Here is a 110,647-nt window from a genome sequence, read left to right as displayed (position 1 = left end):
GTGGAGCTGGAACAAGCGTTGACGGCGGGTGATTTCCCGGCGGCGATCGCGGCCCTGCTGACCGAGAAGGGCACGCCACGCAAGTTCGGCGAAAAAATCGTTGGCATCGAGCAGGTTCGCATTGCGCAGGATCTGGTGCTGCGCGTGGTGGCGGCCCGCCAGCAGCATGACGCCTGGCTGTACCAGCAGCGCATGGCGCGGCTGACGCGGGTGCTGATCGCCCAGTTCACCGCATTGAAGCGCGACCGCGGCTGGGTCGACATGAACGACGTCGAGCGCGCCGCGCTGCTGATGCTGGCCGACCCGGTGCTCTCGGGCTGGGTGCAGGAGCGGCTGGATGCGCGCATCCGGCATCTGATGATCGACGAATTCCAGGACACCAACCCGCTGCAGTGGCAGGCGCTTTATGCCTGGCTCATCGGCTATTCGGGGGCGGGCACGGCGCCCAGCGTGTTCCTGGTGGGCGACCCGAAGCAAAGCATTTACCGCTTCCGCCGCGCCGAGCCGCAGGTGTTCCGCGCTGCGCAGGCTTTTGTGGTGCACGGCCTGGGCGGTGACTTGCTCAGCTGCGACCATACGCGGCGCAATGCCGAAGCCGTGATCGACACGGTCAACTCGGCCATGGTCACGGCACGAGAGGCCGACGGCTATGACGGCTTTCGGGAACACACCACGGCGTCTGGCCTGGCCGGCGCTGTGGGCCGGCTTCCGCCCATTGCGCGTAACAAGGATGAAGAGGAAGCCTCGCCGCTGGCCGCCGGCTGGCGCGACAGCCTCACCACGCCGCGCGAGCTGCCCGAGGAAACCTTGCGCACGCGTGAGGCCCGTCAGGCCGCCGCCTGGATCTCGGAACAGGTCGCAGCCGGGTTGCGTCCCCAGGACGTGATGGTCCTCTCACGCAAACGCGCCGGCCTGCTGCCGCTGCAGGACGAGCTGCGTGCGCTGCACATCCCGGCACAAGTGGGCGAGAAAACCGAGCTGATCGCCTGCTGCGAAGTGCAGGACATGGTGGCGCTGCTCGACGTGCTGGTGTCGCCGCAGCACGACCTGTCACTGGCACGCGCGTTGCGCTCGCCGCTGTTCGGGCTGACCGATGAAAGCCTGGTGCAACTGGCGCTGCTGCAGCGTGAGCACCACCAGCCCTGGTACGGCCTGCTACAAAAAGAGGAGCTGTTGGCGCCCGACCTGAAAGGGCTGGGGCCTGTTTTGGCCAAATGGAAAAGCTGGCTGGACCGCCTGCCGCCCCACGATGCGCTGCAGGGCATTTATGACGACGGTGATGTGCTGGCGCGTTTTGGCGCTGCGGCCCCGGCGGCGCAGCGCAGTGCGGTGCTGGCCAACTTGCGTGCGTTGCTGGGGGTGTCGCTGGCACTCGACGGCGGACGTTACGCCACGCCCTACGGTTTTGTGCGCGCGCTCAAGGCCGGTGGCACCCAGGCGCCGGCAGCGGTCAGCACTGAGGCCGTCCGGTTACTGACTATCCACGGCGCCAAAGGCCTGGAAGCCGAAGCCGTGCTGCTGCTGGACACCGACACCGTCGAACGCAACGCCGACAGCATGGGTGTGCTGGTCGACTGGCCCGGCGAGGCGACCGAGCCGCGCAAGTTTGTTTTCCTGGTCAGCGAAAGCCGCCCGCCCGCCTGCGCTGCCGAGACGCTGGCCAGTGAGCAGGCCGCCCGCAAGCGCGAAGAACTCAACGCCCTGTATGTGGCGCTGACGCGCGCCCGCCATACGCTGGTGATTTCTTCCATCGAGCCGCACCGCGTGACCACCGAGAGCTGGTGGCAGCGCCTGCACGCGCTGGTGGGCGAGCTGCCTGCGCCGGTAGCGGAAGAATCTGCAGCCGCCCATCTCGATGCGGCGGACGCCGGTGTGTTCTACCTGCCCGAACTGCCGGCCTTGCCCGAAGCGCTGGCGCCCGCAGCGCCTGCCGTGGAGCGGGTGGATGAAGACTCGCTGAAGGCGCGCATCGGCAAGGCCATGCATCGCTTGCTGGAATGGGGCGGTACCGTGTCAGACCCGCAGGTCAAGGCCGTGGCGCGCGAGTTCCGCCTGAGCCCGGCGCAGGCAGCCGAGGCGGCCGCGCTGGCCAGGCGCATCCTGGCGGGTGAAGGCGCCTGGGCCTGGAACCCGGAAACCGTGGCCTGGCACGGCAATGAAGTTGACCTGGTCTACGCGGGCCAGGCCTTGCGCCTGGACCGCCTGGTGCAGCGCAAGGACGCAGGCCATAGGGGCCACTGGTGGGTGCTCGACTACAAATCGGCCGTGGCGCCGGAGCTCCAGCCCGCACTGGTGGCGCAGCTGCAGGCTTACCGGGCGGCCGTCCAGCGGATCTACCCGGGCGCGCCGGTGAAGGCGGCTTTCCTGACAGGGCGGGGAACTGTGGTCGAAGTTTCCTGATCGCACACATCGCATTCACGCGGCCATGTCGGCAGAGTAGGTGCCCGCAATGTGCCGCCTGTGATAATTGGGCGGTAAGACCGCCGGGGGCGGACCTTTGCGACTCCATGGTTTTAAGCGTTTTGCCCTGAATCCCAATAAAAAAGCGCAAACAGCTATCAAAAACAGAGCGAACAGTTCCCCTGAGAAGAGATATCTTTCAGGAACCCCGGGCTCCTGACCTTAGTCCCTACCCATAAATACTCGCCCCTGCGAGTAGACGGAACACCTTTTGAACGATTCAGCGCTTTCCGTGAAACTGCCGGCTTCCGGCTCCCTGCGTGTTGCCGTCATAGGCGGCGGCCCGGCCGGCCTGATGGCCGCCGAGGTGCTGGCTGCCGCCGGCGCGGCTGTGAAGGTCGAGGTGTATGACGCCATGCCTTCGGTGGGCCGCAAGTTTTTGCTGGCAGGAATTGGCGGGCTCAACCTCACGCATTCCGAAGAGCCGGAGGCATTTCTGCGCCGCTACGGAGAGCGCGCTGCGCAGCTGGCGCCGCTGCTGGCGGCATTCGGCCCGGCGCAGCTGCGCACCTGGGCGGAAGCGCTGGGCGTGGAGACTTTTGTGGGCAGTTCCGGCCGCGTGTTTCCGAAGGACATGAAAGCCGCGCCGTTGCTGCGCGCCTGGTTGCACCGTCTGCGTGTGGCCGGCGTGCAGTTTTCCATGCGGCACCGCTGGCTGGGCTGGGCGGATGACGGTGCGCTGAAGTTTTCCACGCCCACTGGCGAAGTGCTGGCACAAGCCGACGCCGTGGTGCTGGCCTTGGGTGGTGGCAGCTGGGCCCGGCTGGGTTCTGATGGCGCCTGGGTGCCCTTGCTTGCCGAACGCGGCGTCGCCGTGGCGCCGCTGTTACCTTCCAACTGCGGCTTCGATGTGGCAGCGCGGCCGGACAGCCCGGCGCAGCTGGAAGAAGCCGTAGCCGACGCCGGCGAAACACGCCGCGAATTCCTGCAGGAACTCACAGGCAAAAGCCCCCAGCCGCAGGTTGGTTGGACGGAGCATTTCGCCAGCCGTTTTGCCGGCCAGCCTTTCAAGTCCGTGGCCATCAGTTTTACGGATTCACGCGGCCGCAGCTTTAGCCGTAAAGGCGAATTCATTGCCACCGCCACGGGCGTGGAGGGGAGCCTGGTGTATGCCGCTTCAAGCCTGCTGCGCGACGAGATCGCTGAACACGGCAGCGCCACTTTCCTGCTCGATCTGTTGCCCGGCAAGACGCCCGAGCAGGTGCTGGTGGAAGTGCGCCACCCGCGCGGCTCACGCTCGCTGTCCAGCCACCTCAAGAGCCGCCTGAACCTGGATGGCATCAAGGCCGCGATGTTGTATGAGCTGCTGGGCAAGGACGCCATCGCCGATCCGGTGCGGCTGGCAGCCGGCATCAAGGCGCTGCCGGTGCGCGTCACGGCGGCCAGGCCAATCGACGAGGCCATCAGCACCGCAGGCGGCGTGATGTTTGAGGGCCTGAGTGCGCAGCTGCAACTCGTCAAGCCGGGCGGCACAGCCCAGCCGGTGTTTTGCGCCGGTGAAATGCTGGATTGGGAAGCGCCCACAGGCGGCTACCTTCTCACTGCCTGCTTTGCCAGCGGCCGCGTTGCCGGGCAGGGCGTTTTAAGCCATTTTGGCCTGTAGCCCCATAAAAACGTGCGCAAGCAGCTATTGATTTCGTAGCAATACTTTTTTAGATCATCCGCAGTTGAGCGAAAGGCCCGTCATGATCGTCCGTTTTAACATTGACTCGTTTGACAAGGCCCAGTACGAATACCGCGTGACTTACGAAGGCGAAGACCTGTTCGGCGACGCCGGGCTGGGCGGTATTGAAGAGTGCATCATTGCAGCCACCGAAGGCCTGGGCCAGGACGCCGTGGCGGCAGAGGTCGCCTTCAGGGGCATCATCAGCGGCACTTATCCGCTGGCGTCGCTGGCGCTGATGTCCGCACAGATCGCCGTTCACGCACTGCAGACCACCGAGGCAGTTGAAGAGGTGAGCCGGTAGTCCGGCCGGTCATCGGGCGAATTGTGCCCCCGATGAATTGGGTGACGAAGCAGAATCCCCAGCCAGTTTTAGTCTCTCAGGCTCTCAGTGTCTGAGTCTTCATCGGGCTAGTGAGCCGAATGTTTCTGCGGGAGTTACCTCGGGTGCCTGGCTGTGCCGCATCCGGAAAGCTTCCAGGTGGGCGATGATGAGATCGGTCACTTCCATCCTGCCCAGAGAGCTCAGCGCGAAGAAGGCCACGGACCCGACATGGCCGGCACCCGGATCGTAGTGCTGCAGCGGACCCTGCCGCAAATAACGTGCGCGCGGCTTGACGCCTTCCATCTCATACACCTGTGCATCGTCGGGAAGGCCCACTTGCAGCCCGTGAAGCGGGCCTCCTATGCAGGTCATCAACATGGCATTGTTGTCTCCGTTCAGGCCACTGTATACGGATGGGGCGGGCGTGGCTATGGGTAATCCGGCCTACTGGCGGCCCTGAGCGGCTGGCCCAGCGGCCAAACCTACAATGGTTCTGACCGCCCCAGGGCCGCTCTTTTTTAGCCTCACCAAGGCAAGCGCGCCCAAGCCCTTCATCACATGAAACCCTATTCCATCCTTTTTGTCTGCATGGGAAACATTTGCCGCAGCCCCACGGCCCATGGCGTTTTCCAGCAAAAAGTCATCGAACGCGGGCTGGCTGATCACATTCAGGTCGACTCCGCCGGTACCCACAACTACCATCCCGGCAACCCGCCCGACGAACGCTCACAAGCCCACGCCGTCAAGCGCGGCTATGACCTGTCAGCCCTGAGAGCCCGGCAAATTTCAGATCCGGATTTTGAGCGCCACGACTTGATCCTGGCCATGGACTGGGACAACCTGGCCTTGATTCAGGAAGAGTGTCCGGCTGAACACCTCGGCAAGGTGCGCAGGCTGACCGAGTTCTGTCTGAAGCATGACAGCCCGGTCGTGCCTGATCCTTACTACGGCGGTAAGGATGGGTTTGAGCATGTGCTTGATCTGGTGGAGGATGCTTGTGAGGGGCTGCTTCGGTATGTTGAGCTGCAGCGGCAGAGTTGATGAGGCTGCGGTCTGGCAGTTGCAGTCAGAGGAAGTCAGTCTTGACGAAGCTAGGTAACTGCACGGCCCTTGGAATTTCAAGCCGATCCTTGGGACATTTTTAGAACGCTTCGAGCGGCCTGTTCAGCACTAAGAGTACTCAACTCGATAGTCCTTCAGGGCCTCGTCATACTCCATCGAGCTTTTCCTAACCCGATCTCGGTCGACAATAGTAAAAAGGTTTCCGATGTCTTCGACAGAGATTTGGTGGATCTCCCACTTCAATCGCTGCTGAAAGATCGTTGTGATCTCCCGGCGATACTTTTTTCGAAACTATCTCTACGCCGCTGGGGTGTTGCTGATATTTTTAACGAAATTGGAGACTAACTTGGTGAATCGAATTCGGGAAACCGTTTATGTTTTAGGTGCCGGCTTTTCCAAGGGATGTGGCTATCCTCTGACGAGTAGTTTGTTATCAGAGGCCTGGGGCCGGATTGCATTAACAGATAGGAATTCCCTCGCCAAAATCATTAAGTTTCATCACCCGAATTTTGATGTCGATAACCCCGAGAGCTACCCCCCTATCGAGCAATTGCTGACGGAAATGAAAGTTAACGCTGACCTGTATGCCGGTAGTCGACGGTATCCTGGAAATTTCAAAGCGGAGCAGTTACAGGAAACTAGAGCCGCATTGCTCAATACGGTTGCGCATTGGTTTCATGAACTGTATAAACCGGCCAGAAAAACGAAATGGTTGAAGAAGTTTGTGGAGATCGTGAGGCAACAGAATGCTGCTGTAGTCACTTTTAATTGGGACCTTCTACTTGACCATGAACTTTTTGGTGAGGAAATCGAAGGTCGCCACTATGGATTGGGTAAGAGCCTGGCAAAAGAAGGACCGCTAATCCTGAAGCCGCATGGATCGCTGAATTGGTATTCAACTAAAGAACTGAATAAAGTCAGCCCGTCGAAACGTAAGGTGCTATTCGAAGCTGGGGATCCTTCAAATACTATTGAGCTGTTTATTCCCCCACGGCCGATCAACTCAAAGATTTCGAGAAAGTACGCTCCGCTTTTGGTTCCCCCAACTTATATCAAGGACTTTGACAAACCCGTTTTTAGACATATTTGGCAGCATACGACCGAGGTTTTAAGCACCGCAAAGACAATCATTTTCATTGGCTATTCGTTACCTCCCGATGACCTTCAAGCAAAATTTATTCTTCGATGTGGATTTCACAATCAACGAGAAGGTGTACTTCAACTTAAGGGTCGAAGCCGAGCGACCGGAGATGCATCTGTCCTCGTTGTAAATCCGGATAGATCGGTAGCTAAACGGATCCAGGACATAGTTAATCCCGGAATGAAAGTTAAAAAAACAACTATCAACGCTGCTAGTTGGGTTGAAAAATGCTCGTCGATAAGCTGATGCGCGACTGAAATTGTTCCCGTCTACTCAACCATAGGAGATTGAGCGTGCGTCGCTTGACTAAGACGGAGCCGCAGCGGGAACCCGCTGTAGGCATAAAACCCGCGAGAACTGCGGATTTGAGATGAATAAGGTGACGAGCCTTGACCCCGGCACTGGCTCCACAGTTAGGGCTGCTTGGTTCCCCACCTGACCCGGTTGGCCGCTTTACCATGCGGGAAGGCCCGTCACCCATGATTGTAAGTGACTTGGGGATGACCCCTCTGCCGTAACCCATATTGGGGGGGACGACGCACAGGAATTAGGTATTCATTCCAGCCGGGGTCGCGGGACTGGCTTTGCCAGACCGCAGGCGCAGCGGTCCCCTCGGGGGGCAGCGCATTACGCGATGCGAAAAGCGTGGGGGCCATATCCACGGCAAATTAGAATGGCTGGATGTCCTATCTCGTTCTCGCACGCAAATACCGTCCCAAAAATTTCTCTGAAATGGTGGGGCAGTCGCATGTGGTGCAGGCCCTGGGTAATGCGCTGGCGACCCAGCGTTTGCACCATGCGTATCTGTTCACCGGTACGCGGGGCGTGGGCAAGACGACGATTTCGCGGATCCTGGCCAAGTCGCTCAATTGCCTGGGCCCGGACGGGCAGGGCGGCATCACGGCCACCCCCTGCGGCGTGTGCCAGGCTTGCACCGACATCGACAGCGGGCGTTTTGTGGACTACACCGAGCTGGACGCGGCGTCCAACCGGGGCGTTGATGAAATTGCGCAGCTTCTGGAGCAGGCCGTTTACAAGCCCGTCGTCGGCCGCTTCAAGGTCTTCATGATCGACGAGGTCCACATGCTGACGAACACGGCGTTCAACGCCATGCTCAAGACGCTGGAAGAACCGCCCGAATACCTGAAGTTCGTGCTGGCCACGACGGACCCGCAAAAAGTACCGGCCACCGTGCTGTCGCGCTGCCTGCAGTTCAACCTGCGGCCCATGGCGCCTGAGACGGTACTTGAGCATCTGACGCAGGTGCTGGGTATTGAAAACGTTCCGGCCGAGCAACAGGCCCTGCGCCTGCTGGCCAGGGCGGCGCGGGGCTCCATGCGCGATGCGCTGTCGCTGACGGACCAAGCCATCGCGTTTGGCTCGGGCAAACTCGAAGAAGCCAGCGTTCGCACCATGCTGGGCAGCGTGGACCGCAGTTATGTCTATCGCCTGCTTGATGCGCTGGCGCGCGGTGATGGCAAGACCGTGGTCGAAACGTCCGAAGCGTTGCGGCTGAACGGCTTGAGCGCGGCCTCCACGCTGGAAGAAATGACGACGGTACTGCAGCGCATGGCGGTGTTGCAGGCCGTACCCGAAATGGGGGTGGGTGACGACGGCGCAGACCCGGATATCGCCGAGACGGCCCGGCTGGCCCAGGCACTGCCTGCCGATGAAACCCAGCTGCTTTACAGCCTGTGCCTGCATGGCCGCGCGGAGCTGGGTCTGGCCCCCGATGAATATGCCGGCCTGACCATGGTGTTGCTGCGCCTTCTGGCCTTCAAACCCCAGGCTTCCACCCCAGCCAAAGTGGGGAGTGCCGCCGAGCCCGGAAAAAAGCCGCAGCTTGAGGTAGCCCGGGCCCCTGCGCCTGAACGGCGTGAGGTGCTGCCCGTGGTACGTGAACCTGCGCGTGATGGGCCTTTGCCTGCTGCTCCACAGGTTTCAAAAGAACTACCCGCGCCCGCGGAATTTGAACGAAAACAGCCTTTGGCCCAGGTAAATAGGGCGCAAGCAGCTATCAATTCAATAGCGGATTCCGTCGCAATCCTGGAGCGGCAGGTGCCGCAGCAGCGCCCTCAGCCGGGTGCGCCGGTGGCTGCTGCCGCGCCGCTGGTGCCCGTCGCGCTCGGCGAAGACTGGAGCCAGATCGTCAACCAGCTGGTGGCCGCGGAGGCCGTGGCAGCGCTGACGCGCGAGCTCGGTTTGCAGTCGGAGCTGCGCAGCCAGGCCGCCGGGCTGTGGACGCTTCGGGTGGAGCGCGAGTCGTTGAACCAGGTGGCTGCGCGTGAAAAGCTGCAAGCTGCCCTGCAGGCGCACCTCGGGGAGGTCGGGCTGCGGCTTGCGGTGGAGGTCGGGCCGGTCACCGACACCCCTGCACGCCGTAACGCGGCGGCACAGGCCGAGCGTCAGCGCGCTGCGGAAGAGATGATCCAGAACGACCCGTTTGTGCAGGACATGATTCGCGACTGGGGCGCCAAAATTGTCCCCGGCAGTATCCGGCCGCTGGCTTCCAAGCCGATATGATCAAAGTCAATCTTCCCGAGACGCAATTTCAGACGCCCATTTTCACGTTTTGACGCTTTCGATACTTCCGACGCTTTCGACGCAAAAGCACATCCGATTCAACGTTTTAAAGGAAAAGACCATGTTTAACAAAGGACAACTCGCAGGCCTCATGAAGCAGGCGCAGGCGATGCAGGACAACCTCAAGAAGGCCCAGGAAGAACTGGCATTTGTGGAAGTCACGGCTGAGGCGGGCGCCGGCCTGGTGAAAGTCACCATGACCTGCAAGCACGACGTCAAACGCGTTGAAATCGACCCCAGCCTGCTGGCCGATGACAAGGACATGCTGGAAGACCTGGTGGCAGCGGCCTTCAATGCCGCCGTGCGCAAGGCCGAAGAAGTCAGCCAGGAAAAAATGGGTAAGCTGACGGCCGGCATGCCCGGCCTGCCCGGCGGGATGAAGCTCCCCTTCTAAACGGCTACTGCGCGGGATCATGGCGGCGTTGCGGGTCCCGATCAGGTCATCCTTATGCACCTTAAGTGCATTCCGGTGACCTGACACCCGCGCCTTGCCCTGAACCCGCTCGCTACGCCTTCTTTATTTATTTATTTATTTCAGACCGCTTGCCCTCCACATGGCCGACTCCAACGCTCTTGAAGGCCTGACACAGGCGCTGCGCAAGCTGCCGGGCGTTGGCGCCAAGTCGGCAGCGCGCATGGCGTTTCATCTGCTGCAGCACGACAAGCCTGGCGCTCTGCAGATTGCGCGCGCACTCGATCACGCCGTCAACAGCGTGCGGCATTGCACCCTGTGCAACACGCTGACCGAGCAGGAGCTGTGCACCACCTGCGCGAACCCGCAGCGTGACCGCAGCAAGCTGTGCGTGGTCGAAACGCCGGCCGACCAGGCCGCACTTGAGCGGACGCTGGCCTACAAAGGCCTTTACTTTGTGCTCATGGGCAAGCTCAGCCCGCTTGACGGCATAGGCCCCAACGACATCGGCCTGCAGAAGTTGTTTGACCGTGTAGTGCCCAAGGATGCGCGTGGTGAGGCCTTGCCGCCTGCATCGCGTGAGGTTCAGGAAGTCATCCTGGCGACGAACTTCACGGCCGAAGGCGAAGCCACTGCGCACGTGATTGCACAGGCGCTGAAAAGCCGTGGCGTCCAGGTGACGCGCCTGGCGCGCGGTGTGCCAGTGGGCAGTGAACTCGAATACGTGGATCTGGGCACGATTGCCCACGCACTGGTGGACCGCAGGTGAGCATGGCGTTCTTCGCCTTGCCCGTTTCAGAAAAATAAAATTGAAAAACTAAACGCCCGCGAGGGCCACAACCAACAAACGAAGAAAGATGAGAGGGATTCCACCATGACATTTGCACGCTTCACCATCGCCTACTGGTGTGTCCTGATCATGGCCTTGATGCCCATCATCTGCGCCGCGATTGCCAAATACGGCACGATGAGCACCCCGCGGCGCGACGGCGGATTTGACAACCACAATCCACGCGGATGGCTGGCGCGGCAGACCGACTGGCGTAGCCGGGCCAATGCCGCCCAGGCCAACACATTCGAGGCGCTGCCTTTTTTCTTTGCTGCAGTCATCATTGCGCATCTCCTGCAGGCGGGGCAAACGCGGCTGGACATCCTGGCGTTGCTCTTTGTCGTGCTGCGCATTGCCTACATCATGATGTACATCGCTGACCTGGCCAAAGCCCGCTCGGCCATCTGGGTTTCTGCCCTATTTATCAATATCCTCATTCTGTTTAGCGGATATCGCTGAGGTGCGCTGCGGTGTGCCGCAGTAACCGTTGGTAACCGCAGCAATAGCTTCGGTAAAAACCCGCACGGGATGACCCCGATGCGGGTTTTTTTACGCCTCGATAAGCTTGTGACATCAAAAAAAGAGAGGCTCGCATGAATCGCCAACCCCTGATTTCCCGCCGCACTTTTGCCGGCGGCACTGCGCTGGCAGCGGCGGCGCTGGCACTGCCGTCCCTTCGCGCGCAGCCCAAACTTGAAAAAACAAAAGTTGCGCTGGCGGTTGGCGGCAAGGCTGCGTTTTATTACCTGCCCCTGACCATTTCCGAGCAATTGGGATATTTCAAGGCTGAAGGCCTGGACATCGAAATCAGTGACTTTGCCGGGGGCGCCCGCGCGCTCCAGGCCGTGGTGGGCGGCTCCGCCGACGTCTGCTCAGGTGCCTTCGAACACACCATCAACCTCCAGTCAAAAAACCAGATGTTCCAGGCCTTCGTACTGCAAGGAAGGGCGCCGCAGATCGCTTTCGGCGTTTCAACCAAAAACATGCCGAACTACAAGACAGTTGCCGACCTCAAGGGCAAGAGGATAGGGGTGTCGGCACCGGGTTCATCCACCAATATGATGGCCAATCTGGTGCTGTCGCGTGCTGGCCTCAAACCCGGCGACGTGAGTTTCATTGGCGTCGGCACGGCGGCAGGTGCGCTCACCGCGTTGCGGTCGGGCCAGATTGACGCCATGAGCAATACCGATCCTGTCATGACCATGCTCGAGCAAAAAGGCGAGGTGAAAATCATCAGCGACACGCGCACCCTCAAAGGCACGATCGAGGTTTTTGGTGGTTCCATGCCGGCCGCCTGCCTGTATGCGCCGGCAGAGTTCGTCCAGAAAAATCCCAACACCTGCCAGGCGATGGCCAATGCCATCGTGCACGGTCTCAAGTGGCTGCAGACTGCGGGCCCCGGTGACATCATCAAGGCGGTACCGGAGAGCTACCTGCTGGGTGACCGAGCGCTGTACCTGGCGTCGTTCAACAAGGTGCGCGAGTCGATTTCACTCGACGGCATCATTCCTGACGATGGCGCGCGCACGGCCCTGAAGGCGCTGGCCAGTTTCGATCCGAGCATCAAGGCTGACAAGATCGATATTGCCAAGACCTACACGAATGAATTCGCGCGCCGGGCGAAGGAGCGCTTCAAGGCGTAGATCTTGGCCCCCACGCTTTTCACTTCGCCTTCGGCTCTGTGTAGTGCGCGAGGCCTTGCAGGCCGCGGCTCGCGAGACGCTTCACCTCTGTCGCCCGTCCAAGCCTGCGCAGGCAGGCTTGGAGCTGCGGGCTCCAGCCCCTCGGGGGCGCTGCGCCTGCGGCCCGGCAAAGCCGGTTCCGCGGCCCCTGCTGGTGAAGAAGGAGGTCCACCGCTGCGGTCGTACGCGCCCCAAATCTCTCATCGTTGAACTGCCTCGTGCCGGCAGCTTGCGGTAAGCTCCCGCCATGCGCGAACCCGACAACGCCTACGCCCTGGAGCTGATCGACATCAGCTGCACGTTTCGCTCTCGTGACGATGCGGGTCAGCGCTACACGGCCGTCAGCAACACGACGCTGCGCATCAATGCGGGTGAGTTCGTATCGGTCGTCGGGCCCACGGGCTGCGGTAAATCCACCTTGCTCAACATTGGTGCCGGCCTGTTGGCGCCTTCATCGGGCGAAGTGAAAGTCTTTGGCGCCCCGTTGGCTGGCATTAACACCTGTGCCGGCTACATGTTCCAGACCGAAGCCCTGATGCCGTGGCGCAGCGCCATCACCAATGTGATGATGGGCCTGCAGTACCGCGGTGTTCCGGACGCTGAGGCGCGCCGCCAGGCACAGGCCTGGCTGGAACGCGTTGGCCTGGGCGAGTTCGGTGACCGCTACCCGCACCAGCTCTCAGGCGGCATGCGCAAGCGCACCGCGCTGGCCCAGGTATTGGCACTGGATCCCGACATCATTTTGATGGACGAGCCTTTCAGTGCGCTGGACATCCAGACCCGCCAGCTGATGGAAAACGAAGTGCTGGACTTGTGGGCCGCTAAAAAGAAGGCGGTGCTGTTCATCACGCACGACCTGGATGAGGCCATTGCGATGAGTGACCGTGTGGTGGTGCTTTCGGCAGGCCCGGGCACGCATCCCATCGGTGAATTCGCCATTGACTTGCCGCGCCCGCGCGACGTTGCGGAAGTACGCAGCCATCCGCGCTTCGTGGAATTGCATACGCAGATCTGGAATGTGCTGCGCGATGAAGTGCTCAAGGGCTATGCGCAGCAACTGAAGAAGGCCGCCTAGAAATGAAGCTCACACGTTCATTCACTGCGTGTGGTTCTCTGCTCCCCCGGGAAGCTGCGCGTGCCTGGGACGACCCTGCGCTGCGCGCGGCCTGATTATGTGGCGCCACATCAAACCTTCCGAAAACAACCTGCGTGCCTGGCAGATCGGTTTGCTGGCCGTCATCCTGCTGGCCTGGCACTTTGCCTCACGCGACCAGCAGGTTGCTTTTTTCCTCGGTGAACCGATCAAGGTGGCGGGCCGCGTCTGGAGCTGGTTCATGCCTTTCGGCTTCGGTCCCGGTGCGCTGTTTCCCGACGGGCTGCCCGGTAATGCCGACATTTATTTGCATCTGGGCACCACGCTGCTGGAGACCGTGCTGGCTTTCGGCATAGGCACGGTGCTGGGCCTGGCCTGCGGGTTATGGCTGGCACTGGCGCCCACGGCGAGCGCCATCCTGGACCCTTACATCAAGGCAGCCAACTCGATGCCACGTGTGATCCTCGCGCCGATTTTTTCATTGTGGTTGGGCCTGGGCATCTGGAGCAAGGTTGCACTGGCCGTCACGCTGGTGTTTTTTATCGTGTTTTTCAACGTCTACCAGGGCGTGAAGGAAGTCAGCCCCGTGGTGCTGGCCAATGCCCGCATGCTGGGCGCCAACCAGCGGCAACTGCTGCGTACCGTCTACCTCCCGAGCGCTACAAGCTGGGTGTTCTCCAGCCTGCATACATCTGTAGGCCTGGCGTTTGTCGGCGCTGTGGTGGGCGAATACCTTGGCTCGGCGCGCGGCGTGGGTTACCTTATCCTGCAGGCGGAAGGCACGTTTGATGTCAACACGGTGTTCGCCGGCATTGTGGTGCTCACGGCGTTTGCGTTGGTGCTCGACAGCATCGTGGGCCGGCTGGAAAAACGCCTCATGAAATGGCAGCCGCGCAGCGGCGAGACGGAAAAACTCTAGCGTCTTTGGCGCGGCATACGGCCTCTTGTGAGCGTGCGGCGGGCCGCACATAAAACTCTTCCTGTCGTCCTACAGCTTGAAATTGCGTGGCTCCGTACAGTCAGGGCTGGATCCGCATGGGCTTTTACCTTTCATGATTGATAAAAGGGCGGGGCTGAAGCGGGCCGGCAGTCGATATTACAAAGGAAATCACCATGAATCTTTCCCTCAGCATCGGACCTCTCGTTTCCCTGATCGCGGGCATCCTGATCTTGATCATGCCGCGCCTGCTGAACTACATCGTGGCGATCTACCTGATCGTCATTGGCCTGATCGGCTTGTTTGGCGTTGGCTCGATGAAGCTGTAGCTCCACCGCGCCTTGCGTCTGGTCGTGCCAGGCGCCTCAGCGCTTTTTCGATTTCACAACAGGTTTTGCGGTACTGCGCTTGACGGCTTTGACGTTGCCGCGGTTGCGGGCCTGGCCGGCAGAAACGCTTCGGGTTTTGACTGGAAGGTACACCACCACTTGATGGCCCAGCTTGAACGCGCTGGAGGTGCTGACGTTGTTCCATTCGGCAACGCTGGAAGCGCTCAGGCCGTAACGCTTCGCAATGGTAGCCACTGATTCGCCCTTGCGCGCCTTGACGGTGGTTCGCCGGGTCACGACTTCCGGGGAAAAAGATACCTGGGCCGTGTCGGCGATATGGCTGGTGACGTCGGTTTCGATCTTGGCCGAGCGTGGCACCAGCAGGGTAGAGCCTGCCTTGATCAGCATGCGCGGCGGAATGTTGTTGACGCCGCGAAGGTCGGCTTCGCTCATGCCGGTCCGCCGTGCCGCCTCGGCCGGGTTCATCGTGCTGGGGGCTGTCCAGGCCGTCCAGCTGGCGTATTGTCCCTGGGTGTAGGCCTCGAAATTGCGCTGGAAAACTGTGGCGTTGTCCCACGGCAGCAGGATCTGGGGTGTACCTGCAGCGAGGATGACAGGGCGATGCGCTGAAGGGTTCAGCGCCTTGAAATCCTCAATCTTGACGTCGGCAAGACGCGCAGCCAGGGCCACGTCGATGTCGCGCGTGATCAGCACCTGTTGAAAGTAAGGATGGTTTTCAATCAGCGGCAGCTCGGTGCGAAACGCCGGCGGGTTGGCGACGATGTTCTTGACCGCCTGCAGCTTGGGCACGTAGAGGCGGGTTTCGGCCGGCATGTTCAGGTCGGTGTAGCTGGTGCCAAGGCCTGCCTTCTGGTTTTTGGCGATAGCCCGGCCCACGCTGCCTTCACCCCAGTTGTAAGCTGCCAGCGCCAGATGCCAGTCGCCAAACATGCCATGGAGCTTCTGCAGGTAGTCCAGCGCGGCGCGGGTCGAAGCCAGCACGTCGCGGCGGTCATCGCGGAAGGCGTTTTGCTTCAGGTCGAAATACTTGCCGGTGGCAGGCATGAACTGCCACATGCCGGCGGCTTTGGCACTTGAAACAGCCTGTGGGTTGAAAGCGCTTTCGATGAAGGGCAGCAGCGCCAGTTCGGTAGGCATCTGGCGGCGCTCGAGCTCTTCAACAATGTGAAAGAGGTATTTGCTGGATCGCTCGGTCATGCGCTGGATGTAGTCGGGCCGGCTGGCATACCACTGCTCACGGTCGGTCACCAGTTCGTTTTGCAGATCCGGCATGGCAAAGCCGCGGCGAATACGGTCCCAGAGTTCTTTGGGCGGCTCGGTAGATGCGATCTGGTGCGATCCTGCCTGCCCTGGTGTGATGGGCTGTAGCGGCCCATTGGGCAACAGCGGTTTGGTGGCGGCGGGGCCGCCACTGGTTGTCAGTACCGGGTCGCTGGGCAAGCCGGGCGATTGCGTGGCGCAGCCCGCCAGCACAGCCGTCACAAGGACAAAGGCCCATGAAGCAATGCGGAAACAGGGAAAGACGGGAAATTTGGAAGCTGCAGTGGCGTGGTCGTGGGGCGTCATTTGAATTGGTTTTTCCACTGCCGGATGGCGGCAAATACGGTGCTGTCGTCATGGGCCGACGCATCAAAGCGCCGGGCAGCTGCCATGATAGTGGGTTGGCGGGTTCGCAAAAAGGGGTTAACCAGCAATTCCTTTGCGATAGATGTCGGCAACGTCGGCTGGCTTTGGTTGCGAAGTGCCGTGCATTGAGTCAGGTAAGCCGCCAGCTCGGCGTTGTCGGGCTCGACAGCCATGGCAAACCGCAGGTTGCTCAGTGTGTATTCGTGGGCGCAGCAGACCACTGTATTGCCGGGCAGGGCGGAGAGCTTGTCCAGCGAGGAAAGCATTTGCGCCGGCGTGCCTTCAAACAGGCGCCCACAGCCGCCAGAGAACAATGTATCGCCACAAAACAGCAGTGGTTTGCCGTTCACCCCCTGTGCGTAATAAGCAATGTGGCCGGCCGTGTGGCCAGGCACATCAATCACCTGGAAATCCATGTCGAGGGCACGCGCCAGATCGCCACCCTTGAGCGGGAGGTAAGGCTGCGGAATGCGTTCGGTAGCTGGGCCATAGACTTTGGCACCCGTTGCTTCGCGCAGGACATTGACGCCGCCCGTATGGTCCGCATGATGGTGCGTGACTAGAATCGACTCCAGTTGCAATGCATGCTGCTCCAGCGTGCGCTGCACTGGCCCGGCATCTCCCGGGTCCACGACCAGGGCGCGCTTGCCGTCATGCAACAACCAGAAGTAGTTGTCGTCGAAGGCGGGAATTGGGGTCAAATACATGCGGTGGTTTCGATGAACATGCGGTATCTCGATGAGCTCTGAAATTATAGGTTTGACAGACTGGCTGAAGACCCCGCCGGGCAGCTATCTGCTGGACTGGGAACGCACGCATTTTGATCAGGCCGTCAGTGACGTTTTTGGCTACCATGCACTGCAACTCGGCTTTCCGGAGCTCGATGCCCTGCAAGCCAACCGCATGCCGCATAAATGGCTGGCACTGGAGTCAACACCACCAGTAACCAGTCCCGCCAATCCTTCCGATGCGGGTGGGATTGGTCTCGCCGGTTCAAGTTCCCGGCGTGCAGCGCTTCTGACGGATGCAGGCGCGCTGCCATTCCCAGAGAACAGCCTTGACCTGGTGGTATTGCCGCATACGCTGGAGTTGAGCAGCGATCCGCATGCCTGCCTGCGCGAAGTCAGCCGTGTCCTGGTTCCCGAGGGACGGGTGGTCATCAGCGGCTTCAACCCGACCAGCTTGTGGGGCCTGCGCCAGCGCCGCGGCCACATTTATCAGCGTTGGGGATATGACGACCTGTTCCTGCCCAAAACAGGCGAGTTCATTGGCTATTGGCGTCTTCGCGACTGGCTCAGGCTGCTGGACTTTGAGGTAGAGTCGGGGCGCTTTGGCTGCTACCGCCCGGCGCTGAAGAGCCAGGCCTGGCTGGACCGTTTTGAGTGGATGGACGCGGCGGGTGAGCGCTGGTGGCCTATTTTTGGCGCTGTTTACTTTCTCGCGGCGGTCAAGCGTGTGCGCGGCGTCCGCCTCCTGGAACCCGCTTGGAAGGCGCGCAGGGCGTCGGCGGCGGCACCTGCGGCGATAGCCAACAAAGAGCCGCTCTCCCGCTCACCCAGTGCGCACCCACCTGCCTGAACTTCTTTCAACCGACATGCCCCTCCTGGGGCCTACTGAATCCTCGACCACACATGACCGACATACAAACAGGCACGCCAACCCAACCACAAAACGTGGTGATCTATACCGATGGCGCATGCAAGGGAAATCCCGGGCCAGGCGGCTGGGGCGTACTGCTGGCTCTGGGAGGTACCGAAAAAGAGCTGTTCGGCGGTGAACTCGGCACGACCAACAACCGCATGGAAATGACCGCCGTCATCGAGGCGCTGGCGGCGCTCAAGCGGCCCTGCAGCGTGACGCTCTATCTGGACAGTGAATACGTGCGAAAAGGCATTACCGAGTGGATTCACGGCTGGAAAGCCCGAGGCTGGCGCACCGCCGCCAAGGCACCGGTAAAAAACGTGGACTTGTGGCAGCGCCTGGATGCGCTTGTCAGCTCAAGCGGCCACAAAATCGACTGGCGCTGGGTCAAGGGGCATGCTGGCGATCCGGGCAATGAGAGGGCCGACGCATTAGCCAACAAGGGCGTGGAACGAGCCTTGGGCCGCTTGTAACAAAAAACTTGGCCACGCCTGTTGCCGGTGCGGGAATATGTGCATAAACGCATGCAACAACCGCCATGGGCTCCGCACAAAATCGCATGGAAATTGCACGCCTCCGGCTGCACCATAAGCGTACATAGCATCCTTGCCGGCCCGCTCGTGTACGGCGTTTGGTAAAGCCGTTGTAAAGCTGTCGCGCTTATCCAGCGGAGGGGCCAGAAAAAGGCTGCGCGCGCCGTGGTGTCCTGCTACATTGGAAGTTTGTATCTCTTTGTATAACAAGTTTTCATCCCCATGGCATCAAAAGCAATTTACACAGCGGTCGCGGTAGTCGGCATTGCAGTCGCCTCCGGGGCCGCCTGGTGGCTGCAGAAACCCAAATCGCAGGATGCCAAAGGGACCGGGACCACATCACCATCGGCCGTAGCGCCAGGCCAGGGTGCGAGCGGCGCCAACTCCGGGAAGCCGGTGGCTGTTGAGGCGGCAAAGGTGGAACTTGCAAGACTGTCAGATGACACGCAGGCAGTGGGCAGCCTGCGCTCGCGTCGCGGCGTGGTTTTGCGTCCTGAGGTCAGCGGTCGCATCACCCAGCTCAATTTCACCGATGGCCAGCGCGTGCGAAAGGGCCAGGTTCTGGTGCAGTTCGACGACCAGTTGCCGCTAGCCCAGGTGCAGCAAAGTCAGGCCGAACTGTCGATTGCGCGGGCGAACCTGAAGCGCAACCAGGAACTGGTGGCGCAAAACTTCATCAGCCAGCGCTCGCTCGACGAAAGCGCGGCCAACCTGCAGGTAGCAGAGGCCAAGCTGTCGCTCGCCAAGGCGACGGCTGCGCGCCTGAAGATCGTTGCACCATTTGACGGTATTGCCGGCATCCGGCTCGTCAATGTGGGTGACTATCTGAAAGACGGCGCTGATATCGTCAACATCGAGGACATCGAAGCCATTTTTGTCGATTTCCGCCTGCCCGAGCGTTTCCAGAACAAGATCAGGCGGGGCCAGACCGCCGTACTCGACATCGACGCCTTGCCCGGCCGCAAATACCACGCACAAATCCAGGCGATAGATCCCCTGATCGATGCTAACGGCCGTTCCATTGGCATCCGCGGCTGCATTGACAACCGCCAGTTGCAGCTGCGGCCCGGCATGTTCGCCCGCGTCAACACAGTGTTCGGTGTGCGTGAGAGCGCCCGCGTGGTGCCCGAGGAGGCCATCGTTCCGCAAGGCGGCCGGCAGTTTGTCATCAAGCTGCTGCAAGGCCCGAACGAGCAGACCCGGACCACCAAACGCGTGGAGGTCAAGGTTGGCCTGCGCAGCCCAGGGAAGGTTGAGATAGTTGAAGGGCTGGAGCCCGGTGACACCGTAGTGGTGACCGGACAGCAGCGCGTGCAGCGGGACGGCACGGTGGTCAGCGTGGTGAACGTCGCGGCTGGCGAGCGGCCAGCTTCTGAAAAATCTGGCCCAGGCGCACCGCCGGCCGCGTCTGCGGTTCCTGCGGCGGCGCCCGCTTCGAGCGCCGCCGCAGCTGGCACACCGGCCGTGAAAGGCGAGAGCGTTGTTGTCAAAGCCCAGCCAGCCCAGGCCGGTCCCAATCCTTGCGGGGTGGTGGTCTCGGAGGCGCCCGCCATGGTGGTGCCGGTCCGCAGCATCAGTACACCTGAGCGCAGCCCGGCTACGCCGCCCGCACGCGACCCCGCCTGAGCCTTGAGCCGCGATACCGTTCCGACATACCCCTATGCAACTCGCTGAAGTCTCCATACGCCGTCCGGTTTTTGCCACGGTGCTGTCGCTGCTGATTGTGTTGATCGGGGCAGTCAGTTTCAACCGTCTCACGGTGCGCGAGTATCCCAAGATCGACGAGCCCGTGGTGACCGTGAGCGTGCGGTACGTGGGGGCGTCCGCGGAAGTGATTGAGTCACAGGTGACCAAGCCTTTGGAAGACTCCATTGCCGGCATTGACGGGGTGGATGTCATCACTTCCATCAGCCGCGCAGACCAGGCGCAGATCAGCGTGCGTTTCCGGCTTGAAAAAGACGCTGATTCCGCCGCTGCCGAGGTGCGCGACCGCACTTCGCGGGTACGCAACCGCTTGCCGCAAGCCATTGAAGAGCCCGTGATCGCCAAGGTAGAGGCCGACGCCTTCCCCGTGATCCAGATAGCCTTTTCCAGCGAGTCGATGTCCCGGCTGCAGATCAACGATCTGGTGAACCGTATCGTCAAGCCTCGCCTGCAGACCGTCACCGGCGTGGCCGATGTCCGGATCTTCGGCGAGCGCAAATATGCCATGCGCGTCTGGCTGGATACGGACAAGCTCGCGTCCTACCGTCTCACGACGCAGGATGTCGAAGACGCCATTCGCCGCAGCAACCTGGAGTTGCCCGCCGGCCGCATCGAATCGCAGCAGCGTGAATTCAGCGTGACCTCGCAGACCGATCTGGTCAGGCCCGGCCAGTTCGGCGACATCGTGATCAAGAACGTCAGCGGTTTTCCGATCAAGGTGCGCGATGTGGCCCGTGTGGAAGAGGGCGCTGCGGACGAGCGCACAGCCGTCCGGCTCAATGGCCGTCCCGCTGTGGCGATTGGGGTGATCCGCCAGGCGACGGCCAATCCGCTGGATTTGTCCAAAGGCGTGCGTGATGCCATTCCCCGGCTGAAGGCCGACCTGCCGCCCGATGTGTTGATCGACATTGCCAACGACAACTCGGTGTTCATCGACCGTTCCGTCAAGAACGTCTATCGCACCATCGCCGAGGCCATCATCCTGGTGGCGCTGGTGATTTTTGTGTTCCTGCGCACCATGCGCGCTTCCATCATCCCCATCATCACCATTCCAGTGAGCCTGATTGGCACCTTCGCCCTGATGGCGCTGGCGGGCTTCACCATCAACACCCTGACCTTGCTGGCGCTGGTACTGGCCATCGGGCTGGTGGTGGACGACGCCATCGTGATGCTTGAGAACATCTTTCGCCATATCGAAGAAGGCATGGACCCGTTCTCGGCCGGCATCAAAGGAGCCCGCGAAATCGGCTTCGCGGTGGTCACCATGACGGCCACACTGGTGGCTGTGTATGCGCCGCTGGCCTTCACGCCGGGCCGCACCGGGCGCCTGTTTGTCGAGTTTGCGCTGGCACTGGCCGGTGCGGTGGTGGTGTCGGGGTTTGTCGCGCTGACGCTTACGCCCATGCTGTGTACCCAGCTTTTAAAGCACAACCCCAAGCCCAACCGCTTTGACAGCACCATGGAAATGGTGTTGACACGTATCTCCGACCGCTATGGTGACCTGCTGCGCTGGATCGTCACCAAGCGCTGGGCGCCTTCCCCGGACCTGTCCGGCTGGGCCCAAAGGCTCAGGGCATGGGTGTTCCAGGCACGCTGGATTGTGGTGGGCATCATGCTGCTCAGCGCGTTGGCCATCGCGCTGATCTTCCCGAGCATGAAGCAGGAGCTGTCGCCCATGGAAGACCGCGGCGTGATCCTGGCCAACGTGACGGCGCCGGATGGCGCCACGCTGGACTACACCAACCGCTATGCGCAGGCCCTTGAGAAGATGGGCCAGCCATTCCCCGAGTTTGATCGCATCTTCGGGAACGTCGGCAATCCGACCGTGGCCCAGGCCAGCGTGGTGTACCGTACCGTGGACTGGGACGAACGCACGCGCTCCACCATGGAGATGGCGCGCGAATTGCAGCCCAAATTCAACGCCTTGCCCGGCGTGAATGTCTTCACCATCACGCCACCGTCGTTGGGGCAAGGCTTTCGTGATCGCCCGATCAACTTCGTGATCCAGACTTCCGACAGCTACCAGAACCTCAATGCTGTCACGCGCCAGATGCTGGACGAGATCGCCAAGAACCCCGGCATTGTCTCGGTTGACGTGGATCTGCGGCTGAACAAGCCGGAACTGCGTATTGCCGTCGAACGTGACAAGGCCGCCGATCTCGGCGTCAGCGTCGAAGTGGTGGCAAAGGCAATTGAAACCCTGCTGGGTGGGCGTAATGTGACCCGCTACAAGCGCGACGGCGAACAGTACGACGTGATCGTGCAGACCCAGGCCAGCGGCCGCACCACGCCAGACGACATCGACCGCATCTATGTGCGCGGCCGCAATGACACGATGATCCCGCTGTCGGCGCTGGTGAAGGTGCGCGAGAGCGTCTCCCCGCGCGAACTCAACCACTTCGGCCAGCGGCGCTCGGTATCGTTTACCGCCAGCCTCTCCGGCGACTATTCACTGGGCGAGGCGCTCAGGTTCATGGACCAGACCGCCTCCAAAGTGCTCAAGACAGGCTACAGCACCGACCTGAACGGCACCTCGCGCGAGTTCCGCAACTCGCAGGGCGCACTGGCGATCGTGTTCGTGCTGGCTTTGTTGTTTATTTTCCTGGTGCTGGCCGCGCAGTTTGAAAGCTTTGTGGATCCGCTGGTGATCATGCTGTCGGTGCCGTTGTCCATGCTCGGCGCCTTGCTGGCGTTGAAATGGACGGGTGGTTCGCTCAACGTGTATTCCCAGATCGGACTGATCACCCTGGTGGGCTTGATCACCAAGCACGGCATTTTGATTGTTGAATTCACCAACCAGCTGCGCGGGCAGGGCATGGAGATGATCGATGCCGTGGTCAAGGCGTCGTCGCAGCGCCTGCGTCCCATCCTGATGACCACTGGCGCCATGGTTCTGGGCGCCTTGCCCCTGGCCCTGTCTCACGGTGCAGGTGCCGAAAGCCGCATGCAGATCGGCTGGGTGATCGTGGGCGGCATGTCTCTGGGTAGCTTGCTGGCGGTGTTTGTCGTGCCCACCATGTACACCCTGTTCGCACGCAAGGCCATTCCGGGAGCCAACAAGACCGTTGCCAAGGAGCAGCCGGATGCTCACCATGAGCATCCGGAGTATGTAGCTAAGTAGCTGCCCCCGATTTGCAATGTAAAACGCCCTCTGAGGAGGGCTTTTTTTATGGCCGGTTTGTTTGTGCAGGCGACTAGATGGCGCCATCAAACATGAGGACGTCGACTTCGCCGCCTACCGCCACATTGCCCTGGGCGTGGTGCAGCACGATCAAGCCGTTGGCCTCAGCCATGGAGCGCAGCACGCCCGATCCCTGGCTGCCGGTGGTTTTGACCTGCAGTGAACCGTCGGGCGCGGTAGACACCCAGCCGCGCTGGTATTCGGTGCGGCCGGCCTTCTTGCGGATGGCTTCCGTGCTGCGCGCCTTGAGCAGCGGCGGCGGCGCGGCGCTGGCGCCCATCATCTGGAGCAGGGCAGGGCGTACAAAAGCCAGAAACGTGACCATCACGGCCACCGGATTGCCGGGCAGGCCGAACAGGATGGATCCATTCGGGTTGCTATTCTTTTGATAGCTGTTGGCGCCTTTAATATGTGGGCTGGAGGCTGATTTTGTTGATGAAATGCGCCCCACGGCCATGGGCCTGCCGGGCCGCATGGCAATGCGCCAGAAGGCTACGTCGCCGAGCTTTTTCATCATGGCCTTGGTGAAATCGGCCTCGCCCACGCTGACGCCGCCCGAGGTGATGATGGCGTCGGCTTCCTCTGCCGCGCGGGTGAATGCCGCCTCCAGCAAGGCCGGGTCGTCGCGTACCACACCCATGTCGATCACCTCGCAGCCCATACGGCTCAGCATGCCGAAGACGGTGTAGCGGTTGCTGTCGTACACAGCGCCTTCGCGCGGTGCCTCGCCCAGCGACAGGATCTCGTCGCCCGTGGAAAAGTAAGCCACCCGCAGCGGGCGCCACGTCGCCAATGTTTTGAGACCCAAAGAGGCCGCCAGACCAAGGCGGGCGGGCGTGAGCAGCTCTCCTTTTTGTAGCGCAGGCCGGCCTTGCATGAGATCTTCACCGCGCAGGCGGCGGTTGTCGCCGGCGCGCAGAAGCTTGGGGGGGATGGTGATGAACGTCGTCTGGCCGGGCCCGGTGCGGGTGGATACGAACTCCTGCGGCACCACCGTGTCCAGCCCGGGGGGCATGATGGCGCCTGTCATGATCTTGACGCATTGGCCTGGCTGGACGCTGCCTTGCCAGGCTTTGCCCGCCAGCGCTGTGCCTGGCGCCACCTGCAGCTCAAGCGCCGAGTCTGTCAATTGGCCGCCATCAAAAGCGTAGCCGTCCATGGCCGAGTTGTCGTGGGGCGGTACATCAAAGGGCGAGACCACGTCGCTCGCCAGCACGCGCCCAAAGGCCTGCATCAAGGGCAGTTCAATCACATCCTGCACCGGCAGGACCAGCCTGGAGAGGAAGTCCAGCACCTGGTCGGCAGACAGCGCTTGAGGGTCGTAGCCTTGCAGCTCCGCGGCGATTTGGTCCAGAGTTTTCACGGTTCGCGTCAATCCCGCCGGGATTCCAGCTGGTGCAGCTCGGCCAGCGTGTTGGCGTTGAAAAAGCCGCGCGTGTCGTCGCCGGGCTGGTCAAATGGCACAACGACGGTTTTGTGCTGCGCTGTCCAGGCATCGATCTTTCGGCCACCGCCGTGGGTAAACCGTACCAGGCTTTCCAGCATATGCGTGCCCATAAGGCAAAACACCGGCTGGGGCCTGAGCTGGCCATCCTCCTCAGGCGCCGCAGCCACGGCAAAGTCGGCACCGTCCCGCACAAAAGCTTCAGCCAGCCGCGCTACGAGATCTTCCGGAAACAGCGGCGTGTCACACGGCACGGTGAGGAGGTAAGGGGTTTCGCAGCGCTCCAGGCCCGTGAGAAAACCCGCTAGCGGGCCGGCAAATTCGCCCAGCCCGGTGCTGTCGGGCCACACAGGCACACCGAAAGATTCATAGGCCGCCAGGTTGCGATTGGCATTCACCATGACCTCGCCGACCTGGGGTGAAAGGCGCATCAGCGTGTGCAAGGCCAGCGGCACACCGTTGAAATTTTGCAGGCCCTTGTCGACCCCGCCCATGCGCGACCCGCGGCCGCCGGCCAGGATCACGCCGGTAATGGCTTCGGCGTGGATGGGGTGCTTGAAATCACTTGGGGCCGGTGTCATAAAGTACTTTCGCTTTTTCCTCAAAATCCAGCCAATATCGCGGCGACACAGCACATTTTTTCAGAGGAACGTAGTCTTTCTGAAAGTTTGCCGTTCCCTGATCCACCCGATGCAGCATCCACAGGTTCTTGCGCTGTGAAAAAGTAAGTTGCTCAAAATAAGCATCGGACTCCATCGCGTAGACCATCGCAACTCCACGGGCGGGAGACAGTTGCTTGGTCCGTACATTGACGCCTGGTTCACCCAGCGACGTATTCAGCCGGGTCAGGAAAGGCTTTGAGTCCAGCCTGTCGCACAGCAGCGGTTCATCCTCACGCTCACTGATGCGGCTGGCGACAAACGCGATCCGGCTGTCGGTGCGCGACTGGCGAAATTGCGCATCTGCAAAAAAGCGGACAACGAAGGTATCCCACGCCTCGGCGGTCGCTGCTGAACTGGCGAGTGTCACGCTGATGAAAAATATCAGGTGTCTGGCTTTCAATTCATCCGCCTATATAACTCATCTCAACGCGCTTTCCGGTGTTTTCAGCAGTCCCGGTGTCCGCCGGCATCGCAGCGCGCAGTTCTGAATAACGGTCATCGCGCCCTTGCCAGATATGGGCCACTGCTGCCGCGATCTGGTCATCGGCGTAGCCGCCGCGCAGCAGGGTGCGCAAGTCCTGGCCCTGGCTGGCAAAGAGGCATAAAAATAGCTTGCCTTCGGTCGACAGGCGGGCGCGATTGCAGTCGCTGCAAAAGGCCTGGGTCACGCTGCTGATCACGCCGATCTCGCCCGCGCCATCGACGTAACGCCAGCGCTCGGCGGTTTCACCGGTGTAGTTCGGGTCTATGGCCACGAGGGGAAATTCGGCATTCAGACGCTCCACCACCTGGGCGGATGGCAGCACCTCGTCCATGCGCCAGCCGTTGGTGGCGCCCACGTCCATGTACTCAATAAAGCGCAGCACGGCGCCGCTGTGACGGAAATGCCGGGCCATGGGCACGATCTCGGCGTCATTGGTGCCGCGTTTCACCACCATGTTGATCTTCAGGGGCGCCAGGCCCACCTTCTGCGCCACCTCGATGCCCTTGAGCACATCGGCCACCGGAAAGTCCACATCATTCATGCGGCGGAAGGTGGTATCGTCCAGGCCGTCCAGGCTCACGGTCACGCGCTGCAGGCCCGCGTCCTTGAGCGACTGCGCTTTTTTGGCGAGCAGCGAAGCGTTGGTGGTGAGCGTGATGTCCAGCGGCTTGCCCTGCGGCGTCTGCAGCTTGGCCAGCATCTCGATCAGCACCTCCAGGTGCTTGCGCAGCAGCGGCTCGCCACCTGTCAGGCGAATTTTCTCGACCCCATGCGCCACAAAAATCTTCGCCAGGCGAGTGATTTCTTCAAAACTCAGCAGAGAAGTTTGCGGCAGGAAGGCATAGTCCTTGTCAAACACCTCACGCGGCATGCAGTAGCTGCAGCGGAAGTTGCAGCGGTCCGTCACGCTGATGCGCAAATCCCGCAATGGCCGGCCCAGCGTGTCGCTCAAAAGGCCTATGGGCGCCGTCAACCGGGCAGGGATATGCGGCACGCGGCTTGCGTAGCGGATATCTGCCAGTGGAATGATTTTTTCGGTCGTCATCGTGAGGGGCCTAAAGGGTGAATTTACTCCATTGGCTCCACTGGAGCACCAAAAAGAGCCCTTATCCCCAAAGGACGGGCGTTATTGACCTTTGACTTTTCCGAAGGGAAAGAAATTTCTGGCGACGCTTCGTCTAGACGCAGCGGGCGCCATCGACCTCGAGACAGACCCCGCTGATGAAATCCGCCTCATCGCTGGCGAGATACAGCGCCGCATTGGCTACGTCCAACGCAGTCGAAAAGCGCCCCAGCGGGATGCTGGCCCGAAAGCGTGCCTTGCGTTCCTCGTCCACTGGTCCGCCGGCAAATTCGGCGGACAGGCCGGTGTCGGGGTTGAACACCGGGTTGATGCAGTTCACCCGGATGTTGTCGGGGCCCAGTTCGGCCGCCAGTGACTTCGACGTGGTGATAACGGCGCCTTTGGAGCCGTTGTACCAGGTCAGGCCCGGGCGCGGACGCACGCCGGCGGTGGAGGCGATGTTGATGAAGCTACCGCCGCCCAGGCTGCGGAAGACCGGCGTGGCATGAATGGTGGCGAGGTAAATGCTTTTGACGTTGATGGCGTAGCACTTGTCGAATTCGTCTTCGCTCACGTCCAGCGCGGGCTGGTTGCGGTGCGTCCAGCCGGCGTTGTTAACCATCACGTCGAGCCGGCCATAACGTTGTACAGCGGTTTCGACCAATGCTTTCACCTCAGCGGATTTGGTCACATCGGCAGCAAAGAAGGAGGCCGTGCCGCCGGCCCTGGTAATGGCGGCCACCACTTTTTCGCCCAGCGCGACGTTGATGTCGTTGACGACGACTTTGGCTCCCTCGGCCGCGAGCCGCCGCGCGATGCCCTCACCGATACCGCCTCCTGACCCGGTCACGATGATGGACTTGTCTTTGACCCGCATGTGTATTTTCCTTATTGCGTGTTTTTTCGAACGAGCAGAAAGTGCCAGAGTGCCAGCACCAACGCGGCAATCCAGGGCCAGAGGACCAGGCTTGAGCCTGAAAGCAGAAATCCCCATCCAATCGATTCAGGCGCAAGGGTGAGGGACCAGGCGCACAACATCAGGCCTGGAAGCATGGCGAGCCCGATGATGGTAAACACACGCCGTTTCCACCGCGTTGTGGCATTCAACGCCATGACCGCGTAACCTGGTCCGGCACCCAGCAGTGCGCAAAGTATCAGCCCGCCGGTCACCCAAACGGCCGCTTGGGTGCTTTCATCCATGTCGCACCGCGACAGTCTTCAGCGTCGTAAATCCATACAGCGCCTCAAACCCCTTTTCACGCCCATATCCGGATGACTTCACGCCACCAAACGGCAACTCCACACCACCGCCAGCACCGTAGTTGTTAATGAACACCTGACCGCTTTTGACGCGTTTGGCCATACGGAACTGGCGGGCACCATCGCGTGTCCAGATGCCGGCGACCAGGCCGAATTGCGTGGCGTTGGCCAGCTCGACCGCGTGGTCCTCGTTTTTGAAGCTCATGGCGCACAGCACCGGCCCGAACACTTCGTCTTGCGCCAGCCGGTGCGTCACGGGCACGTCGCGCAGCAGGGTGGGCGCCTGGTAGAAGCCTGTCTCTGGCGCTTCGTCCACGATCTGGCCCTGGGCCACCATGGAAATGTTGGCGACTTGCGCATCGCTTAAAAAATCCCACACGCGTTGCTGCTGGCTCTGCCGGATCAGCGGCCCTACGTCCAGATCCATGGCAGCGGGGCCGACGCGCAGGTTTTCAAAGGCTTCGCCCAGGCGCGCCAGCAGTGGCTCGTAAATCGCCTGCTCCACCAGCAGCCGTGAGCCCGCCGAGCAGGTCTGCCCGGCGTTTTGCACGATGGCGTTGATGATGGCCGGGATGGCCATGTCCAGGTCGGCATCGGCAAACACGATTTGCGGGCTCTTGCCGCCCAGCTCCAGCGTGACGGGGCAATGGCGCTCGGCCGCCACCTGCTGGATCAGCGTGCCCACCGTGGGGCTGCCGGTAAAGCTGATGTGGTCTATGCCTTTGTGGCGGGCCAGCGCGTCCCCGACCTCATGGCCATAGCCGGTCACGATGTTGATGGCGCCGGCCGGAAAGCCGGCTTCGGCGGCCAACTGCGCCACGCGGATCAGCGACAGGCAGGCGTCTTCCGCCGGCTTGACCACGCAGACGTTGCCCGCAGCCAGTGCGCCGCCTACGCTGCGGCCGAAGATCTGCATGGGGTAGTTCCAGGGGATGACATGGCCCGTCACGCCATGCGGCTCGCGCCAGGTCATCACGCTGTAGCCGTCCAGGTAGGGGATGGTGTCGCCGTGCAGCTTGTCGCAGGCGCCGGCGTAAAACTCGAAGTAGCGCACCAGGGCCGCCGCGTCGGCGCGCGCCTGTTTGGTGGGTTTGCCGCAGTCGCGCTGCTCGATCATGGCGAGCTCTTCGGCATGCTCCGCCACCTTGGCGGAAAGCCGCATCAACAGGCGACCACGCTCGGCGGCGCTGAATCGGCTCCACACCAACTCCAGGCATTCACGGCCGCTCTTCACGGCGATGTCGATGTCGTGCACGTTGCTGCGTTGGATTTCATCAAACGCCTGGCCGTCGGATGGATCAATCACAGGGATGGTTTTGCCTGAGGAAGAGGTGACGGAGGCGTTGGCGATGTAGTTGAGCTGCATGGGGCTATTGTGCTGAATTTGGCACAGGCCATAGCTGGCCGATCTGTCGGATGCGGACGGACCGCCGCCGGCGGTCCATCCGGAGGTAACGATCTCGAAAAGCGTGCGTTTGTCACACCCCGGCGTTGCATCCCTGCTCAAGTTACAAAACCCTTGCTGCACAGGGAATTGCATTTCTGTAGGATTGAACCTACATATGCACCTCGCCACCTCCTACAAATGGAATGGTGCTCCATGTTGCGCACAGCGGCCTGGCCGTATTGGCGTGATGACAGCGGCAAGCAGCCGGCAACTGCGAGGCCGCATTTTTGACGCACACAAGTGATGACAGATCCCACGAAAAGCCCTGCTGATATACCGCCCGGTGACGACGCGCCTGCTGCAAGCCTGCTTGCCTGGTTTAAAGCCTCTATTGCCCGTGTGCGGGACTGGCTGTCCGTCCAGTCCCTGGGCATGAGGCTCACGGTGCTGGCCGTGGTATTGATGATCCCTGCGAGCGCGCTCTACGCCTGGTCCACGCTCCAGCGGCAGGAAAAGTTGAGCCTGGAAGTCAAGGCGATGGCGGCGGGGCAGGGCAGCGAGGCTGCCTGGGCTTACAACACCACGCTGCCGGTCGTCTTTGGCAGCGGCTCGGTGCTGAGTTTTCTTGAGGCCCATCCGGTCGCACGCATCACCATCATTTACCGCCCTATTCTCTGGACAGTTTCCGAGCGCTTTGTGCTGGTTGAATCGGAGGGTCGGCAGTACGCGTATTACCCCTCGGACATGGAGACCAAGATTCTGGCCGACAAAGCGGTGACGGCGCCTTGGGGAGGCAAACTCACTTTCGTGCCCCAGGCTGCGCTCGATGACGCCAGCAAGGACATGCTGGAACGCCTGGAGCAGCGGTTTGGCGACGCCCGTCCGCAAGCCGAACAGGGCGCATGGAAGGGCGGTGCCAGCGCGCTGGTTTCAGCAACCCTGACACTGGGGCTCATTGCGTTCCTCTGGTATCAGACAGGCGGCCAGCGCAAGGCCCTCAAATTCATTTCCCCTGCACAGATCAGCGGCGATCTTTCGGACCTGGTCGGCATGGACGACATCAAGGCTGAAGTCGCGCAAATCCGCGACCAGTACGAACGACGGCTCGAATACGCGGCCTACGGCGTGAACAAACCTTTCAACGTCATGTTCAGCGGCCCTGCAGGTACCGGCAAAACCAAGCTGGCCAGCTACCTTGCCAAAGAGCTGAACCTGCCGATACTTTTCCATTCCGCCGCCAACCTCGAAACCGGCTATGTGGCCGGCGGATCCAACACCTTGTCGCGCATCCTTGCGCTGGCCAAGCGGCGCAAGCGTTGCATTGTCTTCCTGGATGAGGCGCAGGACCTCTTCATGAAGCGCGGCGGCAACCGCAAATATGACGACGACACGCAGAACATGCTGCTGGCCATCCTTGATGGCGTGCGAACCAAGACTGACGCAGAAATCATCTGGATCGTGGCGTCCAACTTCAACTCGGCCAACCTGCAGATGGACGAGGCCATGCTGCGCCGCTTCCAGATGAAGGTCGATTTCCGCATGCCCAACCAGCAGGAGCGCCTGGCGATCACCGGCCACTACCTGCGCCAGCGCGCCAACAAGGTCCTGCCCGATATGGACCTGCGCCATTTTGTCGAGCTGACGGAAGGTTGCAGTCCGGCAGACCTCGAAACCATGGTCAATCAGGCAGGCATCATCGCGGTGCAGGCGGGGCAGATGATAGGTGCGCACACGCTGATGCAGGCCGCCGAACGCGTGCTGGTCGGCAACGTCAACGACAACACCACCAAGGAGCGTGAACGTGACCGGCGCATCATCGCCGTGCACGAGTGGGGCCATTTCCTGATGGACTTCCAGCATCAGCACAAGCTGGCCGGCGGAAACTGGGACACCCTGCTGGCCAACATGACCACCATCAAGATCTCGTTGAAAGCCAATCCCCGCAACAACGCACTGGGCTTTGTGCTGCACAAGCAGGACAACAACCTGTTGCAGACCAAGGGCGACATGGAGCACGAGGTGCGGGTGCTGCTGGGCGGCATGGCTAATGAAGAGCTTTTCTTCGGCGAGGACGGAACCACCGGCGGCGCCCACAATGACATCACCCGTGTCACGCGGTTGCTCCATCACGCGGTGGCGGAAATGGGCATGTACCGCAAGACCCGGCTGAACTACGCCGCGCTCGTCAAGGATGGCGGCTCGGCGCCGCCGGACGAGGAAACCCGCAGCATCATGGAAGCCCAGAGCGAGCGGCTTTACAGCGAAACCAAAGCCACCCTGGCGCAGTACACCGCCCTCACGGAACACCTCACCGTTTGCCTGATGCGGGCTGGCGAGATGACCTTGAGCGAAGCACTTGGCGAGATCCGCCGCTTTGAAAGCCTGCCGGCCGCGCCGGCCCTCACGCTGCCTGGTATGAGTCCCAGTCGGTTGATGCCAGCCTGACCCATCTGACACTTCAATAAAAAAAGCCCTGCAATGCAGGGCTTTTGCTTGGGTCCGGGGCGGTTTAGCGCGAGGCCGGGGCAGCAGGGGTTGGCGTAGCCGCCGCGTTGGGTGCCTGCATAGGCGCAGGGGCTGGCATGGCGGGTGCCATGGGGGTCGCGGCTGGGGCGCTCACGGCCGCTGGTTCTGCCATGGGGGCGCTGGGCGCGGCCTGCGCAGGCCCGCCATGGAACTTCATCATCAGCGGCACGATGAGCAGCGCCACGATGTTGATGATCTTGATCAGCGGGTTGACGGCCGGGCCGGCGGTGTCCTTGTAGGGGTCGCCCACGGTGTCGCCGGTCACAGCTGCTTTATGTGCCTCCGAGCCTTTGCCGCCGTGGTGACCGTCTTCGATGTACTTCTTGGCGTTGTCCCAGGCGCCGCCGCCTGTGCACATCGAGATCGCCACAAAGAGGCCGGTCACGATCGTGCCCATCAGCAGTCCGCCCAGGGCCTGTGGGCCAAGCGCCAGGCCAACCACAATTGGCACCACCACAGGCAGCAGCGAGGGGATCATCATTTCCTTGATGGCGGCTGTGGTCAGCATGTCCACAGCGGTGTCGTACTCCGGCTTGCCGCTACCGTCCATGATGCCCTTGATGTCGCGGAACTGGCGGCGCACTTCCACCACCACAGCGCCGGCGGCGCGGCCCACGGCTTCCATGGCCATGGCGCCGAACAGGTAGGGAATCAGCCCGCCGATGAAGAGGCCGACGATGACCATGGGGTTGGACAGGTCAAAGCTGATGGCACGGCCATAGCTTTCGAGCTTGTGCGTGTAGTCTGCAAACAGCACCAGCGCGGCCAGGCCGGCAGAGCCAATGGCATAGCCTTTGGTCACAGCCTTGGTGGTGTTGCCGACGGCGTCCAGCGGGTCGGTGATGTCGCGCACGCTGCTGGGCAGCTCGGCCATTTCGGCAATGCCGCCGGCGTTGTCGGTGATGGGACCGTAGGCATCCAGTGCGACCACAATGCCGGCCATGCTCAGCATGGAGGTGGCGGCAATCGCGATGCCGAAAAGGCCGGCAAGCTTGTACGACACCAGAATGGCGATGCAGACAAAAATCACGGGCCAGGCGGTAGAGCGCATGGACACGCCCAGGCCGGCAATGATGTTGGTGCCATGACCGGTGGTCGAGGCCTGTGCGATGTGCTGCACGGGCTTGTATTGCGTGCCGGTGTAGTACTCGGTAACCCAGCAGAGTGCGCCGGTCAGGACCAGGCCGACGGCGCAGGCGCTAAAGAGGCGCATCTGGCTGCCGGTAGCGGTGATGGCGTTGTCGGGGATCAGCCACATGGTGACGAAGTAAAAAGCGACCAACGACAGCACGCCGGCAATCGCCAGGCCTTTGTACAACGCCGGCATCACGTTTTTCATGCCGGGCGAAGCCTTCACGAAAAAGCAGCCGATGATGGACGCGATGATGGACACCGCGCCCAGCGCCAGCGGGTACAGCACGGCGTTAACCGGGGCAGCCGCGACCAGCAGGGCGCCCAGCACCATGGTGGCAATCAGCGTGACCGCATAGGTTTCAAACAGGTCGGCGGCCATGCCGGCGCAGTCGCCCACGTTGTCACCCACGTTGTCGGCGATCACGGCTGGGTTGCGCGGGTCGTCCTCGGGGATGCCGGCTTCGACCTTGCCCACCAGGTCGGCGCCGACGTCAGCGCCCTTGGTGAAGATACCGCCGCCCAGGCGCGCAAAGATGGAGATCAACGACGAACCGAAGGCAAAGCCGATCAGCGGGTTGAGCAGGTTGGCCAGTTTGACGTCAGGCGTGTAGTTGCCGTTGCCCACCAGGAACCAGTAAAAGGCCGTCACGCCCAACAGGCCCAGGCCCACGACCAGCATGCCGGTGATGGCGCCACCGCGGAAAGCGACGTCCAGTGCGGGGCCGATGCCCTTGGTGGCGGCTTGCGCCGTGCGCACATTGGCGCGCACCGAGACATTCATGCCGATAAAGCCGCAGGCGCCTGAGAGCACCGCACCGACCACGAAGCCGACGGCGGTCTTGCCGTCCAGGAAGACCCCGATGAGCACCGCGAGGATGACGCCGACGATGGCGATGGTCTTGTATTGGCGGGCCAGATACGCGGCGGCACCGGTCTGGATGGCGGCCGCAATTTCCTGCATGCGCGCATTGCCTGCGTCCTGGGAAAGAATCCAGCTGCGTGCCCAGATGCCGTAACCCACGGCGATCAGCCCGCAGACAAGCGCAAGAATAAGCGCTGAGTTGCCTGTCATAGAAATCTCCTACGTTGTTTTTCGCTTGGAGGGGGTTTCAACGCTAGCAAATGGTGTCTTAACCCCCGCTGCGTTGCTTCCTCGTTGCTTGGTCTACGTAGAGACAAGACGATTGGCCAACTCGCGCAATTTACAGTGAAAACATGACAACTTTAAGAACCGTAAGGTGTGAATCAGTAAAATGAGGGTAAATACCGAGCAGTTGGCCTATGCCACGGCTGCGCAGGTAGCCCATGTGTTTTAAGAATCCTCTTTTCTCCCTTCCGTCCTTTCCTTTCTTCTTCCTTCCATAAAGAACTCAAGCGACCATGTCCCTCGATAAAGTTTCCCCCGGCAAAAACGTTCCCGAATCCTTCAATGTCATCATCGAAATCCCGATGAACGCCGACCCGGTGAAATACGAGGTGGACAAAGAGTCCGGTGCGATTTTTGTGGACCGCTTCATGAGCACGTCCATGCACTACCCGACCAACTACGGCTATGTGCCCAAGACCATCAGTGGCGATGGCGACCCGGTGGACGTGCTGGTGATCACCCCTGTGCCGCTGATTCCCGGTGTGGTGGTGACCTGCCGCGCCATCGGCATCCTGAAGATGACCGACGAGGCTGGTGAAGACGGCAAGGTGCTGGCGGTTCCCGTCGACAAGAAATGCTCGCTCTACACCCAGTGGCAAAAACCTGAAGACATGAACCCGCTGCGCCTGAAAACCATTGCGCACTTCTTTGAGCACTACAAAGACCTGGAAGAAGGAAAATGGGTCAAGGTGCTGGGCTGGGAAGGCCCGGACGCTGCCAAAAAGGAAATCACGGACGGCATTGCCAACTACGCCAAGAGCGTAAAAGCCTGAACCGGGCTGAAATTTAAGCGATTTTGGCTCTGTCCCAAACAGAGCATGCGCGGGCTGCTATTAATTGCATAGCAGGCCGTGTGGCTGCAAAATATGCAAAAGCGCCTGTGGAGCCATCCTTCAGGCGCTTTTTATTTAGGCGGTTATCGTCCCCGCCAGCGCCCAATGCTAAATAACCGCCATATTGGCGCAACTCTCTGCACATTTGCGGCACGCCGCGACGCATTCATCCATGTCGCCGACGGCTTCACAACTGGTGGCGCAGGCTTCACAAATTTCAGCGCAGAGCGCACACAGCTTGGGCACAAACTCAGAGCCGCTGAGCTGCAGGTTGGCCGATGTCTGGCAGATTTCCGCACAGTTGAGCAGTAGCGTGAAGTGATCGGGTTCGGTGTGCTTGCCGCCTGCCATCAGGCAGTGCGTCATGGCGGTTTTCAGGCAGGCATGATGGCATTCGGTGCAGGCCTCGATGCAAGGCTGCATGCTGGCGATGGTGTGGTCCATGAAGGTTCTCCGCTGCGAGGTTGGAAATCCCCAGCTTGACCATGTGGCGCCGCAGCAGATGGAAGACGCTGGCCGCAACAGTTGTAGGTTCAGGCCGACGCGGTGCGGATCGGCCGCGCAGCCTTAAGCGCCGTGTTAAGTGCCGCGCGCGGGATCCGGGTAAACCAGTCCGTGCAAACGGCCCTTGTCTTCGCGCGGAAACGGCTTCCACTGGCCTTCGGCCTGGGACAGCCGGTCAGCCACGGCCCACCAGGCTCCGGGATTCACGCCCAGGCCGATGTGGCTGGCCAGCACTTCAATATTTTCCGTTTGCGGGTTGGCGGCGGCGGGCGCCTGGACGCTGGCTTGCCAGGCCACCACGCCGTCACTGCGCGAGTAAATGCTGGTGGTCGGCACAGGCGGGGCAGCGGGCAGGTCGTAGTTTTCAGATTCACGCTCCACGTTGCGGCCGCTGGTGAGCTCGTAAATCCGCCAGGCATTGGTTGCCTTGTGCGAACCGGCAAAAGGCGAGCCCAGCGTGATCACGCAGCGCACCATCTGCGGCAGTTCCTTGGCCAGTTCACGTGCATACACGCCGCCCAGGCTCCAGCCGATCAGGCTGACCTTGCGGCCTGTGGTTTCAAAGGTGCGGATGAGGTTGTCTTTCGCTTCCTCAAGCACACCGGCACGCGGCCCGAAATTAAAGCCCTGGTCCCAACCCCAGGGGCTGTAGCCGATCGACTGCAGGTAGTGCCGCAGGGGCACGGTTGTGGCGTCGTTGGCTGAGAGGCCCGGAAACACCATCACCGCATGGCCGTCGCCCCGGGGTGCGCGGGCCAGCAGTGGCCAGGCCGGAAGCAGGGCGCCAAATTCCCAGAATGCGCGCAACTCCAGGGCCAGTAGCCAGGCGCTGGGGGGCACGTCGTGCAGGGACTGCCTGGTGGCGGTTTGTGGGGAACTGGGAGGATTTCGCTTGGATGACGGGCTTGCCATGGCTTGGAGCATTGGTTGTCTTTTTGAGTTCCGACTCAAAGAGTATGGAGGCGCTTACGGTTTTCTACAGAGAGAGGCGCCTCTAACTTGACCGCTTCACGGCTGTTTTCGTCGCGTTCGTGACAGCAGATTTGCGGGTTCGTAAGGGGATGACCTTGGCGGCCGTTTTTTTGGCAACCTTCCTGGAGGTCTTCGTGGCAGCGGCCCTGTTAGGGGCAACGGGTGGTGCGGCAGGCGCTGTACTCACCATCAAGGCCTGGGCCTGCGTGAAGGCATCCTCAATGGCCTTGCCCAGGTCCTTCGCATGCGTCAGGGCCTTCTTGTCGGCGACGATGCCGAAGTCCACGTGGCCGGCATAGGTCTGGATGGTGATATTGAGCGCCAGGCCGTGCATCACGATGGACAACGGATGGAAGGTCAGGAACTTCGCGCCAGCCAGGTACAGCGGCACGGGTGGTCCCGGCACATTGGAAATGGCAAGGTTGGCCACCATGGGCAGGCGGCTGGCCATGCCGCTCTTGCCGTAGGCGTTCAGCGCCATTTTGGCCGCGCCGCCCACCAGCCAGGGCGCCAGCAGTGAAGGGTAGTCGGTCGGCAGCAAACTCTTGAGGCTTTGCATCGAGGTCTTGACCTTGGCGGTCGACGCCATGATGGCGTTCATGCGCTTGAGCGGGTGTGCCAGCTGCGTGCCCAGCTCCACCAGGCTCATGCTCACCTGGTTGCCCAGATTGCTGGCGTCAGTGGCGCCCGCTTCGCGCAGTGACACCGGCATGGCGGCCACCAGCGATTTCTTGGGCAGGCTGTGGTGCTGCGTGAGGTAACTGCGCAGCGCCGTCGAGCAGATCCACAGCACCACATCGTTGAACGAGCCGCCCACCGCTTTGCCCATGGCCTTGCATTCGGCCAGCGGCAGGGTAGCCGTCACAAATACGCGATCCGTGGTGATACCGGTATTAAAAGGTGTTTGCGGCGCCAGCTTCATCGGCATTTTGGGCCTGATGCCCGTGGCCGAGCTGCCGGTGGATTGTTTTGCCAGGGTGCTGCCAAAGGTGCTGGCCGCAGAAGGCAGCGCTTTGGCCAGCTTGGCCAACTGGCCCAGCGAACTGGAAAACACCGAACCAATCATCTTGCCAAGCTTCAGGTCGGCCTCGGTTTTGCGGCGACGCGTTGGGTCGGGCGGAGGCACCTCGCGCGGTACGGGGCTGAAGTCCAGCAGGGCATTGGCCAGCATCACGCCGCCTTTGCCGTCCAGTGCAGCATGGTGGATTTTGGAGAAGAAGCCCGCCACAACCTTGCCGCCTTGCGATGCGGGCAACTGGATGCGGTCAAAAATATAAAACTCCCAAAGCGGGAAATTGCGGTCGATCACCTCTCCATGGAGCTGTGCGCACAGCTTGTGCACCTCGGCCAGGGTCATCGGCGCAGCCCCTTTTTTTGCAGGGTCGGCGCGTCGGATATGAAAACTGATGTCAACCGAGTCGGCCTCAACCCACAGTGGATGGCCCAGGTCCAGCGGCATGAACACCAGCTTGCGGCTGAACACCGGCGCCAGGTGCATACGTTTGGCAATATGCGCTTTTACCGCCTTGTGAAAGCTGCCCTTGAAGCCCGCAGGAAGTTCACACAGATTAAGCGAGCCCACGTGCATGGGCATCTCGGGGGTCTCAAGGTAAAGAAAGGTCGCGTCCAGGCCGGTAAGGGATTTCATTGTTGTTGTCTCCGTGAGGAAGACATTAACCGAGCGGGACGGGTTGTGGCACTAGGGTTTGCCGTAGCGGTGCCTGTCCCGTAAAGCGCAGCCGGGAGTGCATCAACGCGGCAGGCCTGAACGTGCGCGTGTCCTCGCGCTCAGCATTCGCCGAGCATTCCCTGTTCGTCGTCATTGAGTCCGGCCACCGGCGTCGCCTTGGCCAGCGCCATCCAGACGCCCAGCGGCAGTTGCTGGCGCATGCGCCGCGGTGCGGCCCTTGCAACGGCCAGGCGTGTGTTGTCCATCACCATCACACCGCATTCCAGCGGGACCTCGCTGGCATCGCCAATCGGCCGGCCCTTGGCATCACACCCCAGCACGTACCAGCACTCGCCGCCCAGGTCGAGGTAAGCGGCGCGCTTTTCGGGACGGCGCAGGTCACCCAGCAGGTCGGAGCGGTGCACCTTGATCTCGTGGACGATGGGGTCCACGTATTCCTGCACGGTGGTGTTGCGGATGGAAAACACATCGGGCCGTGCGATGCACCAGCGCACTTTGCCGCCTTCAGTTTCGGGCGGCAGCTGCGCCCGCAGGCCCAGGCCGCGCCAGGTGATGCGCCCGGCGCGCACCATCTCGCCAGCAACATGTTCGACCAGCGCCTCATGTTTTGACAAGGCCGAGCGGTTGCGTAGCAGCGTGGCGGCCAGGTAAGCGATGCCGGCATCGGTGACGCGCAGGGTTTCGTGGCCAGCCGGGCCGGCAATGCGCTGAAGCATGCCGGTGGCGAGCAGTTCGATCTCCAGCAGGTCCTGGCAAGGCCAGCCGGCGGAGCGGTAGATCTCGCGCAGGCGCCTGGCGTGGGTACGGCCTAGGGGTGGAGGCTGATCGCCGCTTTGCGGCTGCGCATCAGGAATGGCGGATTCGGCGGCTGCAATGGCCGCGGGTAAGGTGACGAAGTCGTTCATGGGGAAGCCGGTGTGCGGGAACGGAGAGGGTGGCTTGCATGCCCTGAAAAAGCCGTGCGAAACCAGGCTCGGAGGAACAAGCTTAAATCAAGCCTGGTCTTAAGGGAAATGCGGCCTTATCCCAATACCATCGGGCGCAAACAGCTATCAATATGATAGCGATCGCAGGGGCGCGACCGAATGCGCCGCAGGCTTCGTTGCAGTGGGTCAGAGCGGAAGAATTTCGAAACGCGCGTTGTCCAGGTTGTCGCCCAGTGGCCGCATCGCCGCCAGGATCGCGTCGGTTTCAGCGTGTTGCCACAGCGCAATGATCTGCTGCTCCGCTTCGGACGCGCCTTCCAGCGGCAGGCTTTCGTGGAGCGTTTGAGTAAGCATGTAGGCCTGAAGCGACGGCAGTACGAATTCCGGGCCGCCCAGCGCAAATTCAAGCGCCATGCGAAAGCGCAGTTCGGCGGCGGAGCGTTCGTCGGCGCTCAGGGTGGGGCATTCGACCAGGTTGACGGTGTACGCGGCCTGATGGGGCTGGGGTTGAGTGCTCATGGAATTCCTTTGGGGGGAGTTATAGCAAAAAAAATGGATGGACGCGTAGAGATGCGTGCAGTCACGAACAGCGAAGGAAAAAACGTATCCACAGCACAACGGTTTAGGGGGATATGCGTGAAGCCCAATAAGTACGGTCGCAAGCAGCTATGAATAACATAGCGCGACAGGTATGGGCCGGAGAGACCGCTTACGCCGAAACGCCCGGTGACGCATGCCGGAAAGGGTTGCGCCGTTCCAGGTCTTCCATATAGCTGTCGATACCCGCGCCTTCGCGCGCCAGGAAGCGCTCAACCGCGTCGGCAAACGATGGGTGCGCCAGCCAATGGGCACTGGTAGTCTTGACGGGCAGCAAGGCGCGGGCCATTTTGTGCTCGCCCTGCGCGCCGCCTTCAAAGCGCTGGTAGCCGTGTTCTATGCACCACTGCAGCGGCTGGTAGTAGCAGGCTTCGAAGTGCAGGCAGTCGACACGGGCAAGGGCGCCCCAGTAACGGCCATAGGCTGTCAATGCCTGGACCGCTGCATCTGGCTGGCCGACAGCGGATTCAGGTGGGGCGCTGACTGCGATCAGGCTGGCTGCAATGGGCTGGCGTTTGCCGCCTATCATGCCTTCGGCCACAAACAGCAGCCAGTTCTCCGGCATGGTGTCCTGCATGCGCTGAAAGAAATCGCGGCTCAGGTAGGGTGCGTTGCCGTGCTCGTAGTAGGTGCGCTCGTAGCAGCGGTAGAAAAAGTCCCAGTCGGCGTTGCGGATGTCTTTACCCAGCGACCAGCGGAAAGTAATCCCGGCTTCCGCGACCTTGCGGCGCTCCTGGCGGATTTTCTTGCGCTTTTCCTGGCTGAGCGACATCAGGAAATCGTCGAAGTCGCGGTAGCCACCGGGTGGGCCAGTCCAGTGGAATTGGACTGTGTGACGCAACATTAATCCCGCTTCTTCGCAGGCCACCACGTCTTCATCGGCGGTAAACAGCAGGTGCAAGGACGAAAGGTCTTCTTCGGTGCACCAGGCCACCAGGGCCTTGACCAGCAAGCCGCGTTCATCCGCCGTGCGGGCCAGCAGCCGGGCACCGGGGACGGGGGTGAAGGGTACGGCGACCAGTGCCTTGGGATAGTACTCAAGCCCATGCTGCTGGTAGGCATTGGCCCAGGCGTGGTCAAACACGTATTCGCCGTAGGAATGCTCCTTGAGGTAGAGCGGGCAGGCGCCTGCCAATACCTTGCCCTGCCAGAGGGTGACAAAACGCGGTGCCCAACCGGTTTCGGGCGTGGCGCTGCCGCTTTCATGCAGGGCTGCCAGATATTCATGGCGCATGAAGGGGTTCATGGACCCGGCCGGATTTTGAGCCGCCAGCAGGGCATTCCACTCGGACGCCTTCACCTCCAGCGGCGAATTCAGCACGCGAATGACATAATCGTTTGAGTTCTTTTTCACGTGTTTTCGGGTCCTACTTCAACATGCCACTCAAAATCTGCGTTGCCCAATTGAACTATTGCGTCGGCGATATGCCGGGTAATGCGCAGAAGATCATCGACGCAGCCCGCACGGCTTATGAGGGCGGTGCCCGGTTGTTGCTGACGCCTGAGCTCGCCATTTGCGGCTATGCGGCGGAGGACCTGTTCCTGCGCCCATCGTTCATCCAGGCCTGTGATGATGCCGTGAATCGGGTGGCCCGCGAACTGGCCGGGTTAAAAGGCCTGACAGTCGTGGTGGGCACGCCCACCCACGGCGATAACGGCAAGGGGCTGCGCACCAAAAGCGTGGAAGTGCAGCAGCGCCACAATGCCGCCCGGGTGCTGCGCGAAGGCCGCGTCATCGAAACCTACGCCAAGCGCGAGCTGCCCAATTACCAGGTGTTTGACGAGCGGCGCTATTTCACACCAGGGCAAGGCACCTGCGTGTTCCAGGCCGGGGAGGGTGATGACGCCGTCAGCGTCGGGTTGCTGGTCTGCGAAGACGCCTGGTTTGAAGAGCCGGCGCGCCTTGCCACGCAAGCCGGGGCCGAATTGCTGGTGGTGATCAACGCATCGCCTTTTCACGTCGGCAAAGGTGGCGAGCGCGAGCAGATGATGCAGGCACGCACATTGGCGACCGGCTTGCCCCTGATTTATGCCCACCTGGTGGGTGGTCAGGACGAGATCGTATTTGAAGGGCGCTCCTTTGCGCTTCAGGCGGACGGTGCGCTTGCCGGCCGGGCCGAAAGTTTCAAGGAAAATCTGTTCCTCGTCCAGGCAGAGCGGGCACCGGCAGCTATCAAATTAGTAGCGTCCGCGGCGCCGGAACGCAGCCCCGAGGCCGATCTGTGGGATGCGCTGGTGCTGGGTGTACGCGACTACCTGGGTAAAAACGGGTTTCCGGGAGCCATCCTGGGGTTGTCGGGCGGTATTGATTCGGCCCTGGTGCTGGCAGTGGCAGTGGATGCGCTGGGCGCCGACAAAGTGCGTGCCGTGATGATGCCTTCGCCCTATACCGCTGACATCTCCTGGATTGACGCGCGCGAAATGGCCGAACGCGTCAAGGTGCGCTACGACGAGATTTCCATCGTGCCGGAGTTCGAGGCTTTCAAGGCTTCGCTGGCTGGTGAGTTCAAGGGTTTGCCGGAAGACACCACCGAGGAAAACATCCAGGCGCGCATTCGCGGGGTGTTTTTGATGGCGCTGTCCAACAAGTTCGGCTCCATCGTGCTGACCACCGGCAACAAAAGTGAAATGGCGACGGGTTATTGCACCCTCTACGGTGACATGGCGGGTGGCTTTGCGGTCATCAAGGACCTGCTGAAGACCACGGTGTTTCGCCTGGCCCGCTGGCGCAACGAAAACGACCCGTATGGCACAGGCAGCCAGCCGATTCCCGAGCGCATCATCACGCGCCCGCCCAGCGCCGAATTACGGCCCGACCAGACCGACCAGGACAGCCTGCCGCCCTACGAGGTGCTGGACGCCATCCTGTCGCGCTATATGGAAAACGACGAAAGCGCCGAAGGCATCATCGCGGCCGGTTTTGACCGGGCTGTGGTCGAGCGCGTGGCCCGGCTGATCCGCATCAATGAGTACAAACGCCGCCAGGCGCCTGTGGGTATCAGGGTCACCCACAGGAGCTTTGGCAAGGATTGGCGCTATCCTATTACCAGTAAATTTCGACAGTAGCGACAATAGAAAAGCACGGGATGCCCCTTCCCAAACCAGCAGGGGCCGCGGAACCGGCTTTGCCGGGCCGCAGGCGCAGCGCCCCCTCGGGGGGCAGCGAACCACACGCAGTGGGGAGCGTGGGGGCCTTATTTTTTTAACGGAGATATTCAGTGAAACAAATTACCGCCATCCTCAAGCCCTTCAAACTTGAAGAAGTCCGTGAGGCCCTTGCGGAATGCGGGGTCACCGGTCTGACCGTCACTGAAGTCAAGGGCTTTGGCCGCCAGAAGGGCCATACCGAGCTATACCGCGGCGCGGAGTACGTGGTCGACTTCCTGCCCAAGGTCAAGGTCGAAGTCGTCGTGAAAACAGAGGATGTCGAGCGCTGCGTAGACGCCATCATCCGTGCCGCACGCACCGGCAAGATTGGCGACGGCAAGATTTTCATTACCAGTGTTGAGCGTGTGGTGCGCATCCGTACGGGTGAAGAGGACGAAGCGGCCGTTTAGGGATATAGCCCCCACGCTTTTCACTTCGTGTAATGCGCTGCCCCCCGAGGGGGCGCTGCGCCTGCGGTCTGGCAAAGCCAGTCCCGCGGCCCCTGCTGGTTTAGGAAGGGTCCCGGCAGCCGTGTCGATTAGATTTGGTCGAGGCGGGTGGCGGCAGGCGTCATGCCCGCCGCCTGGATCAAGGCTTCCAGAAGCGGCTCTGCTTCGCTGCCGGTGCGGATCAGGCTCATCAGCCACTCATTCATGAAGCCAGCCTTTACCGAAGACGCCAGGAATGCCAGCAGCGCGTCGTAGTAGCCGTTCATGTTGAGCAGGCCGACCGGTTTGTCGTGATAACCCAGTTGACGCCAGGTCCAGACTTCAAAAAGCTCTTCCAGTGTGCCGATGCCGCCGGGAAGGGCCACAAAAGCGTCGGCATGCTCAGCCATCATGCGTTTACGCTCGTGCATGTTCTCCACGATGTGCAGCTCGGTACAGCCGGTGTGCGCCCATTCCTTTTCCACCAGCGCCTTGGGGATTACGCCCACGACCCGCGCGCCCGCAGCCAATGCCGCGTCGGCCAGGATGCCCATGAGGCCGTTGCGGCCACCGCCATAGACCAACTGCCCATTGTGAGTGCCTATCCAGGTGCCGACGAGTGCGGCAATGGCTGCGAATTCGGGGTGGTTGCCGGGCCGCGAGCCGCAATAAACGCAGAGGGAGAAAGCGGGTTTCAGGAGTTCAGTCACTTCAATACCAGGGTTAGCTATGCGGCAAGCCGTTGAAATAGCGCCATGGCCCAGGTGCCAGCGCAGAGCAGCAGGCTGAGCAGGACGGCGGCGCTGCCCATATCTTTGGCTCGCTTGGAAAGGTCGTGCCACTCGGGGCCTATGCGGTCTATGGCGGTTTCAATGCCGGTGTTGAGCAGTTCCACGATCATGATGAGGATGACGGTGCCGGCCAGGAGCACCGTTTCGACCCAGCTGCGCCCCAGCCAGAAGGCGGCGGGTATCAGCACGATGGACGCGATGGCTTCCTGGCGAAATGCAGTTTCATGCCAGCCGGCGCGCAGGCCGGCAATGGAGTAGCCCGTGGCATGCCAGACGCGATTCAGGCCCCTGCGGTGCTTTTGGGGGTTGACCTGCTCGTCCGTTGGTGAGGGGGAAGGGCGGCTGGCAGAGGCTGATACAGACGCGGAAAGCGGGACTTGTTCGGACATGGGGCGATTGTCGCGCAGCTTTATGGCAGGTTGATGTTAGGGCTGATTTGGCGCCGCGATGCTGCCTTTGCCGGCTTTGCGTTTATCCATCCTGCCCGGCTTTTCAGGTGCGATCCAGGTGATCAGCCGTGTGCCTGCCCAGGCGTCATGCCAGAACTGCTTTTGCGGATGAAAGCGGGCCAGGATCGCCCAGATCGCCACCCAGCCCAGCGCCAGCACGGCGCCTTCGCGGCCCGGCAGTGCCAGCACCCAGCTGACGGCCAGAGGCGGCAAAAACCATAGCCAGCTCAACGCATAACGAAGCAGGGCGCGTTTTTGGGTGATGGGCGCACCGTGCACATCCACCACCCGGATGTTCCAGGTTTTCATGGCCAAGGTTTGGCCCTTGGCCCAGAACCAGACAAAGTAAATGCCAAAAATGACGAAAACGAAAGCCTGCAAGGCATGGCGGTTGTCCAGCGCATTGCGGGTCTGGCTGAGCGTACTGAAAAGGTAGCCGGCGAGGAAAACCACACCGAACATCAGCATGCCTTCGTACATCCAGCATGCCATGCGTCTGGGAATGGACGGTGTTTTCAGGGTGTCTATGGCTGTCAAGGTGTCGCTATGAAGTTGCTGGCAACAGGCCCGCAGCAAACGGGCCAATAAATCCGGCCATGGGGCACCCAGCGGCGCCCTAGCGTTGCGGCGTAGTGCCCGGACCGCTGCTTGCGGGGAAGGCGGCAGGCGTGGCCGCTGCCGGTTGTGAAGGGTGGATTTTAGGCGAAGGTTTGCCGGATGCCTTGACTGGGTGCGGTGGGACTGGTGCCAGCTTTTGCGGCGCGACCGGCTTCACGGCTGTAGCCGCTCCCGAGGGTTTCGGTGTGGCTTTGGCTGCCAGCTTCTGTTTTTCTTCGGGGCTCAGGGCCTGGTAACTTTGCCAGGTGGCTTTTTTCTGTTCCGGCGTCAGCTGTTTTGACAGCTCTTTGGTTTTGGCAAAGTTCAGCCGGGCCTGCGCGCGCTGCTGGGGAGTCAGGGTCACCCATTCATTCATGCGGCTATGCATGGTGGCCTGCTCCTCGGCAGAAAGCGAAGGGTAGTTTTTGGAGATTTCGAGCCATTTGCGCTTTTGCGCTTCGCTCACGGTATCCCAACTTGACGCCAGCGGCTTGAGCGTTTGCTGTTGCATCGGGGTGAGTTCAGCCCAGGTCGGCCTGGAAATCACGGGTTTCGCAGGGGCGGCTGGCGCTTTGACGGCTGCGCTGGCAGGGGCGAGAGGTTTGGGTGCCTGGGCAAGGCCCAGGACGGGCCAGGCCAGCAGGGAGGCCATCACAAGTCCGAACGACAGCCATTGCAGCCTCAGCTGCGTTGATGGGCTGTTGGTAGATGGTTTATGTTGAAGGGCTGCTGCAGACGGGATCATTGGGCCGTGGGAGCTTGACGTGCTGCTTTGAGGAACTGGACAAAACCGGGGTCGGCGAAGGCCTCTGGCGGAAGTTCGTCTGTCAGCAGCGCCACGTCAACTTCGGCCAGTTCCTGGGCTCGGTTGTCGTTTTGAATTGAATTGATCGCCAGCAAGCCAACCACCAGGACAATAAGCGGAATCACTGAGCCAATACGTCCCCACCAACCCAAACCGTCATCCGGTCCTTGGGTCAGCGCTGCGCTACCGCCGACATTCACAACGCCGCCAGCGGTTTGAGTTTTGGCTACGTTACGTTTTGAAACAGCCTGAAAACGTGCTGCGCGCAGGCGTTCGGAGACGTCATAAGGCAAATCTGCTGCACCCGCAGATAAATAGGACGCGGTTTTGAGGCCAAAACGGTCCTGCAGGATGTCAGCTCTTTTTTGTAGTGAGTTAGTCATAGTTTCATACCTTTGGCGCTCAGGGCTTTACTGAGAGCGTGAACTGCTCGGGAGCAATGTGTTTTGACACTACCCTCCGAACAGCCCATGGCGGCTGCTGTTTCAGCGACGTCCATTTCCTCCCAGTAACGCATCAGAAAGGCTTCCCGTTGACGGCCCGGCAATTCCTTCACCTGCAGCTCTATCTCGTGCAATATTTGCGCCCGTTCCGTGGCATCCTGGGCGCTCTCCGTACCTTCTGAGTTGGTCAGGGTCTCTAAAGTTTCCAGAAGATCGAAATCTCCGTCTTCCCCAGGCGATTCGAAGTCGCTCATGTTGGAAAAAAGCGCGTTGCGGGTCTTGCGGCGGCGGAACCAGTCAAGTGTGGTGTTGGACAGGATGCGCTGGAACAGCATGGGCAACTCGGCCACCGGCTTGTCGCCATAGTGCTGCGCCAGCTTCATCATGCTGTCCTGAACAATGTCGAGGGCAGCTTCTTCATCCCGCACGTGGTAAATGCTGCGTTTGAAAGCCCGTTTTTCAACGCTTTTCAGGAAATCCGAGAGTTCTTGTTCAGTTGCCAACGGTGTGGGGTTCCGGTTCGTCCAACGCTGCACAGGGTTGTCTGCGGGTCCGCAGGGCCGATGCCGATAAGGCATGCATCGAGGATACAGCTGGAAAATTATCGCATCCTGGCTACTGGGGGCTGTGATTTTTCAGTACATGCGGCCATTGCGCAACGCGAAATGCCATAATACGACCTGCAATTCAAAAGGCAAACGGGTCATGACTCGGCGGTTTATGTTTCCGCTCATGGTTTTGGCCTCAAGTCTCGACGCCGCTTCACAAGAGTGGGCGAAGAGGCACCCAAGGTATTTCGTTAGAGAAATTCACAAAGGTTCATCATGGAAATCTCCAAGGCGGAAATCGCTTCCGCAGCAGCAGCGTCTGCGCACACAAACCCCCAGGAACTCCGCGGCGCGGAAATCCTCATGAAGTCCCTTCATGCCGAAGGCGTCAAATACATGTGGGGTTATCCAGGCGGCGCCGTCCTGCATATTTACGACGCCGTCTATAAACAGGACTCGATCCAGCACATTCTGGTGCGCCATGAGCAGGCGGCGGTGCACGCAGCTGACGGCTATGCCCGCGCTACTGGCGAAGTCGGCGTGGCGCTGGTCACGTCCGGTCCTGGTGTGACCAATGCAGTGACGGGCATCGCCACAGCTTACATGGACAGCATCCCGATGGTCATCATCACGGGGCAGGTGCCCACGCATGCCATCGGCCTGGACGCGTTCCAGGAATGCGACACCGTCGGGATTACCAGGCCCATCGTGAAGCACAACTTCCTCGTCAAGGATGCGCGGCACATGGCCGAAACCCTGAAAAAGGCGTTTCATATAGCCCGCAGCGGCCGGCCCGGCCCTGTGGTCGTCGACATCCCCAAAGACGTGTCCTTCAACAAAGTGCCTTATCACGGCTATCCGCAAACCGTTGAGATGCGCTCGTACAACCCGGTTCGCAAAGGCCATGGCGGGCAGATCCGCAAGGCCCTGCAGCTGCTCCTGTCGGCAAAGCGCCCGTATATTTATACCGGCGGTGGTGTGCTGCTCAGCAATGCCTCGCAGGAGCTGCGCACTCTAGTCGACATGCTGGGCTACCCTTGCACCAACACGTTGATGGGCCTGGGCGCCTACCCGGCCAGTGACAAAAAATTTCTCGGCATGCTGGGCATGCACGGCACCATGGAAGCCAACAACGCGATGCAGCATTGCGACGTATTGCTGGCTGTGGGTGCCCGCTTTGACGACCGCGTGATCGGCAATCCCAAGCATTTTGCGCAAAACGAACGCAAGATCATCCATATCGACATCGACCCTTCCAGCATTTCGAAGCGTGTGAAGGTTGACATTCCCATTGTGGGCGATGTGAAGGACGTGCTGACCGAACTGATCAGCATGATCAAGGAATCCGGCCTCAAGCCCGACACCAACGCCCTTGGCGGTTGGTGGGACACGATCGAAGGCTGGCGCAAGCGCGACTGCATGAAGTACAGCATGGGCAAGGGCGACGTCATCAAGCCACAGCACGTGGTTGAAACGCTCTGGAAACTGACCAAGGATGCCGACACCTACATCACGTCGGACGTGGGTCAGCACCAGATGTGGGCGGCTCAATACTACAAGTTTGACGAGCCGCGCCGCTGGATCAATTCGGGCGGCCTGGGCACCATGGGCGTCGGCATTCCCTATGCCATGGGCATCAAGCTGGCCAAGCCGGACGCGGAGGTGTTCTGCATCACGGGTGAAGGTTCGGTGCAGATGTGCATCCAGGAGCTGTCGACCTGCCTGCAGTACAACACCCCGATCAAGATCGTCTCACTGAACAACCGTTACCTGGGCATGGTCCGGCAATGGCAGGAAATTGACTATGAAGGTCGGTACAGCAGCAGCTACATGGACGCATTGCCCAATTTCGTGAAGCTGGCCGAAGCCTATGGACATGTCGGCATGCTGATCGAAAAACCGCAGGACGTGGAGCCGGCACTGCGGGAGGCTCGCAAGCTCAAGGACCGCACGGTGTTCATGGACTTCCGTACGGACCCGACCGAAAATGTGTTCCCGATGGTGCAGGCCGGCAAGGGCATTACCGAAATGCTGCTGGGGTCGGAAGACCTTTAAGACCACGCCACCACACCCATTCAATCACCGTCACCTGACGAATCTATTGTCTGCCGAGCCTGTGCATTACCGTGCGCAGGGGAGGGCAGCGAAAAGAGGAATCTTCTTATGAAACACATCATTGCAGTTTTGCTGGAAAACGAGCCGGGCGCTCTTTCCCGCGTGGTCGGCCTGTTTTCGGCGCGCGGCTACAACATCGAAAGCCTGACCGTCGCCCCGACGGAAGACCCGAGCCTGTCGCGCATGACAATTCAAACCACCGGCTCTGACGACGTCATCGAACAAATCACCAAGCACCTGAACCGCCTGATCGAAGTAGTCAAGGTAGTGGACCTGACCGAAGGCTCCTACACCGAGCGCGAGCTCATGATGGTCAAGGTGCGCGCGGTCGGCAAGGAGCGCGAAGAGATGAAGCGCATGGCTGATATATTCCGCGGGCGAATCATCGACGTGACGGAGAAAAGCTACACCATCGAGCTGACCGGTGACCAGTCGAAGAATGATGCCTTCCTGGAGGCCATAGACCGCAGCGCAATTCTGGAAACGGTGCGAACCGGCTCCAGCGGCATCGGCCGCGGTGAGCGGATTTTGCGGGTTTGATTTAAGTTGTCCGTGCGCGCGTTTCGACAGGCTCAACGCGAACGGATTTTGAGTGGCGATATGCGGTTACCGTTCGCCCTGAGCCTGTCGAAGGGCATTTTCGCCAATACCTATTCTGGAGAGAAAAATGAAAGTTTTTTACGACAAAGATTGTGATTTGAGCCTGATCAAGGGCAAGACGGTCGCCATCATCGGCTACGGCAGCCAGGGCCACGCCCATGCGCAAAACCTGAACGACAGCGGCGTGAAAGTGGTTGTCGGCCTGCGCAAGGGTGGGGCTTCCTGGCCCAAGGTCGAAAAGGCCGGCCTGAAGGTCGCTGAAGTCGCCGAGGCGGTCAAAGCTGCCGACGTGGTCATGATTTTGCTGCCTGACGAACAGATCGGTGCTGTCTACAAGAACGACGTGGCTCCCCACATCAAGCAGGGCGCGTCCCTGGTGTTCGCCCACGGTTTCAACGTGCACTACGGCGCCGTGATTCCCCGCGCAGACCTCGACGTCTGGATGGTAGCTCCCAAGGCTCCAGGCCACACGGTGCGCAACACCTATGCCCAGGGCGGCGGCGTGCCTCATCTGGTTGCCGTGCACCAGGACAAGTCGGGCAAGGCCCGCGACTTGGCCCTGAGCTATGCTATGGCCAATGGCGGCGGCAAGGCCGGCATCATTGAAACCAATTTCCGTGAAGAGACCGAAACCGACCTGTTCGGCGAACAGGCCGTTCTGTGCGGCGGCACCGTCGAGCTGATCAAGGCTGGCTTCGAAACGCTGGTGGAAGCCGGCTATGCGCCTGAGATGGCGTACTTCGAATGCTTGCACGAGCTCAAGCTGATCGTCGACCTGATCTATGAAGGCGGCATCGCCAACATGAACTACTCGATTTCGAACAATGCAGAGTACGGCGAATATGTGACGGGCCCTAATATCGTGACTTCGGCCACGAAGGACGCCATGCGCAAGTGCCTGAAAGACATCCAGACGGGCGAGTATGCCAAGAGCTTCCTGCTCGAAAATCAGGCCGGTGCACCAACCCTGCTGAGCCGCCGCCGCCTGAATTCCGAGCACCAAATCGAAATCGTGGGCGAAAAGCTGCGCGCCATGATGCCCTGGATTGCTAAAAACAAGCTGGTTGACCAGAGCCGCAACTGATCGCAGCCCTTCAGGGCTTTGTCCTGCAAAAAGCCGCGCAAAGGTCCTGCGCGGCTTTTTTCTGCCCGAGGCAAGCTGAGAGTGCTCAAGTACTGAAGTTTTTGTAGCGCTGACCTTGGTATCCTTGGTGCCTGGTCGACGGCTTGTTCCTTGAGGGAAATCCGGCTTCTGAAGAGCATCCACTGGGTGCTATGAATTTGATAGCTGTTTGCGCGCACCAGTTGTGCCTCAGGAGTATTTTTATGCATGATGGTGAGAATTCAACGCAGTCCACCGAAGCGGTGGTGATACGCAAGCGCCGCAAGGGCATTTACATATTGCCCAACCTGTTTACGCTGGCGGCCCTGTTTGGCGGCTTCTATGCCATCGTCATGGCCATGAACGGGCGCTTCGACCAGGCCGCTATCGGTGTGTTTTGCGCCATGGTGCTTGACAGCTTGGACGGGCGTGTCGCCCGCATGACCAATACGCAAAGCGCTTTCGGTGAGCAGATGGACTCGCTGTCGGACATGGTGTCTTTCGGCGCCGCGCCAGCCCTGATCGCTTACGTCTGGGCCCTGACCAGCCTGGGGCGCTGGGGCTGGATAGGCGCTTTTGTGTACTGCGCGTGCGCCGCGCTACGCCTGGCTCGTTTCAACGTGAACACGGCAGTGGTGGACAAGCGCTTTTTCCAGGGTCTGCCGTCGCCTGCGGCTGCCGCCCTGGTAGCCGGCTTTATCTGGCTGATGACCGACGCTGGCATCAGTGGGATGGAAGTGCGCTGGGTCACCTTCGGCCTCACGCTCTATGCGGGCCTCACCATGGTTACCAACGTGCCGTTCTATAGCTTCAAGGACGTGCAGATGAAGCGCAGCGTGCCTTTCGCGGCCATCGTGCTGATCGCGCTCGGGATTGCCGTCATCAACATCCATCCGCCGACCGTCATGTTCGGCCTGTTCGTTCTCTATGGCTTTTCGGGCTACGTGCTGTATGGCTGGCGCAAGGCCAAAGGCCAGCAGACAAGCGTGATCTCGACCTCTACCGATGAGCCGGACGAGCGCGGCCTCCACAAATAATTGTGGTACATTGAGCGGATGAAACGAATTTCGCTAGCACTACTGCTATCTGCCAACGGGCGGAGACGGTAGCGCACGCGTACACCTGATTCAACGGCCCGTTTGCACCAGCAACGGGCCGTTTTTGTTTTTGGGTTGCTGGTTTTTTGTAATCTTTGGGGTTGACCAAATGACCATGTTGAAAACACCTTCCAGCAAATATTCATCTTTCGCGCCAGTCCGGCTGACCGATCGGACATGGCCCGACACCGTGCTGACACAAGCGCCCATCTGGTGCAGCGTGGACCTGCGGGACGGCAACCAGGCGCTGATCGAGCCCATGGATATTCCCCGCAAGCTGAGGATGTTCCATATCCTGGTGAAGATTGGCTTCAAGGAAATCGAAGTCGGCTTTCCATCCGCTTCCCAGGTTGAGTTCGATTTTCTCCGCCAGCTGATTGATGGCGACCTGATCCCCGACGATGTGACCATCCAGGTGCTGACGCAGGCGCGCGAACCGCTGATCCGCCGCACCTTCGAATCGCTCAAGGGTGCCAAAAAAGCCATCGTTCACCTCTACAACGCCACCGCCCCGGTCATGCGCCGCGTGGTGCTGGGCATGAATGAGGACGAGATTGTTCAACTTGCGACCGACAACGCGCGGCTCTTCCAGGAACTGGCCGCGGCGCAGCCTGAAACGCAATGGACGTTCCAGTACTCACCCGAGATGTGGTCGGGCACCGAGTTGGCGTTCTCCAAGCGCGTGGTCGATGCCGTGACCGAAGTCTGGCAGCCGACGCCCGAGCGCAAATGCATCATCAACTTGCCCTCCACGGTAGAGCACTCCACCCCGAATATTTTTGCCGACATGATGGAGTGGATGCACCGCAACCTGGCCCGGCGCGACGCGATTGTGATTTCAGTCCATCCGCACAACGACCGCGGCACGGGCACCGCGGCCGGCGAGTTGGCCTTGATGGCTGGCGCCGACCGGATCGAGGGCTGCCTCTTTGGCAACGGTGAGCGCACCGGCAATGTGGACCTCGTGAACATCGCGCTTAATCTCTATACGCAAGGCGTGTCGCCGGGATTGGATTTCTCTGAAATCGACGAGATCCGCCGTACGGTGGAGCACTGCAATCAGTTGCCCGTGCATCCCCGCCATCCCTATGCGGGCGACCTGGTCTACACCTCGTTCTCGGGTTCGCACCAAGACGCTATCAAGAAAGCCTTTGCCGCGCGCAAAGAAGGCGATGTATGGGACATGCCTTACCTGCCGATTGACCCCAAGGACCTTGGCCGCAGCTACGAGGCCGTGATCCGCGTCAACAGCCAGTCGGGCAAGGGCGGCATCGCCTACCTGCTCGAAAGCGAGTTTGGTCTGGAGCTTCCGCGCCGGCTGCAGATCGAGTTCAGCCAGGTGGTGCAATCGGTGATGGATGCGACCGGCAAGGAATTGACCGGCAAAGACATCTTTGCGTTGTTTGAAAAGGAATACGGCGTGCAGACCATTGCCGCACCGCAACGCCTGGTGATTGAAGAGACCGGCAAAAGCGGCGGTGAGTCCTTCCACATCAAGGCCGAAGTTCAGCTCGGTGGACGCAGCCACCCGGTGGAAGGCACGGGAACGGGCCCTATCGACGCATTTGTGGCGGGCTTGGCCGATGCCACGGGCTTCAGCATTCGTGTGCTGGACTACCACGAGCACGCCATCGGTGCCGGGGCCAGCGCGCAGGCTGTGGCTTACCTGGAGCTGCGCATCAACGAGCAGACGCTGTTCGGCGTTGGCGTGGACGGCAACATCATCTCCGCATCGTTCAAGGCCATTGTCTCGGGTCTGCAGCGCAGTAAGGTTCGCCAGCCAGCGGGCGTTGCTACCATTAGCGGTTAAACCGGTTCAAGACCCTCAAAATACGAAGCGCCGCCGTGCGCCAGGAGCCCCACCATGACAGACAAACTCATTATTTTCGACACTACTCTGCGCGACGGCGAGCAGTCGCCCGGTGCCTCTATGACGCGGGACGAAAAGCTTCGAATCGCCCGTCAGCTGGAGCGCCTGAAGGTCGACGTGATCGAGGCTGGGTTTGCCGCCAGCTCCAATGGTGATTTCGAATGCGTGAAGGCCATTTCGGAGGTCATCAAGGACTCCACCGTCTGTTCGCTGGCCCGCGCCAATGACAGAGATATTTCCCGCGCTGCCGAGGCCTTGAAGCCCGCCGCCTCGGGACGCCTGCACCTCTTCCTGGCGACTAGCCCCCTGCACATGGAGAAGAAGCTGCGCATGACGCCTGACCAGGTGTTCGAGCAGGCCAAGCTCTCAGTGCGCTTTGCCAAAAATCTAATGGGAGACATCGAATTCAGCCCCGAAGACGGTTATCGCTCCGATCCCGACTTCCTGTGCCGTGTGCTGGAGGCTGTGATCAAGGAAGGCGCGACTACCATCAATGTGCCCGACACCGTGGGCTACGCCATCCCCGAGCTTTACGGCAACTTCATCAAGAACCTGCGCGAACGCATCCCCAACAGCGACAAGGCAGTCTGGTCGGTTCACTGCCATAACGACTTGGGCATGGCGGTGGCCAACTCGCTGGCCGGCGTGAAAATCGGCGGCGCGCGGCAGGTGGAGTGCACCATCAACGGCCTGGGCGAGCGCGCCGGCAATTGCTCGCTTGAAGAAGTGGTGATGGCCGTGAAGACGCGTAAGGATTACTTCGGCCTCGACCTGAGCATCGACACGCAGCACATTCTGGCGGCCAGCCGCATGGTGAGCCAGACCACCGGGTTTGTGGTGCAGCCGAACAAGGCCGTGGTCGGCGCCAATGCATTTGCGCATGCCTCCGGCATCCACCAGGACGGCGTGCTCAAGGCGCGTGACACTTATGAAATCATGCGTGCCGAAGATGTGGGTTGGAGCGCCAACAAGATCGTGCTGGGTAAGCTGAGCGGGCGCAACGCCTTCAAGCAGCGTCTGCTGGAACTCGGAGTCTCAATGGAAAGCGAGGCGGAGATCAACAACGCCTTCGCCAAGTTCAAGGAACTCGCGGACCGCAAGAGCGAAATCTTTGACGAAGACATCCTGGCGTTGGCCAGCGATGAAAGCGCTTCCCATGACAACGAGCAATACGGCTTTGTGTCCCTGTCGCAGCACAGCGAGACCGGCGAGCGTCCCCAGGCCAGCGTCGTGTTCACGGTGGCCGGTAAGGAAGTCAAAGGCGAATCAGATGGCAATGGGCCTGTTGATGCCTCCCTCAAAGCCATCGAGTCACACGTCAAAAGCGGTGCCGAGATGGTGCTTTACTCGGTGAACGCCATCAGCGGATCAACGGAAAGCCAGGGAGAGGTCACGGTTCGCCTGCAGAACAGCGGGCGGGTTGTCAACGGCGTGGGTGCAGACCCCGATATCGTGGTGGCGTCGGCAAAAGCTTATTTAAGCGCCTTGAACAAGCTCCAAAGTAAAGCTGATCGGGTGGCAGCGCAGGGGTGATGTAACAAGTTAGAAAATAAAACCCTTTAAATTCAACAACTTAGAATAGGATTTGGGTGCGAATGGAGCTTTAAGCGTTAAAAACGTCACAAAGTGAGTGTGTTTTTAGGAAAGTCGCGCAAGTTTTTGATATTGCGTGACTTTTTCTATTTGTATACACTCCAGCCATCCCACTCATTGCAACCCCACGCAGGCAATACCACCATGTCTCATCTGATTTTCAATCGTGTATTAAAAATCGTTGGATTCATGGCTCTGGCAGCCATCTTTGCGGTGCCAGCCGCCAATGCAGCCAGTAGCAAAAGCAAGAACAGCATTGTCAAAAAGCAGCACGCCTCCAAGGCGTCGGCTCCCAAAAAAGTTATCTCCACGCGCAAGAGCGTACGTTTTGTAGCAAGTACCAAACACCGCCGAAGCATCATTCGCGCCTCTGTGCCGGCCAGGCCTTCATTTGGCCAGATTGCAGGCCTGCATAGCGCCCAAGATGCGCTGGAACTCAAATCAAGCGTAGCGCTGGTGATTGACCAGGATACGCGGGAAGTGTTGTTCAGCAAGAATGACCACGCGGTGCTGCCTATCGCGTCCCTCACCAAACTGATGACCGGGGTCATCATCAGCGGCGCCAAGCTGCCCATGGATGAACTGATCACCGTGACGCAGGATGATGTGGACACCGAAAAAGGCAGCAGCTCGCGCCTCAAGGTCGGCACCTCGCTGACCCGCGGCGAACTCCTGCACCTCGCCCTGATGTCCAGCGAAAACCGTGCGGCGCACGCCCTGGGCCGCACCTATCCCGGTGGCATGGCTACCTTCGTGAGCCTGATGAACGCCAAGGCCAAGATGCTGGGCATGACCGACACCAGCTATGTGGAGCCCACGGGCCTTTCCAGCCGCAATCAGTCGAGCGCGCAGGACCTGGCGACGCTGGTCAATGCAGCCCACGGCGACCCCATGCTGCGGGAGCTGTCGACCTCCACCGGTTACCAGGTGGCTATTGGCAGCCGTACTCTGCAGTACAACAACACCAACCGCCTCGTGAAGAATCCCGAGTGGGACATCGGCCTGCAGAAAACCGGCTATATCTCCGAGGCCGGCCAGTGCCTGGTCATGCAGACCAAAATCGCGGGCCGCAAGCTGATCATGGTGTTCCTGGATTCCGCCGGTAAACTGAGCCGCCTGGGCGACGCCGAGCGCGTGCGCCGTTGGGTGGAGTCAAATCCGGTGGTTGAGCCCAAGATGAATGTCAGCACCTCTGTCAAGCAGGTTAACGGCTGACAGTTGCAGGGACTCGGTTTGCTATCATATTTATAGCTAATTGCGCCCGGCTTTATTCGGCTAAAGGCTCTTTTTACTTGGGTTTATAGCCCAGCGCGGTTGAGATTTCGTTGGCCGTCGCCTGCAGCTTGGGCAACCAGTGTTCGTCCAGCCGGTCAGCGGGTGCTGAGATGGACAAGCCCGCCACCAGCTTGTTTTGATCGTCGTAAATGCCTGCAGCCATGCAGCGCACTCCCAATTCCAGTTCTTCGTTGTCGCGTGCGATGCCGTACTGGCGTGCCTTGGAAAGTTCACGCTCCAGAACCGGCAATTGCGTGATGCTGTTGCGCGTTTGCCCTGACAGGCCCGTGCGCGTCGCGTAGGTACGCAGGCGCTGGGGATCGTCAAAAGCCAGAAACAGCTTTCCCACGGAGGTCAAATGCAGCGGTGCCCGGCCTCCTATGGCGCGCACCACCTGCATGCCCGAGCGTTCGCTATAGGCGCGTTCCACATACACAATCTCATCACCCTGGCGCATACTCAGATTGACTGGCTGCTGCGTGAGCTTGTGCAATTCGCGCATCGGTAGCAGCGCTGCATCGCGGACGTCCAGACGTGCCTTGACGAGGTTACCCAACTCCAGCAGGCGCATGCCCAGCCGGTAGGTGCCGGCGGCGGGGCGGTCAACAAAGCGGCCCGTGGCCAGGTCATTCAGAATGCGGTGAGCGGTAGAAGGATGAAGACCTGATTTTTCACTGATTTCCTTGAGGGAAAGCGCCTCTTCCCGGTTCGCCAGGATTTCGAGCAGCGTGAACATCCTTTCAAGGACCTGTACGGTCGGTGTAGCGGGAAGGGCTGAATCGGGCTTTTTCATGTGCAGGCTTTCTGCTACAAATTTTACCCTGTGAAATCCTGAAGCATCTGGCGAGTTTCTAGGCAACGAGCCCCAAGCATTAAGCCTGTTCGGGACGTTTGCCAGCAGTCGACTCGGGCGTCCCGGAAAGTATCCATTGCCCATCTATCAGTACTTCGTTGGGCTTGAATCCTGCCTTGTAATTCATCTTCGGGCTCTCGGCGATCCAGTAGCCCAGATAGACATATGGCAAGCCCAGGCGCCGGGCTTGCTCTATCTGCCATAGCACGCTGTAGTTGCCGTAGCTCGCACGCGCGTCCGGTTCGTAAAAGGTGTAGACCGCAGAAATACCGTCTTCGAGCACGTCCAGGATGGACACCATCTTGAGTGCACCTGCTTCACCATTGGGCAGGCTTTCGCGGAACTCTACCAAGCGTGAATTGACTCTGCTTTGCAGAAGGAATTGTGTGTACTGGTCGACACTGTCGTGGTCCATGCCTCCCCCTGCATGGCGACCGTTCTGGTAGCGCAGGTAGAGCTGGTAGTGCTCGGGCATGAAGCAGAGTTTGAGAATGCGGGCTTGCAATGCCTGGTGCCGGCTCCAGGCGCGGCGCTGGCTGGTATTCGGGCTGAAGCCGTCAACGGGTACCCGAAGCGGCACGCAGGCCTGGCACCCATCGCAATAGGGACGGTAAGTAAACATGCCACTACGCCGGAAACCATTGGTCACCAGGTCCGAATAGGCGTCGTTGTGAATGAGGTGACTGGGTGTGGCAACCTGCGAGCGGGCCTGCTTGCCCGGCAGGTAGCTGCAGGGATAGGGCGCCGTTGCATAGAACTGCAAGGTTTGCAGGGGCAGGTCTTTGAGGTGCGTCACGGTAGGTCTGTCATTCCCGTCGTTAGAAGCTGATTCCAGTATACGGGTTTGAACTGCCAGAGTGGGGCGGTTTTGCCCACGTTCCCGGCAAGATGGGAGACAAATTCCGCACGGCTGATTTCGCCCGCTCCGAGGGACGCCAGGTGCCGGGTGTTTTGCTGGCAATCAATCATCGCAATATGGTGCGCACGGCAAAAAGCCACCAGTGCCGCCAGGGCGATTTTGGAGGCATCGGTCTGGTACGCAAACATCGACTCACCAAATACCATAAGACCCAGGTTGACACAATACAGGCCGCCTGCAAGCTCGCCGTCGATCCAAGCCTCGACGCTGTGCGCATGGCCCGCCTTGTGAAGGTCGGTATAAGCCTGCACCATGTCAGGGACGATCCATGTACCCGGTTGTCCTGCTCGCGGCTTGCTGGCGCAGGCGTGGATAACGCGTTCAAAGGCGCTGTCGAACCGGATTTCGCAGCGAGGTTGCTTTCGAAAATGGGCCAGGGTTTTGCGCAGCGAACGGTGCAGTTTGAAATACCGCGTCTGCAGGACCATGCGTGGATCGGGACTCCACCATAGTGGGGGCTGGCCCAGGCTATACCAGGGAAAAATCCCCCGAGAGTACGCTTGGATTAAGGTTGTGACATCCAGCGCGGCGCCGGCCGCCAACAGGCCGGGTGCCGGGTCATGTGAGCCCCAGGCGTCATCCAGCGGTGGAAAGTTGTCGCCAGTGGCAAGCCAGGGCACGGGGCGCGGGAGTTTTCCCATGGCTTAAAAGTGCACCGGCAAGAAGCGGTTAAAACAATGGGCCATGAAGGGCATGCACACATGGTAGCCGAGCAAATTGTGAAGGCGTGGCTGAGAAACGGCGGCGATCATATGATTGTTGACGTGCTATGTATTTGATAGCGACCTGCGCACATTGAACAAGGGTTGGAGGTTAATAAATCATTGTGCTTGTAATCCATGCGAAGGTTGCCCTGCACCATTCGCCAGGAAGAAGGCGGTTAACGGAATACCGGCGCTTAAAAAGTCAGAAAATTGACGCTATAATCTAAGGCTGTATTCCTCAATAGCTCAGTTGGTAGAGCGCCGGACTGTTAATCCGTAGGTCCCTGGTTCGAGCCCAGGTTGAGGAGCCAAGAACAAGGCCGAACAGGCCCCCGAAGAAGCCCGCCGTCCATCAGACCGCGGGCTTTTTTTGATTGAGACGCATTCGGAATGCCATTCGTCACGGTGCTGCGTTCCGCGATAATCGATCTGGTAATCCCCTCTGCCGTACCAGTGCCAGCCTTCGCCGCACTTGCGTCTTTACGAGCACAACCTGTGGTGTATACCGTCGCCGTGAGGCCCGGGTACTGTGCAATGAACTTGGTGACCACAAAAAACGAACGGCTGCATTTCATGACTGAAACCGCTTTCGACCACGAATATCCTCGCGTGCTGAGCATTGCAGGCTCCGACAGCGGCGGAGGGGCTGGCATACAAGCTGACCTCAAAACGTTTGCGGCGCTGGGCTGTTATGGCATGACAGCCATCACCGCACTCACCGCCCAAAATACCTGCGGCGTCCGGTCCATCCACGGTGTACCGCCGCAGATGCTGCGCGATCAGATCGACGCCGTGATCGAAGACATAGGCGCTGATGCGGTGAAGATCGGCATGTTGCACGCTCCCGACATCGTGCAGGCCGTGGCGGAGGCAATTGACCGGCATGCGCTGACGAAAGTGGTACTGGATCCGGTCATGGTCGCTACCAGCGGCGCGGTATTGATCGATAACCCCGCCATTGCTGTTCTGGTGCGCGACCTCTTTCCACGCGCTATGGTGGTCACTCCCAACCTGGACGAGGCTTCTCTGCTGGTGGGAAGACCGCTGGCGACTGAGCAGGACATGCAGGTCGCCGCACAAGAACTGCTGGCAAAAGGTGCGCGCACCGTGCTGCTCAAGGGCGGGCATTTGCCCGGCGATGTGGTGAGCGATCTGCTGGCCATGCAAAACGGCGAGTTGCACTGGATGCGCGGGCCGCGCATCCCGAGTCCAAATACCCACGGAACCGGTTGCACATTGTCATCTGCGATCGCTGCACACCTGGCGTTGGGGCAGTCCCTGCTGGAAGCCGTTCAGTCCGCACACGCCTACGTCCGCGCGGCCATGGAGGCTGGCGCCCGGGTGCGCACGGGCGCCGGCAGTGGGCCACTGAACCACGGCCACGCGCCTGTCACGATGCGGCTCAAGCCGCTGCGCTAATCCTTGAACCTGCGGCGCGGGTGAGGCGTGCCAATGCAAACGTCAGTACCAGCGTCGGGAGGGCTGCGCCCCACTCAGGCGAAAATTTTGCGCACAGGTGATAACACGCAATACCCAATACCCAGATCGCGACGGCGCTGGCATTCACCTTGCGCTGTGTTACCAGCGAAGCGATATCGGGTGCGCCGGCCAGCCGCGCCAGGATCACGCCATACAAAGGCACGAACACCGAACTGAGCATCAGCAAAAAGGGCTCCAGGCTGTGCATGGGCAGCACCAGCGCCAGCGCGGTGCACAGCAGGGCCAGCACCACTCCCCAGCGCCGCACGCTCCAGCCCGGCTTCAGGCTATGGCCGGCCACCGAGCCCGAATAGAGATCGCCATAAGCGTTGTCGACCTCATCGATCAGGATCAGCCCGAGCGCGATCAGGCCGCCTTGCGCCAACAGCAGCGCCGCGACAAGGTCGGTGCTGGGTGCCGTGATGGCCACCAGCACGCCCAGCGCATAGCACCAGATATTGGCGATGGCATAACCCAGCCAAGTACCGCGCAGGGCGCTGTTGCCATCTCGTCCGTGGCGTGCAAAATCCGCCACCAGCGGCAACCATGACACCGGCATCGCGATCACCAGGTCGAGTGCGGACAGCGTGCTCATGCCGCCTTCACCAGGCCGCATCCACAGCGCGTTCAGGCCCTGGGCATTGGCCTTGGACAGAAACTGCCAGCTCAGCCACAGCAGGGAGGCGATAACCAGTGGCAGACCATAATGACCTATGAATTTGCGTACCAGCTTGACCATGGAACCCGACAGCAGCGCCAGCAGTACGGCCCCCCACAGCAGCGTGGCCAGAAGCGGCCAGAGAGCACCTGTAAAGTTGCCGGACTGGCGGGCGATAGCCACTGTCCCGTCACGCATCACCACCAGTTCGAAGGTGGTCCAGCCGATCAGCTGCACGATGTTAAGCAGTACCGGCAGGCGCGCAAAACTGCTGCCGTAGGTGGCATGCATCAACCCGGCGCTCGACAGCCCACTGTCGCAGCCGATCTTGGCCGTCCAGGCCAACAAGCCGGCGCCAAGCACGGAGCCACAGACGATGACCAGCAACGCGGTTTGGGTGCCCACCGCCGGTACCAGGTAAGCGCCGATCTGCATGACCAGCAGGCCGACTCCAAGGCTGAGCCAGAGTGCGGCATGATCAATCCAGCCGAACAGGCGGTCATTGGATGGCAATGGCGAGAGTGCGGTGTTGCCAGTGGCAGCAGACGTAAAAGGCGTGGACATCAGCAGTTCCGATCATCAATGCCAGGTTGGCTTGCCTGAGGCCCGCAAGAACAGCGGACCGCCGGAACATGCTTCCCTGCGCGAGGATTACCTCAAATCAGGTTCAAAGGGGCTTTCTCAGCCGCCGCTGTCCGCCATGGCGAACCGCTGCAACACCCCTAGCGAAAGCGCCGAGCGGGCACTGCGTAAATTGTAGAGTGGATCGGTTCCTGAGTCTGGTGTGAGCGGCGGAGCGATAAATAGATACTTTGTTGATGAGCGATGAGGAAGCAAAAAGCCCGCACAGGGCGGGCTTTTCAGGCGGCTGCGGGGAGCCAGGCGCTCAGTCGTCAAACACCGGGGATTCGACGCCCAGAACCTTGTGCAGTTTCGGGCTGGTCGTGGTGTATTGCAGATGGATCTTCTTGTCCGGGAAAATGAAGGGCGCGGCACCAAAAGCCGCCAGCGCGCACTCGTGAAAGCCACTCAAAATCAGCTTCTTCTTGCCGGGATAGGTATTGATATCTCCCACTGCGAAGATACCCGGAACGTTGGTGGAAAACTTCTCGGTGTCCACCTTGAGCTGCTTGCGCTCGATGTCCAGGCCCCAGTTGGCGATGGGGCCGAGCTTGGGCGAGAGGCCAAAGAACACCAGCAGCACGTCCAGCGGCACCACGCGCGTGACGCCATCGGAGCCGGTGACCTTGGCACCTGTCAGCCGGCCTTCTTTTTCCTCGTAGCCCGTGATCTGGCCCACGATGAACTGCATCTCGTACGCATCGCAGAGCTCGCGCATCTTGGCCACACTGGCGGGCGCCGCCTGGAAGCCGTCGCGGCGATGGATCAGGATCACGCTCTCGGCCTTGTTCGGACCGTCGGCGACGAAGTTCAGCGTCCAGTCCAGTGCGGAATCGCCGCCGCCGACGATCACCAGGTTCTTCCCGGCAAAATCTGCCGGGCTTTTCACGCGGTAGAACAGCTGGGTATCGTCAAACTGGTCGAGGCCATCAACGCGCAGCAGCTTGGGCTGGAAAGCGCCGACGCCTGCGGCGATGAAAATCGTTTTGGTGAGGAAGCGCGTGCCTTTGGAAGTCTCGACAAAAAAGCGGCCGTCCTGCCGCTTTTCGACCACGCTGACTTCCTGGCTGAAATGAAATGTCGCGCCGAAAGGTTCGATTTGCTTGAGCAGGTTATCGGTGAGTTCCTTGCCGGTGCAAACGGGCACGGCGGGAATGTCGTAAATCGGCTTGTCGGGATAAAGCTCTATGCACTGGCCACCAGGATAAGCCAGCGAGTCAATCACGTGGGCCTTGATCTCCAGCAGGCCCAGCTCGAACACCTGGAACAGTCCCACCGGCCCGGCGCCCACGATGACCGCATCGGTTTCAATGGGGCCATCATGCTGCGCGGCGGTGTTGATCACTTCTTGGTTCAGTTGGGGTTCCATGGTTCCTGGGGCATTCCTGGGTGAGCGGCTCTCGGACGCTTGTTCAGGCGCCTGCGTGTCTGACCGGATGAACGAATCAGCGGATCAGTTCGGACAGCTTGCCTGTCTTGTCTTTCCATTCTTCGGCATCCGGCAGGGCATCCTTGCGTTTGGTGATGCTTTTCCAGCCTTCGGCGCGGCTCAGTTCGACATTGAGTTTGATGAATGCAATCTGATCTGCCGGAACGTCTTCCTCGGCATAGATGGCATTGACCGGGCACTCAGGGATGCAGACGGCGCAATCGATGCATTCGTCCGGATCGATCACCAGCATATTGGGGCCTTCGCGGAAGCAGTCCACGGGGCAGACATCCACACAGTCGGTGTATTTGCAGCGGATGCACGATTCGGAGACGATGTGGGTCATGTTTTTTAAGGCTAATCGGTGGAAACCCTTGATTTTAAGAGGTTTCCTGTAACAGGGTTATCAGCAATGCGGCGCAATGTGCCTCGGGTAAGACCTGCCTAAATCACCAGCGCTGCACCTGAGGTTCTGTGCGAGGCGGTATCCACCAGCACCAGCGAGCCCAGTACGCGGGAACGGGCATAGGGCAGGGTGGCCAATGGCTCTTGCAGGCTCAGCTCGATATGGCCGATGGCATTGGGAGGCAACTCGTTGGCGTCTTCTTCTGCCAGCGTGTTGACATCGAGCTTATGAACGATGCGTTTGACCTTGGCCTTGACCCAGCGGTGACCATGAAGCGCCCAGTACACACGTCCCGCGACCAGTGCTTCGTCGTCCATCCATGCAATGGTGGCCGAGATATCCCGCGAAGGTTCAAAGGTGTTCGTTGCCAGCAACCAGTCACCGCGCGAGACATCCACCTCCCGGTCCAGCACGATACCTGCGCTGTGGCCGGCCAGAATGGACTTGGCCTGGCGAGTATGGTCCAGCACCTGGGCTACCACTGCCGTTTTGCCGCTGGGCAGAATGGTCACGCTTTGGCCTGGCTGCACGCCGCCTGTGGCCACACGGCCCCAGAAAACACGGCGGCCCTGGGATGTGTCCGAAGAGGACGAGAATTTTTCGACCCACTGCACAGGAAAGGAAAACGCTTCAGTGGTTTCCGAGGCCGTGGCGGGCAGGTGTTCCAGCAGTTGCAGCAGCGACAGGCCTTCATAGCCACACCACCCGGGTTTCGCATCAACCACGTTGTAGCCCTTGAGGGCCGACAACGGCACGGTGGCTTTGACCGGAATTTGCGCGGCCTTGGCAAACGCCGCCAGCGCAGCGCCAATGTTTTTGAAGGCCAGCGCCGGGTCCTCGACCGCGTCAAGCTTGTTCACCGCAAACACGATGGACGGCACACGCAGCAGGTTGACCAGCAGCGAGTGGCGGCGGGTTTGCTGCAGCAATTCCAGCGACGGGTTCTTCCAGTCAAGCTTGGTGGCATCGACGAGCACCACGGCGGCATCAGCGCTGGAGGCGGCCGTCACCATATTGCGGGTGTACTGTTCGTGGCCCGGTGCATCGCCAATGATGAATTTGCGGCTTTCGGTGGCGAAATAGCGATAAGCCACGTCGATGGTGATGCCTTGCTCACGCTCGGCCGAAAGACCATCGGTTAACAGGGCCAGATCGGTTTCGCCGCCGCGCTGCACGCCCGCCAGATGGTCTTGCAGCACTGCTCGGCTGTCGACCAGCAGGCGGCCGATCAGCGTGCTCTTGCCGTCGTCGACCGAGCCACAAGTGATGAACTTCAACGCAGACTTCAAGTCATTTTGGTCTGTAGCCGGCGCAAGTTGTGCGCTGGCAGCTATCAAATCTATAGTGCTCATCAAAAATACCCATCTTTCTTGCGCTTTTCCATCGAAGCGTCGGAGGTCTTGTCGTCCATGCGCGTGGCACCGCGCTCGCTCACGTCGGCGGCCAGCGTTTCGATCACGATTTCGGCTGCTGTTGCCGCAGGACTGTCCACCGGGCAGGTGCAGGTGATGTCGCCCACGGTACGAAAACGCACGGTCTTTTCAACCACCTGTTCGCCGTCGCGAGCGGGCGTGAGCTCGGTCACCGGCACCAGCAGGCCCTTGCGCTCCACCACCTTGCGCTGATGTGCGTAGTAGAGCGACGGCAGGGCAATTTGCTCTCGTTCGATGTATTGCCAGACGTCCAGTTCGGTCCAGTTGGAGATCGGGAAGACGCGGAAATGCTCGCCGGGCTGCAGGCGGGTGTTGAACAGCGTCCACAGTTCGGGACGCTGGGCCTTGGGCTGCCACTGGCCGAAACTGTCGCGGTGCGAAAAGATGCGCTCCTTGGCGCGGGCCTTTTCTTCGTCGCGGCGGGCACCGCCAATCAGCGCGTCAAAACGGAATTCGTCAATTGCCTCAAGCAATGTCACCGACTGGTGCACATTGCGTGACTCGCCCGGATGGGCCAGACGCACGGTGCCGCGTTTCATGGAGTCTTCGACGTTGCGCACGATCAGCTCGGCGCCCAGTTCTTTCGCGCGCAGGTCACGGAAGTCGGTCACTTCATGAAAGTTGTGGCCGGTGTCAATCATCAAAAGCGGATAAGGAATGCGGCCCACGCCGAAAGCCTTTTCCGCGCACTTGAGCATCACCAGCGAATCCTTGCCGCCCGAAAACAGCAGGGCCGGGCGCTCGAAAGCGGCAGCCACTTCGCGCAGGATGAAGATGGTTTCCTCTTCCAGCGCATCGAGGTGGGAGTTGCTCAGCCGCGCGATGGAGATCGCCGGGTCGGCTGGCAGCAGGGGGGAGGGTGTGCGGGCGTTCATAAGTCAGCTTGGTGGGGCATGGGGAGGCAGGGCGAAGGGGCCATCAGTGCGCAAGGTGCAGGCCGCATTCGCGGTTGTCCTCGCCCTTGGTAGGGTCTACATAGTCGAAGTTATTGGGCAGGCCGTTGATTTCGCAGTACTGGTAAAGGTCCTTGGACGACCAGCGCAGGAGCGGCGCGACCTTGATCAGGCCGTCGGGGTTGACGCTGACCGGATCCATCTGGGCACGTACCGCGGTGTCGGTGGCGCGCAAGGCCGTGAACCAGACCCGGGGCGCAGTTTCACGCAGGGCGCGGGCAAATGGCTCGAGTTTCACTTCTTCAGTGAATGCCGCATGGCGTGGATCGTCCAGCGCCGGGGTCGGGCCTTCGACGGCCTCGCGGTGCGCACGCGAGCGGCGTGGCAGGTAAATGTGCAGGTCCAGCTTGAGCAGCTTTGTCACTTCGTCGGCGAAGCGGTAGGTGGCCTCGGTGTTGTAGCCGTTGTCCATCCAGACCACGGGAACGCGGGGATTGGCACGCGTCACCATATGCAATATCACCGCCTCGAAGGGGCGGAAATTGGTGGTGACGATGGCGGGCCGGCCCAGCCCGACGGCCCAGCTCACAAGGCCTTGTGCGTTGTGGCCGAGTTCTGCGTTGATTTTTGCAAGGTCGAGGCTCATGGTGTTCAGGCCGTAGCCCCTTCCTTTGCTTCCTTGAAGTGGGGTTGCACGTCTACCGCATCGCCCTGGTATTTGCCGACGCCATAGCCGGGATAGGAGGCCAGCACACGCTGGGCCACAGCCAAGTCCTGATCGGCGCGTAACACGGCGGTGTCAAAACCGCTGCGCTCCATCTGGGCCAGCTGGTCCACCAGCACGTCGCCGGTGGCGCGGATTTCGCCTTTGAACTCGCGGCGGCGGCGCAGCAGGAAAGCCTGGCTGTAGGCGCGGCCGTCGGTGAACTTCGGGAAATGCAGGTCGATACGCGTGATGCCGTCGAGTGAAATCTCGAAGGGATCGGCATCGTTCGCAAGCACCAGGGTGCCGGGTTGTTCGGCGCCGTTTTGTTCGCTGAAAGGGAGTAGTTTCATCGTGGCTCCTTTCAGTGCGCAACGGTGTTGGGGGCAAAGCGCGCAGCCTTGGCGGCGGCCTTGTACGGTTCGATGCCGACGCGGCGGAAGGTCGCGATGAAGGTTTCGCCGTCTTCGCGCAGCTGGCGGTAGGTGTCCAGCACTGCTTCAATGACCTCGGGTACTTCGGCTCCGGTGAACGAGGGGCCCACCACTTTGCCGGGCACCGATGCGCCGCTCAGCGTGGAGCCGTCAGAGCCGCCCAGCGATACCTGATACCACTCCAGGCCATCTTTGTCCACGCCGAGGATGCCGATGTGGCCGCTGTGGTGGTGTCCGCAGGAGTTGATACAGCCGCTGATGTGCAGGTCGATCTCGCCCAGGTCGTGCAGCTCGTCCATGTCCTGGTAGCGCTCGGTGATGGCCTCGGCGATGGGGATGGAGCGCGCATTGGCCAGCGAGCAGAAATCGCCGCCGGGGCAGGCAATCATGTCGGTCAGCAGGTGGATGTTGGGTTTGGCAAAACCGGCCTTGCGGGCAGCACGCCACAGCTCTGGCAACTCGTCGCAGCGCACCCAGGGCAGCAGAAGGTTCTGGTCGTGCGTAACGCGCACCTCGCCGGCGCTGAACTGGTCGGCCAGATCAGCCGCAATGTCCAGCTGGTCGGCGGTCGCATCGCCGGGCGCCTGGCCCAGGCGCTTGAACGACAGGGTCACGGCGCGCAGGTCGGGGTTCTGGTGCGGGGCCACATTGCGGTGCAGCCAGCGGCCGAACTCCACATCGTCCTCCGCCGCGGCACGCAGGATGTTGGCGATCTTGATGTCCGCGCTTTTGCGGTCGCAATTGAGCGCGGGCGGCACGAAGCAGGCGGTGACGCGGTCGAGCTCTTCCTGCGTGATGGTGTGCGGTGCGCCGTCATGTTCAACGATCTGCTTGTACTCGGCCTCGACGTCGTCGATATAGCGCTGGCCTTCGGCCTTCACCAGGATCTTGATGCGGGCCTTGTAGATGTTGTCGCGGCGGCCGTAGCGGTTGTATACGCGCACCACGGCTTCCAGGTAATTCATGATCTGGTTCCACGGCAGGAACTCGCGGATCACCGTGCCGATCACCGGCGTGCGGCCCATGCCGCCGCCCACCAGCACCTTGAAGCCCAGCTCGCCTTCGGCGTTGCGCACCAGGTGCAGGCCGACGTCATGCCAGGCCGTGGCGGCGCGGTCTTCGCGAGCGCCACTGATGGCGATCTTGAACTTGCGCGGCAGGAAGGCGAACTCCGGGTGCAAAGTGCTCCACTGGCGCAGGATTTCACCGAAGGGGCGCGGGTCGGCAATTTCGTCGACCGCAATGCCGGCGCGCTCGTCGCTGGTGATGTTGCGGATGCAGTTGCCGCTGGTCTGGATGCCGTGCATGCTGACGCTGGCCAGCAGGTCCATCACCTCGGCGGATTTGTCGAGCGGGATCCAGTTGTACTGGACGTTCTGGCGCGTCGTGAAGTGGGCATAGCCGGTGGTCAGCTTGGAGCTGACAGACAGGCCGCTCTTCAGGTTGACCGGGCCGAGCTTGTCTTGCTTGGCTTGCGCTTCATTGAACAGCGCGGCATTGGGCTGGTCGTATTCGCGGGCGATTTTGGCCAGCACACGCACTTGCGCGCTGGAGAGCTCGCCATAAGGCACAGCCACGCGCAGCATGGGCGCGTAGCGCTGCACATACCAGCCGTTTTGCAGGCGCAGGGGGCGGAATTCGTCTTCAGGCAACTGGCCTGCCTGCCAGCGGGTCAACTGGTCCCGGTATTGGGCGGCGCGGGCCTTGACAAACTCGCGGTCAAATTCTGTGTATTGGTACATGGCTGTCGGGATTCAACTTCGTGGGGATTTTTATAAACGGAGCAGTTCGGGTCGGATTCAGACCGGTCAGATCGAAATCAGTTTCACGCCGGCGTAGGCCAGCAGCACGGATAAAAGCGAGCGGATGACGCGGTCAGGTGTTTTGTGCACCAGATGCGAGCCCAGCCAGATGCCGGGCAGTGAGCCGGCCAGCAGTTTGATCAGCAGAGACCAGTCAACCGAACCGATAGAGGCATGGCCCAGACCTGCCACCAGCGTCAGCGGCACGGCATGGGCAATGTCGGCCGCCACGATGCGCGGCAGCGGCAGGGTAGGGTAAAGCAGCATCAGCACAATCACGCCGATGGCGCCCGCACCGACCGAGGTCAGTGTGACCAACGTGCCGATGACGGCACCAAACAGCAACGGCAGCGACCAGTGGCGCGCGCGCGTGGCCTGGCCTATGAGTTCCGGGGCGATGGTTGTGGGGGCAACCTTGCCGCGCAGCACCTTGTAGAACGTGGCGCCGGCCGTCAGCAGCAGCGCCAGGCCCAGCGTCGTTGTCATGACGGTTTGTGTTGTCGGGTTGGCGGGGCCCAGCCGCTGAAGGAAGTACAGAGTGACCAAGGCTGCCGGAATACTGCCGGCAGCGGTTTGTCCGACGATTTTCCAGTCCACTACCCGGGCGCGCGCCAGGCTGACGGTGCCGCCCATTTTGGTAAAGGCGGCAAAAAGCAGGTCAGTGCCAATGGCCAGGTGCGGTTTGATGCCGAAAAAGAAGATCAGCAGCGGCGTCATCAGCGAGCCGCCGCCCACGCCGGTAAGGCCGACCACCAAACCCACGGCAAATCCGGCAAATACAAAGGCAAAGTCATGCATAGCGGGAAAATGTAAGTGCGCCGCTTATAAAAACAAACTACACATTTGTTCTGCCGTTATACGGATAAGCTTATTTATCAATAACCACGCGGGTTTTGGAGGGTTTTTTCACATTTTTGGCATAAGACTGATGAGGACTGTTGCGTCCCGATAAAAGCCGTCATAAAGCGCTGGTACAGTCCGTGCTCCTTCGGTAGGGCGGGCGCATTTCGGCCTGGCAATGGACCGAACGGCTTATTTTTGGAGGAAGTCTGTGAAATTGACGGTGTTTGCCCTGATGGGTGGATTGCTTTTGGCTTGCGTTGCCCCGGTTACGCAGGCCCAAGGCAACTCGAGGCCCTCCATCAAGATTGGCGAAATCAACAGTTATTCGACCATTCCCCAGTTCACCCATCCTTATCGCCAGGGCTGGCAGCTTGCCGTCGAGGAAATCAATGTCACGGGTGGCTTGTTAGGGCGCAAAGTCGAAGTTGTCTCCCGTGACGATGCAGGAAAACCCGAGGAAGCCCTGCGCCACGCCATCGAGCTGACGTCAAAAGTAAAGGTCGATCTGCTGGCGGGCGGGTTTTTTTCCAGCGTCGGGCTGGCGCTGGCTGACCACGCCTTGAAGAGCAAACGGGTGTTTGTCGCCAGCGAGCCGCTCGCCGACGCCCTGGTCTGGGAACAGGGCAATCGCTACACCTTTCGCTTGCGCCCCAGTACCTATATGCAAGCGGCCATGCTGGTGGAGGAGGCGGCCAGGCTGCCCGCCAAACGCTGGGCCACGATCGCCCCTGATTATGAGTACGGCCAGAGCGCGGTCACTGTGTTCAAGGAGCTGCTCAAAGCCAGGCGCCCGGATGTTGAATTTGTGAGTTACCAGTGGCCGGCACTGGGCAAGATAGAGGCCGGCCCGACGCTGCAGGCGGCCATGCAGAAAAGGCCCGAAGCGATTTTCAACGTGACTTTTGGCGACGACCTGGCCAAGCTGGTCCGCGAGGGCAACCATCGCGGTATTTTTCCGCGCATCCCTGTGGTGTCGATGCTCTCGGGCGAGCCCGAATACCTGGAGGCACTGAAAGACGGCACGCCCAAAGGCTGGATTGTTACCGGCTATCCCTGGGACCAGATTGACTCCCACGAGCATGCCAGCTTTGCCGCCAACTACTACCGCCGCTTCAATGAGTACCCCAAAGTCGGCTCGGCGGTGGGCTATGCCACCATGCAGGCGATTTTTGCCGCCATCCGCAAAGCCAATTCCACTGACAGCGAAAAGCTGGTGGCGGCGCTGCGCGGCCTGAAATTCTCCACGCCTTTCGGCCCAGCCGAATTCCGCGCCATAGACCACCAGTCCACCATGGGAGCCTATGTAGGCAAGCTGGATTTGCGCGGCCACAAGGGCACGATGGTGCAATGGCGTTATGCCGACGGCAAGGCGTATTTGCCAAGCGATGCGTATGTCAAGGCCCGCCGGCCTTCTGCGGCCATGAAGTGACGTTTTGACAACGCAAGCGCTGAATTTCTTGAGACCGACCCGGTGATCCCTTGATAATCGGGCGCAATGACGAATACGGGTGGTGAGGCTGTCAAGCGGGTTTTTGTAAGAGTGTTCGGGTTTGATGACGTTGAACGTCACGCCCTGAACACAGTGTTTCGCATTTCCGAAACACGGGCCATTGCATATGCGCCCTGGACTCCGGAGGCGCCCGAGGAAGCCTCCCTGGCCCTGATTGACGGCGACAGCTGGGAGGCTGCGCTGGAGCTGGCCAACCCCGCGAATGATGATTTCACCCTGGTCTGGATCGGTGACAACCCTCCAGCCAGGGCACGTCTCGTGGTGCCGCGTCCGCTGCAGTGGGCCGCCGTGATCGACGGCATGGACGAGTTGCTGGCCGCCGAACAGCGGCAGGCCGCGCAGGCAGGGAATCCGGGCAAGGCTCACGAAAAAGAGCTGGACCTCGACCTGCTGTCCGAGTCCACCGCGCTGCTGGATCTTGATCTCGACTTTGACTCGCAGGCGCCTACCGCTCCCGCGCCACTGGAAGCCCCGGAACCGCTGCCGGAGCGCGCTCAGGTGCTGGTCGTGGATGCAGACCGCGAGGCCCGTCTTTACCTGCGCGCCAGGTTGGCCATGGCTGGGTTCCTGAAGATCGACGAAGCCACCACCGGCACCGAAGCGCTCCAGCTGATTGACACGCATCTTTACAAACTGGTGATTCTTGACCTGGACCTTCCCGACATGGAAGCGTGGCAAATGGTCAAACGCGTAGAGGCTTCGCGTCCCGCCATCGCTTACCTGATCCTCACCGGTAGCCGGCTTTCTCCGCTGGACACAGTGCGCGGCTGGTTTGGCGGTGCACGCGCAAGCCTGCGTAAACCCCTGCACCCCGGAAAGCTCAAACGCCTGCTGCGCAGCGTGGAGTGAGGCAAGACGGCCTGCACGCGCTGGTTGCTATCTATTTGATAGCTTCTTGCGCCGGTTCTATATGGGGTCGGGCCATTTTTTCTTCAGAATTCAGGAGTTGACGACCAGCGCAGGCTGGGCATGCTGCGGCATTAGCGCCTCTGCCAGCCGCTGTTCAATCGGCAAGGGTTCGGCGTGCAGCTTTGCCGCCAGCAACTCCCCGCATAGCGCGGCAAATGTCAGCCCGCGCGAGCCCATGCCGCTGCACACCCACAGGCCCGGGCCTTCTTCCAGCGGGCCCAGCGCAGGCAAGCGGCTGGGCGTGGCGCAGCGCACACCCGCCCAGGACTGAACCTTTCCTGGCTCAAACTGTGCGACCAGTGCGCGGGCGGTTTGCGGCAGCAGGGTTTGCAGCCGGTTGAAATTGTGCTGGTCGTCCTCTGGCTGTGTTTCGGCCTGAGTGTTGTCGCGTTCAAAGCTGGAACCCATGACCCAGGCCAGGCCGCCGGCCTTGCCGGGCACTGCGGGCACCAGGCTGCCATGGCCATTCACCGGAAAGGGCGGCAGCGCATCGGCTGTGCCGGGCTCGTGCAGGCCCCAGCTCACCTGACCCCGGATGGCCTGCAGTGCCAGTTCGCCAGCCTTGTTCGTTGCGGCGCTGGCTGCCAGTTCGAGGCTGGCATAACCGGCCGCCAGCACCACGAGTTCGGCACGGGCTAACTCCCGGCCCTGCGCATCCAGAACCTGCCACTGGCCCGAGGCCAGGTTCATGCTGCTCACCCGTGATCGGCCGTGCGATTGCACGCCCGGCCCAGCCAGCCAGGCGTCGACCAGCGCTGACGGGTGGACCCAGCCCGCTCGCGCATGCCACAGCGCGGGCGTATCCGGCGGCAAGCCGCATTGCCTGAGCTGGCCGGCGCTGGCTGGCCCAGTCCAGTCGCCGGCGGCGTCGGCCCAGTCTGTTTGCCAGGCCTCGGGCCTTTTGCGGGGGTGTTCCACCGCATGCTCCAGCACACCGGTGCGGCCCCAGTCGTCGGCCTGCAGCAAGGCCTCCGCCTGCTGCAGTGTGGCGCGGATGCCATGGCGTGACAGGCGCGACAGCGGGTTGTCGTCGGGCGAAACATGTGGCGCCAGCAAACCGGCGGGCAGGCCGGAGGCGCCGGCCGCGGGCTCTTCGGCCGCGTCCAGCACCACAACCTCCCAGCCGCGGCGCGCGAGGCTGGCCGCCACCGCCGCGCCCGCCAGGCCGGCGCCAATCACCACGCAGCGGGCAGGCAGCCGGCGTGCGGGTGAAGGCTGCGCTTTTTTGGGTTCCCACGCCGGGTTGAACTCGCCCTGCAGGTTGTCACGCTTGGGCGGAATGCCCGGCACCTTGTTGACCACAAACCCGCATTGCGCCAGACCGTCGCGCACGCTGCGTGCAATCGTCCAGGTGGCAATACGCGTGCCGCGGCGGCAGCAACGCGCCACCGCCTTGAAGGTGTGCACGTCCCAGATGTCCGGGTTGCGCTGTGGGCTGAAGCCGTCCAGGTAGACCGAATCGGCTTCAAACAACTGTTCGCGCAGCATGGCCTTGGCGTCGCCGATGCACAGCGTCAGCAGAAGCCGGCCGCCTTCAAACATCAGGCGGTGAAAGCCCGGCAGCAGGCCCCACAGCTGCGCCTGCAACTGCTCTGCAAAGGGAATCAGCTCAGGATGCGTCCGCGCGCTGCGCAGCACGTCGGCTGCGCTGGCTGGAAAGGCCTCGGTTGAGACGAAATGCAGCAGGCGGGGGCGCTGTGGGTCGGCCTTCCAGGCGGCCCAGGTCACGAGGAAATTCAGGCCCAGGCCGAAGCCGGTTTCAAGAACAGTCCATTGCGGCTGACCGGCCCAGGCCCCAGGCAGGCCGCAGCCTTTGAGGAAGACTTCTTTGGCCTGGTCGAGCCCGCCCAGCTCGCTGCGGTAGCGGTCGCCAAAGCGCGGGCTGAAGGGGCTGCCGCCGGCGGTGCCGTCGTCCAGCCACTCGATGCGTTCGGGCATGCGACAGGTTTGGCGGGGTTCAGGCAGTAATCAGGGGGTGGACGTGGTTGGAGGGACGTAACCTTGTACGGCATCGGCGCCGTCCCCAAAAAAATGCTTTTCCATCTGGCGCGCCAGGTACTGGCGGGCGCGGGCATCGGCCAGGTTCAGGCGGTTTTCATTGACCAGCATGGTTTGCTGCTTCATCCACTCCGCCCAGGCTTCCTTGCTGACTTCTTCCCAGAGGCGTTTGCCCAGCGGGCCGGGGTAGGGCGGAAAGTCCAGGCCTTCGGCTTCTTTGCCGAGTTTGATGCATTTGACGAGGCGTGCCATGGGGGTAGTTCTTTCGTAGGGCTAAGTTGTAGCTGAGTTATCTAAGGATGTTTGTGGAATAAAGAACTGATTTTTTATTCGTTCCAGTTTTTAAGGTCTGCTTCCAGAATCCATTTTGTTCGCATTTACACGCAATTTTTTGGAAAAGAGAGCAACCATGACTTCACGCCGCAACTTTATCAATGTTTCCGCCCGCACGGCCATGGCGGTCGGCTTGGGTTTGACGCTGGCAGGGTCACTGCTGACGGCCCAGGCCCAGCAGCCGCCCAAGCCGCCTGTCACGCTGCTCAACGTGTCTTATGACCCGACGCGTGAGCTCTATGTGGAGTACAACGCCGCATTCGCCAAGCACTGGAAGGCGAAAACCGGGCAGGACGTGACCATCAAGCAGTCGCATGGCGGCTCCGGCAAGCAGGCCCGCTCCATCATTGACGGCCTGGACGCCGACGTCGCCACGCTGGCTCTGGCTGGCGACACCGACGCACTGGTAAAAAACGGTGGCTGGCTTGCCGCCGACTGGCAAAAGAAGCTGGCGCACAACTCGTCGCCCTATACCTCCACCATCGTGCTGGCCGTGCGCCAGGGTAATCCCAAGGGCATCAAGGACTGGGATGACCTCATCAAGCCAGGCATCACCGTGATCACGCCCAACCCAAAAACCTCGGGCGGCGCGCGATGGAACTACCTGGCCGCCTGGGAGTTCGCCAAGCGCAAATACGGCAGTGACGCCAAGGCCAAAGAGTTTGTCGCCAAGCTCTACGGCAATGTATCGGTGCTGGACACCGGCGCCCGCGGCTCCACCATCACCTTTGCCCAGCGTGCGCAGGGCGACGTGCTGATCGCCTGGGAGAACGAGGCGTATTTGCTTGAGAAAGAGTTCGGCGCCAAGTTCGACGTGGTCGCGCCCTCGTTAAGTATCCTGGCCGAGCCCGCCGTCGCCGTGGTCGACAAGAACGTGGACAAAAAGGGCACCCGCGCCGTCGCCGAGGAATACCTCAAGTACCTGTATTCCGAAGAAGGCCAGGACATTGCCGGCAAAAACTTCTACCGCCCGGCCGTTTCGCAAAAAGCCATTGCCAAGTACGCCAAGCAGTTTCCCAAGCTCAACCTGTTCACCATTGACCAGGCTTTTGGCGGCTGGACCAAGGCGGACAAAGAGCACTTTGCCGACGGCGGCTCTTTCGACCAGATCTATACGAGGAAGTAAGTTCTCCCCCGAAGCGGCCTCTGGCCGCCTCCCCCCAGGGGGCGCCCGCTGCGGCCCGGCGAAGCCGGTTCCGCGCCGGCACTTGCATGGGAAACAGTCAGACGCCGCTTGGTCACTCAGGCAAATCAGGGAAAAAATTAAACAATGTCCGTACAGCAATCCGTGCTGCTTATTGCCGGCAGCCCTTCCGAGCAGTCCCGCTCTGCAGCGCTGCTTGACTCCGTCAGCGACCGGTTGGCCCTGCGGGGTGGCCTGGTGGTCGACCGGCTCAACATCCGCGAGCTGCCTGCGCAGGCTCTGCTGCTGGCTGAGTGGGGTCATCCGGCGATCGTCAAGGCCATCGACCAGATTGCCCGTGCGCGCGCCGTCGTCGTGGCCACGCCGGTCTACAAGGCGGCTTACAGCGGCCTGCTCAAGGTGTTGCTTGATTTGCTGCCGCAGACCGCGCTGAAAGAAAAAACTGTGTTGCCGCTGGCCACCGGCGGCAGCCCGCATCACATGCTGGCGCTCGACTACGCGCTGCGCCCGGTGCTGCAGGCGCTCGCCGCGCGCCATATCCTGCCCGGCGTTTACGCCACCGACTCACAGGTGCCGCAGTCGGCCGACAAGCGCTATGAGGTCAGCCCCGAGATCACTGTGCGTCTGGACGACGCGGTGCTGACCCTGCTGGCGGAGAGCTTCCGGATGCCGGCGACCACGGGCTTTGAGCCTGTGCATTTTTCGCAGGTGCGATGTAGCGTTTAACACCGCGCCCGGGCTGCGGTGCAGCCCGGACCACTGACCCACAAACGCAGATTTTGAAACCGCCTCGCAGGCGGCTGGGGAGAGGCTTTGCCCGTGAAGGCACAGCCACCTGGAAAACCACCGAAAAGGACATGACCATGACCATCACTTCAGATTACACATCCGGCATTGAACCCAGTTTTTCACCGGGCATCCCGGCGCAGAAAACGCCCAGGGCACGCATCTGGTTCGACTCCATCCTGAGCCTTGTGCTCGTTGGCTTGCTGGCCGGCCTCATCACCTTGCTGGCGCTGCCTGTAGCGCATGCACAAGACAAGGTCGAGCTGCGCATTGGCTACCAGAAATCCGCCAGCCTGTTTGTGCTGCAGAAAGCTCAGGGCACTCTGGAGAAGCGTTTGCAACCGCTGAACGCCACCGTGAAGTGGGTGGAGTTTCCGGCCGGCCCGCAACTGCTCGAAGGCCTGAACCTCGGCTCCGTCGATGTGGGTTACGTGGGTGAAGCGCCGCCGATTTTTGCGCAGGCCGCCGGAGCCAAATTCGCCTACATAGGCTACGACCCGGCCGCGCCCGAAGCCGAAGCCATCGTCGTGCCTAAGGACTCGCCCATCAAGTCGGTGGCAGAGCTCAAAGGCAAAAAAATCGCCCTCAACAAGGGCAGCAATGTGCACTACCTGCTGGTCAAGCTGCTCGAGAAAAACCAGCTCAAGCTCAGCGACGTCCAGCCCGTCTACCTGCCACCGGCCGACGCGCGTGCCGCCTTTGAAAGCAGGAGCGTAGATGCCTGGGTAATCTGGGACCCCTTCACCGCCGCCGCCGAAAAAGCCATAGGCGCGCGTGTGCTGGCCGACGGCAAGGGCGTGGTCAACAACTACCAGTACTACCTGGCCGAGCGCAACTTCGTCGGCAAGAACCCCAAGGTTATCCAGGCCCTGTTTGACGACTCGGTGGAGCGTGGCGCCTGGCTCAAGGCCAACCTCAAAAAGGCGGCCGAGCTGATCGCGCCGCTGCAAGGCCTGCCGGTCGACGTGGTCGAGCTCAGCCTCAAGCGCTACGAGTTCAATGTCAAACCCGTTCCGGCCGGCGTGATCGCCGACCAGCAAAAACTGGCCGACACCTTCTTCGAGCTCAAGCTGATCCCCAGGGCCATCGCCGTCAGCGACGCTGCCTACAAACCGGCTCCCTGAAACAAGGACACCGCACCATGAACACCTCCACACCACTGCAGCTGCGCCGCCGCTTCCTGCAAATCGTTGCCACCACCGCCTCGCTTTGGGGCCTGGGCCTGCGGGGCGCCAAAGCCCAGCCGGCAGCCGCCAAGGCCGAAAAAGTGCCCGAACAACTTCGCATCGGCTACCAGAAGGCCGCCGTCAACCTGGTCATCCTCAAGCAGAAAAGCGTGCTCGAAAAGCGCTTTCCCACCACCAAAATCACCTGGGCTGAATTTCCCGCCGGGCCGCAGCTGCTTGAGGCACTCTCGGTCGGCAGCCTGGAGTTCGGCCTGACCGGCGACTCGCCGCCGGTGTTCGCGCAGGCTGCCGGCAAGGACCTGGTCTACGTCGGCGTCGAGCCCGCCAAGCCCGACAGCTCGGCCATTCTGGTGCTCGGTGATTCGCCCATCCGCAACCTGGCCGGCCTCAAGGGCAAAAAGATCGCACTGCAAAAAGGGTCGAGCGCCCACTACCTGCTGGTGCGCGCGGTCGACAAGGCCGGCCTCACGTGGGGCGACATTCAGCCCATTTACCTGGCGCCCGCCGACGCGCGCGCCGCTTTCGAGCGCAAGAGCGTGGACGCCTGGGTCATATGGGACCCGTTTTACGCCGCGATTGAACTGGCCATCAAGCCGCGTGTGCTGGCCACCGGCCGGGATTTGTCGAGCAACAACTCGTTTTACCTGGCCTCGCGCCCCTTCGTGACCCAGCATGCGCAGACGCTGTCCGTCCTGTTTGAAGAGCTGAGCCGCGCCGACGCGCTCGTCCAGAGCGACCGCAAGGAGGCCATCAAGCTGGTGTCGGCGTTCAGCGGGCTGGACGCCGGCGTGGTGAGCCTGTTCTTCCAGCGCCGGCCGGTGTCGCCCGTGGGGCCGCTCAGCGCCGCCACAGTAGCCGACCAGCAACGCGTGGCCGACGCTTTTTTGCGCCTGGGCCTGATCCCTCGGCCCGTGAAAGTGGCCGACATCGTTTGGCGGCCTGAAGTCACGCAGGTCGCGCGCAAATAAGCCCCACACAAGACGCAAAACACAAGACACAAGGAGTTTTCCATGCAGGTTTTCTGGTTCATTCCCACCCACGGCGACAGCCGTTACCTGGGCACCGGCGAAGGTGCGCGCGAGGTCAGCCACGACTACCTCAAGCAGGTCGCCACGGCTGCCGACACCCTGGGCTACGAAGGCGTGCTGATTCCCACGGGCCGATCCTGCGAAGACCCCTGGGTGGTGGCTTCCAGCCTGCTGCCGGTCACCAAAAACCTCAAGTTTCTGGTAGCCGTGCGGCCTGGCCTGCACCAGCCCAGCCTGGCCGCGCGCATGGCCGCCACCTTTGACCGGCTCTCGGGTGGGCGTCTCTTGATCAACCTCGTGACCGGCGGTGACCAGGCCGAGCTCGAAGGCGACGGCGTCTACCTGGACCACGCCCAGCGCTACGAACAGTCGGCCGAATTCATCCGCATCTGGCGCGAGATCCTCGCGCGCAGCCATGCGGGCGAGAGCTTTGACTACCAAGGCGAGCACCTCAGCGTCAAAGGCGCGAAGCTGCTGTATCCGCCCGTGCAAAAGCCGCATCCGCCCGTGTATTTCGGCGGTTCTTCGGCCCCGGCGCACGCGCTGGCCGCCGAGCAGGTCGACACCTACCTGACCTGGGGCGAGCCGCCCGCCGAAGTCGCCAAAAAAATCGCCGACGTGAAGGCCCGCGCTGAAAGGCATGGCCGCACCGTCAAGTTCGGCATACGCCTGCACGTCATCGTGCGCGAGACCGACGATGAGGCCTGGCGCGCCGCCGAAAGCCTGATCAGCAAGCTCGACGACGACACCGTGGGCCGCGCGCAGGCCGCGTTCTCGCGCATGGATTCCGAAGGCCAGCGCCGCATGGCCGCGCTGCACGCAGGCGGTGGCAAGCGCACGCGCGCCGAGCTGGAGATCAGCCCCAGTCTCTGGGCCGGCGTGGGCCTGGTGCGCGGCGGCGCCGGCACTGCGCTCGTAGGCGACCCGAAAACCGTCGCCGCCCGCATCGAGGAATACGCGGCCCTGGGCCTGGATACCTTCGTGTTTTCGGGCTATCCGCACCTCGAGGAAGCCTACCGCTTCGCCGAGCTGGTCTTTCCATTGCTGCCGCGCAAGCTGCGCCAGAAGTTGTCGGGCCAGGTGCTCAACGGTCCCTTCGGCGAAGTCGTGGCCAACGACTACCTGCCGCGCGTCTCGCAAAGCTGAACCCGGAGCACCGCCATGACAGATTCCCTTCGTGAACTCCAGGTAACCCCGGTGCCCGACACCGTGGACGCTCCCGGTCTGGGCTTTTTGCCGCTGGGCTCGGGCTTTGCATTGCCGCGCTTTCAGATTGCCACTGTGTTGCGCGACCTCGGCCAGCGGCTACTGCCCTGGGTGGTGCCGGTCGGGTTGATCGCCTTGTGGCAAATCGCTTCCTCGCTGGGCTGGTTGTCTACCCGCGTGTTGCCGGCGCCATCTGAAGTCCTCAAGGCCGCCTGGACGCTGTCGGCCTCGGGCGAGCTGTGGACGCATGTGAAGGTCAGCGCGGGCAGGGCGCTTGCGGGCCTGGCCATAGGCGGCGGGCTGGGGCTGGCCTTCGGCCTGCTGACCGGCTCGGTGAAGTTTTTTGAAACTTTGCTGGATTCGACCATCCAGATGGTGCGCAACATTCCCGCGCTGGCGTTGATCCCGCTGGTGATCCTGTGGTTCGGCATCGACGAGACCGCCAAGCTGTTCCTGATCGCGGTATCGGTGTTCTTCCCGATCTACATCAACACCTTCCACGGCATCCGCAACGTGGACCCGGGACTCATCGAGATGGGCCGTACCTACGGCCTCACGCGCTGGCAGCTGTACCGCGAGGTCATCCTGCCGGGGGCGCTCTCGTCCATCCTCGTGGGTCTGCGGTTTTCGCTGGGCTTGATGTGGGTGATTCTGATCGTGGCTGAAACCATTTCGGCCCAGGCTGGCATCGGTTACCTGACCATGAACGCCCGCGAATTCCTGCAGACCGACATCGTGCTGGTCGGCATCCTGCTCTATGCCTTGCTGGGCAAGCTGGCCGACGTGTTCGCGCGCGGGCTGGAGCGCTACTGGTTGCGCTGGCACCCGGGTTACCAGTCGGCTGCAGCCTGATCTGCCGGAGGAACACCATGCTTCATCCCCAAGTCTCTTTCGAGTCTTCCCAAACCTCTCTTGCTGTGGCGTCCGGACGTGACACCGGCCCCGACACCCAGCCGCCGCAAGCGCATTCATCAAGATCCTCAACGCAAGACCGCGGCGTGCGCCTTGAAATACGCGGCCTGTCCAAACGCTACGGCCAGCGCCAGGTGCTGCAGCACACCGAACTCGTGATCGAACCCGGTGAGTTCGTCGCCATCGTGGGCCGCAGCGGCTGCGGCAAATCGACCTTGCTGCGCCTGGTGGCCGGGCTGGAGGCCGCCACGCAAGGCAGCATCCGGCTGGACGGCCAGGACGTGGCCGGCCTGCGCGAAGACACGCGCATCATGTTCCAGGATTCGCGCCTGCTGCCCTGGCGCCGCGTGATCGACAACGTGGCGCTGGGCCTTCCGGCCGGCGGCCATGCGGCCGCAGCCGACGTGCTGGCCCAGGTGGGCCTGGGTGATCGCCAGCCCGACTGGCCGGCGCGTCTTTCAGGCGGGCAGCGCCAGCGCGTTTCGCTGGCCCGGGCCCTGGTGCACAACCCGCGCCTCTTGCTGCTCGACGAACCGCTGGGTGCGCTGGACGCGCTCACCCGCATCGAGATGCATCAGCTGATTGAAGGCCTGTGGCAGCGCAACGGCTTCACTGCCTTGCTGGTCACCCACGACGTGCAGGAAGCCGTGGCGCTGGCCGACCGCGTGATCCTGATCGAGGACGGCCGCATTGCGCTGGACGAGCGCGTCAACATCGCCCGCCCGCGCGAGCGCAGCGACCCGCTGTTCGGCCAGATCGAAAAGAAGATTCTTGATCGCGTTTTGCAGCAGCCGGGTGACGCTGCCCCGTCCACGGAGCCCGTCTGGCCCGGAACGCCTGCGCATGGATTGCGCTGGGCGGTCTGAAGTTCTTTGCTTTTTTTATCCAGTTTTTTTAACCAAATTTCTTTTTAACCAAGTTCCAGGAGAACCTTTATGTCCATCCAAGCCATCAACGTACGCAACCAGTTCCGCGGCAAAGTCAAAGAAATCATCCGCGGCGACGTGGTGTCCGAGCTCGACGTCGAAACACCCTGGGGCATCGTCACCTCGGTCATCACCACGCGCTCCATCGACCAGCTCGAGCTGGCGGTGGGCAGTGAAGTGGTGGCGCTGGTCAAGTCGACCGAGGTGTCGATCGCCAAGCTGTAGAGGCTGAAGAATGCAGGGTGCTATCAATACGATAGCTGCTTGCCCATAATTTGCCTGGGCTGGAGGCCGATTTGGCTGAATGAAATTGCCCGCAGACCCGCCAGACGCACCAGGCCCTCAGGCAGCCTGGCGCCGCGCCGGGCTTTTTTTGTGCATCAAATCAGGCTCTAGCCCATGTCTTTCAGGGGCGGTCTGCTATCAAAATAAGAGCGTACCTACTGCAACTCCACACCGGCCTTCTTCACCAGCCTGGCGTACTTCACCATCTCCGTGCGAAAGAACTGCGCGGCCGCTTCAGGCGTGCCCGGGTTGATGGTGTTGCCCTGCCTGGCCATGGCTTCCTTGACCTCGGGCGTCGCGTAGGCGGCGACCACGGCGGCCTGGATTCGCCTGGCTTCGGACGGTGGCAGTTTGGCCGGGCCGACCACCGCGAACCAGCCTTCCATGTTGTAGTTGGGCAAGCCCTGCTCGGCGATGGTCGGGATCTCCGGCGCGGCCGCCACGCGTGCCGTGCCACCCACGCCGATGGCGCTCAACGCGCCGCTTTTCAGGTGTGCCTGCACTGACGGCAACGACAGCACCCCCAGGTCAACCTGGCCACCTATCAAGTCGGTGACCATGGGGCCGACGCCCTTGTAGGGAATGTGCTTGACCTTCACCTGTGCTTCCTCCATGAACATCTCGGCCGCCAGGTGCAGGATGGTGCCGTTGCCCGGGGAGGCGTAGTTGTAGGCGTCGGGTCTGGCCTTGAGCAGGGTCACCAGTTCTTTGACGTTCGTTGCTGCGATCTTGGCCGGGTTGACCACCAGTACAAACGGTGTGCTGCCCAGCACGCAGATGGGCGTGATGTCGTTGATCGGGTCGAAGGGCAGCGACTTGTAGACGCTGGGGTAGACCACGTGGTTGTTGGACACCACGCCTAGCGTCATGCCATCAGGCGCCGAGTTGACCAGCGCCGAGGTTCCGACGATGCCGCCCGCGCCGGGCTGGTTTTCGATCACCACCGGGTGGCCCAGCGTCTTGCCCAGGGCCGCGCCGGCCGCGCGCACGATGGTGTCCACACCCGAACCGGCGCCCACCGGCAGGATCAGGCGCACCACCTTGTCGCTGGTCTGGGCCAGCAACCGGTATGGCGCGGTGAGGAAGGCGCCGCCGGCCAGGAGGGCGCCCAGCCCAAGCAGGGCCTGGCGACGCCTTGCGGTATCAATAGCAGTGCCGGTGCTGGGGTTCATCTTCACTTGGGGGGTCATGCTTTTCTCCTTCGTGTTGAGTCGCGCAAATCGGCCGGCAGGTTCAACGGACTGAAACCTGGGGCCCTGCCAGCCGTTCGCACGTGCTGCTCGCAGCCGTGAAGGCAAACGCCGGACAACTCAGAACCTTTCCTGCAGGCGGGAGGGGCGAGGGTGGTTTTACCATTTGATCGGCCTTGACGCATTTCACCGCTTTGCATCGACTTCAGGACGGGCATGGTGTGGGCGGCGGCAAAGCTGCGGATAAGCCATCTGATGGTGAAAAAGGCTGCCGATGAAGGGTAAAAAGTACCGCAAGTGCATGACGCAGCAAATCAGATGCTATCAAATAAGGAGCTGCTTGCACCGGATGTTATTGGGCTGCAGCCCTGTTTGATGCTCAAATCAAGGCTAAAAAGACGTTTGGTAACACCTGCAGGCCTTCCAAATGGCCTCCGGAAGCCCGGGGAAAGCATCCGGGCCTGCCGTTTAGAGGTAAAATAGGCCTCCAACCCACAGCAGACAAGCGCCACCAGCTATAAAAAATATAGCGCGCAGGGCTGATCCAGGCTGGCTCCAAACGGAAGCCAGCGACCGCCAGGAGGCGGTCACCTGGTCCGCAAAGTGCTTGATTTAGGGGAAGGAAGCCCCAAATTCACTGCATGAACGCTACCCAACCTCATCCTCACAAAACCGATCTCACGGTCACGCACGTACTGGCCGAGCTGCTGGAACGGCTGGAGCACAGCGCGGTGCCGGTGGGTGCCGAGCAGTACCGCTCTGTGGTGCTACACCTGGTCAACGAACTGGGCGATGTGGAACCCGGCATGGCGCTGGGCGCACTGCTCGACACGCACCCGGCTGCGGCCGAGCTGTACGAAAACGTCAATTACCAGTATGCAGGCCTGTGCCGGTCTGCGCTGGATGCCTCGCTCACTGCCGAGCTGAAGGCCAAAGAGGCCATTGAAAAGGCCATGAAACCCATCAACCCCCAACTGAAGGAAGACCCCAACCATGGCAAGAGCTGACGCCAAAACCGCCGTACTCGCTGACGGCCTGCGCTACAAGTCCAAGGTGTCGGGCTCACCGTTTGCTGCCACCACGTCATTTGGCGCCGCCACGATGTCGTGTTTCATGTGCGGCAAGCACCGCGCCCGCTCCTTGATGGGCACCCGTAAAGTGCTGGGCAAGTCCCAGGCCGTGTGCTCGCCCTCGTGCAAGGCACTCGACGAAGCCCTCGAAAACGCCGCAAACCAGAGCTGAGCCTGAACCACGAGGCTGGCACGCACAATGCCAGCCTCCATCCACGGCCCTGATGGGGCCGTATGGCTCCTTGATCACGGCGCACACCCGGGCGCATACTGTCCTGACGACTATTCCAGAGTCCGAACGCACAGCTGAAAGGTGATTCTTCATGGCCGCCCCGTCCCAACCCGACCCGTTTCTTGAACCCGACGACGCCATCGACCATATCCATGGCCCGGCGTCGGCTCCGGTCACCGTCGTGGAATACGGCGACTTCGAATGCCCGTCCTGCTTTCAGGCCTACGGCGCCCTGAAAGTGATGCTGCCGCACTTCGGCCGCCAGCTGCGTTTTGTCTTTCGCCACTTTCCGCTGCGTGAAGTGCACCCGCATGCCGAGCTGGCCGCCGAAGCGGCCGAAGCCGCCGGTGCGCAACACAAGTTCTGGCCCATGTACGAGCTGCTGTTCACGAATCAGCACCACCTCAAGGACAAGCACCTGCTGGACTACGCCGCGCAGGTTGGCCTGGACATGGCCCGCTACCAGAACGAAATGAGCGACCACGTCTACCTGCAGCGTGTGCAGGAGCACGTGCAAAGCGGCCGCCACCTGGGCGTACGCTCAACGCCGGCGTTTTACGTCAACGGCGTGTTTTGTGATGTGTCGTTTGGCCTGCAGCATTTGCATGAGGCCATTGATAAAGCGCTGCCGACCCCAGGTCCGGCCTGACGCTTAGCCGTCCACCGGCTGCAGGGGCGTAGCCAACGTCTTCTGCAAAAACGCCAGGTCCAGCCAGCGGCCGAACTTGAAGGCCGCCTGTTTGATGGTGCCGCAGTGCTCAAAGCCCAGGCGCTTGTGCAATGCAATGCTCACGCTGTTGTCCAGGTCGATTGCGCCCACCAGCAGGTGCATGCCTTGCTCCTCGGCCTTGGCAACGATGGCCTCCAGCAGCTTGCGGCCCAAGCCAAATCCGCGGCTGTCTTTCTCTACATAAACCGAATGCTCGACCGTGTACTTGTACGCCGGGAACGCGCGAAAGGTGCCATAGCTCGCAAAGCCCAGCAGCTTGCCACTGTCATCCTCGATCCCGATCACCGGAAACCCATTGGCACGTTTGGTGGCAAACCAGGTCACCATGCTTTCGGGCGTACGCGGTTTGTAGTCATACAGCGCGGTGGAGTTGGCAATGGCCTCGTTGAAGATGGCGAGGATCTGACTTGAATGGCGTTCTTCGGTGCAGGCGACGGGATGCATGGGGAATCCTTGGAAGGCGATGGCGGAGTGGGATTGAAGGGAAATTTGAGGGGATTTATTGTCTACTATAAGAGATTATTTATCCCCTATGATAGACATATGAATTCCCCGGGAGGAACCCATGTCGATTGACGCCCTGATCGCGTCCCGCTTGCTCGCCCTGCGCCAGGCGCAAGACCTGAGCCTGGCCGAACTCGCAGAACTGTCGGGCGTCAGCAAAGCCATGATCTCCAAGGTAGAGCGCGCCCAAAGCAGCCCGACCGCCATGATCCTGGGGCGGCTCGCGGCCGGGCTGGGTGTATCGCTCGCTGAGCTTCTGGTTGACGACACGGCGCCCAGCCAGCGGCTGCGCAAGAAGGCCGCACAGGCCATCTGGCGCGACCCTGAGGCGGGCTACTTGAGGCGCCAGGTGGCCGAACGAAAACCCGAGGGCGGTGTCGAGATGGTCGAGGTCGAACTGCCACGCTCCACCCGCATTACCTACCCAAAATGGAGCGGGCAGCCTTACCGCCAGCACCTCTGGCTGGTCGAAGGCGGCTTGCGCATTGAATACGGCGACGAGGTGTTCGAACTGGAGCCCGGCGACTGCCTCGATTTCGGCGTTGACCGCCCGCTGGTCTTCAAGACCTTGGGGCGCAGCGCCTGCAGGTATTTATTGGTGGTTAGCTAGCCGCAGCGGAGCCGGGCAGGCTCACCGCCTGCGCCGCCCTCGCTGCATTTTGCGCACGTATGCGCCGCACCTGAAACACCGCACCCACGATATAGATCAGCAAAAGCACGCCCGTGGCGGCCTTCAGTTCAGGCGCGTCGGCGTTGGGCAGCAGCGGCGCGCCCAGCGGCAGGCGCGTTGAGGTCTCGGTGATCGCCGGAACCATGTGGAACACAAAGGTGATCGAGTAGCTCAGCGTTTCGACATAAGCAGAAACACGGCCCAGCACCTTGGTATTGCCCGCCACCCAGGCAATGCCCAGCACCAGCAGCGTGATGATGCCCAGCGCATGCGGCTTGCCAAAGCCGCCGTGCTGAAAAATGCCAAAGCCGGTCAGGCACGTGATCACCGTGGTCCAGATATAGACCTTGCCCAGTGTGGACGCAGCAATGATCTGTTTGTCACGAAAGAAGGCGATCACGGCAGCCGCAACGGCTACCAGGCTGATAGCGGTGTGAAGTACACCGAGGTAGGTCAAACCATACATCATTGGAATCTCCTTGTGCCTTGCGAAGTGAGGACGCGGGGTTGAACAAGCTGACATTCATGCCAAGCAAACGCCATGCCGCGCCGATTGTTGCCGGTGACGCTGCTTTTGCCTACCGTTTTGCGGGCCCATGCGGCCGCGGCCCGATAATCGGTAGCATCCCGTAGCCATCGCGCGCTGCTTACTGACACCAAAGTACTCATGAAAAAAACCTACCAGCTCAAGATCGAAGGCAAGAACCGCGAGCGCCTGCTCGAAGCCGCCAAGCACGACATCCGCAAATACTTCAAGCGTGAACGCGCCAAGCCGCTGCCCAAAGGCGTGGACTTCTGGGACTTCGACTGCAAGTCAGGCTACAGCCAGGACTCGGCGGCCGCGGTGCCCGAGGCCGGCCTCATCAAGTCGATTGACGAAATCGTCAAAGACGGCGGCGAGCAGTTTTATGTGGAAGTGCTGTCCAAGGGTGGCGTCAAGGTGCCGCGGGCGCGCAACGAGGGTGATGACGATTTCTCTGACGTCGAATAAGCGTGCGCAGATTTTTTGCGCTCCTGCTGATGGCAGCATTGGCCACGGCAGCAAATGCGGATCCGAATCTTGTTGGTCAGTGGAAGTCTGATTCCGAACTCAGCATGCGCTTCAACAACGAGCGCGCAAAGCTGGACAGCAAGACGGCCCTGTTTCTTTCGCAGCTGATGGGTCATATGACCCTGACCTTTACGACAGATACCCTTACTTCTGATCTGCCGGATCTGGAGACGAAAACGCAGGAGGGCCGAAAGAGGCCATTCACAGGTTTTCGCGAAACCCATCCGTATCGTGTCCTGGCCGTTGCTTCCGATTCAGTTGCCATCAAAACCGTTGCGCCAGTGACCGGCAGGGACGCCATCGTTCTCTATAACTTCATAGGCCCGGACATGCTGTGGGTGTACGCAGGCGGTGAAGACAACTCGCAGAGTCTTCATCTTCGTGAATACTTTGTGCGGGTGAAAACCAGCAACCAATCGAACCTCGATACGCCGGCCGGAGCCCGTGGCGGTGCGGTGGGTCGGTAATTTGATTTCAGCTTAGGCGTTGTATGAACCTGTCGAGGTACTTCGAAACCGATGACGGATCACTTCCCGAAATAGAAGTGACATTCAGCAATTCCTCGCAGATGCTTTTGGCTTTTCAGCATCTCCATGATCGTGGTGCGCAGAACGTCACGGCTGATGGTGGGCATCTTTGGCTTACAGAGTCTCAAGCCGATGTGCCGTTTTCCGGTCCGGAAAGTGCAGCTCTTGTTGTATCTGGAGCGGCTGAGGCGTTTCATGTCGTACTAGGCGGTATCGCCGGGTCCGACCAGAAAATCCCGAATCTGGGTGTCTTCGTGTTTACGGACACCCTTGCTTTCGATTACCGGATGGGCTCCGACTGGGGGACACAGGAAATCCAGTCCTTGCTTGCATTGCTGCGCCAACTCTGTGAACTCGGTGGCGTAGTTTCTGTCCCGTGGTGGGGTGACGTGGGCAAACGCGACTTTCTTGAGGCGCTGTCCATGAACGCCAACGCTCCGGGATGAGCAACCGGCATATGGACAGAGACCCCGAAGCCCCACAAAGCCCGTTCCCCGACACCATCAAACAGGGCGATATATTTTGGATTGAAGCCGACCCCTCACGCGGCTCAGTCCCAGGCTCCCCGCATCCCCACGTCGTCGTGCAAGACGACGTGTTCAACCGCTCCCGTATCAGCACCGTCATTGTTTGCGCGCTCACTTCCAACCTGAACCGCGCCACGGAGCCGGGCAATGTCCTGCTGGAGCCCGGTGAGGGCAATCTGGACAAGCGGAGCGTGGTGGTGGTGTCGCAGGTGTCTTCGGTCTACAAGACGCGTCTGGGTGAGCACATCGGTACGCTGTCGGCAGAACGGGTTCAGCAGATATTGGCGGGGATGCGTTTTTTGCAGGCATCGTTTCACCATCGCTAGCCGTCCATCCAGGCGCTTCTCATGAAAACCAAAATCTGGCTTCCCTTGCTGTTATTGACTGGCACCGCTGCTGTCGCCTTCGCCATGAGCGAAGCAGAGAAGAAGGAGCGCGAAGCCGCAGACCGGATCTGCCAGGCACAGCTCTACACACAGGCAGCCGATCTGGAGCGCCGCAAAGAGTTTGCCGCGTCCTACCGAAGCTACTCCTACCTGTGCGATGGCGTGTTCTATTCGCCCCCCGCGGGGCAGGAGCGCTCTTGTGATGCTGCGGCTCGCCTCAGCAAGCGCTTTGGTGAGAGCTACGAAGAGGCCATGACGGCCGTTGTGGCCTACCGGGCGGCACACGGCGCGTACCCCGCGTCATTTGAACCGGTGCTTGGCCAACTTACCCCTGCCACACGTGAGATGGTGGAGAAGTTTGACTACTGCGTGAAGGCCAACCCCGGCGACAGAACAGCGAAGTGCACCAGCGGCAGCCAGGCCTTCATCAGCAAAGAAGTCATTTTTGGGACGGGGCAGTATGGCAGTGTTTCGTTTGATCTCAATCGCGGGGCGAACAAGCCATCTCCACAACTGACCCCAAGCTGCGCCCGCGTCGCTGGTTGAATCCGGTGCTGGTACTTGTATGAAACAGTGTTCATGGTGGGTCATTGCCGGGTTCGCGCTGCTGTTGCTGGCGGGTGCAGGTTGGGGCGCGGGTGAGTGGTACGCGAGGAATTTCATCCCTGACACGCCGATCAGGATGGACGGGAAGAACTTCATTCATTCACCCCGAAGCGATGCGCTGGTGTCCATATGGCTTCTTTCACTGGCTACGCTCGTCCTGGCGGCTTTTACCAGTGGGATCGGCTTGCTCGTCGGCCCGAGGACGCGCGCCTGCCTGCTGGCCGGACTTGCGGGTCCGCTGGCGCTTTGCCTGCTGCTGGCCACGCCGGCGGTTGTGAGCACGGTGCAGCAAATCAAGCGTGCCCTCTGATTTCCTGAACGCCGCGGATGAGGGCGAAAATTGGCCTCTAACCCAATGGATATTTGGAAAGTTCGCTATTGATTTAATAGCGAATTTGGCAGGGGTTGACGAATCAATAACCGTGTAGTTATGATTCGCGGCATGCAAACAGCCGCAAACCAGGTTTCAAACGAGGTCTTCAAGGCCTTGGCCGACCCAACACGCCGGGCCATCTTTGAACGCCTGGCGCGCGACGGTGCGCAGACCGTGCGGGCCTTGACCGACCACGCCGGCGTGTCGCAGCCGGCCGTCTCCAAGCATTTGCGTGTTCTGAAGCAGGCGATGCTCGTCATCGACAGGCCCGAGGGCCGCGAGACGCATTACAGCGCCAAGCCGCTGGCGCTCTCAGCCCTGCGCGACTGGGTGAGCTTTTACGGCGCCTTCTGGAACGACCGCATCGACGATCTTGAATCACTCTTGAAAAGGATGGACCAATGACTTCCACGACTGCCACTTCCGCAGCCACCACCACAACCGAAACGCGCTCCGTCGTGGTCGAGCGCCAAATCCCTTACCCGCCCGAAAAAATCTGGCGTGCGCTTACGCAGCCGCACCTGATCGAAGAGTGGCTGATGAAGAACGACTTCAAGCCCTCGGTAGACCACCGCTTCAAGCTGAGCGCAGATTGGGGCTCTGTTGAATGCCAGGTGCTGGTGGTCGAGCCGAACACCACGCTGTCTTACACCTGGGCCGCCTATGGCCTGGAGAGCATCGTCACCTGGACGCTCACCCCCGCAGGCTCGGGCACGCATCTGCGCATGGAGCAGTCGGGCTTCAGGCCAGACCAGGAGCAGGCTTACCAGGGCGCCAAACACGGCTGGCAGCAGTTCTTTGCCAACCTGGAGAAAGTCCTGGTGCGGGCAGATTGACGGTTGCCGTTTGACGGCGCCTTTCAAAGCGAGGTACTGGAATGAACGCGATGGTCAAAAAGACGCCCGCAAAGCCGGCGACGGCAAAGACGACAGCAAAGACCGCCAAACCGGCACTCCTGTCAGGCGGCAACCCGCAGATCCCGAAAGGCGAGGGCGACGCGCCCGTGCAAGCCTACATCGCCGCCATGCCGGGCTGGAAGCGCGATGTCGGGCGCCGCCTCGATGCACTCATCGTGCAAACCGTGCCCGGCGTGCACAAGGCCGTCAAATGGAATTCGCCGTTTTATGGTGCAAAGGGTGAGGGCTGGTTTCTCAGCTTCCATTGCTTTGCGAAGTACATCAAGGTGGCGTTCTTTCGCGGTCTGTCACTCAAGCCCGTGCCGCCCGTTGAATCCAAGAGCCAGGACACTCGCTACCTCCATATCCCTGAAGACGGGCAGTTCGACGAGGCGCAGTTCGCCGCCTGGGTGAAGCAAGCCAGCAAATTGCCGCTTGAGCGGATGTGACTGCAGCAACGCGAACAACACAAAGAAAGGACAACACCATGACCAAAACAGCCGCGACGAAAACCGTGATTAAAGCCAAGACCGCCTCAGCAGAAGGCGGCGTTTCTGCCTCCCAGGCCATCGACGAAAAAATCGCAGACCTGAACGACTGGCGCGGCGAAACCCTCGCCAAAGTCCGCGTCATCGTCAAGCAGGCCGTCCCCGATGTGGTTGAAGAGCTGAAGTGGCGAGGCGTTCCGGTCTGGTCGTACAACGGCATCATCTGCACCGGGGAGACCTATAAGACGGCAGTCAAGATGACTTTTGCCAAAGGCGCCAAAGTAGATGACCCGTCAGGCCTTTTTAACTCCAGCCTGGAAGGCAACACTCGGCGCGCGATTGATTTTCATGAAGGGGACGAGATTGATGAGAAGGCGTTGAAGGCGCTGGTGCGGGCGGCTGCGGCTTTGAATAAGGCGTGAGTTCGATGCCGAATCCGGAGCGGGAAGGGCAGTTTTTCATTGCAGCTTGAATATGCTTTTTCGTTCGGCCAAGACGAAGACATAGCCTGAAGCTGCCGACTAGGTTAACGTGAGCTAGCCGGCGATAGCGACAGGAGTGCGCTCAGCGCACAGCCGCCGCAAAGCGCCAGTGGTGACCGACACGGTAGCCATGGTCGATCGCCGCCGCCGAACACGCATGCATCGTCTCTCAGTCCAGTGAGCGAGCCGGCCAAGTTTCGCCGAACTGCGGCGTGAACTCAGAACCACGCAGCGTGTGGACGGAGAAAGCTAAGGCGATTTCCGCCTCAATGCGCTCCCGATCCACTTCAGCCACGGGGTCGTCGATCGCCACTTGCGGCCCGAATCCGTTCTTTACTCGTAGCGCATATGTCTGACCCTCGAACCTGAAGAAGTAGTTTCTATCAAATCCCCGTGGCAAGTAAGTTGGAACCCAAACGAGATAGTTTCCGCTAGCCCTATCAACCGCCCAAGTACGGTTTGCAACCTCAAAAAAAGCTCTCCCTCGCAGCCAGCCTTGCTTGTGCGAATCAGACTCGTCAAACACTCGCTGCTTATCTGCCTCAGATATGGCGTCAAGAATGTACGGCATCTGCAACTCACATCAGGTGGGAACGGAGGTTGTCTTCAACAAATTTTGGCCTGCACATGGCTTGTTGGACTTCTGATAACTGCTCCCATGGGGTGGAGGCAAACCAGCCGAGACCTTCATCGGTAGTCAAGAAGAGTCTCGAAAATCTCTCTTGCACGGACTGACGCTGCGCCTCAATCTCAACCGGAAAATCCACTAGCGAATACTTGTTTTCAAAACCTAGTCGCCGGATTTCGACCAATTTCCCCATAACAAAGAATTGATACTCCGGAAAATCCTCTCGCATGGATGCCTGCATCCCGAAAAGAGCCTCATTGTCTTTGCCAACGACTAGCCGCGTGCCAACTCGGTAGAGCAGCTTTTTTAGTTGCTCAAGAGTTACTTCGTCGGCAACAGCTTTTGAAAGACGCTCAATGACAACTGCAACTTCAGGGTCAATATTTGTGGGAGTCATGATTTCTCAAATATTCCGCTTGTGGCCGAAAGCCGTCATCCTACTTGAGGTTCAATTTGTTGCAGTGGAAGGTAATGGTGGGTCTGTTCGTGGGGATATCCAGAAAAAAGCACGTTGCAACCATTCTTTAGACCCACGGCGAATCAGATGGAACTGATTGAGATCTTTTCCACGTCGAAAGGACGACAACAAGGAGAGCAGGCTTCGACCCAAAAGGCACTCCAACGGCGACGTATAAGTCGTAGATCGGCAAGCGACTGGCAAATAGCCGGTCAATCTCATGAATCGCCCGACTATCACTTTTTCGCTGCGAAGATCTCCGCAACAACCCAATGGATGGGAGCGGCGAGGAAAGGATAGAAGACGTAGGAAAGGTCGGTATCACCGCCTGAGGTGCATATGCGGAGAGAAACGCAGCCGGCGATGGCGAGCCCACTGGCAACAGTGGTACCTATCGTCACAAGAAAAGCAATCCCGACGGCGCCGCTTTTTCCCATGCTGATTTTCTGAGGCTTGTTCTTGCGACCCATTAATGAGGCGATGACAGCGCCGACCAGCACCACACAGAAAACTAGAATTAATTTAGTCATCGCGTGCTCTCTCAACTGTCTGTCCTTGCGCAGCCCGCAACTTGTCTTTCTTGCTGGGCCGCTTGCCCTTGATGCCACCGGTGCCCGCCGGATCCGCCGGGTTCGGTGGCAATACCTCCACAGGCTCAAACCCCGCCACCTGCTCACGCGCCACCTTGATGCCCTGGCGCTTCTCGATAAGCCTGAAATGCGCTTCAGTGGCCGCACTCACAAAACTCACCGCCAGGCCCGAGTCACCAGCCCGCCCAGTGCGCCCTATGCGGTGGGTGTAGTCAGTGGCTGAGCGGGGCAGGTCGTAGTTCACGACTACGGGCATTTGGGCGATGTCGATGCCGCGTGCGGCGACGTCGGTGGCTACGACGACTTGCACGGCCTTGATCTTGAAGTCTTGCAGTACCTGGGTGCGTTTGCCCTGGCTGAGTTCGCCGTGGAAGGGTTCGGCTTCGATGTCTACTTTGCGCAGTTTGTCGGCGACGATTTCGGCGGCGTGTTTGGTGGCGACGAAGACGAGCACGCGTTCCCACTTTTCGGTTTGCACCAGGTGGCGTAGCAGCTGGGTGCGGCGGGGGGCGTCGACTTCGATGGCGCGTTGGGTGATGTCGGGTGCGGTTTGCTCTACCTGGGCGACTTCTACACGTATCGGGTTGCGCAGCAGGCTGGAGGCCAGCGCTTCAATTGCGGGTGGGAAGGTGGCTGAGAAAAACAGCGTTTGGCGTTTGGTGGGCAGCAGGGCCAGGATGCGGTTGAGCTCTTCGCCAAAGCCCAGGTCTAGCAGGCGGTCGGCTTCGTCGAGTACCAGTGTGCCGGTGTTGGTCAGCGTCAAGGCGTTGTGATCGATCAGGTCGAGCAGGCGGCCGGGCGTGGCGACGACGATGTCTGCGCCGCCGCGCAGATTCATCATCTGCGGGTTGATGGAGACGCCGCCGAACACGACTGCGACTTTCATGTGCTGTGGCAGATATTTGGCAAACCCAACAATCGCTTCACCGACTTGCGCGGCCAGCTCACGCGTGGGCACCAGAATGAGCGCGCGCACGGGGCGATGCTGGCGTCCGGCGGGCGCGGGCGCGTTGACCAGTTGCTGCAGCAGCGGCAGCGAAAACGCCGCCGTCTTGCCCGAGCCCGTCTGCGCCGAGCCCAGCACGTCGCGCCCTTCCAGAATGGCGGGGATCGCGGCGGACTGGATGGCGGTGGGGGCGAGGTAGCCCTGTTCCTCCATAGCGCGCATGAGTGCGGGCAGCAGCGCGGGCGAAAAGCCCAGTGAGGAAAATGGCATGGGGTAAATGTGGAGGAGGGTGTGGGAGAGGGCCGGGGAGCGTGCCGTGACCTATATGGGGCAGGCTTTGCGTGGCCGCCTGAAGCCGCAAGTTTAAGCCTCGGGCTTGCGGCGGGGCAGACTCCACGCTTCAGGGCCTTTCACGGCCGCCTTTCAGCAGAATGCCCGCCTCGCCCGTGCTATCAAAAAAGGAGCTGCTTACGCTCGTCTTTCGGGCGCTGCAGGCCTTTTTTGCTTAAGAATTTCGGGCGAGCCAGGCCCAAGCTCATTTGGCCGGCCGTGCCTGGGGCGCCAGAAACAGCAGTGCACAAGCCGACGCCCCCAGCGAACACAGCACACAACCCAGCACCACCCAGCGGAACGCGTTGACCAGCACCTCAGGCGCCGCCCCCTGCACCGGTCCCTGCAGGCTGATGGCAAACACCACGCCCAGCACCGCCACGGCGAGCAGGCCGGCCACGCGCGCCACGGCGTTGTTGATGCCCGAGGCAATGCCGGCGTGAGCTGTCGGCACGGCGTTCATGACAGTGGTTGTGAGTGGTGCGACGGCAATCGTCATGCCCAGTCCCAGCACTACCATGGCGGGGAAGAAGCCCACCCAGTACGACCAGCCCACGCCGGGCAGCGCCAGCAATGCAAAGCCGGCGGCCGCCACGGCCGGCCCGGCCATCAGCATGTGCCGCGCGCCAAAGCGCTCGGTGAGTTTGGCGGTGCTGGACGACAGGGAGCCCAGCAGCAGCGACAGCGGCAGCAGCGTGGCGCCCGCGGCGGTAGCGGAATATTTAAAGGCGCCTATCAATACAAAGGGCAGAAAGAACAGCGCACCGCTCAGCGCAAAGTACAGCAGCAGCGTGAGCAGGTTGGTGCCCACAAAGTCGCGCGACTTGAAGAGGCCCAGCGGCATCATGGGCGCACGTGTGCGCGCCTGCACAAGCACAAACGCCACCAGCAGCGCCGCGCCCAGCGCGATAAAGCCCAACACGCTGCCGGCTTGCCAGCCGCGCTCGGGCGCCAGCGTGAGGCCGTAGGTGAGGGCACCCAGGCCGCTTGCTACCAGCAGCACGCCTGGCCAGTCGAGTCGCTGCGGCGCCTCGGGGTCGCGGCTATCAGGTACTGCATAGAGCGCCAGCCACACGGTAGCCACCGCCATGGGCACGTTCAAAAAGAAGATAGACCGCCACGACACCGCATCAACCAGCCAGCCGCCCAGCACAGGCCCGGCCGCGCCGGTGATGGCCGCCCACGCCGCCCAGGTGCCAATCGCCTTGCCGCGCGCCTCGCCCTCAAACACATTGCCGATGATGGCCAGGCTGGCAGGTACCAGCAGCGCAGCGCCCACACCTTGCACTGCGCGTGCGGCGATCAATGCTAGCGGGCCGGGCGCAAAGCCGCAGGCGACGGAGGCGGCCGTGAAGATCGCAATGCCGAGGATAAAAATGGTGCGGCGGCCAAAGCGGTCGCCCAGCGAGCCGCCCACCAGCACCAGTGAGCCCAGCGCTAGCAGGTAAGCGTTGATGACCCACTGCATGGCCGCCAGCCCGTCGGCTGAGCCGCCCGTCAGGTCGCGCTGGATGGCGGGCAGGGCGATGTTGACGACCGAGCCGTCGATAAACGCCATGGACGAGCCGAGCACCGTGGCTGCGAGCGCGAAGCGGGCGTGCGGTACGGCGCTGCTGCCAGCCTTCCCGCTTTGGGCGCGGATGATGCCTTCGTCACAAGGGGCGTGTGGGTTGCCGGGCATGAGGGCTCCTGATGTTGAGGTCTGGATGGGGCGGTGACTGATGTTGGTCCGGTATTTGACAATTAGTCTAATTATGGATAATATTTCCAGATGAAAAAATCACACCGTACGGAATATGGCTGCGCATCCTTCAAGGCCCCATCCTGCCAGCTTCCGGCCTCCAAAATCAACCATGCCGGAAATGCCCATGCCGTCTGACGCACGCCTTGACGCACACCTTTTGTTGCTCGACAAACACCAGGTCGAATCCATGCTTTTGCCGGCCGATGTACTGGAGGCCGTGCGCGAAGCCTTTGTGCTGCACAGCCAGAGGGAGGGCCGCGTGTTCTCCCTGGTTCGTGAAAGGCTGGCTACGGGTGGCGTGTTCGGCATCAAGTCGGGTGACGTGGGCGCGCAGTCGCTGCTGGGCTTCAAGGCGGCGGGTTTCTGGCCCGGCAATCCCGCGCGAGGTGGCGACGCTCACCAGGCCACCATCATGTTGATAGACCCTGCCACCGGCCGGCCGACCTGCCTGATCGACGGCAACGCCGTCACCACCGAACGCACCGGCGCCGCCGGTGGCCTGGGCCTGCAACTGGCGCGGCCCGAAAGCCGTACGGTGTGCGTTTTCGGCACCGGTGTGCAGGCGCAGGCGCAGTTGCGCTTTGCCATTCGCCAGCTGCCCGGGCTGCGCCAGGTGTTTTACGCCACGGCTGACGGCCAGCCCAAGCCCGCGTTTGAAGCCTTGTTTGCCGGCCAGTGCGCCATCTCGCATGCGGCAGACGTGAATGCCGCCGTGGCCCAAAGCGATGTGGTGATCACGGCCACCACCGGCAAGGGCCCGCTGTTCGAGCTGGCTGCCATCCAGCCCGGCGCCCACATCAATGCGGTGGGCAGCGACACCCAAGGCAAACGCGAGTTGCCCGAAGGCTTGCTGGCCAAAGCGCGCATGTTTGTGGACGATGCCGCCCAGTCGCGCGGCATCGGTGAGCTGCAATGGGCGCCTGATACCGCCTGCACTGAAATCGGCGATGTGCTGTCGGGCAAGGCGGCCTTTGCGCGCGGCGCCGGTGACATCACCTTGTTTGACATGACCGGCATCGCCCTGCAAGACCTCACGGTCGCCCGTATGCTGGAGCAGCGCGCGCGCCTTGCCGGCAAGGGCCAAAGCATTGCCTGGCCCTGGTGAATTGTTTGATGCCCTTACCGTTCTGGAGATTCCCGTGACCGCCACCCAGCCCAACCCTCTGTCCGCACTCGACACACCCGCTGCTTTGATAGACCTGCCGCGCATGCAGCGCAACATCGCGCGCATGCAGCAGCGCATGGATGCGCTGGGCGTGCGGTTTCGCCCGCATGTCAAAACCAGCAAGTGCACACCCGTCGCGCGTGCGCAGGTGGCCGCAGGCGCGACGGGCATTACCGTGTCCACGCTCAAGGAAGCCGCGCAGTTTTATGCTGACGGCTTTACCGACATCCTTTACGCCGTCGGCATGGTCGCCACCAAGCTGCCGCAGGCGCTGGCCCTGCGGCGCCAGGGCTGTGATCTGAAAATCATCACCGACAGCGTAGCGTCTGCCGCTGCCATTGCCGCATTCGGCCGAGAGCACGGTGAAAAGTTTGAAGTCTGGATAGAAATCGACAGCGACGGCCACCGCTCCGGCATCAAGCCCGGTGAGACCGCCTTGCTGGATGTCGCCCGCACACTGTACGAAGGCGGCATGCTCTTGGGCGGCGTGATGACACATGCCGGCTCCAGCTACGACCTCAACACCCCCGAAGCGCTGGTGGCGATGGCCGAGCAGGAGCGCGCCGCCTGTGTGGAAGCTGCCGAACGCGTGCGCGCCGCGGGCTTTCCGTGTGCGGTGGTCAGCGTGGGCTCCACACCGACGGCGCTGTCTGCCGCGCAGCTCAAGGGCGTTACGGAAGTGCGCGCCGGGGTGTATGTGTTTTTTGACCTGGTGATGCACAACATCGGCGTGTGCGCCGCAGATGACATTGCGCTCAGCGTGCTGACCACCGTGATCGGCCACCAGCCTGAAAAAGGCTGGGCGATTGTGGACGCCGGCTGGATGGCCATGAGCCGCGACCGCGGCACGCAGAAGCAGGCGCATGACTTTGGCTATGGCCAGGTCTGCAGCACCGACGGCACGGTATTGCCGGGGTATGTCCTCAGCGGCGCCAACCAGGAGCACGGCATCCTGTCGCGCGAAGGCACACCAGACACCGGCATTGCCGCACGCTTTCCCATCGGCATGCAGCTGCGCATTCTGCCCAACCACGCCTGCGCCACCGGCGCGCAGTATCCGGCGTACCACGCACTGGCGGAAGATGGGGCGCTGGAAAGCTGGAGCCGCTTGCACGGCTGGTGATGCGCGTGTTGAATTCCGCTGAAGCTTGACCCGGATTTTCGATCGCATCTCGACCCAAGTGGATTTTCGCGCTTGTTTGATCCGTTTTTACATTGAACGCGAAGCCATTGATGATGCCCTTGCGCAAGGCCGGATATCCACATTTCAGGGTTTTGATGGGGTCAAGCTGTTATGGAAAAAGCGGGTCACATCGACGTGGAACTCAACAAGGGCGCCACCAGTGGATCAACGCTCGATGGAAAAACGGATCAAACAGGCACGGAAATCCACAGTCCATCGGAGTTTGACCCAGTTAGAGCGGCAACTCCCATCCAACTTGAGCCACATAAACCCGCCCTGCTAGTCTTGAAAGCGGAGGAAATGTGGGTCGGGAATTGATGAAAAAATTGGGTCAGACTTCAATGCAACTCAACACAAACGCTGTATCAAAGACCTATCTCACTCCCAAAGCTCTGCCTTAGGACTTAGGAAATATAGCCTTCTGTCTTTTGAGTTCTCCAAAGTCATCTTGATGGTAACGATTGACAATGCAATAATTTTTCGCCACCTCTCCAACCAGCTCAGATCAGTTCGCATCAGCAATACTTGCTTTTGCGCAAATACATATCCAGCGTCTGCAGCCTGTTCGAATGCCTTCCTTGCAACGGTAACATCGGGCGCGCAGCCAATTCCCGAGCAAGCATAAATTCCCAAATATAGGTTTGCTTCGGCAGAGCCCAAATCTGCCGACTTTTTGAGATATTCGAATGCACGCTCTTCGTTTTTTTCCACCCCCAGCAGGCCAAGAGCACTGAGTCGTGCGAGAGCATAGTAAGCAAGCGGATCACACCGCTCGATCGCTTCATTCTTCAGTAATTTTGACACTCCGGAAGCGATTGAAGGCGGGACATTTTCTACATGTTGAAGTGCTGTACCAAGAGCTATTCCTAATGGGATTTCCGAGGAAATGTCGCTAGCCCGACGTATTGCGAACGATAACGACCTTGCATCGCCTCGTTCGATACTTTCCTCTGCAACTTGCAGCAATGCTGTAACGGAGTTTTTCGATTCATCATTCACTTTGCAACCCCAGTCGCTTTAGCGGCCTCTTTACTGGCTTTGGCCACCTCTTTTAATGCAGCTTGCGCATTCCAAGTGGGAGGTGGTTTAACCAAGGCTTTAGGGACTGTGTTCGGCATTTTTGTATAGAAGTTCAATGCGGCTATTGCGGCCAATCCATACTCTCTGCCTGTAATACTACAAGCAGCTACAGCTGCTTTTTGTAGCCCGGCGCCAGCCGCCGATCCCACAGGTGCCATTACAAGCATTTTTGTGCTTTCCACGACTGACTGCCTCAGTATCTCGGATATTTGATTAACGGGAACGTTGTATCCACTGAATTCTCCGGCCGGTACAAAGCTTGCATCTGTTAAATCTAATCCCTCTTGCAATCCTTTTGGATCAACTGCTTGAAGCGGATTCGCCTCCACATACGCAAAGGTATTTATCCCCCCGTCGAGCCCAATGGGATCAGACTGCATATAGCGCCCCAGCCAGGGGTTGTACTCCCGGTGCCAGTTCTGAAACAGCCCACTCTCTTGGTCAAACACCTGACCGGGAAGGCGCTGGTTATATGTGAAGGTCCCCAGGCCTGCCGGATTCTGATCCGGCGCCGTCGCACCAAAGGGTTCAGCCATGTCCCAGCGCCAGACCATCGCTTCGTCTGTGTTTCGCGTGATCACCCTGGGTGCACCGATCTGGTCAGTCCACACGTTGTACAGGCTGACCGCAATGTTCCCGGCCACGGCCGTGCCCGTCTGCTTGATCACCCCAACCGGCATGCCCAGGTAGATGGTTTCATGGATCGGCGTTCCATTGGCGTCGTACTCACCGAGCAGCTTTCCTTCTTCGTCGTAGATGTAGTAAGCCGCACCGGTTGGGATCAAAGCCGCCGGGCCACTCTTGCTCATGCGCAGCTCCAGGGCGCTGTAGCTGTAGTTCACCGTGCCGCCGGCGTTCGTTACCGTGGCCAGCCGTCCGCGGTCGCTGTAGCTGTAGCTATAGGTGTTGACCCCGTCGCTGGTGATGTTGCCGACGGCATCGTGCACCACGGCAGCCGTGCCGGTGGAGTCCTGGGTCTGGTTCAGCCGGTTGCTGGTGGCCGAGATGATGTTGGGGTAGGTGTTGGCGCCCACCACCCGCGCGGTGCGGTTGCCGGTGGCGTCGTAGCTGTACTGGATGGCCGCAGAGCCTGAGGTGGCGCTGATCAGGCGGTTCAGGTTGTCATACGCAAAGCTCTGGTCGAGACTGGGAAGCGCTGCGCCGTTGCTGGTATGGGTGTAGCCGGTGATGCGCCCGCCGCTGTCACGAAGGACGATGCGCCGGATGCCGGCGGCAGCACCCGTTCCCGTGGGGTCGCCTAGGTGGTAGGCGCTGATCTGGCCGTTGCTGTCATAGCTGATGGCCTGGGCCTTGGTGCTGGCCCAGGTCCAGCCGGTGAGCTTGCTCTCGGCATTGGTGGTGATGCCGGACAGCAGCGGCAAGGCGCTGCCGCCGGTGCCGGTGCCGCTGGGGTTGACCGGGCTGACGGTGATGGCGGAGACGGCGCCCTGGGCGTCGTAGCTGTAGTTGACGCGGTTGCCGCTGGGGTAGGTGATGGCGGTGAGCTTGTCCAGCGCACTTCCCGTATCGCCCCAGCTGTAGTCGACGGTGAAGGTTTTGCTGCCGATGGTCTGGGTCTTGCCGGTCTTGCGGCCCAGGCTGTCATAGCTGTACACGGCCTGGCCGGAGCCATCGGTGATCTTGGTGAGTTCGCCCACGACGGCCGGTGTGGGGGTTGCGCCGCCGTCGTACTCGAGCACACTGGCCGTGCCGGTGGGGTAGCTGACGCTGGTCAGGCGGTGGAGGTTGTCGTAGGCGTACTGAGTGAGCTTGCCGCGGGCATCGGTCTTGGTCAGAACGTTGCCGTTGGCGTCGTAGGTGTAGTGGCTCACGCCGGTATCCGGGCTGGTCTGGGTCGTGACTTCGCTCAGGCCGTTGGGGTTGTAGGTGGTAGCCAGGTTGCGGGGGTCGGTGACCTGGGTCAGGTCGTCGCGGGCGTTGTAGGCAAAGCCGGTGGTCGTAGGGGTAGAGGCGCCAATATTGGCGGGCTGCTGGATCTGGATCGGCCGGCCCAGGCTGTCGTAGCTGGTGGAACTGGCAAGACCATTCGGGTCGAGCACGGTGGTCGGCCGGCCCATGGCGTCGTAGCCGTATTGCCAGATCGAGGGACCGGCATTGATGGCGACCGTGACGGAGCCGGAACTGGAGGGGTCGTTGTTGGCGTCACCGGCGTAGTCGGCGCTTAAGCTGTGGCTGCCGAGCGCTAAAGCGCTGGTGCTGAATGTGGCGACGCCGGCGCTCAAGGCGCCGGTGCCCAGAATGGTGGCGCCGTCCTTGAAGGTGACGTTGCCGCTGGGCGCGGCGCCTGTGACGGTGGCTGTCAGGAGGATGCTTTGCCCAGGGGATGCTGAGCCGGCGCTGCTTGAAAGCGCTGTCGTCGTGGGTGAGGCAGCAAGGGCCAGAGCCGGGACCATAAGGATTAGCAATGCCAGGCGGCTCAGCCAGGCAGTGAGAAGTTGACCGGCTCGGCCAGGACTGCTCATGCCACCTGCTGTTTGGCTGGTGATCGTTATGGTGTTCAATTGCTCGCTCCCGTGACTTGCTGGACCCGGTTGAGTGCGTCATACACCCGGGTGATGTTTCTTTGCAGGTTACCTTGTGGGTCCTTGACCTGCTCGCCGGTCTTGTTGCCCATGCCGTCCAGCGTGTAGCTCACAGTGTTGCCTTTGGCGTCTGTGACACCCGTCAAGCGCTGCGCGGCGTCGTAGCTGTAGCTCATGGTGCTGCCATCGGGCAGGCTCACACCTGTCAGCTGGCCGGCGTTGTCGTAGGTGTAGGTCGTGGTACGGGCAACTCCGCCCGGTGGGGTGATGCTGGTGCTGCTGATCCAGCCTCTTGGGGTGTAGACGGTGTCGGTCACAATGCCCTTCGGGTCGACCATCTGTTTGACACGCCCGGCTTTGTCGTACAGCGTGAACTGGGTGACGTGGCCTGCTGCATTCGTGATGCTCTGCAGGTCTCCGGCGTTATGACCCGTCGCGTTGGGGTCAATGATCGGCGTCGTATCAGAAAAAGCTCGTACAGGCGGTGTGAAATTGGCAGCGTACCTCGCCACTCCCTTGGTGATTCGCAGGTCGGACAGGTAACCACTAAAACCTATCTCGCCGGCACTGTCCGCACCTACGGTGAATTTCCTGGAGGAAACGTCCAGACTGGTCGTCAGTGCTACGGATCCGGTGCCTACGCCATTGACGTAGAGGGTCACCAGGTTGCCGCTACGCACTGTCGCCAAATGAACCCAGGTGTTCAAAGGCAACGGATTTGCCGCGTTAATTTCCGCCGTCACTGCGTTACCCGACCAGAACGCGGCTCGAGGGTACCCGTCAGCCGCGAGCAGTACGAAACTATCGTTTGAGTTCGTGGCCACTTGATACTGCCCTACAAGCTGTTGGTATGCCCAATAGGTTCCCGTGTTGCGGTTGGTCTGGTACACCCAGGTTTCAATGGTGAACTCCCCGGATCCAAATTGAAAGTCCACCGACGGAGGTGTGCTCACGGAGCCGGTCCCATCAAAATGAATAGAGGTGTAACCGAACTTGCTCTGGGCCGCGCTGATTTGTGCATTGCCCAAAACCGTTAAGGGCTTGGGCGACGGGCTACTGTCAACGATGGATGAACCAACCGCGCCGGCATCATTGAGCAACAAGCTGACCCGGTCGAACTCAGGATCGGTATTGGTCTCGTTTGGTGCTGTCCCCGTGAAGCTGGTATTGCTGTAATAGGCGTAGGCCTGCTGGACGATGCTGTTGGTGCTCTGGGTGGCCACCAGGCCTTGCGGGTTGTACGTCCAGCTGCTGGTGCGGGCCACACTGGTCGCCGTGTCGGTGACGGTCTGGCTCAGCTGGTTGCCCTGGGTGTCGTAGCTGTAGGCAGTGGTTCTTCCAGCCTCAGTCACGAGCACGGGGAGTCTGAAGGTGGGGTGCCACTGCGTGGTGGTGGTCTGCACTTCGGGCAATCCTGCTGCCTTGGTCGTCGTCAAGGGCAGGCGCCGGTTGATGTCCCAAGTGTACATGGTGTTCACGCCCAGGAAGTCGGTCTCCTGGGTGATGAAGCCGTTGGTGTCCTGCACTCGGCTGGCCGCCGAGCTGTCCCCATTGCCGCTGGGCTTGTCTGCGCCGGTGACGGCGAGCTTGCCTTTGTTGGTGCTGTAGTTGTACGTGCGCTGGGTGCCCAGCGGGTCGGTCACCGTGGCTGAACTAGAGGTGCCGTAGCTCACCGTGTACAGATCTGCACCACCGGCATAGCCGCTGCTTATGGCGCGGCCCTGGCTGTCGTAGCCGACGGTGGCCAGCCGGACTCCCCGCTCGTCGGTGATACCGGTGACCATCTGGGTGTATGTGGCGTTCTCGTAGTGATAGATGCGGGTGACGGTGCCGCCTGAGAGACCGGGGTAGCTGACGGTGGTCAGGTGTGAGGTGGCGGTGGTGCCGTCGTAGGTGTAGCTGGTGACCTGGCCATCGCTGGCGGTCACGCTCGTCAGCTGGTTGGCGGTGTTGTAGGCAAAGCTCAGGGTGCGGCCGAACTGGTTGCTGACCATGCTCAGTAAACCGGCCACTGGAGTGGTGCTGTAGGTGTAGGTCGTGACCCAGCCGTTTCTTTGCGTCACGGTGAGCAGCTTGCCTGCGATATCGAATTGCCACAGGCTGTCGTCGTCCAGGCGTTTATAAAGAAGGCCTGCGGTGTTGGGGGTCAGGCTGTCGGCGCTGTTGCTGGCGCTCCAGCTGCTGCTGCCAACATCCCAGCCGAAGGCGCGTACGCTGCCGTCGCCGAAGATGACACGGGCAATGAGGCCGGCTGCGCCTGCCGTGCCTTCTTGCTTGATGGAGACGGCGTGGTTGTGTGACCAGGCGCGGGTCAGTCCGGGCTCGACCGGCAGGCCTCTGGGGGTTCCACCGGCCCAGCTGCTTCGGAAGTGCCTTACTAAACTTAGAGCATCCGCGCCTTGGCCCACATAGTCGGGCTGCGACAGAATCTTCTCGCCTGTCGCTGGAAGAATTGGCCTTCTAGTCTGCTCTCCGTCGGCCGGGGGCATTTTGCAGATCTTTGGTTCGGGCTCCAGAGGGATCGAGATTACTTGCGGGGACGGCACTTCGCAACCGGTCTCAGCAGTGTTTTCTACCTGGGGAGGCGCACAGGTGCAGATTGCACCACTTAAAGTACCGCCCTCCAGACAGGAGTAAACAGGAGCGGAGAGAGCTGCCGCGCGCTGCGTATATGGGTAGCTCGCATCAGACGAAAAATTGTCAGAGTGGCGAACAATGAGTACATTGCAAGTGGCACCGCTATATCCGGTAACGGTTACGGTATACATACTCGGGAATGGGGACACAGAGACAGCGGTTTGAGCACAAGCCTGAGCTTTGGTCGGGAACCAAGTCCCCATGATGTTGGTGTTGTACTCGTAACACGGCGCGACCGAGCAGCCGCTGCTTATCTCAGTTGCAGGATAGGCGTGCGCTTTGGGTGCCCAGAACAGGAGGACAAAGAGAATAAACGAAGCTAGGCGGCAAAGATAAGCAAGACGTTTGGCGATATGCCGTAAAAGCTTTTTCGTATCAGCCGCGCTCAAGCATCGGCGCTCCGGCCGAAGATATTGATTGACCACTTCCCACTCCCTCTTTTGCTATTTGGAAACAAGTGTCAACGGGGCATGTGAGCTCTGTCAATCTCTGTATTCAGAAAAAACATCATTCGATCATCAGGATGATCATTCAATTTACCGAAGTTCCACAACGACGTGCAGCATCAGTAATCCAAAGATTTTCATTTGAAACTGATGTCGTTGTGTGAACGGCTACGCATGTGTACCGAAGGGGTTAACCTGCGCGTTTGTATTGAAGTTAATTAACGCCCCTACAAATAGAGGAGACGTTGTCGTTTTGGTGCACATGATTCGGAGCACAGAGTCAATGTGGAGTGCCCCCCCAGGCTGGACCACGGTAAGAATTGAGTACCTACGCCGCAAATTTTTAATGCGTCAGATAGTCTCAATTGCTCGCTTCCATAATCTGAAGGCAGACTCAGCTTGTCATATATACGGATGACATCTCCTCGCTGCTTGCCTCGCGAATCTTGACTTGTTCGCCAACCCTTGCGCACTCTGATCAAATTAAGAGCTGCTTGCGCCCGCTCTTATTGGGCTGAAGGCACTTTTTAATGGAAATTCCCTCCAGATGGCTACTTGCACATGCTGTAGCCGCCGGTCTCCAGGTGGAAGTGGTCGCGGTGCGCGGCGTTGTAAGCCGGGCCCAAGACTCCCTTGAAGTACTTGCAGGCGCCTTTGTGGGCGTCACGCAGCAGCAGTGCCTCCTGGCCCGGCGGTGCGGTGTCGTCTTCGTCGGGCCAGTGTTTCAGCACCGTGATGCGTTTGCCGCTGGCCAGCGTGAAGGCGGAAATATCCAGCGCATTGGCGGTGGCATGGCGGCTGCGGGCGCGGGCCGGTGCGTTGGGCAGCGCGCCTTCGCCGCCGCTGTTGATGTTGCGGCAGGCGTAGCTGCCCAGGTGGTCAATGCCCGCCACGCGTTGGCCAAAATGCAGATGCGCGGCCGGCTGCAGCGCATTCCTTTCCCACATGAAGAACGACAGCGCCATGGGGCAACTGAGCGGCAGGGCCGCGCCTATGCGCACAGGCGCTGTGCGCAGCCGCACCGCATTGCTGAAACCGCAGCCGTCGCCCGTGCTCCGGTCGGGCAGCTCGTCGTACTGCATGCCGGTGCTTGCCAGCGCGGCAAGGCAGCGCGCCGGATTGCTGCGGGCGCGTGACAGTTTGTAAGAGGTCAACATGTTGGGCGGCGCCGTCACTTCCAGCGGCGCCCATGGGTTGATGTGCGAAGGAATCTGCAAAGCGCCGCTGTAAATCCCGTAGGCCGCGGTGATCAGGCTGCTCCACAGGGCCAGCCACAACCAGCGGCCCCAGCGCAGCCGCCGGGCGAGTGGTTCGTCGGGCGGCAGGCTGGGTTCAGGCGGAAGATGCATAACGTATTTTGACCACGAGATGCGGCCGTAGCCTAGAGGGCTGCTACTGCAAGACGGCCGGATTTGTTCTCTTGCGCCCAAATCCCGAGTGCTGCAGGAGGACTCCACATCGGATCCATCGTTTAATGGCATCGTCTGATTGATTGATTGATTGATTGATTGATGCCAAAGCCCGTGGGCACAAACCACGGGCAACAGGCTTAAATGGAGTTTCTTAATGGCCGACCCAGCAATCCGCACCCCAGCCCATTCCCCGCTATCCGCCGACACCAGCCGGCACCAGCAGATGTTTCCGGTGCTCAGCGCCGCTGAAATTGCGCGTATTCAGCGCTTTGGCAAGGTGCTGCAGTTCAAAAAAGGGGAAAGGCTGTTCGCCGCCGGCGAACCCGGCCCCGGCATGTTTGTGCTGCTCAAGGGCTCGGTCACTATCACCCAGCGCGATGGCCTTGGGCATGTGGTGCCCATCGTCAACCAGGGACCGGGCCAGTTTCTCGCCGAGGTCGGCCAGCTGTCGGGCCAGAACGCGCTGGTGGACGGCCATGCCGAAGAAGATGTCGAAGCTCTGCTGGTGCCGCCCGGCCAGTTGCGTGCGCTCATCATTGCCGAAGCCGACCTGGGGGAACGGCTGGTGCGTGCGCTGATCTTGCGGCGCGTGGCATTGATCGAAGCCGGCGCCAGCGGCCCGGTGCTGATTGGCCAGCCCAACTCCGCCGGTGTGGTGCGGCTGCAAAGTTTCCTGAACCGTAACGGCGAGCCCAACCATGTGGTGGACATCGCGAAAGATGCAGGCGCCGCCGCGCTGATGGAGCAATACGGCGTGGCCGCCGGTGATGTGCTGGCGGTGTGCCCTGACGGTTCGGTGCTGGTGAACCCCGACGAAAACCAGTTGGCGCGCTGCATCGGCATGGTCGACACCGAGGAGCATGACGAACTGTTTGACGTGGTCGTGGTGGGCGCTGGGCCCGCCGGCCTGGCCACGGCGGTGTACGCCGCATCGGAAGGCCTGCATGTGCTGGTGCTCGACTGTCGCGCTTACGGCGGGCAGGCCGGCGCCAGTGCGCGCATTGAAAATTACCTGGGTTTCCCCACCGGCATCTCGGGCCAGGCGCTGGCTGGCCGCGCGTATGTGCAGGCGCAAAAGTTTAGTGTGGAAATGCTGATCCCCGCGCAGGCCCAGTCGCTGGACTGCGCGCACAAGGCCATCAAGGGTGAACTGCAGGTCAAGCTGACGGACGGCCGCACGCTGCGCGCCAAGACCGTGGTGGTGGCCAGCGGCGCGCGCTATCGCCGGCCCGAAGTACCGCGTCTTGAGAAGTTTGAAGGCCGCGGCGTCTGGTATTGGGCCTCTGCGCTGGAAGCCAAGATGTGCAGCCAGACCGACGTGGTGTTGGTGGGCGGCGGCAATTCGGCCGGGCAGGCGGCCGTGTTTTTGTCGCAGCATGCGGCCAAGGTCAACATGTTGGTGCGCGGCCCCAGCCTGGCCGCCAGCATGTCGCGCTACCTCATCGACCGCATTGAAGCCGCGCCCAACATCGAGCTGCTGCCGCACACCGAAGTGGTGAAGCTACACGGAGACGATGGTGAAGGCCTGGCCGGCGTGACCTGGCGCAACCGCAAGAGCGGCGCTGAACACGCGGCGGATGTGCGCAACGTGTTCCTGTTTGTCGGTGCCGATCCGGAAACCAGCTGGTTAACCAGTTGCGGCGCGGCCATTGATGCGCATGGTTTTGTCCGCACGGGGGAGGCCGTTACTTGCAAGCATTCTGACTACAAACCGGCTCCGCTGGAAACGAATATTCCGGGACTCTTCGCGATTGGTGATGTCCGCAGCGGCTCGGTCAAACGCGTGGGCGGCGCGATAGGCGAGGGCGCTGCGGTGGTGTCCATGATCCACCAGCACCTGGCGGCGATGGAGCGCGCGGCTGTTGCTGCCTGACTGGAGCTTTGTATGCGTATCAAACCTTGCACCCACGTCCCCGCTGAAACCCATTCACCCAATTCAAAAGGCTGCGAAGAGTGCCTCAAGATGGGTGACACCTGGATGCATTTGCGCCTGTGTGTGCATTGCGGCCACGTCGGCTGCTGTGACGATTCAAGGAACCAGCATGCCAGCAAACACCACGCGGCGACCGGGCATGCGGTGATCCAGTCCTTCGAACCGGGGGAAAGCTGGATGTGGTGCTATGACCACCAACTGCAAGTGGGCTAGGAGCCGTTCACAAAACCCTCCTGGCGTTGTTGCGTCGCCTTGCCGTGCCGGTGCACTGTCTGCGGCATCGCGCCTAGCCAGGATCGCTTCGCTGGGCTTTGTGAACGGCTCTTAGACGGAGGGCGGTGGGGCCGCCTTGGTGGCCTTGGTGAATTCCGTCGTGGCCACCATCACCGGGCTGGATTTCGGGCTGCGCTGCCAGTGCTCGTCGGCGGCTTTTTGCACCGCGTCCTTGTCGTAATTTCCCTTGGACAGGTCGGCCCAGACATGCGCATAGGCCCGGCACCAGGCATCCCTGGCCTCATTGACCTTGTCTTCGGAAAGCTCTGGGTTAGGCGCCGGATCGGGTTCTGTGGCCATGCAGTCATCGTAGCGGTCCAAGGCCGCTGAGTCTATTGCCCAGCGGGCCGCCTGAAAGCCTGGTTTTGGTGATCTTTTTTGTGAACGAAAAACCAGAGCCTGAATGAGATTTCAGCTTGAAAAGACAAACTTTCCGTTCACTTTTTTCGGTGACAGAAAGCCCAGGTCCGGGAAAACTTTGGATTGGACATAAAGGACAAAACCACACAGGGTCGCGCTGATCAGCAGCCCGGCCAAGGTGCTGCTGGGCGTAGCGGCGAAGCCGTCCAGCGTTCTGGCGACTCCCAAAATGGAGAGCCACACATAGGCTTCGTAAGCGCCTGCCTTGTTGGCATAAAAAGCCCAGGCAAAGGCCAGCGGTACAAGCGCCATCAACGCGCTTGCGATCCAGGGAGCGTTCGGGCCCATTTTGTAGCCGATTCCGTAGCCAACAAAAAAGGCAAGAATCGCCTGGATGAGCATGATCACGATCAATACCCGGACTTTGCCTCTGTGAGCTTCGGTGAGTTCGGGATCCGCGTGGCTTGCAATCACCATCGCGAGTTGCTTGTCTTTCAAGCCCTGGCCGGACAGCTGCGCAAAGGTCACCGTTTTTCCTTGTCCGGCAGCGAGTAACTCCCGCACCATTCGTTTGACCTCGGATTTTTCCATTGGCATTCGCCCCCTTGTGTTATGAATTCTGACGGTGCGTGGACTACGCCCGATCCTGGATACCGTGCTTCGCGCATCTTTCTTTAAGGCGTCCTACGCCACGCAACCTATCCTTTGAAGCGCAGCCCTGACATCCGCAGGCCCCCGCACCTGAACCGCCTGCAGCCCGGCGGCCCTGGCGCCTTCGACGTTGTCGGGATGGTCGTCAAAGAACAGGATGGCGTCCAGGGGGACACCCATCGCGTTGGCGACGTATTCAAAGGCCCGGCGTTCGGGCTTGCGGTAGCCGATTTCGGACGAGACAAAAATTCGCTCGAACGACTGCGCCAGGCTGGGGTAGAGCGCAGTCCACACCGCCTGGTGCGTGGCGTTTGTGTTGGAAAAAACGTAGCAGGGGAGATGGGCACGCGCTTCCCGTACCAGGTTGAGGGTCTCGGTGATTTCGCCGCCGAAAATGGCGTTCCAACCTTGGGTGATGTGGGCAA

General features: G+C 60.9%; 110 protein-coding genes, 1 tRNA gene and 1 other RNA gene (2 of these 112 running past the window's edge). 59 read left to right on the top strand and 53 right to left on the bottom strand.

What is annotated here, in order from left to right; genetic code table 11:
* The 3 genes from ACQ4MS_RS21060 to ACQ4MS_RS21050 form a co-directional block, all read left to right on the top strand.
* Positions 1 to 2,400, top strand: the 3' portion of a protein-coding gene (locus tag ACQ4MS_RS21060) for a UvrD-helicase domain-containing protein (protein ID WP_431096700.1). Its footprint begins 885 nt before the window's first position; 2,400 of the gene's 3,285 nt are visible here — the last part of the coding sequence; its start codon lies off the left edge, out of view; its stop codon occupies positions 2,398 to 2,400.
* 271 nt (positions 2,401 to 2,671) lie between these two features.
* Positions 2,672 to 4,063 carry a TIGR03862 family flavoprotein gene (locus ACQ4MS_RS21055; protein WP_431096699.1) on the top strand — a complete coding sequence of 464 codons (1,392 nt, stop codon included), beginning with the start codon at positions 2,672 to 2,674 and terminating at the stop codon, positions 4,061 to 4,063.
* A gap of 82 nt (positions 4,064 to 4,145) precedes the next feature.
* Positions 4,146 to 4,427: a hypothetical protein gene (locus ACQ4MS_RS21050; RefSeq protein ID WP_431096698.1), complete on the top strand. Its 282-nt coding sequence runs from the start codon at positions 4,146 to 4,148 to the stop codon at positions 4,425 to 4,427.
* Positions 4,428 to 4,526: 99 nt separating this feature from the next.
* On the opposite strand, the gene ACQ4MS_RS21045 is transcribed toward ACQ4MS_RS21050, so the two are convergent.
* Positions 4,527 to 4,826 (bottom strand): hypothetical protein, encoded by a 300-nt coding sequence (locus tag ACQ4MS_RS21045; protein WP_431096697.1) that lies wholly within the window; start codon positions 4,824 to 4,826, stop codon positions 4,527 to 4,529.
* 180 nt (positions 4,827 to 5,006) lie between these two features.
* On the opposite strand from ACQ4MS_RS21045, the gene ACQ4MS_RS21040 reads away from it, so the two are divergent.
* Together ACQ4MS_RS21040 and ACQ4MS_RS21035 are read left to right on the top strand one after the other, a co-directional pair.
* Complete coding sequence (locus ACQ4MS_RS21040) at positions 5,007 to 5,489, top strand: low molecular weight protein-tyrosine-phosphatase (protein WP_431096696.1); 483 nt, start codon at positions 5,007 to 5,009, stop codon at positions 5,487 to 5,489.
* A 367-nt stretch (positions 5,490 to 5,856) separates the two neighbouring features.
* Positions 5,857 to 6,897 (top strand): hypothetical protein, encoded by a 1,041-nt coding sequence (locus tag ACQ4MS_RS21035; RefSeq protein WP_431096695.1) that lies wholly within the window; start codon positions 5,857 to 5,859, stop codon positions 6,895 to 6,897.
* Between the two features lie 132 nt (positions 6,898 to 7,029).
* Here ACQ4MS_RS21035 and ffs read toward each other — a convergent pair.
* Positions 7,030 to 7,126: signal recognition particle sRNA small type (gene ffs, locus ACQ4MS_RS21030), an RNA gene on the bottom strand.
* Between the two features lie 206 nt (positions 7,127 to 7,332).
* Here ffs and dnaX point away from each other — a divergent pair.
* From dnaX to ACQ4MS_RS20990, 8 genes are all read left to right on the top strand, one after another.
* Positions 7,333 to 9,174 (top strand): DNA polymerase III subunit gamma/tau, encoded by a 1,842-nt coding sequence (dnaX, locus tag ACQ4MS_RS21025; protein ID WP_431096694.1) that lies wholly within the window; start codon positions 7,333 to 7,335, stop codon positions 9,172 to 9,174.
* Between the two features lie 121 nt (positions 9,175 to 9,295).
* Entirely contained in the window at positions 9,296 to 9,628 is a 333-nt protein-coding gene (locus ACQ4MS_RS21020) for a YbaB/EbfC family nucleoid-associated protein (RefSeq protein WP_122956224.1), read from the top strand.
* Positions 9,629 to 9,788: 160 nt separating this feature from the next.
* Entirely contained in the window at positions 9,789 to 10,415 is a 627-nt protein-coding gene (gene recR, locus ACQ4MS_RS21015) for a recombination mediator RecR (protein WP_431096692.1), read from the top strand.
* Between the two features lie 105 nt (positions 10,416 to 10,520).
* Positions 10,521 to 10,934, top strand: a complete 414-nt coding sequence (locus ACQ4MS_RS21010; protein WP_431096691.1) for an MAPEG family protein — start codon at positions 10,521 to 10,523, stop codon at positions 10,932 to 10,934.
* A 134-nt stretch (positions 10,935 to 11,068) separates the two neighbouring features.
* A complete protein-coding gene (locus tag ACQ4MS_RS21005) occupies positions 11,069 to 12,118 on the top strand; it encodes an ABC transporter substrate-binding protein (protein ID WP_431096689.1) in 1,050 nt (349 codons plus the stop codon).
* A gap of 286 nt (positions 12,119 to 12,404) precedes the next feature.
* Positions 12,405 to 13,232 (top strand): ABC transporter ATP-binding protein, encoded by an 828-nt coding sequence (locus ACQ4MS_RS21000; protein ID WP_431096688.1) that lies wholly within the window; start codon positions 12,405 to 12,407, stop codon positions 13,230 to 13,232.
* A gap of 97 nt (positions 13,233 to 13,329) precedes the next feature.
* Entirely contained in the window at positions 13,330 to 14,169 is an 840-nt protein-coding gene (locus ACQ4MS_RS20995; RefSeq protein WP_431096686.1) for an ABC transporter permease, read from the top strand.
* A gap of 194 nt (positions 14,170 to 14,363) precedes the next feature.
* Positions 14,364 to 14,516, top strand: a complete 153-nt coding sequence (locus ACQ4MS_RS20990; RefSeq protein ID WP_431096685.1) for a DUF3096 domain-containing protein — start codon at positions 14,364 to 14,366, stop codon at positions 14,514 to 14,516.
* 36 nt (positions 14,517 to 14,552) lie between these two features.
* Here ACQ4MS_RS20990 and ACQ4MS_RS20985 read toward each other — a convergent pair whose 3' ends face one another.
* The gene (locus tag ACQ4MS_RS20985; RefSeq protein ID WP_431096684.1) at positions 14,553 to 16,103 is read right to left on the bottom strand and encodes a transglycosylase SLT domain-containing protein; all 1,551 of its coding nucleotides are present in this window, start codon (positions 16,101 to 16,103) and stop codon (positions 14,553 to 14,555) included.
* Entirely contained in the window at positions 16,100 to 16,870 is a 771-nt protein-coding gene (gene gloB / locus ACQ4MS_RS20980; protein ID WP_431096683.1) for a hydroxyacylglutathione hydrolase, read from the bottom strand. Before gloB ends, ACQ4MS_RS20985 begins: the two co-directional genes overlap by 4 nt.
* Before the next feature lie 31 nt (positions 16,871 to 16,901).
* Here gloB and ACQ4MS_RS20975 point away from each other — a divergent pair, with 31 nt between their 5' ends.
* The 4 genes from ACQ4MS_RS20975 to ACQ4MS_RS20960 all read left to right on the top strand — a co-directional run bounded on the left by ACQ4MS_RS20975 (position 16,902) and on the right by ACQ4MS_RS20960 (position 23,162).
* Positions 16,902 to 17,741 carry a class I SAM-dependent methyltransferase gene (locus tag ACQ4MS_RS20975; RefSeq protein ID WP_431096682.1) on the top strand — a complete coding sequence of 280 codons (840 nt, stop codon included), beginning with the start codon at positions 16,902 to 16,904 and terminating at the stop codon, positions 17,739 to 17,741.
* A gap of 53 nt (positions 17,742 to 17,794) precedes the next feature.
* Positions 17,795 to 18,277, top strand: coding sequence for a ribonuclease HI (rnhA, locus tag ACQ4MS_RS20970; protein ID WP_431096680.1), 483 nt, complete (start codon positions 17,795 to 17,797; stop codon positions 18,275 to 18,277).
* A 282-nt stretch (positions 18,278 to 18,559) separates the two neighbouring features.
* Complete coding sequence (locus ACQ4MS_RS20965) at positions 18,560 to 19,963, top strand: efflux RND transporter periplasmic adaptor subunit (protein ID WP_431096678.1); 1,404 nt, start codon at positions 18,560 to 18,562, stop codon at positions 19,961 to 19,963.
* Positions 19,964 to 19,997: 34 nt separating this feature from the next.
* A complete protein-coding gene (locus ACQ4MS_RS20960) occupies positions 19,998 to 23,162 on the top strand; it encodes an efflux RND transporter permease subunit (protein WP_431096677.1) in 3,165 nt (1,054 codons plus the stop codon).
* A 73-nt stretch (positions 23,163 to 23,235) separates the two neighbouring features.
* Here the strand turns inward: ACQ4MS_RS20960 and moeA are convergent, their stop codons facing one another.
* The 7 genes from moeA to ACQ4MS_RS20925 form a co-directional block, all read right to left on the bottom strand.
* Positions 23,236 to 24,585 (bottom strand): molybdopterin molybdotransferase MoeA, encoded by a 1,350-nt coding sequence (gene moeA / locus ACQ4MS_RS20955; RefSeq protein WP_431096676.1) that lies wholly within the window; start codon positions 24,583 to 24,585, stop codon positions 23,236 to 23,238.
* Positions 24,586 to 24,593: 8 nt separating this feature from the next.
* Positions 24,594 to 25,247 (bottom strand): molybdenum cofactor guanylyltransferase MobA, encoded by a 654-nt coding sequence (gene mobA / locus ACQ4MS_RS20950; protein WP_431096675.1) that lies wholly within the window; start codon positions 25,245 to 25,247, stop codon positions 24,594 to 24,596.
* Entirely contained in the window at positions 25,228 to 25,728 is a 501-nt protein-coding gene (locus ACQ4MS_RS20945) for a hypothetical protein (RefSeq protein ID WP_431096673.1), read from the bottom strand. The genes mobA and ACQ4MS_RS20945 overlap by 20 nt, the downstream gene beginning before the upstream one ends.
* Before the next feature lies 1 nt (position 25,729).
* Complete coding sequence (gene moaA / locus ACQ4MS_RS20940; RefSeq protein ID WP_431096671.1) at positions 25,730 to 26,857, bottom strand: GTP 3',8-cyclase MoaA; 1,128 nt, start codon at positions 26,855 to 26,857, stop codon at positions 25,730 to 25,732.
* A 133-nt stretch (positions 26,858 to 26,990) separates the two neighbouring features.
* On the bottom strand, positions 26,991 to 27,752 hold the full coding sequence (locus tag ACQ4MS_RS20935; protein ID WP_431096670.1) for an SDR family oxidoreductase: 762 nt from the start codon (positions 27,750 to 27,752) through the stop codon (positions 26,991 to 26,993).
* Positions 27,753 to 27,763: 11 nt separating this feature from the next.
* Positions 27,764 to 28,075, bottom strand: a complete 312-nt coding sequence (locus ACQ4MS_RS20930; RefSeq protein WP_431096668.1) for a hypothetical protein — start codon at positions 28,073 to 28,075, stop codon at positions 27,764 to 27,766.
* On the bottom strand, positions 28,068 to 29,501 hold the full coding sequence (locus ACQ4MS_RS20925) for an aldehyde dehydrogenase family protein (RefSeq protein WP_431096667.1): 1,434 nt from the start codon (positions 29,499 to 29,501) through the stop codon (positions 28,068 to 28,070). The genes ACQ4MS_RS20930 and ACQ4MS_RS20925 overlap by 8 nt, the downstream gene beginning before the upstream one ends.
* 324 nt (positions 29,502 to 29,825) lie before the next feature.
* On the opposite strand from ACQ4MS_RS20925, the gene ACQ4MS_RS20920 reads away from it, so the two are divergent.
* Positions 29,826 to 31,967 (top strand): AAA family ATPase, encoded by a 2,142-nt coding sequence (locus ACQ4MS_RS20920; RefSeq protein ID WP_431096665.1) that lies wholly within the window; start codon positions 29,826 to 29,828, stop codon positions 31,965 to 31,967.
* 64 nt (positions 31,968 to 32,031) lie between these two features.
* Here ACQ4MS_RS20920 and ACQ4MS_RS20915 read toward each other — a convergent pair whose 3' ends face one another.
* Complete coding sequence (locus tag ACQ4MS_RS20915; protein WP_431096664.1) at positions 32,032 to 34,254, bottom strand: sodium-translocating pyrophosphatase; 2,223 nt, start codon at positions 34,252 to 34,254, stop codon at positions 32,032 to 32,034.
* A gap of 308 nt (positions 34,255 to 34,562) precedes the next feature.
* On the opposite strand from ACQ4MS_RS20915, the gene ppa reads away from it, so the two are divergent.
* On the top strand, positions 34,563 to 35,102 hold the full coding sequence (ppa, locus tag ACQ4MS_RS20910; RefSeq protein WP_431096662.1) for an inorganic diphosphatase: 540 nt from the start codon (positions 34,563 to 34,565) through the stop codon (positions 35,100 to 35,102).
* 168 nt (positions 35,103 to 35,270) lie between these two features.
* Here ppa and ACQ4MS_RS20905 read toward each other — a convergent pair whose 3' ends face one another.
* From ACQ4MS_RS20905 to ACQ4MS_RS20880, 6 genes are all read right to left on the bottom strand, one after another.
* Complete coding sequence (locus ACQ4MS_RS20905; RefSeq protein WP_431096660.1) at positions 35,271 to 35,606, bottom strand: four-helix bundle copper-binding protein; 336 nt, start codon at positions 35,604 to 35,606, stop codon at positions 35,271 to 35,273.
* Positions 35,607 to 35,741: 135 nt separating this feature from the next.
* Entirely contained in the window at positions 35,742 to 36,578 is an 837-nt protein-coding gene (locus ACQ4MS_RS20900) for an alpha/beta hydrolase (protein ID WP_431099639.1), read from the bottom strand.
* 82 nt (positions 36,579 to 36,660) lie between these two features.
* Positions 36,661 to 38,286, bottom strand: coding sequence for a wax ester/triacylglycerol synthase family O-acyltransferase (locus ACQ4MS_RS20895; protein WP_431096659.1), 1,626 nt, complete (start codon positions 38,284 to 38,286; stop codon positions 36,661 to 36,663).
* A gap of 140 nt (positions 38,287 to 38,426) precedes the next feature.
* Positions 38,427 to 39,233, bottom strand: coding sequence for a hypothetical protein (locus ACQ4MS_RS20890; RefSeq protein ID WP_431096658.1), 807 nt, complete (start codon positions 39,231 to 39,233; stop codon positions 38,427 to 38,429).
* 207 nt (positions 39,234 to 39,440) lie between these two features.
* Complete coding sequence (locus ACQ4MS_RS20885; RefSeq protein ID WP_431096656.1) at positions 39,441 to 39,773, bottom strand: hypothetical protein; 333 nt, start codon at positions 39,771 to 39,773, stop codon at positions 39,441 to 39,443.
* A gap of 190 nt (positions 39,774 to 39,963) precedes the next feature.
* Positions 39,964 to 41,205, bottom strand: coding sequence for a GNAT family N-acetyltransferase (locus ACQ4MS_RS20880; protein WP_431096655.1), 1,242 nt, complete (start codon positions 41,203 to 41,205; stop codon positions 39,964 to 39,966).
* 23 nt (positions 41,206 to 41,228) lie between these two features.
* Between ACQ4MS_RS20880 and ACQ4MS_RS20875 the strand changes: the two genes are divergently transcribed.
* Together ACQ4MS_RS20875 and ACQ4MS_RS20870 are read left to right on the top strand one after the other, a co-directional pair.
* Positions 41,229 to 42,917, top strand: a complete 1,689-nt coding sequence (locus ACQ4MS_RS20875) for an NAD+ synthase (RefSeq protein ID WP_431096654.1) — start codon at positions 41,229 to 41,231, stop codon at positions 42,915 to 42,917.
* 152 nt (positions 42,918 to 43,069) lie between these two features.
* The gene (locus ACQ4MS_RS20870; RefSeq protein ID WP_431096653.1) at positions 43,070 to 43,408 is read left to right on the top strand and encodes a P-II family nitrogen regulator; all 339 of its coding nucleotides are present in this window, start codon (positions 43,070 to 43,072) and stop codon (positions 43,406 to 43,408) included.
* Between the two features lie 128 nt (positions 43,409 to 43,536).
* On the opposite strand, the gene ACQ4MS_RS20865 is transcribed toward ACQ4MS_RS20870, so the two are convergent.
* The 6 genes from ACQ4MS_RS20865 to ACQ4MS_RS20840 form a co-directional block, all read right to left on the bottom strand.
* Entirely contained in the window at positions 43,537 to 44,136 is a 600-nt protein-coding gene (locus ACQ4MS_RS20865) for a TIGR00730 family Rossman fold protein (protein WP_431096651.1), read from the bottom strand.
* A gap of 17 nt (positions 44,137 to 44,153) precedes the next feature.
* Positions 44,154 to 44,606 carry a diacylglycerol kinase gene (locus ACQ4MS_RS20860; protein WP_431096650.1) on the bottom strand — a complete coding sequence of 151 codons (453 nt, stop codon included), beginning with the start codon at positions 44,604 to 44,606 and terminating at the stop codon, positions 44,154 to 44,156.
* 36 nt (positions 44,607 to 44,642) lie between these two features.
* Positions 44,643 to 45,203, bottom strand: a complete 561-nt coding sequence (locus tag ACQ4MS_RS20855; RefSeq protein WP_431096648.1) for an RDD family protein — start codon at positions 45,201 to 45,203, stop codon at positions 44,643 to 44,645.
* A gap of 79 nt (positions 45,204 to 45,282) precedes the next feature.
* Positions 45,283 to 45,915, bottom strand: a complete 633-nt coding sequence (locus ACQ4MS_RS20850; RefSeq protein WP_431096647.1) for a DUF3106 domain-containing protein — start codon at positions 45,913 to 45,915, stop codon at positions 45,283 to 45,285.
* Positions 45,916 to 46,004: 89 nt separating this feature from the next.
* Positions 46,005 to 46,451 (bottom strand): DUF3619 family protein, encoded by a 447-nt coding sequence (locus ACQ4MS_RS20845; protein WP_431096646.1) that lies wholly within the window; start codon positions 46,449 to 46,451, stop codon positions 46,005 to 46,007.
* Positions 46,448 to 47,014: an RNA polymerase sigma factor gene (locus ACQ4MS_RS20840; protein ID WP_431096644.1), complete on the bottom strand. Its 567-nt coding sequence runs from the start codon at positions 47,012 to 47,014 to the stop codon at positions 46,448 to 46,450. The genes ACQ4MS_RS20845 and ACQ4MS_RS20840 overlap by 4 nt, the downstream gene beginning before the upstream one ends.
* A gap of 321 nt (positions 47,015 to 47,335) precedes the next feature.
* Here ACQ4MS_RS20840 and ACQ4MS_RS20835 point away from each other — a divergent pair, with 321 nt between their 5' ends.
* From ACQ4MS_RS20835 to pbpG, 7 genes are all read left to right on the top strand, one after another.
* On the top strand, positions 47,336 to 49,114 hold the full coding sequence (locus ACQ4MS_RS20835; RefSeq protein WP_431096643.1) for an acetolactate synthase 3 catalytic subunit: 1,779 nt from the start codon (positions 47,336 to 47,338) through the stop codon (positions 49,112 to 49,114).
* Positions 49,115 to 49,222: 108 nt separating this feature from the next.
* The gene (gene ilvN / locus ACQ4MS_RS20830) at positions 49,223 to 49,714 is read left to right on the top strand and encodes an acetolactate synthase small subunit (protein ID WP_011483239.1); all 492 of its coding nucleotides are present in this window, start codon (positions 49,223 to 49,225) and stop codon (positions 49,712 to 49,714) included.
* A 127-nt stretch (positions 49,715 to 49,841) separates the two neighbouring features.
* Positions 49,842 to 50,858, top strand: a complete 1,017-nt coding sequence (gene ilvC / locus ACQ4MS_RS20825; protein ID WP_431096642.1) for a ketol-acid reductoisomerase — start codon at positions 49,842 to 49,844, stop codon at positions 50,856 to 50,858.
* Between the two features lie 242 nt (positions 50,859 to 51,100).
* A complete protein-coding gene (gene pssA / locus ACQ4MS_RS20820) occupies positions 51,101 to 51,913 on the top strand; it encodes a CDP-diacylglycerol--serine O-phosphatidyltransferase (RefSeq protein ID WP_431096641.1) in 813 nt (270 codons plus the stop codon).
* Between the two features lie 175 nt (positions 51,914 to 52,088).
* Complete coding sequence (gene leuA / locus ACQ4MS_RS20815; RefSeq protein ID WP_431099638.1) at positions 52,089 to 53,783, top strand: 2-isopropylmalate synthase; 1,695 nt, start codon at positions 52,089 to 52,091, stop codon at positions 53,781 to 53,783.
* A 54-nt stretch (positions 53,784 to 53,837) separates the two neighbouring features.
* Positions 53,838 to 55,376: a 2-isopropylmalate synthase gene (locus tag ACQ4MS_RS20810; RefSeq protein WP_431096640.1), complete on the top strand. Its 1,539-nt coding sequence runs from the start codon at positions 53,838 to 53,840 to the stop codon at positions 55,374 to 55,376.
* Between the two features lie 204 nt (positions 55,377 to 55,580).
* Positions 55,581 to 56,651, top strand: a complete 1,071-nt coding sequence (gene pbpG / locus ACQ4MS_RS20805; RefSeq protein ID WP_431096639.1) for a D-alanyl-D-alanine endopeptidase — start codon at positions 55,581 to 55,583, stop codon at positions 56,649 to 56,651.
* Between the two features lie 73 nt (positions 56,652 to 56,724).
* Here pbpG and ACQ4MS_RS20800 read toward each other — a convergent pair whose 3' ends face one another.
* The 3 genes from ACQ4MS_RS20800 to aat all read right to left on the bottom strand — a co-directional run bounded on the left by ACQ4MS_RS20800 (position 56,725) and on the right by aat (position 59,124).
* A complete protein-coding gene (locus tag ACQ4MS_RS20800; protein WP_431096638.1) occupies positions 56,725 to 57,504 on the bottom strand; it encodes an IclR family transcriptional regulator in 780 nt (259 codons plus the stop codon).
* A gap of 79 nt (positions 57,505 to 57,583) precedes the next feature.
* On the bottom strand, positions 57,584 to 58,360 hold the full coding sequence (locus tag ACQ4MS_RS20795) for an arginyltransferase (RefSeq protein WP_431096637.1): 777 nt from the start codon (positions 58,358 to 58,360) through the stop codon (positions 57,584 to 57,586).
* The gene (gene aat, locus ACQ4MS_RS20790; RefSeq protein ID WP_431096636.1) at positions 58,357 to 59,124 is read right to left on the bottom strand and encodes a leucyl/phenylalanyl-tRNA--protein transferase; all 768 of its coding nucleotides are present in this window, start codon (positions 59,122 to 59,124) and stop codon (positions 58,357 to 58,359) included. Before aat ends, ACQ4MS_RS20795 begins: the two co-directional genes overlap by 4 nt.
* Before the next feature lie 298 nt (positions 59,125 to 59,422).
* Here aat and ACQ4MS_RS20785 point away from each other — a divergent pair.
* Positions 59,423 to 59,498: transfer RNA gene (locus tag ACQ4MS_RS20785), tRNA-Asn, on the top strand.
* Between the two features lie 262 nt (positions 59,499 to 59,760).
* Positions 59,761 to 60,606: a bifunctional hydroxymethylpyrimidine kinase/phosphomethylpyrimidine kinase gene (thiD, locus tag ACQ4MS_RS20780; protein ID WP_431096635.1), complete on the top strand. Its 846-nt coding sequence runs from the start codon at positions 59,761 to 59,763 to the stop codon at positions 60,604 to 60,606.
* On the opposite strand, the gene ACQ4MS_RS20775 is transcribed toward thiD, so the two are convergent.
* Positions 60,590 to 61,888: a purine-cytosine permease family protein gene (locus ACQ4MS_RS20775; RefSeq protein WP_431096634.1), complete on the bottom strand. Its 1,299-nt coding sequence runs from the start codon at positions 61,886 to 61,888 to the stop codon at positions 60,590 to 60,592. The two genes, thiD and ACQ4MS_RS20775, sit on opposite strands and share 17 nt — an antisense overlap.
* Between ACQ4MS_RS20775 and ACQ4MS_RS20770 the strand changes: the two genes are divergently transcribed.
* Positions 61,881 to 62,084, top strand: coding sequence for a hypothetical protein (locus tag ACQ4MS_RS20770; protein ID WP_431096633.1), 204 nt, complete (start codon positions 61,881 to 61,883; stop codon positions 62,082 to 62,084). The two genes, ACQ4MS_RS20775 and ACQ4MS_RS20770, sit on opposite strands and share 8 nt — an antisense overlap.
* Positions 62,085 to 62,210: 126 nt before the next feature.
* On the opposite strand, the gene ACQ4MS_RS20765 is transcribed toward ACQ4MS_RS20770, so the two are convergent.
* From ACQ4MS_RS20765 to ACQ4MS_RS20730, 8 genes are all read right to left on the bottom strand, one after another.
* Positions 62,211 to 63,314, bottom strand: a complete 1,104-nt coding sequence (locus tag ACQ4MS_RS20765; RefSeq protein ID WP_431096632.1) for an NAD(P)/FAD-dependent oxidoreductase — start codon at positions 63,312 to 63,314, stop codon at positions 62,211 to 62,213.
* A 76-nt stretch (positions 63,315 to 63,390) separates the two neighbouring features.
* Positions 63,391 to 63,720: a ferredoxin FdxA gene (fdxA, locus tag ACQ4MS_RS20760; protein WP_007869720.1), complete on the bottom strand. Its 330-nt coding sequence runs from the start codon at positions 63,718 to 63,720 to the stop codon at positions 63,391 to 63,393.
* Between the two features lie 98 nt (positions 63,721 to 63,818).
* On the bottom strand, positions 63,819 to 65,132 hold the full coding sequence (locus ACQ4MS_RS20755; protein WP_431096631.1) for a sulfate adenylyltransferase subunit 1: 1,314 nt from the start codon (positions 65,130 to 65,132) through the stop codon (positions 63,819 to 63,821).
* Complete coding sequence (gene cysD, locus ACQ4MS_RS20750) at positions 65,132 to 66,088, bottom strand: sulfate adenylyltransferase subunit CysD (RefSeq protein ID WP_431096630.1); 957 nt, start codon at positions 66,086 to 66,088, stop codon at positions 65,132 to 65,134. Before cysD ends, ACQ4MS_RS20755 begins: the two co-directional genes overlap by 1 nt.
* Positions 66,089 to 66,131: 43 nt before the next feature.
* The gene (locus ACQ4MS_RS20745) at positions 66,132 to 66,752 is read right to left on the bottom strand and encodes a phosphoadenosine phosphosulfate reductase family protein (protein ID WP_431096628.1); all 621 of its coding nucleotides are present in this window, start codon (positions 66,750 to 66,752) and stop codon (positions 66,132 to 66,134) included.
* A gap of 5 nt (positions 66,753 to 66,757) precedes the next feature.
* On the bottom strand, positions 66,758 to 67,162 hold the full coding sequence (locus ACQ4MS_RS20740) for a DUF934 domain-containing protein (protein WP_431096627.1): 405 nt from the start codon (positions 67,160 to 67,162) through the stop codon (positions 66,758 to 66,760).
* Positions 67,163 to 67,173: 11 nt separating this feature from the next.
* Positions 67,174 to 68,985, bottom strand: coding sequence for a nitrite/sulfite reductase (locus tag ACQ4MS_RS20735; protein ID WP_431096625.1), 1,812 nt, complete (start codon positions 68,983 to 68,985; stop codon positions 67,174 to 67,176).
* A gap of 66 nt (positions 68,986 to 69,051) precedes the next feature.
* Positions 69,052 to 69,843 (bottom strand): sulfite exporter TauE/SafE family protein, encoded by a 792-nt coding sequence (locus tag ACQ4MS_RS20730; protein ID WP_431096624.1) that lies wholly within the window; start codon positions 69,841 to 69,843, stop codon positions 69,052 to 69,054.
* Between the two features lie 277 nt (positions 69,844 to 70,120).
* On the opposite strand from ACQ4MS_RS20730, the gene ACQ4MS_RS20725 reads away from it, so the two are divergent.
* Positions 70,121 to 71,317, top strand: coding sequence for an ABC transporter substrate-binding protein (locus tag ACQ4MS_RS20725; protein ID WP_431099637.1), 1,197 nt, complete (start codon positions 70,121 to 70,123; stop codon positions 71,315 to 71,317).
* 153 nt (positions 71,318 to 71,470) lie between these two features.
* The gene (locus ACQ4MS_RS20720; protein ID WP_431096622.1) at positions 71,471 to 72,247 is read left to right on the top strand and encodes a response regulator transcription factor; all 777 of its coding nucleotides are present in this window, start codon (positions 71,471 to 71,473) and stop codon (positions 72,245 to 72,247) included.
* Between the two features lie 90 nt (positions 72,248 to 72,337).
* Here the strand turns inward: ACQ4MS_RS20720 and mnmC are convergent, their stop codons facing one another.
* The gene (mnmC, locus tag ACQ4MS_RS20715) at positions 72,338 to 74,245 is read right to left on the bottom strand and encodes an FAD-dependent 5-carboxymethylaminomethyl-2-thiouridine(34) oxidoreductase MnmC (protein WP_431096621.1); all 1,908 of its coding nucleotides are present in this window, start codon (positions 74,243 to 74,245) and stop codon (positions 72,338 to 72,340) included.
* A gap of 30 nt (positions 74,246 to 74,275) precedes the next feature.
* Positions 74,276 to 74,557 carry an oxidative damage protection protein gene (locus ACQ4MS_RS20710; protein ID WP_431096620.1) on the bottom strand — a complete coding sequence of 94 codons (282 nt, stop codon included), beginning with the start codon at positions 74,555 to 74,557 and terminating at the stop codon, positions 74,276 to 74,278.
* A gap of 157 nt (positions 74,558 to 74,714) precedes the next feature.
* Between ACQ4MS_RS20710 and ACQ4MS_RS20705 the strand changes: the two genes are divergently transcribed.
* The 8 genes from ACQ4MS_RS20705 to ACQ4MS_RS20670 all read left to right on the top strand — a co-directional run bounded on the left by ACQ4MS_RS20705 (position 74,715) and on the right by ACQ4MS_RS20670 (position 82,052).
* Entirely contained in the window at positions 74,715 to 75,764 is a 1,050-nt protein-coding gene (locus ACQ4MS_RS20705; protein ID WP_431096619.1) for a sulfate ABC transporter substrate-binding protein, read from the top strand.
* A gap of 144 nt (positions 75,765 to 75,908) precedes the next feature.
* Positions 75,909 to 76,508, top strand: coding sequence for an NADPH-dependent FMN reductase (gene ssuE, locus ACQ4MS_RS20700; RefSeq protein WP_431096617.1), 600 nt, complete (start codon positions 75,909 to 75,911; stop codon positions 76,506 to 76,508).
* A gap of 137 nt (positions 76,509 to 76,645) precedes the next feature.
* A complete protein-coding gene (locus ACQ4MS_RS20695) occupies positions 76,646 to 77,692 on the top strand; it encodes a sulfonate ABC transporter substrate-binding protein (RefSeq protein WP_431096616.1) in 1,047 nt (348 codons plus the stop codon).
* Between the two features lie 17 nt (positions 77,693 to 77,709).
* Positions 77,710 to 78,723, top strand: coding sequence for a sulfonate ABC transporter substrate-binding protein (locus ACQ4MS_RS20690; RefSeq protein ID WP_431096615.1), 1,014 nt, complete (start codon positions 77,710 to 77,712; stop codon positions 78,721 to 78,723).
* Between the two features lie 42 nt (positions 78,724 to 78,765).
* The gene (ssuD, locus tag ACQ4MS_RS20685; protein WP_431096614.1) at positions 78,766 to 79,929 is read left to right on the top strand and encodes an FMNH2-dependent alkanesulfonate monooxygenase; all 1,164 of its coding nucleotides are present in this window, start codon (positions 78,766 to 78,768) and stop codon (positions 79,927 to 79,929) included.
* 15 nt (positions 79,930 to 79,944) lie between these two features.
* Positions 79,945 to 80,841, top strand: coding sequence for an aliphatic sulfonate ABC transporter permease SsuC (gene ssuC, locus ACQ4MS_RS20680; protein WP_431096613.1), 897 nt, complete (start codon positions 79,945 to 79,947; stop codon positions 80,839 to 80,841).
* Positions 80,842 to 80,858: 17 nt separating this feature from the next.
* On the top strand, positions 80,859 to 81,767 hold the full coding sequence (locus tag ACQ4MS_RS20675) for an ATP-binding cassette domain-containing protein (RefSeq protein ID WP_431096612.1): 909 nt from the start codon (positions 80,859 to 80,861) through the stop codon (positions 81,765 to 81,767).
* 69 nt (positions 81,768 to 81,836) lie between these two features.
* Positions 81,837 to 82,052: a TOBE domain-containing protein gene (locus ACQ4MS_RS20670; RefSeq protein ID WP_092126016.1), complete on the top strand. Its 216-nt coding sequence runs from the start codon at positions 81,837 to 81,839 to the stop codon at positions 82,050 to 82,052.
* A gap of 215 nt (positions 82,053 to 82,267) precedes the next feature.
* Here ACQ4MS_RS20670 and ACQ4MS_RS20665 read toward each other — a convergent pair whose 3' ends face one another.
* Positions 82,268 to 83,302, bottom strand: a complete 1,035-nt coding sequence (locus ACQ4MS_RS20665; protein WP_431096610.1) for a tripartite tricarboxylate transporter substrate binding protein — start codon at positions 83,300 to 83,302, stop codon at positions 82,268 to 82,270.
* Positions 83,303 to 83,943: 641 nt separating this feature from the next.
* Between ACQ4MS_RS20665 and ACQ4MS_RS20660 the strand changes: the two genes are divergently transcribed.
* The 3 genes from ACQ4MS_RS20660 to ACQ4MS_RS20650 all read left to right on the top strand — a co-directional run bounded on the left by ACQ4MS_RS20660 (position 83,944) and on the right by ACQ4MS_RS20650 (position 85,253).
* Positions 83,944 to 84,309: a hypothetical protein gene (locus tag ACQ4MS_RS20660; RefSeq protein WP_431096609.1), complete on the top strand. Its 366-nt coding sequence runs from the start codon at positions 83,944 to 83,946 to the stop codon at positions 84,307 to 84,309.
* On the top strand, positions 84,296 to 84,544 hold the full coding sequence (locus tag ACQ4MS_RS20655) for a hypothetical protein (protein WP_092126012.1): 249 nt from the start codon (positions 84,296 to 84,298) through the stop codon (positions 84,542 to 84,544). The genes ACQ4MS_RS20660 and ACQ4MS_RS20655 overlap by 14 nt, the downstream gene beginning before the upstream one ends.
* Before the next feature lie 151 nt (positions 84,545 to 84,695).
* Positions 84,696 to 85,253: a DsbA family protein gene (locus ACQ4MS_RS20650; protein WP_431096608.1), complete on the top strand. Its 558-nt coding sequence runs from the start codon at positions 84,696 to 84,698 to the stop codon at positions 85,251 to 85,253.
* Positions 85,254 to 85,256: 3 nt separating this feature from the next.
* On the opposite strand, the gene ACQ4MS_RS20645 is transcribed toward ACQ4MS_RS20650, so the two are convergent.
* On the bottom strand, positions 85,257 to 85,778 hold the full coding sequence (locus ACQ4MS_RS20645; RefSeq protein ID WP_431096607.1) for a GNAT family N-acetyltransferase: 522 nt from the start codon (positions 85,776 to 85,778) through the stop codon (positions 85,257 to 85,259).
* Between the two features lie 121 nt (positions 85,779 to 85,899).
* Between ACQ4MS_RS20645 and ACQ4MS_RS20640 the strand changes: the two genes are divergently transcribed.
* On the top strand, positions 85,900 to 86,448 hold the full coding sequence (locus tag ACQ4MS_RS20640; protein WP_431096606.1) for a helix-turn-helix domain-containing protein: 549 nt from the start codon (positions 85,900 to 85,902) through the stop codon (positions 86,446 to 86,448).
* Here the strand turns inward: ACQ4MS_RS20640 and ACQ4MS_RS20635 are convergent.
* Complete coding sequence (locus tag ACQ4MS_RS20635; RefSeq protein WP_431096604.1) at positions 86,441 to 86,977, bottom strand: hypothetical protein; 537 nt, start codon at positions 86,975 to 86,977, stop codon at positions 86,441 to 86,443. The genes ACQ4MS_RS20640 and ACQ4MS_RS20635 overlap by 8 nt on opposite strands.
* A 198-nt stretch (positions 86,978 to 87,175) precedes the next feature.
* Here ACQ4MS_RS20635 and ACQ4MS_RS20630 point away from each other — a divergent pair, with 198 nt between their 5' ends.
* The 10 genes from ACQ4MS_RS20630 (at position 87,176) to ACQ4MS_RS20585 (ending at position 91,784) form a co-directional block, all read left to right on the top strand.
* Positions 87,176 to 87,499: a DUF6172 family protein gene (locus ACQ4MS_RS20630; RefSeq protein ID WP_431096603.1), complete on the top strand. Its 324-nt coding sequence runs from the start codon at positions 87,176 to 87,178 to the stop codon at positions 87,497 to 87,499.
* Between the two features lie 29 nt (positions 87,500 to 87,528).
* Complete coding sequence (locus ACQ4MS_RS20625; protein WP_431096602.1) at positions 87,529 to 88,026, top strand: hypothetical protein; 498 nt, start codon at positions 87,529 to 87,531, stop codon at positions 88,024 to 88,026.
* A 23-nt stretch (positions 88,027 to 88,049) separates the two neighbouring features.
* Entirely contained in the window at positions 88,050 to 88,532 is a 483-nt protein-coding gene (locus tag ACQ4MS_RS20620; protein WP_431096601.1) for a hypothetical protein, read from the top strand.
* Between the two features lie 11 nt (positions 88,533 to 88,543).
* Positions 88,544 to 88,939: a type II toxin-antitoxin system PemK/MazF family toxin gene (locus ACQ4MS_RS20615; RefSeq protein ID WP_431096600.1), complete on the top strand. Its 396-nt coding sequence runs from the start codon at positions 88,544 to 88,546 to the stop codon at positions 88,937 to 88,939.
* A 21-nt stretch (positions 88,940 to 88,960) separates the two neighbouring features.
* Positions 88,961 to 89,545 carry a hypothetical protein gene (locus tag ACQ4MS_RS20610; RefSeq protein ID WP_431096599.1) on the top strand — a complete coding sequence of 195 codons (585 nt, stop codon included), beginning with the start codon at positions 88,961 to 88,963 and terminating at the stop codon, positions 89,543 to 89,545.
* A 19-nt stretch (positions 89,546 to 89,564) separates the two neighbouring features.
* Complete coding sequence (locus ACQ4MS_RS20605) at positions 89,565 to 89,915, top strand: hypothetical protein (RefSeq protein ID WP_431096598.1); 351 nt, start codon at positions 89,565 to 89,567, stop codon at positions 89,913 to 89,915.
* 132 nt (positions 89,916 to 90,047) lie between these two features.
* Entirely contained in the window at positions 90,048 to 90,383 is a 336-nt protein-coding gene (locus ACQ4MS_RS20600) for an ArsR/SmtB family transcription factor (RefSeq protein WP_431096596.1), read from the top strand.
* The gene (locus tag ACQ4MS_RS20595; protein ID WP_431096595.1) at positions 90,380 to 90,814 is read left to right on the top strand and encodes an SRPBCC family protein; all 435 of its coding nucleotides are present in this window, start codon (positions 90,380 to 90,382) and stop codon (positions 90,812 to 90,814) included. The genes ACQ4MS_RS20600 and ACQ4MS_RS20595 overlap by 4 nt, the downstream gene beginning before the upstream one ends.
* A 50-nt stretch (positions 90,815 to 90,864) precedes the next feature.
* Positions 90,865 to 91,323, top strand: coding sequence for a DUF1801 domain-containing protein (locus tag ACQ4MS_RS20590; protein WP_431099636.1), 459 nt, complete (start codon positions 90,865 to 90,867; stop codon positions 91,321 to 91,323).
* A gap of 38 nt (positions 91,324 to 91,361) precedes the next feature.
* Positions 91,362 to 91,784 carry a DUF1801 domain-containing protein gene (locus ACQ4MS_RS20585; RefSeq protein ID WP_431096594.1) on the top strand — a complete coding sequence of 141 codons (423 nt, stop codon included), beginning with the start codon at positions 91,362 to 91,364 and terminating at the stop codon, positions 91,782 to 91,784.
* A 229-nt stretch (positions 91,785 to 92,013) separates the two neighbouring features.
* Here the strand turns inward: ACQ4MS_RS20585 and ACQ4MS_RS20580 are convergent, their stop codons facing one another.
* The 5 genes from ACQ4MS_RS20580 to ACQ4MS_RS20560 form a co-directional block, all read right to left on the bottom strand.
* On the bottom strand, positions 92,014 to 92,415 hold the full coding sequence (locus tag ACQ4MS_RS20580; protein WP_431096592.1) for a hypothetical protein: 402 nt from the start codon (positions 92,413 to 92,415) through the stop codon (positions 92,014 to 92,016).
* Between the two features lie 7 nt (positions 92,416 to 92,422).
* Entirely contained in the window at positions 92,423 to 92,869 is a 447-nt protein-coding gene (locus ACQ4MS_RS20575; RefSeq protein WP_431096590.1) for a hypothetical protein, read from the bottom strand.
* 296 nt (positions 92,870 to 93,165) lie between these two features.
* Positions 93,166 to 93,459 (bottom strand): hypothetical protein, encoded by a 294-nt coding sequence (locus tag ACQ4MS_RS20570; RefSeq protein ID WP_431096588.1) that lies wholly within the window; start codon positions 93,457 to 93,459, stop codon positions 93,166 to 93,168.
* A complete protein-coding gene (locus tag ACQ4MS_RS20565) occupies positions 93,452 to 94,735 on the bottom strand; it encodes a DEAD/DEAH box helicase (RefSeq protein ID WP_431096587.1) in 1,284 nt (427 codons plus the stop codon). The genes ACQ4MS_RS20570 and ACQ4MS_RS20565 overlap by 8 nt, the downstream gene beginning before the upstream one ends.
* 265 nt (positions 94,736 to 95,000) lie before the next feature.
* Positions 95,001 to 96,476: an MFS transporter gene (locus ACQ4MS_RS20560; RefSeq protein WP_431096586.1), complete on the bottom strand. Its 1,476-nt coding sequence runs from the start codon at positions 96,474 to 96,476 to the stop codon at positions 95,001 to 95,003.
* Positions 96,477 to 96,663: 187 nt separating this feature from the next.
* Here ACQ4MS_RS20560 and ACQ4MS_RS20555 point away from each other — a divergent pair, with 187 nt between their 5' ends.
* Entirely contained in the window at positions 96,664 to 97,644 is a 981-nt protein-coding gene (locus tag ACQ4MS_RS20555) for an ornithine cyclodeaminase family protein (RefSeq protein WP_431096585.1), read from the top strand.
* Between the two features lie 34 nt (positions 97,645 to 97,678).
* Complete coding sequence (locus ACQ4MS_RS20550) at positions 97,679 to 98,827, top strand: DSD1 family PLP-dependent enzyme (RefSeq protein WP_431096584.1); 1,149 nt, start codon at positions 97,679 to 97,681, stop codon at positions 98,825 to 98,827.
* 438 nt (positions 98,828 to 99,265) lie between these two features.
* Here the strand turns inward: ACQ4MS_RS20550 and ACQ4MS_RS20545 are convergent, their stop codons facing one another.
* The 4 genes from ACQ4MS_RS20545 to ACQ4MS_RS20530 form a co-directional block, all read right to left on the bottom strand.
* Complete coding sequence (locus tag ACQ4MS_RS20545; protein ID WP_431096582.1) at positions 99,266 to 99,886, bottom strand: tetratricopeptide repeat protein; 621 nt, start codon at positions 99,884 to 99,886, stop codon at positions 99,266 to 99,268.
* Complete coding sequence (locus ACQ4MS_RS20540; protein WP_431096580.1) at positions 99,883 to 102,450, bottom strand: Ig-like domain repeat protein; 2,568 nt, start codon at positions 102,448 to 102,450, stop codon at positions 99,883 to 99,885. The genes ACQ4MS_RS20545 and ACQ4MS_RS20540 overlap by 4 nt, the downstream gene beginning before the upstream one ends.
* Positions 102,451 to 102,485: 35 nt before the next feature.
* Positions 102,486 to 104,999 carry a LamG-like jellyroll fold domain-containing protein gene (locus tag ACQ4MS_RS20535; RefSeq protein WP_431096578.1) on the bottom strand — a complete coding sequence of 838 codons (2,514 nt, stop codon included), beginning with the start codon at positions 104,997 to 104,999 and terminating at the stop codon, positions 102,486 to 102,488.
* Between the two features lie 1,145 nt (positions 105,000 to 106,144).
* Entirely contained in the window at positions 106,145 to 106,942 is a 798-nt protein-coding gene (locus ACQ4MS_RS20530; RefSeq protein WP_431096576.1) for an extensin family protein, read from the bottom strand.
* 217 nt (positions 106,943 to 107,159) lie between these two features.
* Here ACQ4MS_RS20530 and ACQ4MS_RS20525 point away from each other — a divergent pair, with 217 nt between their 5' ends.
* Positions 107,160 to 108,878: an FAD-dependent oxidoreductase gene (locus ACQ4MS_RS20525; protein ID WP_431096575.1), complete on the top strand. Its 1,719-nt coding sequence runs from the start codon at positions 107,160 to 107,162 to the stop codon at positions 108,876 to 108,878.
* Positions 108,879 to 108,890: 12 nt separating this feature from the next.
* On the top strand, positions 108,891 to 109,151 hold the full coding sequence (locus tag ACQ4MS_RS20520) for a UBP-type zinc finger domain-containing protein (RefSeq protein ID WP_431096573.1): 261 nt from the start codon (positions 108,891 to 108,893) through the stop codon (positions 109,149 to 109,151).
* A 111-nt stretch (positions 109,152 to 109,262) separates the two neighbouring features.
* Here ACQ4MS_RS20520 and ACQ4MS_RS20515 read toward each other — a convergent pair whose 3' ends face one another.
* The 3 genes from ACQ4MS_RS20515 to ACQ4MS_RS20505 form a co-directional block, all read right to left on the bottom strand.
* Positions 109,263 to 109,511, bottom strand: coding sequence for a hypothetical protein (locus ACQ4MS_RS20515; protein ID WP_431096571.1), 249 nt, complete (start codon positions 109,509 to 109,511; stop codon positions 109,263 to 109,265).
* 111 nt (positions 109,512 to 109,622) lie between these two features.
* Positions 109,623 to 110,162: a hypothetical protein gene (locus ACQ4MS_RS20510; RefSeq protein WP_431096569.1), complete on the bottom strand. Its 540-nt coding sequence runs from the start codon at positions 110,160 to 110,162 to the stop codon at positions 109,623 to 109,625.
* A gap of 93 nt (positions 110,163 to 110,255) precedes the next feature.
* Positions 110,256 to 110,647, bottom strand: the 3' portion of a protein-coding gene (locus ACQ4MS_RS20505; RefSeq protein WP_431096567.1) for an HAD-IA family hydrolase. Its footprint extends 229 nt past the window's final position; 392 of the gene's 621 nt are visible here — the last part of the coding sequence; its start codon lies off the right edge, out of view; it ends in the stop codon at positions 110,256 to 110,258.

The sequence above is a fragment of the Polaromonas aquatica genome (assembly GCF_050626995.1).
Lineage (GTDB): Bacteria > Pseudomonadota > Gammaproteobacteria > Burkholderiales > Burkholderiaceae_C > Polaromonas > Polaromonas aquatica_A.
Note: the sequence above shows the minus strand (reverse complement) of the source record. Positions and strands in the feature narration are given on the sequence as shown.

Excerpts from the sequence above, each read along its gene's own strand:
- ACQ4MS_RS21050 (WP_431096698.1), top strand. The coding sequence starts at position 4,146 with ATGATCGTCCGTTTTAACATTGACTCGTTTGACAAGGCCCAGTACGAA.
- ACQ4MS_RS21045 (WP_431096697.1), bottom strand. The coding sequence starts at position 4,826 with ATGTTGATGACCTGCATAGGAGGCCCGCTTCACGGGCTGCAAGTGGGC.
- ACQ4MS_RS21040 (WP_431096696.1), top strand. The coding sequence starts at position 5,007 with ATGAAACCCTATTCCATCCTTTTTGTCTGCATGGGAAACATTTGCCGC.
- dnaX (WP_431096694.1), top strand. The coding sequence starts at position 7,333 with ATGTCCTATCTCGTTCTCGCACGCAAATACCGTCCCAAAAATTTCTCT.
- ACQ4MS_RS21020 (WP_122956224.1), top strand. The coding sequence starts at position 9,296 with ATGTTTAACAAAGGACAACTCGCAGGCCTCATGAAGCAGGCGCAGGCG.
- recR (WP_431096692.1), top strand. The coding sequence starts at position 9,789 with ATGGCCGACTCCAACGCTCTTGAAGGCCTGACACAGGCGCTGCGCAAG.
- ACQ4MS_RS21010 (WP_431096691.1), top strand. The coding sequence starts at position 10,521 with ATGACATTTGCACGCTTCACCATCGCCTACTGGTGTGTCCTGATCATG.
- ACQ4MS_RS21005 (WP_431096689.1), top strand. The coding sequence starts at position 11,069 with ATGAATCGCCAACCCCTGATTTCCCGCCGCACTTTTGCCGGCGGCACT.
- ACQ4MS_RS21000 (WP_431096688.1), top strand. The coding sequence starts at position 12,405 with ATGCGCGAACCCGACAACGCCTACGCCCTGGAGCTGATCGACATCAGC.
- ACQ4MS_RS20995 (WP_431096686.1), top strand. The coding sequence starts at position 13,330 with ATGTGGCGCCACATCAAACCTTCCGAAAACAACCTGCGTGCCTGGCAG.
- ACQ4MS_RS20990 (WP_431096685.1), top strand. The coding sequence starts at position 14,364 with ATGAATCTTTCCCTCAGCATCGGACCTCTCGTTTCCCTGATCGCGGGC.
- ACQ4MS_RS20985 (WP_431096684.1), bottom strand. The coding sequence starts at position 16,103 with ATGACGCCCCACGACCACGCCACTGCAGCTTCCAAATTTCCCGTCTTT.
- gloB (WP_431096683.1), bottom strand. The coding sequence starts at position 16,870 with ATGTATTTGACCCCAATTCCCGCCTTCGACGACAACTACTTCTGGTTG.
- ACQ4MS_RS20975 (WP_431096682.1), top strand. The coding sequence starts at position 16,902 with ATGAGCTCTGAAATTATAGGTTTGACAGACTGGCTGAAGACCCCGCCG.
- rnhA (WP_431096680.1), top strand. The coding sequence starts at position 17,795 with ATGACCGACATACAAACAGGCACGCCAACCCAACCACAAAACGTGGTG.
- ACQ4MS_RS20965 (WP_431096678.1), top strand. The coding sequence starts at position 18,560 with ATGGCATCAAAAGCAATTTACACAGCGGTCGCGGTAGTCGGCATTGCA.
- ACQ4MS_RS20960 (WP_431096677.1), top strand. The coding sequence starts at position 19,998 with ATGCAACTCGCTGAAGTCTCCATACGCCGTCCGGTTTTTGCCACGGTG.
- mobA (WP_431096675.1), bottom strand. The coding sequence starts at position 25,247 with ATGACACCGGCCCCAAGTGATTTCAAGCACCCCATCCACGCCGAAGCC.
- moaA (WP_431096671.1), bottom strand. The coding sequence starts at position 26,857 with ATGACGACCGAAAAAATCATTCCACTGGCAGATATCCGCTACGCAAGC.
- ACQ4MS_RS20935 (WP_431096670.1), bottom strand. The coding sequence starts at position 27,752 with ATGCGGGTCAAAGACAAGTCCATCATCGTGACCGGGTCAGGAGGCGGT.
- ACQ4MS_RS20930 (WP_431096668.1), bottom strand. The coding sequence starts at position 28,075 with ATGGATGAAAGCACCCAAGCGGCCGTTTGGGTGACCGGCGGGCTGATA.
- ACQ4MS_RS20925 (WP_431096667.1), bottom strand. The coding sequence starts at position 29,501 with ATGCAGCTCAACTACATCGCCAACGCCTCCGTCACCTCTTCCTCAGGC.
- ACQ4MS_RS20920 (WP_431096665.1), top strand. The coding sequence starts at position 29,826 with ATGACAGATCCCACGAAAAGCCCTGCTGATATACCGCCCGGTGACGAC.
- ACQ4MS_RS20915 (WP_431096664.1), bottom strand. The coding sequence starts at position 34,254 with ATGACAGGCAACTCAGCGCTTATTCTTGCGCTTGTCTGCGGGCTGATC.
- ppa (WP_431096662.1), top strand. The coding sequence starts at position 34,563 with ATGTCCCTCGATAAAGTTTCCCCCGGCAAAAACGTTCCCGAATCCTTC.
- ACQ4MS_RS20905 (WP_431096660.1), bottom strand. The coding sequence starts at position 35,606 with ATGGACCACACCATCGCCAGCATGCAGCCTTGCATCGAGGCCTGCACC.
- ACQ4MS_RS20900 (WP_431099639.1), bottom strand. The coding sequence starts at position 36,578 with ATGGCAAGCCCGTCATCCAAGCGAAATCCTCCCAGTTCCCCACAAACC.
- ACQ4MS_RS20895 (WP_431096659.1), bottom strand. The coding sequence starts at position 38,286 with ATGAAATCCCTTACCGGCCTGGACGCGACCTTTCTTTACCTTGAGACC.
- ACQ4MS_RS20890 (WP_431096658.1), bottom strand. The coding sequence starts at position 39,233 with ATGAACGACTTCGTCACCTTACCCGCGGCCATTGCAGCCGCCGAATCC.
- ACQ4MS_RS20885 (WP_431096656.1), bottom strand. The coding sequence starts at position 39,773 with ATGAGCACTCAACCCCAGCCCCATCAGGCCGCGTACACCGTCAACCTG.
- ACQ4MS_RS20875 (WP_431096654.1), top strand. The coding sequence starts at position 41,229 with ATGCCACTCAAAATCTGCGTTGCCCAATTGAACTATTGCGTCGGCGAT.
- ACQ4MS_RS20860 (WP_431096650.1), bottom strand. The coding sequence starts at position 44,606 with ATGTCCGAACAAGTCCCGCTTTCCGCGTCTGTATCAGCCTCTGCCAGC.
- ACQ4MS_RS20850 (WP_431096647.1), bottom strand. The coding sequence starts at position 45,915 with ATGGCCTCCCTGCTGGCCTGGCCCGTCCTGGGCCTTGCCCAGGCACCC.
- ACQ4MS_RS20845 (WP_431096646.1), bottom strand. The coding sequence starts at position 46,451 with ATGACTAACTCACTACAAAAAAGAGCTGACATCCTGCAGGACCGTTTT.
- ACQ4MS_RS20835 (WP_431096643.1), top strand. The coding sequence starts at position 47,336 with ATGGAAATCTCCAAGGCGGAAATCGCTTCCGCAGCAGCAGCGTCTGCG.
- ilvN (WP_011483239.1), top strand. The coding sequence starts at position 49,223 with ATGAAACACATCATTGCAGTTTTGCTGGAAAACGAGCCGGGCGCTCTT.
- ilvC (WP_431096642.1), top strand. The coding sequence starts at position 49,842 with ATGAAAGTTTTTTACGACAAAGATTGTGATTTGAGCCTGATCAAGGGC.
- pssA (WP_431096641.1), top strand. The coding sequence starts at position 51,101 with ATGCATGATGGTGAGAATTCAACGCAGTCCACCGAAGCGGTGGTGATA.
- leuA (WP_431099638.1), top strand. The coding sequence starts at position 52,089 with ATGTTGAAAACACCTTCCAGCAAATATTCATCTTTCGCGCCAGTCCGG.
- ACQ4MS_RS20810 (WP_431096640.1), top strand. The coding sequence starts at position 53,838 with ATGACAGACAAACTCATTATTTTCGACACTACTCTGCGCGACGGCGAG.
- pbpG (WP_431096639.1), top strand. The coding sequence starts at position 55,581 with ATGTCTCATCTGATTTTCAATCGTGTATTAAAAATCGTTGGATTCATG.
- ACQ4MS_RS20800 (WP_431096638.1), bottom strand. The coding sequence starts at position 57,504 with ATGAAAAAGCCCGATTCAGCCCTTCCCGCTACACCGACCGTACAGGTC.
- aat (WP_431096636.1), bottom strand. The coding sequence starts at position 59,124 with ATGGGAAAACTCCCGCGCCCCGTGCCCTGGCTTGCCACTGGCGACAAC.
- thiD (WP_431096635.1), top strand. The coding sequence starts at position 59,761 with ATGACTGAAACCGCTTTCGACCACGAATATCCTCGCGTGCTGAGCATT.
- ACQ4MS_RS20775 (WP_431096634.1), bottom strand. The coding sequence starts at position 61,888 with ATGTCCACGCCTTTTACGTCTGCTGCCACTGGCAACACCGCACTCTCG.
- ACQ4MS_RS20765 (WP_431096632.1), bottom strand. The coding sequence starts at position 63,314 with ATGGAACCCCAACTGAACCAAGAAGTGATCAACACCGCCGCGCAGCAT.
- fdxA (WP_007869720.1), bottom strand. The coding sequence starts at position 63,720 with ATGACCCACATCGTCTCCGAATCGTGCATCCGCTGCAAATACACCGAC.
- ACQ4MS_RS20755 (WP_431096631.1), bottom strand. The coding sequence starts at position 65,132 with ATGAGCACTATAGATTTGATAGCTGCCAGCGCACAACTTGCGCCGGCT.
- cysD (WP_431096630.1), bottom strand. The coding sequence starts at position 66,088 with ATGAACGCCCGCACACCCTCCCCCCTGCTGCCAGCCGACCCGGCGATC.
- ACQ4MS_RS20745 (WP_431096628.1), bottom strand. The coding sequence starts at position 66,752 with ATGAGCCTCGACCTTGCAAAAATCAACGCAGAACTCGGCCACAACGCA.
- ACQ4MS_RS20740 (WP_431096627.1), bottom strand. The coding sequence starts at position 67,162 with ATGAAACTACTCCCTTTCAGCGAACAAAACGGCGCCGAACAACCCGGC.
- ACQ4MS_RS20735 (WP_431096625.1), bottom strand. The coding sequence starts at position 68,985 with ATGTACCAATACACAGAATTTGACCGCGAGTTTGTCAAGGCCCGCGCC.
- ACQ4MS_RS20730 (WP_431096624.1), bottom strand. The coding sequence starts at position 69,843 with ATGCATGACTTTGCCTTTGTATTTGCCGGATTTGCCGTGGGTTTGGTG.
- ACQ4MS_RS20725 (WP_431099637.1), top strand. The coding sequence starts at position 70,121 with ATGGGTGGATTGCTTTTGGCTTGCGTTGCCCCGGTTACGCAGGCCCAA.
- mnmC (WP_431096621.1), bottom strand. The coding sequence starts at position 74,245 with ATGCCCGAACGCATCGAGTGGCTGGACGACGGCACCGCCGGCGGCAGC.
- ACQ4MS_RS20710 (WP_431096620.1), bottom strand. The coding sequence starts at position 74,557 with ATGGCACGCCTCGTCAAATGCATCAAACTCGGCAAAGAAGCCGAAGGC.
- ACQ4MS_RS20705 (WP_431096619.1), top strand. The coding sequence starts at position 74,715 with ATGACTTCACGCCGCAACTTTATCAATGTTTCCGCCCGCACGGCCATG.
- ssuE (WP_431096617.1), top strand. The coding sequence starts at position 75,909 with ATGTCCGTACAGCAATCCGTGCTGCTTATTGCCGGCAGCCCTTCCGAG.
- ACQ4MS_RS20695 (WP_431096616.1), top strand. The coding sequence starts at position 76,646 with ATGACCATCACTTCAGATTACACATCCGGCATTGAACCCAGTTTTTCA.
- ACQ4MS_RS20690 (WP_431096615.1), top strand. The coding sequence starts at position 77,710 with ATGAACACCTCCACACCACTGCAGCTGCGCCGCCGCTTCCTGCAAATC.
- ssuD (WP_431096614.1), top strand. The coding sequence starts at position 78,766 with ATGCAGGTTTTCTGGTTCATTCCCACCCACGGCGACAGCCGTTACCTG.
- ssuC (WP_431096613.1), top strand. The coding sequence starts at position 79,945 with ATGACAGATTCCCTTCGTGAACTCCAGGTAACCCCGGTGCCCGACACC.
- ACQ4MS_RS20675 (WP_431096612.1), top strand. The coding sequence starts at position 80,859 with ATGCTTCATCCCCAAGTCTCTTTCGAGTCTTCCCAAACCTCTCTTGCT.
- ACQ4MS_RS20670 (WP_092126016.1), top strand. The coding sequence starts at position 81,837 with ATGTCCATCCAAGCCATCAACGTACGCAACCAGTTCCGCGGCAAAGTC.
- ACQ4MS_RS20665 (WP_431096610.1), bottom strand. The coding sequence starts at position 83,302 with ATGACCCCCCAAGTGAAGATGAACCCCAGCACCGGCACTGCTATTGAT.
- ACQ4MS_RS20660 (WP_431096609.1), top strand. The coding sequence starts at position 83,944 with ATGAACGCTACCCAACCTCATCCTCACAAAACCGATCTCACGGTCACG.
- ACQ4MS_RS20655 (WP_092126012.1), top strand. The coding sequence starts at position 84,296 with ATGGCAAGAGCTGACGCCAAAACCGCCGTACTCGCTGACGGCCTGCGC.
- ACQ4MS_RS20650 (WP_431096608.1), top strand. The coding sequence starts at position 84,696 with ATGGCCGCCCCGTCCCAACCCGACCCGTTTCTTGAACCCGACGACGCC.
- ACQ4MS_RS20645 (WP_431096607.1), bottom strand. The coding sequence starts at position 85,778 with ATGCATCCCGTCGCCTGCACCGAAGAACGCCATTCAAGTCAGATCCTC.
- ACQ4MS_RS20640 (WP_431096606.1), top strand. The coding sequence starts at position 85,900 with ATGTCGATTGACGCCCTGATCGCGTCCCGCTTGCTCGCCCTGCGCCAG.
- ACQ4MS_RS20635 (WP_431096604.1), bottom strand. The coding sequence starts at position 86,977 with ATGATGTATGGTTTGACCTACCTCGGTGTACTTCACACCGCTATCAGC.
- ACQ4MS_RS20630 (WP_431096603.1), top strand. The coding sequence starts at position 87,176 with ATGAAAAAAACCTACCAGCTCAAGATCGAAGGCAAGAACCGCGAGCGC.
- ACQ4MS_RS20625 (WP_431096602.1), top strand. The coding sequence starts at position 87,529 with ATGGCAGCATTGGCCACGGCAGCAAATGCGGATCCGAATCTTGTTGGT.
- ACQ4MS_RS20620 (WP_431096601.1), top strand. The coding sequence starts at position 88,050 with ATGAACCTGTCGAGGTACTTCGAAACCGATGACGGATCACTTCCCGAA.
- ACQ4MS_RS20615 (WP_431096600.1), top strand. The coding sequence starts at position 88,544 with ATGGACAGAGACCCCGAAGCCCCACAAAGCCCGTTCCCCGACACCATC.
- ACQ4MS_RS20610 (WP_431096599.1), top strand. The coding sequence starts at position 88,961 with ATGAAAACCAAAATCTGGCTTCCCTTGCTGTTATTGACTGGCACCGCT.
- ACQ4MS_RS20605 (WP_431096598.1), top strand. The coding sequence starts at position 89,565 with ATGAAACAGTGTTCATGGTGGGTCATTGCCGGGTTCGCGCTGCTGTTG.
- ACQ4MS_RS20600 (WP_431096596.1), top strand. The coding sequence starts at position 90,048 with ATGCAAACAGCCGCAAACCAGGTTTCAAACGAGGTCTTCAAGGCCTTG.
- ACQ4MS_RS20595 (WP_431096595.1), top strand. The coding sequence starts at position 90,380 with ATGACTTCCACGACTGCCACTTCCGCAGCCACCACCACAACCGAAACG.
- ACQ4MS_RS20590 (WP_431099636.1), top strand. The coding sequence starts at position 90,865 with ATGGTCAAAAAGACGCCCGCAAAGCCGGCGACGGCAAAGACGACAGCA.
- ACQ4MS_RS20585 (WP_431096594.1), top strand. The coding sequence starts at position 91,362 with ATGACCAAAACAGCCGCGACGAAAACCGTGATTAAAGCCAAGACCGCC.
- ACQ4MS_RS20580 (WP_431096592.1), bottom strand. The coding sequence starts at position 92,415 with ATGCCGTACATTCTTGACGCCATATCTGAGGCAGATAAGCAGCGAGTG.
- ACQ4MS_RS20575 (WP_431096590.1), bottom strand. The coding sequence starts at position 92,869 with ATGACTCCCACAAATATTGACCCTGAAGTTGCAGTTGTCATTGAGCGT.
- ACQ4MS_RS20570 (WP_431096588.1), bottom strand. The coding sequence starts at position 93,459 with ATGACTAAATTAATTCTAGTTTTCTGTGTGGTGCTGGTCGGCGCTGTC.
- ACQ4MS_RS20565 (WP_431096587.1), bottom strand. The coding sequence starts at position 94,735 with ATGCCATTTTCCTCACTGGGCTTTTCGCCCGCGCTGCTGCCCGCACTC.
- ACQ4MS_RS20560 (WP_431096586.1), bottom strand. The coding sequence starts at position 96,476 with ATGCCCGGCAACCCACACGCCCCTTGTGACGAAGGCATCATCCGCGCC.
- ACQ4MS_RS20555 (WP_431096585.1), top strand. The coding sequence starts at position 96,664 with ATGCCGTCTGACGCACGCCTTGACGCACACCTTTTGTTGCTCGACAAA.
- ACQ4MS_RS20540 (WP_431096580.1), bottom strand. The coding sequence starts at position 102,450 with ATGAGCAGTCCTGGCCGAGCCGGTCAACTTCTCACTGCCTGGCTGAGC.
- ACQ4MS_RS20535 (WP_431096578.1), bottom strand. The coding sequence starts at position 104,999 with ATGCCCCCGGCCGACGGAGAGCAGACTAGAAGGCCAATTCTTCCAGCG.
- ACQ4MS_RS20530 (WP_431096576.1), bottom strand. The coding sequence starts at position 106,942 with ATGCATCTTCCGCCTGAACCCAGCCTGCCGCCCGACGAACCACTCGCC.
- ACQ4MS_RS20525 (WP_431096575.1), top strand. The coding sequence starts at position 107,160 with ATGGCCGACCCAGCAATCCGCACCCCAGCCCATTCCCCGCTATCCGCC.
- ACQ4MS_RS20520 (WP_431096573.1), top strand. The coding sequence starts at position 108,891 with ATGCGTATCAAACCTTGCACCCACGTCCCCGCTGAAACCCATTCACCC.
- ACQ4MS_RS20515 (WP_431096571.1), bottom strand. The coding sequence starts at position 109,511 with ATGGCCACAGAACCCGATCCGGCGCCTAACCCAGAGCTTTCCGAAGAC.
- ACQ4MS_RS20510 (WP_431096569.1), bottom strand. The coding sequence starts at position 110,162 with ATGGAAAAATCCGAGGTCAAACGAATGGTGCGGGAGTTACTCGCTGCC.